The following is a 108,251-nucleotide window of genomic DNA, read 5'->3' on the forward strand; positions in this document are numbered from 1 at the left end:
ATGAGATACCCCGCATCTGAGAAGCTCGAGATCATCAGGATGATTGAGCAGTCGCATCTTCCCGCGAAGAAGACGCTCGATCAGCTCGGCATTGCCCGGCGCACCTTCTACCGCTGGTATGACCGCTACCTTGAAGGCGGGCCCGAAGCGTTGGAGGATCGTCCTTCCCGGCCGAGCCGGGTCTGGAACCGCATCGGCGACAACATCCAGGCTCAGATCATCGAATTGGCGCTGGAGCAATCCGAGCTGTCGCCGCGCGAATTGGCGGTGCGATTCACCGACGAGAAGCGCTACTTCGTCTCGGAAGCCACCGTCTATCGCCTGCTCAAGGCCTACGATCTCATCCCTAGCCCGGCATTCGTGGTGATCAAGGCTGCCGACGAGTTCAAGGACAAGACGACGCGGCCCAACGAGATGTGGCAGACCGACTTCACTTACTTCAAGATCATCGGCTGGGGCTGGGTCTATCTGTCGACCGTGCTCGACGACTTCTCCCGCTATATCATCGCCTGGAAGCTGTGCACGACCATGCGGGCCGAGGATGTCACCGACACACTGGAACTGGCGCTCACGGCATCAGGCTGCGACAGCGCCAGGGTGCCGCACAAGCCAAAGCTGCTCAGCGACAACGGGCCGTCTTACATCGCGGCCGAACTCGCTGAATGGATCGGCGCCAACGGTATGAGTCATGTTCGCGGAGCGCCGCTTCACCCGCAGACCCAGGGCAAGATCGAGCGCTGGCACCAGACGCTCAAGAACCGCATCCTGCTGGAAAACTACTTCCTGCCCGGCGATCTCGAACACCAGATCGAGGCCTTCGTCGAACATTACAATCATCGCCGCTATCACGAGAGCCTCGGCAACGTCACGCCGGCCGACGCCTACTTCGGTAGGGCCTCTGCCATCATCGAACAACGCGAAAGGATCAAACGACAGACAATCCAATTCAGGCGCTTGCAACACCGCAAGCTCGTCGCTTAACATCACCAACCAGAGGCGGACACTCCGCTAAATCAAGCAGCCATCTGCGCCAAATGTTCTGACGACGGACAAGCCACGACAATTGGGCTCTGGCAACTGAGAGTTCTTGCGCTCCCGCCTTAATGCGAACTGGAGCGCAGAAATGTTGCAATCCAACGCGATCCTTGCGTCTTTGTCGGACAGTGACGTCGCAGCCTTACGACTTCATCTCAAAGCCACCCATCTGACTCAAAAGACCGTGCTGCATGAAGTTGGCGAGACGATCAAAGCGGTCTATTTCCCAATTGATGCAGTCATCTCTCTCGTGGTCACCCTCGCAACAGGCGAAACCACCGAGGCCGCAATGGTGGGCAAGGACGGTGCCGTTGGCATCGCGTCCGCGCTGGATGGAAAGGTTGCGCTAAGTCGTGCCATCGTTCAATTGAGCGGCGACGCCATGGTTTGTGATCCGGCGGCATTTAAAGGCACGGCGCTACAATCCGAGAAATTGATATCAAGGGTCATGCGACATGAGCAGACGCTGTTTGCGCAAGCGCAGCAGTCAACAGCTTGCATGGCAAATCATGAAGTCGAGGCCCGGCTTTGCCGTTGGCTACTTCGAGCCCGTGATTTGTCGGGAAGCGACCACCTTCCATTCACGCAAGAGTTTCTAGCTGAAATGCTAGGTGTTCGGCGGACGAGCGTGACGACCGTTGCCCACACGCTTCAACAAGCTGGAATGCTCAGTTACACGGCGGGAAAAATACAAATCCTCGACGTTGAAGGTCTAAGGGAGAGCGCCTGCGAGTGTTACGAAACGATCAAAGAGCAGTACGCCCAGCTGCTCGGCCCGTCAGCCGCGTCGGGAACTTGAAAAAGAGGGAACCGAAATGGCTCTCCCGGCCTTTGCGGGCAGAAGATTGTCCGTGCCGCGCTATTGCTTTAATATTTTAGGTGGAAAAATCATTCAGACCCCGTTGGCGAGGAGCTTGGCCGACAAGCACGCAGCTTGGAAAGAAGCGACGATAATGGCCGGCCAAATTCTTCAGGATATGGATGGCGATTTCGAACCAGGCCAAACGTGGCAGTTGGAAGTCACAGACGAGTTTGCCAATCCATTGTTTCACATCCAGGTGCACGCAGAGAATAGGAAATAGTACCGACTACTTTCGGTAGGCACCGCGATGGCCAACCGTACACCGAGAGATCTGGCCGATCGGATGGCCGCCCGGCGCCGGCAGGCGAAGGCCGAGGACGGCTACGCGCGCGAGACCTTTACCCAGCCTTAAGACCAAGCCCGTCAGACGGCGAGGGCGTTTTTGGATCGCTGGCCGGCCGCTGCGTACATGAGCGCCGTCGATGGCGCGAACTTCCCGGCGGCGAGATCGAGTTTACGATGAAGCGCTTGCGCAGCGCGGTTAAGCCCGCCGTTAACAAACCGTCGGATAGGCAGCCTATGAGGGAACGAGGCGGTGCGCGGTATCTGCGGCATTAGCGCAGATGCGGCTCAACTTTAGGCGAAGGAATCGCCCGTTGCTTCCTTGATGGTCGTTTCCAGCGTTGCAATCATCGCTCTGAAGTCTTCTGCGAGCTGGGAATGCCTTGCGCTTATGCGGGTCGGTTGCGAGCTTGCTTATGAGGAGGGCAATCATCAGCATCGTCTCTCAGCTTTTGGAGCCTGTTCAAAGGTCCTTCACGGTGTGGACCTTATCCGCCTTCTCAAATTCACAACAGAAATTGCGCGACGGAGCATGATAGTCTGGACGAACGTGGTTGCCGCTCGTCCCAGAGATTTAGGAACCGCTCCCCACGGCATGACTTTGACTAACGCAAAATCGCATTCGTAGTCGTTCTCGATCTGCATCACCTCGTCGCCGGGAGCAAATGTGCAGCCAAACCGCTCGACCTTATTTGGTCCTGCCGGATTGAGCGCAGCTTGCAGTTCGATATTAAGTGACCGCGCGCCGACCCCGCCTCGGTTCATAGGGCAGAGCACCTGAATGTCGCGAATGGGGTCGAGACCGAAGCGCTTGGGGATGCGCGTCTTTACCAATTCGACAATCCGCAGCACTGCCGTTTCCGGTTCTTCTGCCGGAACAAAGTAAAAGTCACTTTCGCCTTCCGGCTGCGTAAGATCGGGAATGAAGCCCTGATTGATGCGATGTGCAGTGGTGATGATCCGGCTCTGAGCTGCCTGTCGAAAGACCTCAGTTAGGCGCACCACGGGTAAGGCCCCCGAAGAAATGATATCCGCAAGCACTTGGCCCGGTCCCACCGACGGAAGTTGGTCGATATCACCGACGATCAGCAATGCTGCGGCATTTGGCAGGGCCTTCGTGAGAGCCTCATCAGCATCACATCGACCATCGAAGCCTCGTCGACAACGAGGAGGTCGCAGTCGAGCGGGTTGTCGTCCCCCCGCTTGCAACCCCCACCTTTAGAATCAACCTCCAGCAGCCGGTGTATCGTCTTGGCTTCGAAACCGGTCGCTTCGGTCATGCGCTTTGCCGCTCGTCCGGTCGGAGCGCACAATAGGAGGCGCACTCCTTTTGCTGTGAGGATCCGCAAAACACCTTTAACGATGGTGGTTTTGCCTACGCCTGGGCAGCCGGTCATCACCAGCACCTTAGACATGAGGGCGAGCCGAATCGCGGTGACCTGGGTTTCGGCAAGCGCCAGTCCAATTCGCTCTTCAACCCAAGGCAATGCCTTATCGGGATCAATCCAGCTCCAGGGAAGTGTCCCATTTGCAAGCCGGGTCAGCTTTTCGGAAATGGCGCGCTCCGCCCGGAACAGTCCGGCAAGGAATACGCCAGGGGTTTCGTCCACGCTATCTGCGATGACCGTTCCCTCGGTCAACTCCAAAGCTAGTGCCGTCCGCACCAGATCCACTGAAATCTCGAGCAACTTCTCGGCTAGCTTAGTCAGATCTTCCGCGGGCAGACCACAGTGTCCCTGGTCCGTCGCCTCGGTCAGTGCATAGGAAATGCCAGCCCGAACCCGGATCATGGCGGTTTTCTCAATGCCGAGCTTCATCGCGATCGCATCGGCTGTTTTAAATCCGATGCCCCGGATATCCCGCGCCAGTCGGTATGGGTTCTCCGACATGATCTGCACGGCTTCGGCGCCGTAGGTTTTAAAGATCCGCACCGCCCGGGCGGTGCCGACGCCGTTGCTGTGCAGGAAGACCATGATCTCTCGACGGCATCATCCGTAACGTCTCAGTTGGATACGCAATCCATAAAGTTGAGAAGACTGAGAACGAAGACGACGATGATGTGTGGCACGTGCTTGATTGGGAGCCATTAGAAATCAGCGCCGTCCCTATTCCGGCAGACGCTGGTTGGCCTTATAAGGCTGAGCAGTATCCCTGCGTCGTAGTCTCTAGCGGTATCGGGAGTCTTCGAGCAGCGGCAACGAAGGCACGAATGAGATGTCGCCAACGCATTGACCAGATCATCTAAAAGAGTTTACATGCTTGCTCGCTCGAAGGAAACTCCGTCCGCCGCCGCCACTGCCGCCGACATTGAAGCCGCGCTCTCGAAATACGACATCGCAACGCTTGAGGCCAGTTTTGCGACCTCGCAACAGCGTCGCACGGACTTACTGCCCACCGGGTCCGACGATGAAATCCTTGCCGCTGAAGCTCCCGAGATGAGCGATGATCGAAACCGGCATGGCGCCGTGCTGGACGGCCTCTTCATTCGCTGCTGCCTCGCTCGCCAGCCAGTGCAATACGAAGGAAGCCACGAACAATGCTCCCAGCGCCAGACCGAGCGAATGTGCCCATAACCTATCGTGTAAAGCAGCGCGGCAGCGGTACGATTTGTGAAAGAAATTCAGCGCTACTTTATAGATTCGCATAAGATCGATTATGGAATATATTCCTAGTCCGAAGCGGCGATGAGTTGCTTGATTTCGTCGCAGCCGCGGCCACAATTGTCGCAGAAAGCATCTGTGCTCGCAACGTCGGATGCATCAAAAGCGTTACTCGTGTAACCCGCCTTAGCCCGAGCTAATTCTAGCTTCGTTCACGTGAAAACGTCGCGGCACCGGCCGAAGCGTTTTTGTACTGTATTGCATTCCTGCATGTATAAGATATAGACCTAATATATCTTTGGTTTCTCGGGTCACATGGCGAGGTACGCACCTCCTATCCTAAAAATGCCCTCATCGAATCTCGACGGAAGTACCGCGCGGGTGTTGTTGATGAAGGTAACGGGTTGCTCGACAGACCTGACGTCGAGGCGACCTCCGCAAGTTATGGGGTGAGACCCTAACGAATGTCGGACCGCTTAAGCCAAACCGTCCACTTTATCGAGGCCATGGAGCAGACGAGAACTGCGGCCGAAATCGAAGACTGCCTTTTGAGGCTCGCAGCCGGGTTCGGCCTTACCGGTCTCTTTGCAGGCATCGTGCCGACACGCCCAGCGCCATTGGCTGAACTTCGCTCACGAATACTGTTTCAGCGCTTTCCAGCCCAATGGATAGATCGCTATAGCACGGAGGGGTACGTATTTCGCGATCCGATCATTCAGTACCTTCTTCACGAACGGGCGCCGTTCACCTGGCGAAAGGCCTATAAGAGGTGCTCTCAGCGTAGCAACGTTAGCCTGATACGAGGCGAAAGCACGGAATTCGGATTGCGCGACGGTTACGTTGTGCCGATTCATACAACAGATGGTGAGATCGTTTCTCTGTCGTTCGGCGGACCGGAAATACTTTCGTCATTGGACGATCTATCAGTGCTGAACTTTGCCGCCAGCTACGCCTTAGGCCGGCATTTGCATCGACTTGCGGCCTGGCAACGGGTCAGTAAAAATCTGACCCCACGGGAATGGGATTGTCTGCTGTGGGCAGGCGAGGGAAAGACGAACTGGGAGATTTCAGCGATTCTTGGAATCTCAACCTCAACCGTCACTAAGCATATTATGGCGGCGCGCGAAAAACTTGGTGCAGTCAGCAAAGCGCATGCCATCGCGACGGCGATTCGAACGAAGCTTCTCCGTTGACTGCGGAGGTTGGACTTTTATGTTGTTGAAACGACTTCTTCCGGGGTTTCAAAGCAGCATCGGACAAGCACTGAGTTCGGACTTCAGGGGGCCGGGTACGGGATCACACTTCGCCGGCCGTGACCGGCGGCTGGAGGATCAATCGATCCGGAGGTTTTCCGCGCTTTCTTTGCCGCGGTTCGCGACGACGTCTTAGCTGACTTTCTGTCCCTCGTTCAGATGCGAGAGGCCAGCCCTTTCGACCGCCGAGATATGGACGAACACGTCCTTGCCACCGCCGTCCGGCTCAATAAAGCCATAGCCTTTTTGTCCGTTGAACCACTTCACAGTACCAATTCCACTGTCGGAAACTCCTGTTGAACGATCCCTATCATGAGCGCTGGCGTGGATCGTCGCAAGCGCGTCGGTTCCAGCCAGAGTGTGTTTGACCGTCGGGATCGGGGAACGATAGGCAGCGTTTGCAATTGGCTCCGATCATCGCAACACCGGAGGATAACATGCGCTTAGTTAATTACGAAATCGTGGAAAGAGGCAAGTCATGGACCGTGCTTCACGACGGCCAAGCAGACAACGAATATGCCACGAAGGAAGCAGCGTTCGAAGCTGCCGTCGCCGTCGCATCGCTAGCGATCAAGCAAGGCTTCGAAGTGAGCATAAGCGTGCCTGGGACCGGGGCTAGCGATTGAACCGCACATCGCCGTCCCATTAAGCTTGCAGGAACGAAGTCATTTGCCTCAGCTTGTTCCGAAAACGAGATTGCAGAATGATGTATTGTTTTCGTGCGCAGGCTGAATGAGCCGAGCGGTTGGCAAAATCTATCACGACTGTGATATCGGCCAGTCGGTTGCTTTCAGCGACGCCATCAAAAACGGCGAACTATAATGAGCTTTCCGCCAAGGCCGGGCCACCGTTGAAGACCGTCCACGGGTCAGGCGCAAGAGGCAGGGCAATAACGTAAGGCCGGCCGGCGGGATGCGGGCGGCACTGATCGCTTGACACATTCCGAAGCGTTTTGAGATTTCACACTCGATTCAAGCGTCGCTGCGCCCGGCCTCCATGTTTATTGCCGCTGGCGCTGAATTTCAGATATTCGCCACAAAGCTTGGCGACACCTCTGACATGACCAGGTATTTACTGGACAAGCTCCGTCAGCGCTACGTCGTCGAAGGCAGGCCGCTCGAGGTCAGCCTTGAGAAAATCCTGCGCGCCGACACCCGCGCGGGCGCGCGGGCGATCCTCGCATCGGTTGAAAAGCGCCGCTTCGAAAATCGGTCCGAAGGACAGCGGCTTCGCAAGATACTTCGCTTTGAAACGCTTCTCTGGGACCAGGGGTTGGATGCGGTCGCGGGCGTCGATGAGGCCGGAATGAGTCCGCTTGCCGGGCCAGTTTCCGCTGCTGCGGTGATCCTGAAGCCTGGCACGCGTATAATCGGTATCGACGATTCAAAAAAGCTGGACGCGAGTTCGCGGGAGGCTCTCGCGATTGAGATCAAGGAAAAGGCGGAGGCATGGTCCGTCGCATTTGTCGAGGTCGAGGAGATCGACACCCTCAACATCTACTGGGCCGGCATCCTCGCCATGCGGCGGGCTGTTGAAGCGCTGGGCGTAACTCCGCAGCATCTGCTGATCGACGCAAAATGTTTGAAAGAGGTAGCGATCCCGCAGCAGGCAATTATCAAGGGCGATGCCAAGTCCGCCAGCATCGCCGCAGCTTCCATTTTGGCTAAGGTCTCGCGCGATGCGCTGATGCGAACGCTCGAGTCGCGTCATCCCGGCTACGGATTTGCCGAGCACAAAGGTTATCCCGTGCGCGCCCATTACGACGCTCTTTTTAGGCTCGGCGCCTGCGCTGCCCACAGGCGCTCGTTTGGTCCCGTGCGTGAGTCCCTTGGCTTGCCGCCGTCGCCGCCCTGGCCCATGCCAGCGGAACGCGGGGGGCGCACTGTCCGGGCCCGAGGCAGAACCCCGGCGTCCTGAGGGCGTTTGACCTTCCTGGCTCTCAAGGAGTTCCTAATTGGCAGGCGCAGGCCGTAGTCTGGCTGGAAGGCGCCGTCACCGTCACTTCATGGCCTTCCCGCGCATGTGAGGCCGCTGCGATTGCGGCTAGAACGCGGCTTCCCTTGTGACGTACTCTGCCTTGCCGTTATGGCGTACTAGCCATGCGCCTATGGTGCCGGAAATCTCGAAATTCCTTCTAGTCGGCAACTGAGCGCTCCCTGGCCGTGTCTGCGTATTTGGGGTCGGCGCCGGCGAATTTCAGTCATGGACTACCTCTAACAAACTTTTAAAGAGTCTGCCTATCCGATGTTGTCTCCGAGCAGCGACGGCAGGCTGGCGCTCGTATACCATGGACCGGTCTCTGGCCCGGCTTCCTATTATGGTCCGCGTATTAGGTAGTCCGCCCTATCCGCCCGGTTAACCCCTTGAAGAGCGCGAGGGATGTCCTTCCTTTGGTCTCCCGCAGCGCTTGAAACTTTGAGCGCTTTCGATACTTGAGTCTGGAAGCAGAATACCCAATGGAAACAATCCTCTCCGGCGAGAGGGGCAGATTCAGCGGCGGCGCGCAGAGACGCAAGGTATGCCGAAGTCCAAACAGGCTTGTAAAGAGGGTTAGTCTGGCGAATGGCGCGCATAGCAACGAAGAAGAGACCCCGCGCCGCCGAGCCGGTTCAAAGCGGCAGAAACGTCAAGGTGCACGCGCCTCCTCCGTTCCGGCCTGTTCAGCTCGCCACACTCGTCGACGCCATCCCGGCGGACACGGACTGGATCCACGAAATGAAGTACGACGGCTACCGCACCCTCCTCGCGGTCGGGGGCGGCAAGGTGCGCTGCTACACCCGGTCAGGGCTCGACTGGTCCGACCGCTTCCCCGGAATTGCCGCGGAGGCAAGCAAGCTCCGCGTCAAGTCGGCGCTGATAGACGGCGAGGCAGTGGTGCTCGACGCCGACGGCCGGTCCAACTTCCAGGCGCTGCAGAACGCACTGAAAGCGGCTCGAGAGGACATCGACTATTTCGCTTTCGACCTCCTCGAGGTGAATGGGGAGGATCTCACGCGCCTCCCGCTTCTCGATCGCAAGGCGCGACTGAAGACCATCCTCCCCGCCCAGGCTCACCGCATCCGCTACTCCGACCACATCGAGGGCAGCGGCGAGAAGCTGCTGGAGCGCTTCTGCGCAGCGGGCCTCGAGGGCGTCGTCTCGAAGCTGGGAAACTCGAAATACGTCGGCGCGCGGTCGGGCAGTTGGGTCAAGACCAAATGCATCAAGCGCCAGGAGTTCGTAGTCGCCGGATGGACGCCGTCGGACAAACGGCGCGCGTTTCGCTCCCTGATCCTTGCCGTTCACGACGGCGGCAAACTGCGATACGCCGGAAAGGTCGGGACCGGCTTCGACACGGCCGAGCTGGGCCGGCTGATGAAGATCATGGCTCCCCTCGAGCAGAAGTCACCGACCGTCCCCGCGCCGCGCGCGGAAGTCCGGGGCGCGCACTGGCTCCGCCCCGAGCTCGTGGCCGAGATCGCCTACACGGAGATGACCAAGGACGGCACGCTCAGGCACCCGAGCTACCTCGGCCTGCGTGAAGACAAGAGGCCTGAGGCCGTCGTGGTCGAGACCGAGCGTCACGCGGCCGACGTTCCCTCGGCTGCCAAGAGCAATGTCGCGATCACCAACCGCGACCGCGTGGTCTACCCGGAATCAAACATCACCAAGGGCCAGCTCGCCGACTACTACGCTGCGGTGAGCCCGATCATGCTGCCGTGGATCGGCAGCCGGCCTGTCAGCCTCGTCCGGTGCCCGCAAGGCCGAGCGAAGAAGTGCTTCTTCCAGAAGCACGACGCAGGCAGCTTCGGCGAGACGGTCCACCACGTCGGCATTGTCGAGAAGGACGGCCACGAGGAGCCGTATCTGTATGTCGATGACGCCGACGGACTGATGACTTGCGTGCAAATGGGGACGATCGAATTCCACGGCTGGGGGGCGCGCATTGAGGACGTCGAGAAGGCCGACCGGCTGATCTTCGATCTCGACCCCGACGAAGGCCTCTCCTTCGAGGCGGTGCGGGCCGCCGCATTCCAGTTCAGGGACATCCTGAAGTCGATCGGCCTCGAGACCTTCCCGATGCTGACCGGAGGCAAGGGCGTGCACGTCGTCGCGCCGCTCACGCCGAAAGCCGAATGGCCGCAGGTGAAGGATTTCGCCCACCGCCTCGCGGAAGCGGTGGCGCAGAGCGACCCGGAGCATTTCACCGCGGCGCTCTCGAAGGCGCGGCGCAAGGGCCGCATCTTCGTCGATTATCTGCGCAACCAGCGCGGCGCCACCGCCGTCATGCCCTACAGCGCGCGATCGCGCGCGGGAGCGCCTGTCGCCGCCCCGATCACGTGGCGGGAGATGAAGACGATCGACAAGCCATCCCACTTTCACGTCGGCGACGCGAATGAGCTATTGAAGCGCGCCTCGTCAAAGGCGCTCGCGGGCTGGGGGCGCGCGGACCAGGTCCTGCCGGACCTGCGGAAGCCGTGAGGGTCGCGACTTACAACGTGAACGGCGTGAACGGCAGGCTGCCGGTCCTCCTGCGCTGGCTCGAGGAATCGCAGCCCGACATCGTCTGCCTGCAGGAGCTGAAGGCGCCGCAAGAGAAGTTTCCCGAAAAGCCGATCCGCGACCTCGGCTACGACGCGATCTGGCACGGGCAGAAGAGTTGGAACGGCGTCGCCATCCTGAGCCGCGTCGGCCCGATCGAGGAGACCAGGCGCGGCCTGCCCGGCGATCCCGACGACTCGCACAGCCGATACATCGAGGCCGCGGTCGGCGGCATTCTCATCGGCGGCCTCTACCTGCCCAACGGCAACCCCATGCCTGGCCCGAAATTCGACTACAAGCTGCGCTGGTTCGACAGGCTGATCGACCACGCTTCGGAGCTCTTGCAGTCGGGGAAGCCCGCCGTGCTCGCCGGCGACTTCAACGTCATGCCGACCGACCTCGACGTCTACAAGCCCGAGCGCTGGCTGGACGACGCGCTGTTCGCGCCCGAGGCGCGCGCGGCCTATTTCCGGCTCCTGAAGCAGGGCTGGACGGACGCCCTACGCACCCTCCACCCCGACGAGCGGATCTACACGTTCTGGGACTACTTCCGTAACGCCTACACGCGCAACGCAGGCTTGCGCATCGACCACCTTCTGCTCAGTCCGTCGGTCGCCGCGAGGCTGGCGGACGCGCAGGTCGATGCCAATGTCAGGGGCTGGGAGAAGACGAGCGACCACGCCCCTGTCTGGGTTGAACTGACGGACAAGCGAAGCGCCCGCGCACGCGCTAAGCCTAAAGCGCGCGGGAACGGCGCTCCTCGTGGCGCGGCGGCGCGTCGCCGCAGCAAAAGCGGCGCCTGAGTATTCGCGCCCGCGCGACATTCCGGCGGCTCCGGTACTATTTCCCGTCGTCGCCGAACGAGCTGTGCAAGGCGCCGAGCGTCTCGATTGCCTGCCGCACCTTGGGATCCGACGCCTCGCGCAGCATGGCCTTCATCGCGTCGAAGCCGTGGTCCTGCTCTTGGGCCGCGGCGGCCAGGATCTCGCGCACGTCGCAGCTCTCCCCTGAGGGAGCGGACGGCTGCTCGCCGAGCGAGAGCGTCTTGCTTGGCTTGGGTTCTGGCGGGCGAGCAGCGGGTAGTCGCGGCTTGAGAGCCAACGGTGCGGCTTTCGCCGACGCCATCGGCTCGGCCTTAGTTTTCGCCGGCGCGCGCTGCGGCTGACGCCGGGCGGCGGGCTTGCGCGCGGGCGACGGCGGCGACGGCGCCGCTTCCTCCGTAGTCTTCTGCTGTTCCGGCACCGGATCGATCGCGCCCTGCAGGGCCTCGTCTTGCCAGGCGCGCAGCCGGGGCAGGACCGGGGGCGAGCCCTTCGCCTGCTCGAAGTAGCCGCGGTAGGGCTTATCCAAGTAATGCCTGATCTTCGTGACCGCGAACGACGTCGAGTTCTTCACCATCAGGATTGAGATGCGCGCCGACATCTCCCGCAGCTCCAGCGGACTGCGCAGCGGACGCGGCGTGTAGTGAGGCGCCCAGACGCGGGGTGCGAAGATGCCCTGCCCCGGCCGCTCGATCGGCGTCTTGTAGACATGCGTCATCTCGCCGAGCATCTCTGAGACGAATTCCGAGGTCTCGAGGTCGTTGATCTGAATGAACAGCTTGATCTGCGAGCCGGAGACCGTGGTGATGCGCGTGTTCTTGCCGTAGAGCTCGTCAAGCTGCGCGAGGTCCTGCATGACAATCGCCATGCGGAATCCGTAGCCGGCGCTGATCGTGATCTTGGAGATCAGGGAGTTCATGCGCCCGACGTGGTAGAATTCATCGAGCATGAGCAGGACCTGGTACGGTTCGTCATCGCCGGGAATCTTCACCATCATCAGATCGTGGATCTGCTGAAAGAGAATCCGGATCAGCGGCCGGAAAATCGACAGCTCGGCGATCGTGCAGCCGATGAAGATCGTCATCGGTGTGCGCCGCAGCTCGCGGATGTCGAAGTCCGACGTCTCCGTGGCGGCCGAGATCAGACCGTTGTTCCACAGCGACATCGCCATGTTGACGTTGAACACGGCGCTGTTGCGCGTTTCCGGCTCGAGCGCGATGTACTGGTTGAAGCTGTCGACGACCCAGGTCGGCAGATGCTGCCGTTCGGTCCTGACGATCGCGCGCAGCACGGACGATATATCCTTGCCCGTCGTCGTCATCCGAGCCACGGTGCGCATGTGCTGCGCGCCAGCGATCAGCGGCGAGGCGAGCACGTAGCCGATCAACGCGGATAGCAGGAGACGTCCTGCCCCCGCCCAGGTGTCGTCTGCCTTCTCGGGAATCACGAACGATGCGACGACGAGGCAGTCCGTCGCCATGCGCTCGTCGCGGCGCACGAAATCGAGCGGATTGTAGCGGTGCGTGTCGTTCGAGCCCGGCGAGAACATGAACACCTTGTTGCCTTTTCGCCCGCGATGGTTCGCGAGCGCGTCGAAGTTCTCGCGCTTCGGGTCGAAGAAAACCGCCGAGCCCTCCCAAAGATAACCGTTCGGTAGGACGAAGCCGGTGCCCTTGCCCGAACGCGACGGCCCCACGACGAGGACGTGGGCCGGCTCGTTGGAGCGGAGCGTCGCGCCGCCGAGCGTGCCGAGCACGATGCCGTGCTTGGACGTCAGGCCTTGCTTCGCCGCCTCCATGACGCTGCCGAAGCGCGCGGCCCCGTAAGGCATCTGCCGCCGGTTGACGTAGGCGAACAGCGCCCCGCCGAACCCGAGCGCCACGACCGCAGCAGCGGCGTAGCCGGCGCGGATGAGAGCCTCTACCCGAGTTGGCGTGTAGACGAGGCGATCGTAGAAGTGCCGCCAGGCGACCAGGAAGAAGTCGGCCGAGCGGTCGGCGTTCTGCATGCGAAACAGTGCCCAGCGCGACGCGCCCTCGCTCGGGAAGCGCGTCGGCGCCCAACGCAAGGCGACCGCGATCTCATAAGCCATGCTCCACAGCAGCCAGAAGGCGAGCAAGAGGAGGATCGCGACGCCGATCCTATACGCGACGACGCGCGACATGCCGGCCCTTCCCTCCGGCGCGCTCTTGGCGCCATTCCTCCATCCGGGAAAAATAGACCGCCGACGTCCCGCGCCAGCCGCCGACCTTGGTTTGCTGGACGACGATCGGCAGCACCGACTTGATGTAGCCGACGATCTCGTCGCGGCGCAGGCCGAGGCCAGCCTGCATGACCATCAAGGCGAGCTGCTCGAAGGCGCCAGCCGGGCTGTCGGCGTGCATGGTCGTGATACTGCCCGGGTGGCCGGTGTTGATCGCGCGCAGGAACGAGTAGGCCTCGGCGCCACGGATTTCGCCGAGGAAGATGCGGTCCGGCCGCAGCCGCATCGAGGCTTGCAGCAAGGTCTCGATCGTGACGCGCGCTTCGCCCTGGTCGCCCTTGGACGCGACCAGCGGCAGGTAGTTCCTTTGCAGCGGGTTGACCTCTCTCGTGTCCTCGATGGTGATGATGCGCTCCTCGACGGGCACTTCTTTGAGGATCGCGTTGAGAAACGTGGTCTTGCCGGAGCTAGTCCCCCCTGAAAGAAGGATGGAGTAACGGCTGACCACCGCGAGCCTGATGAAGTCTTCGATGCGGCCCGCGTCGAGGTGCTCGCACAGCTGCCTGTCAGTCTCCGACAGCGTGCCCTCGCCCGCCGTCGTCACCTTCTCGAACGACCCCAGCTTGCGATAGTCGTCGAGCCGCATCTCCTTGATAACCTGCTTGCGGATAGCGAACGCGCCTCCCGTTGTCGTCGCCGGTGGCATCACGCCCTGGAAGCGCTCCCCCGTCGGCAACGCCGCCGAGAGCAGTGGGTGCTCCTCGTTGACGCTCTGCCCCGAATGCCCAGCAACCCGTTCGGCGAGGTGCCGGAGGGCCTGCTCCGTCAGGCTGGGCACTTCATGGCGCTCCATCGCGGCCTGCCCGAAGCGTTCCACCCAGACCCCGCCGGGGCCATTGGCGCAAATCTCGACGACCTGGTCGTCGTCGAGCCAGGGCCGGATGGGATCGAGGGCGCGGTCAATGAAGACCGTCAGGCTTCGTGCGGGCGCGTTCACGCTTGAGCTCCCTCAGGGCTTCCTTGACGGGGTCCGGGTAGAGCGCGGAGAAATCGAGGTCGCGCCTCACGAAGACGATGATCCGTGTGCCCTGGTCGAGGTAGATCGTCGGTGGGATGTTGATCGAGTTTCTCAGCGCTTCCTGAGCAATGTTGGTCAATGTTTGCGAGACATTTTGCGCCGCGATCTGGCGGGCCAACTGGTTCTGGTTCACGCCGGTCTGCGTCTGCGTCACTGCGCCCGTAACAGGATCGGTCGTCGTGATGACCGTGCCGTTGCCGTAGCCGTTGGTGTTCTGTCCGTAAGCGCTGAGGAACTGCGACGCGCCGCCGACGAGCGATAGCACAACAGCCGAGCCGAAGCGCTCGAGGTAATGGTTGTCGACGAAGCCGGAATTGCCGGCGCGGCCTAGATCGTCCGTACCGTTCGACCCGAGCTGCACCGAGATGCCATCCGACCGCAGCATGCGCGTCCAGACCACGAAGACGCGGGTCTGCCCCTGGGCGATGCCTGACTTGTATTCGCCGACAAGGCGGCTGCCTGCTGGGATGAGCACCCGGCGGCCATCGAACGACCAGACATTCTCGCTGACGACCGCCCGCACCATTCCCGGGAGATCGCTTTGGAGCGCTGTCTCCAGCACGCCGCGGATCATCGTTCCCTGCGCCACCAGCGCGTCGGTGCGGTTGTTCTTGGTCGCACGTGAGACCTCCACCCCGGCGGCGGATACCGAGGCCAGGAACCGCCGGTTGGGGTCCTCCTCCGGGCCGCTCGCTGCCCTCCCTGAATCGTCCGGGTTCTCAGTATTCGCAGCCGCCGCGGAGTTGTCGTCGATGACCTGCGGGGCGCGGAGCCGCTCCCACCTGCGACGCTCCTCCTCCTGCCGCTGCCGCTCCAGTTCGGCAAGGCGGCGCGCTTCATCGTTCGGCTGCGCGATCACCAGCGGCGGCTCGGGGGGCGGCGGTGCCGGCAAGGCGAGAGGCGGCGCGACCGGAGGAGGCGGGACCGGCTCGGCCGGCGCCTGCGGGATCACGATCGTGCCCTGGTTGGTCTGCGTCCGCGGCGAGAACAGCGACGGCGCCGGAAACTGCGTGGTCGTGAACTCTTCCTTATCCGGCGTCATCAGGGTTGGTGAACGCCGCCCCACCGTGCCGTAGATCATCCAGCCCGTGACGACGAGCGCGCCGACCGGCATGCCGAACTTGAGGAAATTTCCAAGCGCAGTCCGGTCCCGAGCCACCGAGGTCGCCGCCGCGGCTTCGAGTTCGAATGAGCGGTAGTCGTCTGGCGTGGGCATCGTCAGCCTCCCGCAGTCATGGCCGCACCCACACGTTGCGGCGCGTAAGGCTCAAGCCCGTTCGGCTCATGCAGGTTGGTGAGGCGGCGATTGAAGATGCAGGTCGATTCTTGGCCGTTGCGCAGCGTCCATTGCGGCGAGACCTTGTCGACGACGACGTAAGGCCCCTCGGTGCGGAAGTTGACGAGGCTCTCATTGCGGTCGGCGTCGACGATGTAGAGCGCCGGCGTCTCCCCCTCGAAGCGGAACCAAGTCTTAATCCCGTCGTCGAAGACGGCGACCGGCTTGTTCGCGGATGAGCCCTTGTAGCCGTAGTCGCTGTTGGCGTTCGCGATATTGAGGTCTTTGAGATTGGGGTTAGCGGCGCGCTGCTTGGCTTCGGCCAGAAGCTTGGCGCTTGCCTCATCGTCGGGGAATCGGAAACGCACTGCGTAGATTTGACTTGACGGCGGCCGCGTGTTCGAGCGCAGCAAAAACAAATAGATGCGCTTGTCGGTGACGACGTTGAGATTCGATATCGCATTCTTGTCGACCGGCTTGACGAAGATGATGTCACCCGTGCGGTTCGGCTCGACCTTCCAGGCGATCGAGTCGCCGAGCGCCAGGGTTTCGATCTTCTCATCGGGCTGCAGCTCGATCATCGTCGAGGTGCCGTAGCTGGCGTCGATCGCGGTGACGTTGTCCCTGTTGTAGGCGACGTCCCGCACACGCGAGTCGGTGCGGCCAGGCCGCGGCAAGGCTTCTGCGTGGGCGGCGCTTGCCGCGATGCAGAGGGCAACACTGACGAGGGCGCACCGCATTCTCATTGCTGCGCACCCATCGTTCCCGGCGACGGCGCCGTTTCCTGATCGCGGCGATACTCAAGCACCTGGAAGCCGAGTGGGTTGTCGAAACGCCACTCGTTGCGCATGGGGGCGGATGTGTAGCGGAAACGCACGAGCGAGACCCAGTTGCGCGTGACGATGTTGGTCGACGACTTCTCCTCGGTGGCAAAGCGAGCCAAGGCCGTCCGGTTGTTCGGGAACGTCACCGACTTGATGGTGACGGCGACGACCGTGTTTGTGCCGTAGACCTTGACGGGATTGCTTGGATTGGCGGGCGAGTAGATCTCGGTGAGCTCGCGTGCGGCGTCTCCGCTAGCCAGCAACTGGGCCAGGTCGAAGTTGTCCTTCAAAGCTTTCGGGTCGTAGGTCTCCCGCGCCTTGATGTAGCGCACGACATTGAAGGTCGTGACCGCTTCGTCCTGGGTGAGCGGTCCCTCCGCCATCGGGTGCTTCACCTCGACGAAGCCAGTCGTCTTGTCGACGACGACCATGTAGGGCTCGTAGGTCTTGAGGGGGACGAGCAGTGCCAAGGTGCAGAGGGCTCCGACGGCAACGACGGTCATCACCGTGGCAATGATCCAGGCGAGGGCGCGGGAATTTCGGTTTCGCCGCGCGATGTCGCGCTCCCAGGTCACCCCGTCGACGTAGTAGCGCGGGTCGACCCGTGCCGGCTCCGAAGCGGTGGTCTCTGTCATGGCCGACCTCCTCCAGCTTGCGGCGGCGGGGTGCCGGGATTGCGCAGTTGCTCAGCCAGCCGCCGGAACTCGGCCGACTGTGACCAGGAGGCAGCGCGCAAGCCGACGCGCGCGCGCTGGCGTGACGCCAGCTCCTCGCGACGCGACATCGAAGCCGGATTCAGCGGGTTGCGGAATGCAAGGCGCGCCCGGTTGGTGGCGGCTCCAAGGCGATACCCCGTCGCGGTCGCAATGACCGAGCCGATGCGCGGCGAGAAAATCGGCACGCCGCCGGCGATCGCGGCCGCCATGTTGTTGATTTGGCTCAGCAGCAGGATGCCGATGATCGCGAGCAGCACGACCGGGCCGATTGTCGCCCAAGTCGCCGACTTGGAGTTGGCGACGCCGTTGAGCGTGTCGATCGTCTGCTGGATCAGCGAGACGTAGAAGGCGAGGAAAGCGTAGACGAGCACCTGCACCAGGAAATACTGCACGAGCGCGCTCAGCCAGCCGCTGAAAAAGCGCGTGGTGACCGCAAACAGCAGCAGGATGATGAACAGCGGAGCGAGCGCAAGGAGCAGCCACATGAACATCTTCGACAGGACGATGAGAAAGATCGCAAAGCCAATCAGGATCGCCATCACGACGTAGAACACCGCCGCGAAGATGTAGGGACCCCAGTTGGTGATGCCGGCGTTCTGCAAAAACGCCTCGGTCGCGCTGTTGGTCGTGTCCCACATGTTCTGCAGGGCGGACTGGACCCCATTGACCGAGTTCAGGTTCGCGGATGTGCCGGTGTGGTTGGCGGATGTGACTGCGCTGAGAAGCGCGTTGCCGATGGCCGAGGGGCCGTCGTTGAGGAAATTGTAGGCGAGCGTCTGGAATTCGCCCCACTTCGTAGCCATCGCGTAGATCAGCACCGCGCGGAACAGGCGAAACGCGTGGTCGGCCGGACCGCCCGTCGAGGTGCCCTGCCAGATCCCGACGCCCCAGAAGATGACGTAGAGCGTGAGCAGCAGGCCGGCGACGCTCGTCGCGCCGCCGGACGTCGCCGCGCTCGCCAGCGCCTGGTAGGCCGTCGACACGTAGTTCTGCCCCAACTGGTCGACCGATTGGAGCAGTGTCGTGATGTTGAAGCTGTTCGCCATCGCCCCTCTCAGATCGGCCGCATCGGACCGCAGTGGTCGATCGCCTTGAAGGCCTGGGGCGGCGCGGGCGCCGGCTGCATGTCGGAATAGGCGAGCGGCGTCCCGCCCTCGTCGGGGGAGCAGGGTGCCTTCAAAGGCTTGTAGGCGCAGCCGCCGAGCGCGAGGGCGGTGAATGCCAGGATGAATAGTGCGTATCCCCTCTTCACTGGGCGGGCGCCTTCGGCTGCGTGAACGTCATCGCGTGCGAGGCGGCCTTCGCCCCGTCGTCCTGCGGGGCGCGCGCGCCGACTTCAGCTGACTGTCGCGGCCCCTGCAGGAGCGCGTAGCGGCCGGCGGCGTAGGCGATGGCCGCCGCGACGGCGGCTAGAATGAGGCTACGCTTCGACATGTCCCCTCCCCTGCTTTACTGCTGCATGAACTTCATCGCGCGGGCGGCGGAGGACTCCGCCGCGATGCGGTCGAGGTTGGCCTGGTTCGCTGCCGCCGCCGCGTTGTTGACGACGCCATTGAGCTCGTTGATCGTCTGCCCGGTCTGGATCTGCACTTGCGTGTTCTGGTCGACGCTGCCCTTCAGGTCCTGGGCCTTGCCGATCTGCTGGCCACCCTGGGTGAAGGCTGACGACCGCAGCAGCACCGCGCCCTGCGTCGAGGTGATGAGCCCCGAAAGGGTTGCGGCCACGTTGACGGAGTTCTTGTAGGCGGTGTCCGCCGGATGGGACTGGCCGTTCACGAGGCCGGTGATGGTCTGCACGAGCTGCAGGCCGTTGATCAGCGTGGAGACGATGTTCTGGGATGCCGACCCCATGCCGGCGAAAGACAGCGCTCCGCCTGAGATCACCGATCCGAGCGACGGCGCCTGGGCCATCGAGAAGCCGCCGCCGAGCGCCATCTTCGCGAGCGTGCCTTGGGCCTGCGAGGACCGGTCGCCGGTGACGGCCTGCAGTGTCTTCTGCGTATACTGGAGGATCTGCTGGTCGGCGCTGAGGATCTGCTGCGTGCTGGTCGCGATCTGCTGAGCCTTGGCGAGGTTGGCGCTGTCGATCACTGGGACCTGCGCCATCGCCGGCACAGCGCCTGCCAACGATGATGCGAATACTGCGAGCATGAGAATCCGGCGCATCGCGTCCTCCCTATCGGCTGTTGGCGGAAATCGCGGCGAGGGCCGCTATCACCTCAGTGACCGTCAGCGCTGCGTTGGTGCCGGTATTGCTGGCGAGGGCGCTCTGAGCTCTCGCAAGGTAAAAGACGACGTTGCCGTCGGTGTCGAGGTAGCGCGCGCTCACACACGCAGGGTCCGGCGGCGATCCCGGCGGGGTTGTCAAACAGGCCGACGGCGCCCGGCAGGGGTCGGCGGCCGTCCCGGAGCCGACCATGCGGGCGGGGCACGCCGACCCGGACGTCGGCCGCACGGCGTCGGTCGTTGCGCGCATGCCGAGCGCCGAGCGGCTCATGTCGCTCGTCATCGCCAGGTTCAGGGCGTTCAGCGCCGTCACCCAGAGGTTGGCCGAGCCGATCGCACTGTTCCACGCGAGGTTGTTCTGCAGCCTCGCTGCGCTGTTCATGTCGATCGCAGCCATCACGGTCGGCGCCGTCCCGACCTGCTGGCCGGCGGCTTGAAGCGTCGACGACGTGGCCGACATCGTCGAGCGGCTGGCGTCGAGACCGGCCATGACGTCGCCGCTCGACTTGAAAAGCGTCTGGCTGTTGAGGGCGGCGCCTTGCGCAGCCGGGTCGGGCGCCGGCGGCTGGTCGGGGGCGTAGGATTTGATCGCCTGGCTGCCGGCCCCCGCCTGCGGCTGCACGGTGGGGTCCGTGATGTTCGCCTTCTTGCCCGTGGTGACCGCGCACTTGACGCCGCTGTTCGCGCCCTGCCGCTGCGTCGTCACCGGCACGAGCTTGACCGTTGTCGCCGCCGTCTGAGAGCGCTGCGTCAACTGGGCGGCGTCGCCGACGGGAATGTCCGCCAGCGCGGGCGCAGCGCCGCATAGCAGTGTCACAGTGAGGATCGCCACCCCGAGCCTCATGCCTCGCTCCTCCCCATGAAGATCGGCAGCCACACCAAAGGGTCGTTGCCGACACGCGCGCGCAACGCGTCGAGCTCCGCGACCGTCTCGGTGCGTCCGGACAAGACTTTGATGAGGTCGGGCATGCTGGCGAGGTTGAGCCGCGCGACGACGCTGTCGCGGCCGTGCTTGATCAGGAACGAACGGCTTTCCGGCACCGTCCCTCGGATCCACGCGACCTCGCGGCCGGACAGGCGGAAGGCTTGCCTGTAGCTCTCGTCGTCGGCCTTCGGATTCGGGAAGAAGATGTTGGTGCTGGTCTGCTCGATCAGCGTGTTCGACGCCTTGGAGCGCACGATGTCGCCGGCGGACTGCGTGCCGAAGCCGACGATGCCGTTCTGCTTGCGGATCGTTTTGAGCTTGTCGCGGATGAAGAACGCGAAGACGTCGTCGTCGAGGAGCCGCCAGCCCTCGTCGAGGAATATCATCACGGGGTCGCCCGTGAGCATCTCCTCCGTCCGATGGAAGATGTACATCAGGGCCGCCGTGCGGATGACGGGGTCGTCGAGCACGCGAGTCATGTCGAAGCCGAACACGCTCGAAAGCGAGAACTGGTCCTCGTCGTTGTTGAAGAGCCAGCCGCGCTGGTCTGGCCGCATCCAGCTCTCCAGCCGCGCAAGCAGGTCGCCCTCACCTGCCCTGATGCGGCCGCGCAGCAGCGTCGAGAAGGCCTTGAGGGTTCGGCCCGCGGGGCCGCCCGTGAGCGCCGCCGCGATCGCGTTGCGGATCACCTGCTCCTCGGACGCGCTGAGGTCCGCGCCGTTCGCGGGCTTCAGCATGAATGCGAAGAGTTGGTAGAGGAACTCTCGGTTGGGCGCACTGTCCGGCAGTGACAGCGGGTTGAAGCCGGTCGGCTCGCCGGGGACCAGTGTCTCGTACTGTCCGCCGAGGGCGCGAATGAAGATCTCGGCGCCGCGGTCCTTGTCGACGAACAGCAATTTCGGCCGCGGCAGGACGCGCTGCGTCTGGGCGGCGATGAACGACAGGAAGACGGTCTTCCCGGACCCGGTCGGCCCTACGACCGTGAAGTTGCCGATGTCGCGGACGTGGTGGTTGTAGTAGTAGGCCGTCTGAGACGTCGTCTCGAACACCGAGATCGCCGGCCCCCAGTGGTTGCCGTCCGTCCGGCCGCTCGGGTAGTTGTGCAGCGACGTGAAGCCGGCGAAGTTCTTCGACGAGATCACGCCCTTCCGCGCGATGTATTGGAAATTGCCGGGGAGCTGCGCCCAGAATGCCGGCTCGCAATTGAGGTCCTCGCGCGTCCAGATCACCGACCTGTCCGTGAGCGCGGCGCCGACAGCCGTGACCGCCGCCCCAACCTCCGGGAGGTCGCGGCCGAGGCACATCACCGTCATGTGGTGCTCGCCGTAGATCGCCTCCGAGGCGAGCAGTTCGTCGCGCGCGTCGTCGAGGTGCTCGGCGACGATGGAGCCGGCCTCGTCCGACATGTCGACCTGCCGCGACACGCGGTCTATCTGCTTGGCCGCCTCCGGCCGGTCCACGATGGCGAAGGTCTGCGTCGCGATGAACTCGTGGGGAACGCGCAGCAGGTTGTCGAACGAGCCAGGCCCCGTCTGCGACGGGTACTCGCGGATCGAGACCATCGCGCCGAACCGCGTGTCGTCCGGCCCTGCCCCGCGAACCTCGATGGCGTTGCGCCCGAAAAAGATGCGCTTCGTCGAGAGCGCGTCCGACAGGTCCATGCGCGGCAAGTGCATCGAGCGAGGCATGCCGCCGTTGACGAGCTGGACCAGGAACTCCAAGGGCTCGGAGAACCACACGCCGTCCCGCCGCACGACGCCCAGCTGGCGGGCGCCGTAGCCGGCGAGGTTCTCGCGCACAGCAGTCGCGGCATCGCGCAGCTCGGTCAGGGCCGTCTGCCCGGCGACCGATGAGCCGGACTCGTCCTTGCGGCCGAGGACCTTGGTCAGCATCGCGTCGAACGTGCCGGCCTGCCCCTGCAGCGGCCTGCGGACAATCGTCAGGTAGATGTCGTTGACGAACATTCGGCGCTTCGAGAGCGCCGCGTCATAGCGCTCGGCGAGCTCTCGGCAAAGGGGATTGTCGAAAGTCGACTCGATGCGGGGCTGAACCTCCCGCCGCACGATGTGGCATGCGAGCGCGAACCTCGAATTCGCGAGGGTGCGGACGACGTCGTTGCGGCCGAGCAGTCGCGAGTTGACCTCGCTCATGTCGGAGGTCTCAAAGGAGTAGCCGTCCAGCTTCAGGATGGTGAGGACGAGGCCGTCGCGCGTCCTGATGACGTGGTCGTCGACGTGCCGCGTGTAAGGCAGGTGCGAGGCGACCGGCCGCTCCCGCCGCGACACCGCCCCGTATGTCAATTCGTCGAGCAGTGCGCGCGCGACCATGGCGTTCCCTCACGCCGCGTAGCTGTCCGCCGCCCAGAAGGCGCGCGAACGGGGCGGGCATTTCGTGGACTTCACGAACAGGATCTCGAAGATGCGGTCGTCGCGCAGCGTCATGACGAAGCCGAACAGGTGCAGCGGGATCGCCGCCAGGAGCAGAAGCAAGTTGTGCGAAATGAGGAAGCACACGCTCGAGACCACGCCGTTGAACATGAAATACATGTACGGGACCCCCATCAGCGTCGGCGCGCGCGTGAGCGCTTTGACGAGTGGGGTGATGAGCGGGTCCTCGAGCTCGTTCTCCGTCATTGGCCGACCGCCGACTGGAAGAACTGAACGATCTGCGCGGAGCCGAACACCAGCACGATTCCGAAGATGACGCTGCCGGCGATGCCCCAAGTCAGCCGGCCCGACCAGGCGAAGAAGCCGCACGCGATCACGGCGAGCGTCGCGAGCGCGGTGGCGATCGGACCAGTCAGCGCCGACACCAACTGGGTCAGCGTCGACTGGACCGGCTGCAGCGTGCCGCCACTCTGCGCCGCCGCCTCAGTGATGCTCATCACCAACAGCGTTCCGGCAAGGGGCCAGCGCGACCACGATTTCCTCATACGATCCTCCGTTTCAATCGACATGCATGACGAATCCGTCGTTCCAGTACGCCTGAGGAGCCGCCTTGACCGAAGCGACGGCACTTGGCGCGCCCGGCTCGATCACGTCCGCAGGACCGGTCATTCGGTCGCGCGCGTTGAGACCGCGTGCTCCGGCCGGCGACGGCCAGACATAGAAATCGTTGATGACCTGCGCCACGAAGCGGACCGTCTCGGGAAACGGGGGGACGCCGCGATTCTGTTTCACCGCACCCTCGCCTGCGTTGTAGGCGGCGAGAATGAAGAACGGATTCCGGTATTTTTCGTGCAAGGCGCGGAGAAAGCGAACGCCGCCACGGACGTTGTCGGCGGGATCGCAGAGGTTGACTTTGAAGCGTGTGGCCGTCTCCGGTGTCAACTGCATCAAGCCGAATGCGCCTTTGTCTGAGAGGGCGATCGAATTGAAGTGGCTCTCGTTTTTTGCGACGGCCTGGACAAAGCCCGGTGAGAGGTTCTCCTCGGTCGCGATGCGCAGCACGAGGGCGCGCGCGTCGTCCGTCCCTATCGCCTTGACGCCCGGACACGGCGCGACGGCGGCAAACGCGCTGTCGATGCGTTCGATCGAAGCCGGCGGCGTTTCGGCGGGGAGCACCTTGCCCGCGGCATCGACGGCAGCGAGCCGGGCCGGCTTGGCTGTATCCTGCGCGTGCGCGCTGCCCAGAGCGGCCAGGATGCTGAACCCGATCGCCGTGATGCGAGTCGACATGTCACCTCGCCTTCATTATCCAATAGACAATATATTAGATGTTGATATCGTGCCGCGATGACATTGGCAACAGGATATTCGCTTCCGTCCCCTGCTCTCACTTCCGGAGGTTGGATGAAGCGCGGTGCACCCCGGTCGGTGGCCGTCGGCCTCTTGCGCGCGCTCGGTGCGGTTGAGCGCGGATACGCGCAAGATGCGTCGTTCGGGTGCAAAGTGCTGCTGTGCGCAGCTGCCAGCGCGTCCGGCTGGTCGGGCATTCCCTATTGCGTGCCGGTCATGCAGGCATTGTTTCACCAGTTGACGACGGGCGGAGGTCGGCCGTTCTGCTCCGAGGGCAACGCCAGTGCTCTTGGCTATGAGCCTTATCAAGCGTGCCCTGCGGGGCTGGCGCCGGTTCAGTCAGGGCCCGATGGCGCAGGCGATGTGTCGGAGGTGCCCAACGGCAATTTCTGCGCTGACCTCTCGAAGCCCCAACAGGGTCTGCGCTGCGGCGACGGCGGATGCAACACGACGTACTCCACGACGGCGCGGGATCCGCGCAGCGATCCCTATTACGTCGACATCAGCACCGTGAACGGCACGCAACGCTTCTACTTCTCGCTGCAGGGCTATTGAGATGAGGCGGACCCGCATTCTCGCCGGAATTGTCGCGCCGCTGCTCACGCTCAGCGCAGCGTTCGCGGAAACGCCGGCCTCCCGCTGGTTTCCGGTGCCGGCGAACGCTTTCTACCTCACCGGCGACAGTTGGTCTGACGCCGGCGTCACCTATCGTCTCTATGGCGTCCAGTCCTGCCTGCGTGACACGAGCTTCACCAACGCACACGGCCTTCAGCGTGACTGCGGCGAGGCGTCGCTCGCGATGCTGGTCGCGCTCATGCGCGATCTGCGTCCGCGGTGCTACGACGCCGCAGAGCAACCCGAGACCAGGACTATCTTCGTCTTCTGCGTTGCAACTCGCGTGGCCGGCGCAGGCGCAGGGTCGCGCATCGATCTCGGGACGGCGTTGATCGCGACCGGGTTCGCCTTCGCCGCATTGAAGCCGGACGGACAGCCTGTCCACGCTCCCTACTTCGTCGCGCAGCTTGTTGCACAGCGCGCCAAGGCCGGCCTGTGGGCGTTCCCCGATCTCCCTGACCCGAACGCGATCATCCTGCGCGCGCTCCACGAGCAGGCGCCGCCGCAGTCACCCGCCCCGCTCTCGTCGACGACGCAGTCGCCAACACCCTCGAATCCCCACACCACAGTAGGAGAGAAGCCTTGAGAACCACGAACCTGTTCATCCTGCGCGGTCGGGTCGGCCAGACGCCGAAAGCGTTCAACAAGGCCGCCAAGATCAATGTCGCGACCGACCGCGCGTGGACCGATGGCAAGGGCGAGCGGCGCGAGGAGACGGACTGGGTGACGGTCACCATCCTCAATGAGAACGCGGCTGCATGGGCGATCGCGAACGTCGCCAAGGGCGACGCCATCTACGCGGAATGCCGGATCGCCGACGGCTCCTACAAGAAAGACGGTGAGACCATCTACACGACCGACATCATAGCCAACGTCTTCCACAAGCTCGATCTCGGATCGCGCGACGATGCGGCCGCGTAGCCTGGTGCCCGGCATGCTGTCGAGTCTGATTTTGCTGAACGGTTCGGCAGGGGTCGCGCAGGCGCCTGTCCCCGCGCCCAGCGTCTATTCGCCGAAGGCCGCTGTTCAGTCGCCGCCCCTGCGCGTCGAGGTGATCGACGGCACGCGCTTCCGTGATATCGAGACCCACCAAGTGTACCGGCTCTACGGCATCGACACCTGCGCGCCGGAGCAGTCGGCGCGTCTCGGCCGCCAGTCTTGGCCCTGCGGTACGATGGCGACGGCCTGGCTCGTGACGGCGACGCTCAACACGTGGCTGGCCTGCACGACGGTGCGCGATGACGCAGGCGAACACCTTGTGCGGTGCGCGTCCGCAGGCCACCCGGACATCGCCGCCGACATGGTGCGCGAAGGAGTAGCCGTGGCGACGCCGGCAACGCCGGACGATCCGGGGGTCCGCGGCTACGCGCTGGCCGAGCAAGATGCGCGCAAGGCCTACCACGGTCTGTGGTCGAGCACCTTCCAGATGCCGTGGGACTGGCGCGAGAGCTATGACGCCAAGACGCTGTCGACGTTTCGTGATGAGGCGGTGCCATGATCCGCCGACGTCATTGCCTGGTGACGCCACTACTGATCGCGCTGACTGGCTGCGCCGCTCCGGCTCGACCCTTTGTGGACACCGGTCCTCCGAGGCCGGAGCCGCTTTACAACCCCGACCAGGTGAAGCCGGGCCGGCTCGAGTACGCGCCGGACAGGTCGACCTTCGCGCCGGTGCTGACGGAACGCTTTGCCTACCCGACGCAGCCCGAGGCAAACGCAGCCTATCGTCGTCTGCTCGCGACAGCGCCGGTGGATCGCACCCACCCCGCCTCGATTTGGCTATTCGGCTGCAAGCCGGGCGCGATTGATGAACAAACCGCGCGTGTGACGCGCTATCGCGGCCCCGTCGTCCATTGTGCGACAGATTTTCTGGACAGTTCCGGTCGGCGCGCGCGGCGCAAGACGGCAAACTTCTACTATTACGACGCGGTGTGGAATATGCAGCCCGTCCATCCACCACGCATTGCCGCTACCTGGCGCAACCGCGAGCGATCTCCGAAGGACTTTTGGTGGTGGGTCCCGGGCCGGCCCCGCTACGAGTAGGAGACGGGTGGTGGGCCGAGAGCTGGCGTCTACAACAAATAGACAATATATTAGATATTATTCGTCAAGAGGGTGGCCGGTCGGACGGCGCTATGCATGTGCCCTGGTCGCGGGGTTAATGATGGTCGATTTTTCCGCTGGCGCTCATGCGCAATCCCTGACGCCCGACCCGGGAGCCTGGCGACCGATGTCGTATGTGAACCTGCAGACGCCCGCTCCGCAGACCGCGACTTATCTTGATATATGGAAGGACGCCGTTGAGGTCAATAATCGCGCTTACAAAGCGCGCGGCGATCTCCGCTTCTCGGATCGCAACGCCCCCGCAACAGAGGCCCATTTCGTGATTTGGAGCCGCACTAAATCCGTCGTGCTCTCCATCCTCAACACTGTCACCGGCTGCACGCTCAAGGAGTTGCGCGCGACCGCTGGCGCGACCGTTAAACTGTGTCCATTGCGGATCGCGATCTACGAGGGGCTTCAGGTCCGGACCCTTGACGGTGGTCGCGCCTGCTTTCTCGAGCTCGCTTCGCGTGCCGGAGGCGACAGCGGCGAGCCGAACCAAGCTGTGTCTTACGCGTCCTACGACGTTGCGGCCAAGATCGTGAAAACCGGCGTCATCATCGATCATCAGGCCGTCGATGGCTGCTCGCAAAACATCGCGCTGTATCCGCCATGAAATGCCGCTGGCCAGTCCATCCTTGTGTCACGCCCGCTTCCAGCGCCGTCAAGGCGACCTGCGGGGCGCGCTCGCGCGCGGCCTGGACCGCGCCTGCGGCCGTGCCATGCTGATCGGCCATCTCAGCGTCAGGATGCTTCGATGCGATTCAGATTCACCCTTTCGATTATCGCGCTGTTCGCGATTCCAGGCGTCGCGGGCGCGCAGGATCAAGCCGCCGGCCGGTGGCAGGCTATGAGCTACCACGATTTCCAGGTCCCCTCGCCGACCGACCCGTTGCAGACGCTCGTCTGGCCCGACGTCATCCGCGAGGCCAACGCCTACGTCACCGATGAACTGAAGCGACCGCTCGGCGGCAGGAACGCGCTGGTCACCGCGCTCACGTCGACCTATCGCGACGGCGACCGCATGATCATCGTCAGCACGGTGCTCTCGCGTGCCTGCGAAAGCGGGGCCAACGACAAGGGCGCCGGGATCGAACCGTCGATCTGCCCTCTGCGCATCGTCACCATCGAGAACGGCAAGGTTCTGACCGTCAAGTCAGACACTGGCTGCTACACAGACCACACCGACCCCGACCTTTCAGCGAAAAACCGCAACGACAACTCCTACACGCGTTACGACCCGGCCGCGGGCACGATCAGCTTCCGCACGACCATCGGAGGCCGCGAGGTGCCGGGTTGCGCGCGGACCTACTCCCTCAAATGAAGCAGGATGCGGAGGAAACCATGCGCACGCGTCTCGTCAGCCTGCTGTTCATCTTTGTCTTTTGCGCGGGCCTTCTCTGGCTGGGATCCGAGCTGGCGACGGCGGGGCAATACTGCGAGCGCACCCACTACTCCGCCCAGGATATCACCGATGCCGTGAGGAACTCTCCGCTGCGGGACGACCTCAAGGGAACTTCATGCTCGCTTGGCGGTCTGGGTCGCTTCGAGTCGGGCGGCAACAAAGGCAACTACAACGGGAGCTGCTGCACCGGCATCTTCCAGCTCAACAATGCCAACGTCCAGAAGTACGCCGGAACGGATCGAGCCGGCTACGGATGCATGTCGTTGCAGAAGCAGGTCGACTCTTGGGCGAGGCTGACCAACGATGGCTACAACTCGCCTGCCGTCCGGCAACTCGCCTCGTTATCAACCTTCGATAGCCAGAAGGTAGACGCCAGCTTTATCGCGGCGTGCATCCAACTCGGCACCGGCAATTGCCAGAAGATGTTGAATTCAGGCAAATGCTCTGGATTCGCCGACATCAACGGCACGACCATTTGCAAGATGGCGAACAATGCGCGCGCGATGGCGGATCCGAACTGCCAGAACGGCCAGGCCGTCTGCGGCCCCTCCGGGCCAGGCGACTTCCCGACCTCGACCGGCATCGCTGCCAACCCGCCGACCGCTGCGAGCGCATCGATCGTCGTCAATCCGAGTGACGTCTAGGCGGTCGCTCTGTCAATTCACCTCGGACGGGTCGCGGACGATGAAGGGGGCGAAGAAGTTCAGTTGCTCTTCCGTCGACGTGCAGAGGTTACCGCCGCGGTAATGCGCGTGCACCAGTGCCCAGAACACGACCTCGTCGGAGCGGCCGGCGAACAGGGCTTTCTGCAAAGTCCTGCCGATCAGGGTGAGCGCTCTCAGATGGTCGTAGCGGGCGTGCAGCTCGTGCGCGACGATCTTGGTATCAGCAGTCCGTATCACAGGCATTTCCTCTTTCTCGCATTCGGGTTGGTTACGCCGCCGAGGGCAAGGGCGCGTCCACGTAGACGGGCTCGCCAGTGGCCCGCACGGCTTGGATGGCCTCAAGCGGCTCGCGGTTGAAGGACATGCGCAGCGCGACCACCTCGTCTCGGCCGATGCGCTTCGGAAACCCGAGGGGACGGATGAAGAAGCGAAGCTGCATGGCGAGCACCATCAGTCGCCAGTCGATCGCGACCGTGGCGGTGTCGACCTTGCTCGCCATCCCTCACTCGACGAGGCCCTGCGCGAGCTCGAGGAAAGGACTGTCGCTGCGCGGCCGCATCTCGCGGTGGCCGTGTGCGACGCAGAAGCGCGTCCACTCGAACACGCGCGGGCGGCGACGGCATCAGTCCGTCAGCACGTGGTTGAGCAGGTGCGGGCGCGACGTCGATGGCAGTCGCTGGTAGCCGACGATCTTGTCGCCGCGGATGCAGACTTGGTGGATCGCATGTGCGTCGTCGAACCTGTCGCGCTCGCGCCCGTCAGGCTGCCGCAGGTCCTCCCAACCCTTCTCTCGACAAAGACCGCATGGCGGAAACGGAAGGCCCGGTCCATCAGCGCCGTGTGGCGGCTGACGTCCGAGCCGGGAATGACCTTGAGCATCGGCGACTCCTCGGCTTGCTGGAAAAGCCGAGTTGGCCACGCATGACGCGGTGCCGGTATGGTCAGAAAAGACCATTGCCACCGTGAGTTCCACATTGCAGGCGTGGTGCCAAGGACTGCGAAGACAGGTTTGGGGCTAGCCGGCGCCGGAGGGCGATGGGCAGCCCTCAGGCGGAAGGGCGACGCCGTGGCCGTCGGGCACGTAGCCGAGCCCGTCGCACAGGTCGCGGAAGACAACGCGCCGGCGCTCCTTCTCGGCCTCGGCAGACGCGCAGCGAAGCGCGTGCTCCTGGTCGGTGGTGCCTTCGGGCCGACAGGCCAGACAACTCGCTGCGTGGAACGCGCGCTCCCATGCCGCCAGCGCCTCGACGTAGGCGCGGTGGGCTGCGACCGCCTGCGACTCGAGCAAGCTGTTCTGCAGCTCCCCAGCCCTGACCACTCGAACTCTCCCGGCGAGACAGTGTCTGCGGTACGCCCCCGCAAACAAAACTCGGTGACTCTTGGTGATCGGGGAGTTCGAAAACCGCTGTTACACGGCCCCGTGGCCTTTAGTTCGGATGAACCTGTTGCATACGCCACAGGCTCCCCGACCATAAGGTCAAGGAGTGCGGTGCCGTGTCGGCCGGCACCAACCGGTAACAGAGGGGTTTCGACGCCCCAGGGCAGCGCGTACTGCCCCGCACGATTCATAACCCCTTGTTGGATCGTGTTCCAGATGGTTTCGCTAATCCGCCGTCGCAAACGGCGTAAGGGCTCGCACTACAGGCGAAATCTAGATGCACGGCCAGATATGACGAGCACGCGAGCGACGAAGAACGCCGGGAGCGGCGATGAGCCGACGGCGGCATTGCGTCCGGTTCGCACCGTTTCGACGCCGAGAGATCCAGGAGGCGGCGGACGCAGCAGCTCCGACTCGGGGCGCGTGAAATAGATCCGGTGCGCCCAGTCGGACGAGTGCAACACCACGACCTTGCGGTCGTGACCGCCGCGCTGTTCAAAGGCCTGTCTTTGAACCTGATGGGACTTTGGGTGTTCGGCTCCACCATCTACCGGTCCGACTTATCGTTCCGCGAGCCGCTCACGGACAATCCGCCGCAAGACTGGCTTCCCGACATCGACTAGGCCTGGTTTCGCGGCTCGTTCGCCATGGACGAGGTCGTGTTCTTTCACCGGCCCTCCGGCACGGCGATCGTCGCCGACTTGGTCCAGACTTTCAGCGATCGCTTTCTCCGCAAGCACTGGGGTTGGTTTCGCCTCCTCGCACGCCTTGATGGCTTCACGCAGGACCAGGCCGGCGCGCCCCGCGAATGGAGACTATCGTTCATCAACCGCGCGCCGGCACGGCGGGCGCGAGCCAAAGCGCTCAGCTGGAATTGTCAGCGTGTCATCATGGCCCATGGGGAGTGGATGCGAAGTAACGGGCATGCACTGCTTGCAAAGTCGTTTCGTTGGCTTGGCCTGATCGATCACCATGTAGGGATCGTCAGAAGTCTCGGTATCGCGACCGTCACGAAACCAGGCCTGCAAAACGCGTGGGGACTGCACGGCCTCGGCGGGTCAACCACTAGGCTGATCCAGCCTCGCGAGGCGATCGGGCATGTCGAGCAGCTTCATTGCCGCGGCGGCGATGGCTTCGCCGACTGTCGGATAGGTCTCTGCCGAACTCATCGAGACTCCGTCCGGAAATGTCACTGTCGCCTGGTAGCCATTGCCTTTTGGTGTGGCCGATAGTTCAACTACGGGCATGTCGCGACTCCTTTCCCGCCCATTGTGATGGTTGATCGATACGCGGTCATTGTCCGCGCGCGTCGCCGAGGTCTACGGCCGAAGTTATAAACCAGCGCACCTCAGTTGGCTCCGATTTCGATTGCCAAGTAATCCCACGATTTTCGCGGGTGGAGTGTGAAACTCATTGGTCTGCTGGTCCCTGTGCGGTGATGGCCCGTTTCCCTGCAGACTGGATTCGATCGACAGATCGGACGGGCACGCAAATCTGCGATGCGTCATTACGAAATATCCAATTTGTAACACAGCCCGCGCAAAGAAGCAGAAGCGCTCGCGAATAAATATAATGATATATCAATAGTTTAGTAGGAGTTCGCCGGGGCGCCTCGTGATGCATTTTTTAGCAATCGCGCGTTCTAGCTCATTTGGTTGTTGTCATACAAATACGAGTCAGCTAGCGTCGCTCTGTAACACGTAAGGAATGCCATGCCTCGCCCACGCGCTCATAAGCCCCGTTCCGCCGTCGCCAATGTCCGTCTCACCACCAGCGAACGGCGTCAGATCGAACGGGATGCTGAGGCCCGAGGATATAAATCGGTGTCCGAATATCTTCGCTCGTTGTTGGTGGCTAACGTCAGCCAGCCGCCGCCGATCAACGTGATGTCGGATTTTGAAAGCAAATTTCCAAAGAAAAATATCCGCTCCTTTCACCACACCTCCTTCGGCGAGGTCATGTGGGGGGATAGCCGCTCCTATCTCTTCAGCGCTCCGAAAAATTCCGTCGATCTCATTATGACCAGTCCGCCGTTCGGCCTGGTCCGCAAGAAGAGCTACGGCAACGAGGACGCCGAGCAGTATTGCGAGTGGTTCCGGCCGTTCGCTGAAGGTTTCAAGCGCGTCCTGAAAGATGATGGCAGTCTCGTCATTGATATCGGCGGTGCCTGGGTGCGGGGACAACCCACCCGCAGCCTGTATCATTTCAAGCTTCTTATCATGTTGGTCGAGGAGTTTGGATTTCATCTCTGTCAAGAGCACTACTGGTGGAATCCATCCAAGCTTCCCACCCCAGCCGAATGGGTCAACGTGCGCCGCGTGCGGGTGAAGGACGCCGTGAACTGCGTGTGGTGGCTCTCCAAGACGCCGTTCCCGAAGGCGAATAACCGAAGGATTCTGCAGCCCTACAGCAAGTCGATGCGTGATCTGCTCAAGAACGGCTACGTCGCTAAGCTTCGTCCGTCCGGCCATGACATTTCGGAGAAGTTTCAGGTCGATAACGGCGGATCGGTGCCGCCCAATCTGCTCGCCATCGCCAACACGGAATCGACCAGCCGCTATCAGGAATACTGCCGCGACAACAATATTCCCATTCACCCGGCGCGCTTTCCCGCCCAGTTGCCGGAATATTTCATCCGCATGCTGACCGATCCCGGCGACCTGATACTCGACCCGTTTGCAGGCTCATGCGTCACGGGCGCCGTCGCCGAGGCCACGAAGCGCCGTTGGATTTGCTGCGAGCTTTCCGAAGAATACCTGCAAGGCGCCGTCGCCCGCTTCGCCAAACCGATCATGCCGACCAGCAAGGAGAAGGAAGTCACCTATGAAATCGCCGCCCCTTGCTCGCTGGCGATCGACGAGGATAAGCAGCTGTTGTTTGCCGATGGCGGCGCCAAGCGCTCCCCGAAAATCAAAAGGAAGGAAGGGACCCGCCGCCGCAAAGCGCCGCAGCCCAAGGAGCAAGAACTTCCCGCCTGATGCCAGCGAAATCGGCGACGCGCGGGACGTTTGGCGGAAGCTTGGACAGCGTGAGGCCCGCGATTCCCTGGCTCATCACCGCGACGCTGCTGCCGATCAGGCGGTCAAGTTCATCGGGTTGCGCGTAACCCCGCGCATAGCGCACGATCTGGCCGACCGCGCTTTTTAGCCGGTCGGTCGCGTCCTCGCCGGTCAGGTATTTGACCTCGATGATCGCGGCCACGGCGTTTCGTGCATGGTCTATGATGACCAGATCGGGACGGTCCGCGCCCTCCGAAATCCCGTATGCCGCAAGAATGCTCCGCTCTCGTGCTTCGGAAGGCTCGGGCTCGGGCGCCTGATAATAATCCGTCCGGGACTGCCAATGGATTCCAAAATCGCCGGTCCGCGCGAGGTAGCGCCGTGTGTCGCCCACGAGAAGGTTTAACGTGAGGGGCTTTTGTTGCGCGGCAGCAAGCGCCTCGGCCGCGCCCAAACCGACCGCTAGTTCAAAGCAGCGCCACGGCTCGAGCGGACCAAGCATCGTCTCGCGCAACATGGCGGTGATCGTTTCCGGATCGCCGCTCTCGACTTTGAGAAGATAGCGGTAGGCCTCCGTCGCCTTGTGATAAAGCCGGCGCCGGGAACGGCTTGCTTCCGTGATAGCCGCGGCGGTGGGCCGTCGGTTCAAGACCTTGCTATCCGCAAGTTGCGCGATGCTTTGTAGTCTTCGGCACTGATCGAGATGCTGGCGCGCCTGGTCGATGCGATCCCGGTAGCCGGCGCTATCCAATGTCACCACGGAGAAACGGGACGCGAGCGCCCACGCTTCCATGACAACCCAGCCCAACACCTGATTGGCGCCCGAACTGTAGGAGCGGGTCGGCTCGTTGCCGACAACGGCGGTTTCCAAACCGGACACTCTTCGCAACCGCACGGTCCTGATGGCATCGAGGCGTCCCCGCAGAACGCCGTCCTCGACTCGCGCTTCGCTATTCAGCACCGACTGGACTTCGTGCCGGTTCGCAAGCACGTAGGAAACAAGCTCGGATACCGGCTTCGAGAGCGACCAGTGCAGGCGCAGCAGGTCCCGGTCGCGCCTCATCACGAGGGATGGCTGATCCATGGAAAGACGTTGCGCCGCCGAAAAGTAACGCAGGAAAACCGCCGCGGCGTAGTCGATCACGGATCGGTCGAAGGCCGCGGCGTCCATCCTAGACGGCCACGCTTTGCAGCCGCCGCTTCAACCGCGCGGCTTCAGGCGCATCTTCCGCTAGGCCAAGGGCGGCGATGACGCCAGCGGCGATGTTATCGGCCTCGTGCCTCAGGATGCCGTCGAGCAGCGGCAGGAAATAAAGGTCGAAGACGTCAAGATAGGCCAGCTGGGCTTCGCCCTCGGGCGCGGCCAGAAGATCGGCGCTCGGAGCGAGGCGTCCCATCGCATGAATGGCGTCAATGACCGGGGCGCCGCCGAGCAGGCGCACCGCGTTGACCGCGTTCCATATCGCGGCGAGAGGCGACGCGCCGGTGCCATGCGTTTCTCGTCCGAGCACTTTCTCAAGGTAATCCCGAACGAATCCCGCCGTATCCGAAGGCGCATCCACGTAAATCCATGCGAAGCGCCGGCTCAAGGCATAGCTCATCTGGTAGAGCGAGGCCTTGTCGATGGAGTTGATCGTGGCGATGAGCCTCCACGCGGCGCCGGGAGCATATTCATGGGGCGCGGCATCGGATTTGGCCGCGGGCAGGATGGTGTATTGCGGGCTGTCGGCGTCGCCTGCGTCGAGGCGGTACGGAAGCGTGGTCGATTGCCCCGAAAGGACAGTGAAAAGCGGACCAATGACCTTGTCGATGTCGCAGCGGTTCAGTTCGTCGATGATCAGCGGCCGGTCAAAATCCCGCAGCAGCACGCCCGGAAAGAATTTAACCGTACCGCCGGCCATCGGCTGATAGCCGCCGATGATGTCCTGCGAACTCCAGTCCGCCGACCCGGTGATCAAGGTCCAGTTGCGGCCGTTGAGGACCCCGGCCAGCCATCGCGCGAGCGTCGTCTTTCCCGTGCCCGGCGGTCCATAGAACATAAGATGCTGCTTGCCGGAATTGACCGCGGCTTCGATCTGGCGATAGACGCCTGGATCAATGCCGATCAGATCCTCGAACGGCGTCAGTTTCAGCGGCTCGCCGGGCTCAAGTCCGCCCGTATCGGATTCTTCTTCCGCTTTCAGTTGCGCGGGCGACGCCGTATGCCGGCTTGACGGACCGGCATGCTGATAGGCGGTTTGAATGGCTGCCTTGACCGTATCCTGGTCGGCTTCGTCGATCAGGCTGAAAACATGGATCGGCTCAGCCATGCGCGGCCTCCGCAACGTGGATGAGCCTCGCCACGGCGTCTGTCGCCTCGCGGTAGGTGATGTGCTTCGTCGCGCCGTTGATGTTCGCGGAAAAGCTTTCTTCGGGGCTGTTGAGGCAGAGCAAGCCCGCGAAAATATAGGGCTGCGTTTCGCCCATGTAGGTGAGGATGCCGGTCGCGGGATCAAAGTCGTCGAAGGCTTGCCCTGACGATCCGATCTTGAGGCCATGCGGAAAACAGAACAGCAGCAGCCATTCCCACGTCTCGATGATCTGAAAGGCGTCGTCGCCAAGCTTGGCAACCGGCAGGATACGCACGCCGAGCGCGCCGGAATCGCCGCCCTTGGTGTTGGCAAAGCCGATCACACGGGAGCGGTGGCCCTCGGGAACGCTTGCGGCGAGGTCCGGCTTCGTCAAATCGAAATGCAGAATCCAGCGCGGCGGCTTGGCGGTGAGACCGCTATCCTCGCTCCAGTAGCCCGTCGCTTCCGACACGGCGTGATCGTCACGCAATCGCGGAATGGTCGTGTCGCGTCCCGACTGGTTCAGGCGCAACCCCCGGTCCTTGAGATAGGCATCGAGCCATGAGGCGAAATTCTTGCGGCTTCCCTCACGGTATGCCGAAAACCACTGGTTCTTGATGTCGTCTTGGTAGAAATCGACTTCGTGCGTTCCGCGCTCCTTCTCGAGAACCTTGCGGATGGCGTTGATGGCGCGATCGTAGTCAAGAAGGCTTTTGTTGCGCGAACGAATGCGCTGATCGGGCGGCAGTTTTCCTTTCAGCGCCTCGTAAATCTGCTCGCGGTGATGCCGCGACGTGTTGCGTTCGATATCGTCGGGAAAAAGAAAATAGAGAAAGACGTTTCGCGCGAGACGCTTGTCCGAGCCCGGCTGCTCGTCAAGCCATGCCCCGAAGTCCCAAGGGGCGTTCTCCTGAATCAGCTGGCGCCGCCGCGCGGTAGGCAGGCTTTTGAACGCGATCACGATCCGCAAAACATATTCGAACTCCGCCGGGCGCTGCGTGAGATAGGCCGTGCCTGGATGCCCCACGCCGCGAAGGTGAGCATCGTCGAGGAATTTTGATTCCGGCAAAGGCTCGCCGGACCAGGACCAGACGGTGGCGATGGCCTCGCGTTTCGTCTCGGCCTTCATGGAGGACGGCGAGGGAAAGAGCAGAAGAAACCAGATCACCTCGGCCGCAACCTGAATCGTCTCCTTCGACGCGCCCTTCATCTGCTCCGACAACTTGTCGATGAAATCCCGGCTGCTGCCTTCGATCGGGTTGTCGGCAAAGCGCTTCAGGACATCGTTCAGAAGCGCCAGCGTCCAAAGGCTCTTGTCCGTGAACAGCGAACCGTCGCCAACAAAACAACGATCTTCCCAGGCGTCTGCCGCCTCCAGTACTGCGCCGATATCCGGCTCCCCCGTCCAACGCGACACGATCCCCACCTACGAAAGTTGAATCTTATCAGCACGTTATCCGAGCAGGTGCGGCGGCGGCAATCCTCCATCGTCCCACGTGCCTAACCAGAGCAGACATCACGCCATAAGCCACTGGAATCGCTATGATTAAAAATATGATTGAAAATACTTATCGAAATATGTGGACGAAATTTATCCGAAATACTATCTATAAACTCATTTCACATATTGCGCGTTTTGCGCGAAGAACAGGAATCTCATGACAGCCGATGCGTCCAAGCGAGCCAAGTCCAGCGGCGGCAAGCGGGAGAAATTCCGGGCGTTGGCGGAAAACCGGACCAACAACGCGCTGGTCGCTATCGGCCGCATCGGCAACCTGTCGAACCGCCAGCTTTACGAGTTCGAGGACGCGGAAGTCCGCAAGGTCATTAAGGCGCTGAAGGATGCGGTCAGCGAAGTCGAAAATCGTTTTTCATCACCAAAAGGAAAAGCCGATGCCCGTTTCAAGCTCTAGCGCCGCGCGCCCCGCAAAAGCCGGCCCGGTGGAAGCGACCGACTTCGTGTTGCCGGACGAAATCCCGATCGATGTCGGTCACACTCTCGATCAGATGATGAGCCGCTTCCGGAGCGTGCGCGACGGCTTGCCGGAACTGGTGAAGAACTCAAAGGACCAGTATTCGCGCCTTGGAATTGTCGAGCTCGAACTCCGCCAAATCGTAGTGCTTGCCGATACGCCGGCGCGCCGCCTGGCCGTTCTGGATTTCGCGGGAGCGCGCCTTGATGATTTCACTGGCTGGACGACATGGTCGAGCCGCACCGCCAACCGTAAGGACCACGCCGACGATATTGAGGGCGGCAATGGCAACGGCGGCAAAGGCTTCATGGTGCGCGGCGCCTCCGAGCGCGCTTATCTCGAATCCTGCTTCGAGGGGAAACGGACGCGCATGGGTTTCAAGAACGAGCGCGCGGCGGACCGTTACAAACCCGGCTTCGGACGGGAAAACGGCGTTGCCTTGAGGAACGTGGACGAGCCGAATGCCAAGAAGCAGCTTGAGCGATTCCTCGCTGAGGTCGGCGCAACATTTCAGCAGCTTCCTGCTCCCGCTCAGGCGGCTTTCGAGAAGCGCAAGGCCTTCTCCGGCGTTCTTCTCAGCGGCGTGGTCGATTGGGACTATCGCATCGACAAGGTGCGGCGTCTCGCGTGCGAGGTGGTTGCCGAGCTGCTCGCAAGTCACGGGCAAGCCGCGTTGACCATCGAGACGTGTGATGTATGGGTCGTTGTCGATGGCAAGACGGTGGCGGGGCCCATCAGACCGGTCTCGCTCGATCCCTATCCCGGATTTGAACAGCCGCGGGAATTTGCCATCCCGGACGTGCTGCCCGATCCCGAGACGGGCGACCTCGTCGATATGACGGCTGGCGCAGGCCAGCGGTTTTTGCGGCTGCATACATCGCTCCGCCAGCTTCAGGTCAGCGAGGAAACGCGGGGCCGCAACGTCATTCGCCTCTGGAATGCCCGCAACAACGTCGCCAACTGGCCGCTTCAGGCTCTTGGCGTGCCCCTTACTTCGGTCAGCTTCATCTATGGCGTAATCCGCTGTCCCGCCCTGGTCGATCACCATCTGGCCGGGGCCGAGCGGATCCATCTCAACGACACGCCCTTGACCCGCGCGCTTGAGGAGTGGACCCGTAACCACGTTACCGATCTGGCCGAAGCCCTTCACAAGGCGATGGCCGGCAGCCACAAGCCGCGCGACCGCGAAAAGGCAAAATCCGTCCTCGACAGCATCCGCAATCTCATGCGCCAGTACCTCGATCCTGCTACTGCCGGCGATACCGACGACGATGAAAACGACGGTAAGAAAGGCACGGACGGCCAAGGGGACAAGGAGCGCCGCAAGCGCAAGAAATTAGGAAAGCGCATCGACGCCATCGTGCTCGAGAACAACCAGGATAAGGTCGCCTTGATCGAGGGCACGACGATTCCCCTTCGCTTTCGGTGCCTTGAGCAAAGCAGCGACGGCTCGACGAAGCCCGTCAAGCCGGACGGCGTGGTACTACGTTCCCTGCCGGAAGGCGTCGTCACCGAGGCATCCGACCATCGGCTGTCGGCGGTCAAGGCCGGTGAAACGCAATTCTGGCTGGAGGCCGCGGACGGCCGCATCGCTTCCAACCATGTCGTCTGCGAGGTGCTGGCGGCAAGCGACGTAAGCGTGACGGTTCCGACCGAAGTGTTCCTGCAAGGGCAAAGTCTCAAGCTGACCGTCACCTTTGCCACCCCCGCAGGCCCGCGCGACGACGCGCTTATCGACGCGTCGATTGATGAACCGGGCATGGGGCTTATCGGGCGTAACAGCCGTTTCACGGCTGGCTACAAGGAAGGCCAGGCCACGCTTCGTGTTCGCTATGGAGCAGCGGCGCAGCATGTGCGCGCCTTTCCGATCCAGATCGGAGCCGACCGTATCCCGCCCCCGGAAGGCGACGGCAACCGTGGCAGCGACATTCCCGATATCCTCCTCTGTGGCGACACCGCGCCCGGCATGGAGGATGTGCCGGTCGAGCAACGGACGTTGCCGGGCGGCGAGCAGTTCACGACGATCATTGAAGACCCGCTGTTTCCGAACGTCATCTGGATCAACCCCGAAAGCAAGGAAGCGATGCGGGTGCGCCGCCAGCGCGGCGGATCGTCGGGCATGAGTGGCATCGCCTCGCAGAACTTTGTGCATTTCATTGCCCTGAAATGTTTTGATGTGCTGAAGCGCCTTCACGTGCGCCAGGCCTTGCGCGGCCGGACCATCACCGAATACGAGTTCATTCAGCTCGCCACGATCGCCGAGATGGAGTGTGCCGACTTCATCGACGCGGCGTGGGAAATCAGTGATGAATTGCTAAAAGCGGAGGCAGGAAGTGGCCAGGGAGAATAGTCGCCTCACGGCAGCCCAGGAGATTCTGATGGGCGCAGGCGATCTCGATCGCCAGGGCAAGAGCGAGTTCAGCGAGTGGGACTTGACGGTCGCAACCTGGAAGCGGAATCCTAACCGCTTCGGCGCGCGCGGCTACGAAGATCAGTATCCCGACCACAAGCGCGTCATGATGGAAATCATGGGCACGACGAAGAAGGACAACCCTCTTCGTCGCGGCTGGTTTGAGCGGACGCGGCCGAATCATTACCGCATCACCGACGTCGGGCGCTCCGAAGTCGGGCATCTCAGCGACACCAAGGCCACCACGGAGAAATCAAACCGCTCGCCGCAGCCGATTTACGACGCCGTAGCTCCTCTTTATCAGCAGGCGATATTTCGCAAGCACATCAGAGACCCGGAGGAGCCTCGCATGTGGGTCGGCGCTGCTTCCTTTTTAGGCCTGACCAGCAATGATCCCCAACATGTAGAAGACCGGCGGCGCGCAACGCGCACCGCTATCGACAATGCCCTCGCGTGGCTGGATGAGACGAAGACCGAGAATCTCCATCGCGGCGTGACATCCGGCGGGGAAGCCATTGGCCGCACCGATTTAGTGAAGCTGAAGGAATTTCTCAACGTGCTTGAAAGGCGGTTCGCCAACCAGTTCGAAGCCATCAGAAAAACAAAGAAATAGTTTTGGCTCCCACGGGATCACGGCTCAGCTTCGGAGATGCCACCGCCGCAAGCGGTTGGCTTTCTCGACGAACTCGCCGCGAGGCCGGTTCGCCCGTTCCGCCGGCAGCAGAATGACATCGCGTAATCCATCCTGGAAGAAGTTCAATTTTCCGTCCAATCTTGCCTGCCGCAACTCCGCGATGCGCTCATCGTGAAGATGGACGTGATACTCCGCATCGAACGTGACGAGGCCCGTGTCATAAGCGCGATGATGGAGCGCGCACAGCGCCACGCCGTTGGCGGTCTCATCGGTACTGTCCGGTTCTGCGACGGGTAGAATATGCGCGCCGTCGAGAAGCCGGAGCTGTACGCCACACATCGCGCAGCGGTGCCGATACGCGCCCAGGACCCGATCGCTGAAATCAAGCGCGCGGAGGGCCCGCCGAGTCTGGACCACCGCCCACTGGCGCGGCTTCGCCACGCCCGCTTGAATCTCGGGCTCGCCCACCTCGTCGGGATCGGCCGCAAGCCGCGAAAGCAACGCCACTTCCTCCGGCGCCTCGCCCGTGTCGTGCAGAGCCTCAAGATTTTGCGTGTAGGTGCCAATGAAGTCAGGCCGAAAGGCAATGGCCAGTTCGCCGGTGTTCTTGCGGTGCGTCGCAAATCCGTTGGCGATCGCGGCTTGAAGTGCCGCCAGGCCGATTTGCATCGAAGGCGAGCCGCCGAGCAAGCCATTGTGGCGCCGGTAGTCGAAGCCCGCGAAGACCTCTTCGTTGGGCCACCAGCCCAGAATGAGCGTTTTGCCGCCAATCTCCGGCTCGAAGCGGTCGCTACCCAGGCCCGTAATTTGAATCCGGTACTCGGCCGCGCTGCGCGGTCCCCCGCCATGGCTAATATTCCAGATGTAAGCCCGGACCGTTTCAGACACGTCTTCCTTATAGACGCGGTATCTCGCGGGATGCTCGCCGGGTTCCGACAAATAAAGGACGTTCCAGCCCCCAAGCCGGTAAGCGTCCTCGACCTTTTCAAGAAGGGCCGGCTTTGAAAGTCGCGGCATTTGAGCCCCAAGAGAAAGTCGCCGGCCCGTCAGGGCCTGCCGATTCGCAGAAATGTCGTTTACCTGAATTTACCGGGACTGGCCGCAGCCATGGAATATCGAATCGAAAAAAATGGAGACCATTGTTGTGGAGGCGACTTTGCCAGAACAGGACCTAGCGGACCTCGAAAATTGGCTCGCAAACGACGAGGCAAGGAGCCGCCCGTTCCGCGCGGCACGCCCTCAGCGCATGCTGTCGATCTTCGACTCGCCCCACGAATACGTCATGTTCAAAGGTGGCGCGGGATCACAACAGGCGTATTCCGAAATGCGCCTGGCGTACATTCACGGGCTGTATTTCGCGACGGTTGTTCTGGCACTTTCCTGCCTTGAGCAGGAACTAGCCGGCAGCCTCTATGCAGGAGGCTCGGACATCGCGGCTCGATGGAGCCTGGAAAAACTGCTCGCTGCCGCACGCGACTCCGGCATCATTGATGATGAGGCGTTTAAGGCCATCGACGATCTGCGCACCGTCCGCAATGCTTACGCACACTTCCGGCCGCCGCTCCACCCTACCAGCAAAGTCATGCGTGCACTGGGTCAAGAAATACACATGGACGACGTTTCTGAACGTGATGCGATCAAGGCGCTTGAAGTAGTGGCAGAATATTTCAATCGATGACGTCGTATAAAACGCCATCGACATCGGGTCACTTGCCCTTTGATTTGAGGTTTAGGTTGACGCAACTGCATGAGCAGCGCACGGCATCCGGTATTCCGCGCGGTACAATGTAGAGCCAGGATTTACAACTATCGCACCGGAAGCAGCCTAGCAGTTCACGAAAAGCGGCCACCACCGGCTCGAAATCCTTGCGCCCGAAATTCGCCCATTCATTGTAATGGAGAGCCTTGTTCACTGCCCATTGTTCGACGTTGGCGGCGCCATTGCAGGTCGAGAGCATCTTTTTCCGATCGAGGGCCGTGTCTTTTTCCGTCGCGTTGCCCCAGGATTGCGCCGCATCGGCCGCCTTGCCGCATAAATCTCGCAGACGTGCCAGGACGCTCGGCAGAAGTTCACCCAGCTCGTAATTGCCGTCCGACTTGAAGACCGGGCTGGCGCCGAGGTTGTCGGCAAGACGCCGCGCGGCATATTCGAGATGCCGCCGTAACGTGCCGGCCGCTTCAGGCACCTTGTTCTTCCCCAATGACGCCGCGATGTCGTCCCAGACTTCCACATTCGATTCCACGAGGGGGCCGGTCTCGACGGTCCACCCGTGAAACGACAGGGAGGTCTTGCCTGTGACGAGCCCCGCCGACCGCATCTGCTCCGCCCAGAGCCGGTCATGCGTCGTGATGACGAATTGGGTATTCGGGAAATGCGTCTTGAGGAGCTTGCAGAATTGATAGCGATGCCCGGAATCCACCGACATGACCACGTCGTCCAGCAGCGCAAGCGTGAAGCCATCGCCGAAGAGACGCTTCATCAAGGCGAGATACAGGCACACGCCCATCCCATCCTGATGGCCTTCGCTGTGAAAGGCGGCCGGCGGAAAGAGCCCGCGCTCATAGAAATTGACCGCGAAATCAAGCTTGCCCGCACTCGGGCTTAACTTCGCCGTGAACTTCTCTTCGTCGCCCTCGTTGATCAAGCGATAGAAGGTGCTGAAATCATCCTGGACATCCTCGTAAAGCGCCTCCAGCTCGGCCTCCATCACCTTGCAATAAGCATCGTAAGTCGCCTTCGCCTCCGTGCTGGCCGTTTCGGCGCGCTGGCGCCGGCGCAGCGCTTCGCGATGATCCTCCAGTCGAAGCTGTGCGGCAGAGAGAAAGGTTTGCGCATCGAGAGTAGCCGTTTGATCTGGCTTGGCCTCGACGATGGCCACAAGTGCTGCCAGCGCGTTTGCAACACCCTTCGGTACGGCGGCCCAGCCCGTCGAAAGACGGGGCTTCAAGCCCAATAGCCCATCCATCTTGCCGAGTTCGCCCCGCAGACCTTCGATGTCTTTGCCCCAGGCTTCGATTGCCGACTTCGACGGCGCATCGTCCTGCGCGTTGGCCACGCGATATCCTGCAACGAGCAATTCCCTCAATCGCGCGCATTCCCGGCCGAGGTCAGTTCCGGCCGAAAGCAAGGCGGCTTGTAATTTGGCCGCTTCCTCGGACTTTTCGAGCTTTGCGGTGAGATGCGCCCGCAGATGTTCTTGGTCAGGCCATTCATGGTCACACAAGGGGCATAGCGGACCATCGACAAGGTCGAGGCCCTTCTCGACCAAGGCCCGGTGGTGAAGGGCCTGTAGCAGCGAGGGGTCCGATTCCAGCCTTGAAAGACCGGACAGAAGGGCATCGACCGCCGGCTTGCCCGCCGCGTCCACCCCACCCACCGCATCGGTCAGCGCCTTCAGATCGCGACGCGCGGCCTGCTTGTTGAATTCGATAGCCTTGCCAGCTTCGATCAGCCCCTGGTCGAGCCTGGTATCCGTGCCGAGCTTGTCGATAGGGGCAAGATCCAAGGTCTTTCGGCGGAGATTGATGGCGGTCAGAATTTCTTCCGCCTTGAACTCCGCGATATTGAGATGGCGCGCGAGGGTATCTCGACTTGCATTGGCGTGCGCTTCCGCCGCCTTGAGCGCAGTCTGCAAGCGGTTTTGCGCCGTATTGAGCGCGCTGCGCGTCTGGCCGACGTCGTCTAGCTTCAGGATGGTCTGGATTTCTTCCGATCGCTTGGTCGGCTCCACGAGAATGAACCGGAGAATGTCGCGACGGGAGAGCGTGATCTCGGGATGCGCGGCGATGTCGTCGAAGGCCGCCTTGATGTCGGAGTTCTTTGGTGCGATCGCCGGCTTCTTCGGCGACGACACCTTGCGCGTGATCGTTGCCGCCTTCTTGAGGGCCGGGAAATAAACCTCCAGCTTTACGACCGCCGCGTCCGGAAATTTTGCCTTATCGACGTGCGGCCCGTGCTCGCCGACCGAGAGGTCCTTCGTGCCTGGTCCCATGAGACGGCCGATCTGGCCTGTGAGCGCGAATTCAATCGCATCGATGACCCCGCTCTTGCCAGAGCCGTTCGGCCCGGAAATGGCGAACGTGGCCTGATCGAGCTTGATATCGAGCTTGCGAATGCCGCGGACTTCCTCGATGTGCGCCGCAACGATCTTGATCATGCGACCTCGCCATCGTCGCCGGTAAAGATTGCGACGAGGTCGTCGGCACGAACCTTCGAGTCTTTCCGGAGCAATTCGCGCAGAGCGCTGATCTTGGGCGCGCTCAGCGTTTTCTTTTCGGACAGTTCCGCAACGAGCTTTTCGACAATCATTTCCTGGATGGTCGCCATAGGCACCCGGCCAATCAATAATTTCGCTTATTACAATAGGCTGCAGTCCACCGCAGGCCCGCGAGCAATGCAAGCATTTCCGGAAGACATGCCTTGAGAAGAAGCCCTGGCGTATATGGGCCGGCTTCAGACCATATAGAACGTGATGGTCCCGGCGGAATCGCGTTTCGCCTGAAAGACTTTGATGCCCGGATTGACCGCCTTCGCCAGCGCGATGATTTCGGCCTTGTCAGCAGCCGTCATTGCCGTGCCGAGATAAAGCTCGGTGATTTCCTCGGGATGATATGCCAACACGCGGTAATCTTCCTCGCCTTCGCCACGCGGAATGGCGAGCCGGTATTCCGACTCGAACGCATAGGCCTTCGTCTTGGCGTAGATGATGCCGTCCATGCTCGCGCGCGCCCGCGCTTGCTGATCGCCGAAAAGCGCTTCTCTCGCATAGTCGAGCGTGCGCGGAAAAATCGCGGGCCGCTTTTCCTGGTAGGTCACGGGCGAGAACTTCTGGAATTTGGAATCCTTCGGCACGCTGGGCTCGATCCGCAGGACGATGCCTTGCGAAGCCTGGGCATATTCTTCCCACATGCGGTTGGAAGCCTTGTCGGTCGTGACGCAGAGCACGCGGTGCCCTTGCATGAATTCGTTTATCTCCTTCACGAAGCCCTCGGCAAGCGCGCGCCAATGTTCGATGCCGAGGCCGCTTCCGTCAGGGTCCTTCTTAAGGCCTTCCCTGACAATCCCGGCCGCCTTGGGGTTTTCGCGGAATATCTTCTGAAGCTCGGAGACTTTCGGCTTCAATTTGTCCGAACACGTCGGCGCCGCGTCGGCGTTCTCGACGATCACATCGACAAACTTGTCCTGAAGGATCTTCAGCGCCGATTCGATCTCGTCCGGGAAGAGGCTTTGTGTCGTCATGTCTTCCAGATCGGAGTACTCGCACGGCTTTGCGAAACGGAAGCATCGGTTGGCAAGAGTTTTTATTGCTCCGTCAAGGTTCAGGTACTTATAAAGTGGAGGAAGAGACATTTTTCCAATCCCGAATATTCAAAACGAGGCAAGATCAATCATTCTTATCACCACTTTGTATTCGGAATAGCCTAGCGGATTGCGATCCAAATGACAGTTTATGTGGCTTGCGTCCAAGACGTGGACGGGCGACCCGACTTCTCATCTTACCGCCGCCGATCGCTTAGTCGCTGGCGCTTTTAAATGCGGCCTGCGATCTGCATCTGTGACTTGTCACAGAATTCCCCATGCCCGATACCGGCCTCGCCCGGTCGCCTCCCGCAGCCCGAGCTCGGCGACCAGGTCCTGGGCCGCGCGCGGCGTGATTTCCAATTCGCCCGCGATCATGCCGGCCGAGACCATTGGCCGGCTGAGCACGTAGTCGAGCAGCGCCGGCAGGGAGGAGGTCGAGCGGCGGCCGGCGAGCTTGCGGGCCAGCAGAGAGCGTGCGGTCAGCCAGCGGTCGTGGTCCTTCAGGCCGGCCTCGGCCGCGGCCGCAATCGCCTCGAGCTGGACGGCAAGGCGCCCTGCCCTGTCGCGCGGCCGCCGCCGCTCAACCGGGATGGCTTTCAGGCCGTCGTGCAGGCACGGCAGATGCGCCCGCGCCTTGCCGCGCTCGCGCAGCAGCGCGGCGGCCAGCAGCCGGCCGAGCCATGGCGCATGCTGCAGCGGCTCGATCGCGGACCAGGCGTCGGTTGCAAGCGCCGCGGCCAACGTCGGCGGCAAGGCGCGGGTCCTGTCGACGACGTCACGCCACTCAGCGAGGCGTTCGTCCTCGTCACAGTCGAGGTCGTAGACCAACGGATCGCGCGCGGGCACCCGCCTCGCCCGCGTCGTCGCGGCCTCAACCGCCAGGGTGCGGCCAGCCTGCGCGATCGCCGCGTCGACCGCGGCGAAGACGTCCGCCATCCGCTCGTCAACAGCTGTCTCGGGCGCCGGCTTGGCCGCGCCCGCCTCGCCATCTTCGCCGTCGAGATCAATCAGTTTTTCGGTTCGCCCCTCCCAGTCGCCCGCCTCGTCGCCGCGGGCGCGCCCTCCCCTACCCCGCAGGCCGGCGAGCCCGTCTGCGGACAAGGCCCAGTCGGCTTTCTCGCCGGCGATGCGACGGCGGCCCCGCAGGATGGCGTGCGCGCGGGTCAGCTCATGGGTCGGCGTGCGGACGTCCATGCCAGCGTCGTGGAGAACGAGATCCTCCAGGTGGACAAGCTCGCCCTCGAGCCACAGACTGGCGCAGGCATCGCTGAAGTGAGTCCGCGCCGCCCAGCCGTCGCGGATCGGGCTCTTGGCCAGCCGCTCGTCGAGGCGGGCGAGCGCATCCTCGGCGGCGGCAAGCGGCCCGGCCATCGCGGCCCAGGGCAGCGGATCGGGGACTTTGTAGGCTGAAGGCAACACTTTGATAACCTTAACAAGAATCACCGTAACGGAAGCTATCACGGCTTTAGCTTCCGTCATAGCGATGCCTTCTCGGAAGCTCTTTTCACTATCGATAACCCCCCCTTATCGATAGTGTTGGACACGAATCCGCAAATCGGCGATTCTGGCGGCCCAGAGCCCGGCAAATCACGCCCGCCGGGCCTCCGATCGACGAGAGGACGCCACCGCTGCCAGCCCCCTCCCCTCTTCCGGACGCCTCCGGCCGCCGCCGGCGGCCGTCACTCAGTGCGCGGCACCTGGCGCAGGCGGCCGACCTTGGCGAACTCCCGCAGTTTTTCCCGCGCGGCCGTCGCGAGCTTGGGCGGCAGCGGCCCGTACCAGACGCTCGGCGGCGTCTGGCGGCCGGCCGCGCGCAGGTCGGGCCCCGGCCAGGCGAAGACGTTCGCCTCGTTGCAGACGATCCAGGACCGCTCCGCGTCAAGCCCGAGACGCGCCTTGGTCACGGCCGGGATCTCGATCGCCGTCGCGGGATCCGCCGGCGGGCTGTGCGTCACCGGCACCACGATCGCGACAATGCGGTCGCCGTCGCGGCGCGTCGCCGCGACCAGCGCGCAGGGCCGGTTCTTTAGCCCCTCCTCCGCGCCGCGCCGGTGCTCGTCGGCCCAGAGGTAACTGTAGCTGAGCAGCCAGCCGACCTTCGGCTCAAGGCTCACTTCGCCCCGAGCTCGGCGTTCAGATGCTCAAAGCCGGGCGCCATCTCGCTCGCCTCGAGGGCGGCGATGTCCTCGTCGGTCAGGTCCGCGGCCTTGACCGCCCGCCGATCGCGGGCGCTGAGGCGCTCGTATTCGTCGTACGACAGCACCACGTTGCGCGGCCGGCCGTGCTTGGTGATCAGCACCGGCTGGCTGAGCGAGCGGTCGAGCGCCTCGCCGACCCGGTCCTGGAATTCGCTGGCGCTAAGGGTGACGGCCATGGGAAATCTCCGTTTCCGCCAAAATAGCGAAAATCGGGAGAAGTTTCAAGCCAAGGTCGCAGGGTGGCAGTGCTCAGGTGTTCGCCGGAGCTTCCGTGGGGCCGTGGCGCGGCTCCGCCGGCGTCGTCAACTCGGCGGCCTCGATCGCGGCGATCTCCAGCTCTTTCAAGTCCACGGTGCGCTCGACCCGGCGATTGCGCTTCGGCGCGCGCACGACCTCATTGGATGCGTCGTCGGCGGTCTCGCTGACCATGTGCTGCTTTCCTTTGTCCCTAAACGTGCGGAAATCCCGTCCATCCCGCAAGAGGTCGATCGATGACGCCTCCTCCCGCCCGCCTCCCCGATTCGGCCTCGCTGCACGCCGTGCTGGCGGGTCTCGACCGGGCCTCGGTCGACGCCGACCTCGTCCCTGCCCTCGTCACCGCCTTTCCGGGCTTCGACTTCAGCCTCGCCCAGGTCGACGACGACTACTGGCGCGACACCCGATCGGTCATCCGGCCGGACGGCACACGCATCGGCGAGCTGCGGCCGTGGATGACGGCCGAACTTGCGCAGGACGGCGGCGACGTCAAGGCGACCTGGGCACGCCTGAAAGACACCGATCTGGAGATCACGGAGTGGCGCGGCACCAGCGCCTTCGTCTTCGCGCCGACCGGGCCCGCGCCGGCCGACTACATCCAGATCGCGCTCGGCCGCGAGGTCGAGTGGCGCGCTGGCCCGGTCGTCAACCCGGACTACCGCCCCTGGGGCGAGGAGGAGCTGTTCGATCCTGGCTGGCCGCGGGATAAGCGCCTACCCGACTCGGACCGCCTCGCCGGCCCGGTCTACCGCCTGCTCGACCGCGCCGGCGGCGCCTTCCTCCACGTCCGCAGCTTCCTCGACCGCTGCGGCAGGATCGAGCGCGAGAAGCGCGAGGCGAAGCGCCCGGGGATGGAGCGGCGGGTCGTCCGACCGGACCGCACGGCGCGACGCGCGAGACCCCCTTTCTTGAGCTGGTGCCCGACTATTTCGAGTTCGTGCCGCGCGAGCTACGCTTCTTCCTGGACTGGGAGGCCTCTAGCGCCCGGTCCCAGCGCGTCTTCGCTCACTGGGCGCTCGACGCCCGCGACTACACCCACAAGGGCGAGCGGGAGGTCGGCTCGCGGCCGTTGAAGGCGCCGCGAGAGCGCCTCTTGATGACCCCCGAGACGTCCGTGCATCAATTGATGGACCGGATCGAGGCGATCGACGGCGAGGTCGGCCTGCCCTTCGGCTGGTTCTTCCTGATGACCCATGGCCACTGGGTCGAGCACGGCGTCGGGCTCGCGATCGCCGAAGGCCTCAAGGCGCAGCGCGTGCGCCTGCCCGACCCGGACGCAGCGGTACTGCTGCGCTGGGCCGAGCGGACATACGGCTTCTGAGGCGCGCTATGGACGACATCGTCAAGAACCGATCCCTCGACGCCGAGTCCCGACGCGCTTTGGAGCTGGATACGCTCGCTGCCATCCTGCCGGTGGACCGTCGCGACCGCCTGGCGCAGCTCCTGACAGACGACGACGTCGCGACGCTCAAGCACCTCGCGCGCGAGGGCATGGGCGAAAACAGCCTGCGGGCGCTCGCGTCCGACCTCGCCTACCTCGAGGGCTGGGCGGCCACCGCCACCGGCGATCCTTTGCCGTGGCCGGCGACGGAAGCGCTGGCGCTGAAATTCGTCGCGCACCACTTGTGGGACTCGGCGCAGCGCGAGAGCGATCCCCGGCACGGGATGCCGGCGGAAGTCGCCGAAACGCTACGGGTCGAGGGTCTACTGTGCAGCGACGGCCCGCACGCGCCGAGCACCGTGACGGCGCCTGGCGAGCTGGGGCACGCTGCATCGCTGGAAGGGGATCGAGGGGCCGTTCGGCTCGCCGACACGCGAGATCTCGCCATCCTGCTGCTGGCCTTCGCCTCCGGCGGGCGGCGGCGCAGCGAAGTGGCCCGGCTGCGGATCGAGCAGCTGAGCGACGAGGCTGCCGCGCCGCTCGATCCGACCGACCCGAATTCGCCGGCGCTGCCGTGCCTGTCTATCCATCTCGGCCGGACCAAGACCGGTGATGCGGACGAGGAGGGGAGGGTGTTCCTTGTCGGTCCGCCGGTTGATGCGCTGCGTGAGTGGCTCGAGCGGAGTGACGTCCAGAAGGGGCCAGTTTGCGCGCGATCGACCGGTGGGAGGCACTCGAGGAGCGGGCGCTGACGCCGCAGTCGATCAACCTGATCGTCAAGCGGCGGTGTGAAATGGCCGGCCTTGACCCGACGGAGTTCGCGGCGCACGGCCTGCGGTCGGGCTATCTCACCGAGGCCGCCCGGCAGGGCGTCGCGCTGCCCGAGGCGATGCAGCAGTCGCAGCATCGCTCCGTGCAGCAAGCCGCCAGCTACTACAACGAAGCGGGGCGTGCGCAGGGGAGGGCGGCACGCCTCCTGATGGAATGACCTAAGGCGCGCTCGGGCCGCGTTGTCAGCAGACAACATCGAGCGCGCGATCCGAAATGTTGTCAGCAGACACCATGCCGGTCGCTTCGGCAGGTTCCCCGGGCGTTTACTTTTCATTAACCCTTAAACGCTTGCAGCGACTCGAGAATCGTGTCTTTCTTGAGACGGAAAACTGCCGTCTGACGCAGACAAACCGTCTTGAGATCGCATGACGACCCTAGAAGAAGCCGAACTGCCGCCGACCGAGACCGCCAGTGGGCGGATCACGCGCCATGCCGGCATCCTTTCCGGCCAACTCCGGTCGCTCGGAACGGCGTTATTTCCTCCCGCCGCGAGCAAGTCGCTTCGCTCTTTTAGCTCAGGCGAAGTCGCAAAAATCGTCCGCGTCTCCGACGGCTATCTTCGCCAACTGTCGCTCGACGGCCTCGGCCCAAGCCCTGCCATCGGCCACGGCGGACGGAGGTCGTATACGCTCGCCCAGATCAACGAGCTGCGCGCGTATCTTGCCCAGGCGCGGCCGCGGGAAGCGCTGGATTTCTTTCCTCGACGGCGTGATGGCGAGAAGCTTCAAATTATCACCGTCGCCAACTTCAAGGGCGGGTCGGCGAAGACCACGACTGCGCTCTACCTCGCCCAATACCTCGCGCTGTCCGGTCTGCGGGTCCTTGCCATCGACCTCGACCCGCAGGCTTCCCTCTCTGCGATGTTCGGCTACCAGCCCGAGTTCGACATCGGGCAGAATGAGACGATCTACGGCGCCATCCGGTACGACGACCAACGCAGGCCCATGCGCGAAGTCGTGCGGCCGACGTATTTTGACGGGATTGGCCTGGTCCCAGGCAATCTAGAACTCATGGAGTTCGAGCACCACACGCCTCGCGCGATGATCGAACGGCGCGAACGGGGACACGACCTGTTCTTCCGTCGCGTCGCGACCGCCATCGACCAGGTGGCGGACGAGTACGATGTGGTCGTCGTCGACTGCCCGCCTCAACTCGGCTATCTCACGATGGGCGCGTTGAACGCCGCCACCGCCATGCTCGTGACCATCCACCCTCAGATGGTGGACGTCGCCTCCATGAGCCAGTTTCTCCTCATGACGTCCGACTTGATGTCGGTGATCGAGGAAGCCGGCGGCCGGCTCGATCACGATTTCATCCGCTACGTCATCACGCGGCACGACCCGAACGACGTTCCCGAAGCTCAAATCGTCGCCCTGCTGCGAAACCTTTTCGGCTCCGACGTGCTGCAGGCGACCGTCTGGAAGTCGACGGCGATCGCGAACGCCGGTCTGACGAAACAATCGCTCTACGAACTCGATCGCGGGTCGGTCGGACGCGGCGCCTACGACAGGGCGTTGGAATCGGTCGACGCCGTCAACGCCGAGATCGCGCAGCTCACCAAGAAGGTGTGGGGCCGATGAGCAAGCGCACCGACACGATCAAGAACCTTTTCACCGCGCCGCCTGCGCCTGCGTTGTCCGCTGACAACAACCCCCCGGTGGCGCCGGCACGTGTCTCTTCCGGAGCCGTCCGTTCGCTCAAGGATTCGTTCTCGGAAGTCGAGCGTGAGAACCAAGAGCTGCGCGACAAGATCTCCGCCGGCGCGATGATCGTCGAAATCGATGCCGCCCTGGTCGACCCGTCACCGGTTAGCGACCGCTTCCGTGACGACGACACGACGACCTACGAACTCCTCAAGCAGTCGATTTCCCAGCGAGGGCAAGAAGTCCCCGTTCTAGTGCGCGAACACCCGACATCGCCCGGCCGGTACCAAAGCGCATACGGGCATCGTCGAGTCCGGATCGCCCGCGAGCTCGGGATTCCCGTGCGGGCGATCTTGAAGGAACTGAGCGACGAAGCACTCGTGGTCGCCCAAGGCCTGGAAAACGCGCCCCGCGAAGACCTGAGTTTCATCGAGCGCGCGATCTTTGCCGTGCACATCGAAGCCGCGGGACACAAACGGTCCGTCGTGCAGGACGCACTCGCGATCGACAGAGCGGAGGCGTCGAAATTGATTGCTGTCGCAAACGCAATCCCACGCGACATCATCGACGCAATCGGTAAGGCCCCGAAAATCGGACGCGGCCGATGGCAGACATTCGCCGACATGCTCGCGGACGCTGCGGCGGTTAAGCGGACCAGGGCGGCAACCGCCGATGGAGCGTTCGCATCCGGGGATTCGGACAGCAGATTTCTTGCCGCCTTCAACGCGGCCGCCCGGCGCACCGAGCCCGACGCTGCGAAGAAGCCTCGATCCAGACCCGTCGTCGCTCACGACGGGCAGCGCATCGCCCAAGTCCAGCGAGCCAACCGCGGTCTCAAACTCTCTATCGACAAGAAGGTGCCTGCCGAGTTCGCAGACTTTCTGGTCAAACAACTCCCAGACCTGTTCGACGCCTTCACGAAGTCGGGCAGGGCGAAGGAGAGCGACGAGGCGTAGACGCCTCACCCGTCAACCGCGAACCAGGAGCAGCACGGCAAAAGAAAAAGGCCCCCGAAACGGAGTTCCGGAAGCCCTTCTCTAGTTGTTTGGCGACACTGAGAATCACACTTCCGCGAATCGCAGTCAAGAGTCACGTCGCGATTTTTTCGCCGTTTCGGCGAGCACATTTCCTTTGCCCGCATGAGGGCAAGACATGGAACCACACACACCGACGACGCCCTTCGGGCGGCGATCGCTGACGCTCGCCCACGTGGCAACGCAGATCGCCGCGTCGTCGCGGCCGCCGGAGAAGGTCGTCCACAAGTGGAAGATCTTCCAGGCCATCTGCCGGGCGAGACCGGGCCTCGGGGTGACTGAGCGCGCGCTCTCGGTCCTCAACGCGCTTCTCACGTTCCACCCCGAGACCGCGCTGACCGGCGAGGACGACCTGGTCGTCTTCCCGTCGAACCAACTCCTGTCGCTTCGCGCGCACGGCATGCCGGCGTCGACGCTGCGGCGGCATCTCGCGGTGCTGGTCGACGCGGGCCTCATCGTCCGGCGCGACAGCCCCAACGGCAAGCGCTACGCCCGCAAGGGCGCCTCAGGCGAGATCGAGCTGGCGTTCGGCTTCGACCTCTCGCCGCTCGTGGTCCGCTCTGAGGAATTCGAGAGCCTGGCGGCGGCCGTGGAAGCGGAAGCGCGCGCCATCAAGCTCGCGCGCGAGCGCATCACGCTGTGCCGGCGCGACATCGCCAAGATGATCGCGACAGGCATCGAGGAGGGCGTGCCGACACGCAGGGGAGGGCAGGGGCCTGCGGACTGGGCGGAGGTGCATGCCGGTTTCCGTTCGATCGTCGAGGGGATTCCGCGCACCGCGACGCGCGTCCAGCTCGAGGCGGCGGCCGAGGAACTGTCGCAACTGGCCGAGGACGTTCTCAACTTGCTGGAAACGCATGTCAAAACACAAGATATGAGCGCCAATGAGTCCCGAAGTGAGCGCCATATACAGAATTCAAATCCAGACCCCTTAATTGATCTTGAACCTGGCTTTCAAGGAAGCCGGGCGGCGAGGGCGGTGCCAGATCCTGAAACGCCGAGGGTTGCGGAGACGGCCTATCCGCTTGGGTTGGTGATGAAGGCTTGCCCCGACATCGCCGACTACGCCAAGGGCGGGATTTCGAACTGGCGGGACCTGCTCGCGACAGCGGCCGTGGTGCGGTCGATGCTCGGGATCAGCCCCAGCGCCTGGGAGGAGGCGCAAACCGTCATGGGCGAAATGCAGGCCGCTGTCGTGGTGGCGTGCATCCTCCAGCGCGGCGCGGCCATTCGATCGGCGGGCGGCTACCTGCGCGGCCTGACCGAGAAGGCGAGGGCTGGCGAGTTCTCGCTCGGGCCGATCCTGATGTCGCAGGTCAACGCGCAACTGCGCACCAAGCGGTCGGCGTGACGCCGTGGCGGTGTCGAGGGGCGGCGCGCGCCCGACGCTGGCGGGGTCGGTTCGACGCTCGCGGCGGCGACGCTCGAATGCCGCGGACCGCGTTCGGGTTCAGATTCCGCTCCGGCCGTTTGCGCTGTTGTCCTGCCATCCGGCCAGGGTGCGCTGCTGGTTCTCCGCTGGTGTTCGATCCGTTCGGCGACCGACTGTTGCGGTCGTCCACAGATCCAGTGTGGGGTTTTCTCGCGAGCCGTTGTCCTCGGTGAGTGGCCATCGACAACGCGAATCTTGCCGCCCGATTTGGCCCGGCGTGGGGCGATGGCGGCACGGCGACGACTGCTCGCCTCTCTCCCGTCGGGCAGCGCTCCCGGTTGCATGGCTGGATTCCTGTGGCCGTCGCCGGCACGTCGGCCCCTGCGCCGGAGAATTTTCCCCTGCCGCCACCCGCAAGCGCGGCCCGTCGGCATTCCTCGCGCGCCTGCGGCGCCAAAATTCACGGGCTGACGGGGCGCAGCGCTGCGCTCGCCCTTCGCCCGCGTCTCGCGGGCTTCGGCTCTGTGCCGTCTTCCCGGCCATAACGGATCGCCATCGCAACGGGGCGCCGCCCCACAAGATGGAGAGAGACTATGCGCAACATCGCCGAATTCACCCTCATCGGTCGCGTCGGGACCATCAAGCAGGTCGGCAAGACAGTCCGCGTCACGGTCTGCGCCAACTACCCCTTCAAGGACAAGGGCGGCGAGTGGAAGGACGACCAGCACTGGAACGAGGTGACAATCTTCACCAAGTCGATCCAGGACTACGTGAACGAGCACGTCAGCAAGGGCGACCTGCTGCACGTGCGCGGCCGGGTTCGGCAGAACAGCTACGAGCGCGACGGCCAGCGGATCTACACCGTCGACCTGATCGGCCTCGAGTTCGGCCGGCTCGCCCAGGCGGCGGAACGCTCGGCAGCCTAGGCTAGAGACGGGGAGGCGCAAGCCTCCCCAGTCCCTCCTCGTCAGGACGGCAACTTGCGCGACCGCGTCTGACGCGCCAGCGCGCGATCGGCGCGGTTCTTCTTCGCGATCGCCGAGACCAGCTCATCGTAATTTACGCCGCTCTTTTTCAGGGCGCGCCGCGCGTCCGACACGTCGAAGCCCAAGAGCTCGAACACGCTCATGTTGAGGCTGGACGCGATCCTCTCGATCGTGCGGATGGTCGGATTCCCGATGCCGCGCACCATCGTGTAGTAGGTGTGGCGCGCCAGCCCCGTCTTGGCCAGGAAGGCCTCCGCGCCGCCGTTCTCGATCTCGAGCTGCTGCATCCGAATCGCCAGCATCTCGTTCAGCACCGAGTGGTCGAGGGACTGGGGTTTTCGGACGGGCGACATCTCGGCCGGCTCTGCTACGCTTGGGCACGCGCAACCATCATCACACCTCTCTGTCAAAGTCTAGAATATTGGACATTGACCAAACGAATTTCCTGTTGAGCCGACTCGACTTAGCGCGCTCCGACCCCGATGTGGCACGTGTTTTGACCGCTTTTGCCCAAGAAGGCGATCGTCTCGACGCCGGCGCGCTCAGCCATCATCTCGATGTAGTCGAGGCTTGGATTCGCCGCATCGATCATCAGCTGGAAGTAACTCGATCGCGGAATCCCCAGCCGCTCCGCGAAGGCGCAGCGGGTGAGTCCCATCTCCTTGCGCAGGCGCTCGAGCGCGTCCTGGAAGGCGACGAGCAGCGTGTTGCCGTGAGCCGCGTGCGCGGCCCTTCGGCCGGAAACCTTCGTGTTCATCGAGTCAATCGTATCTCTCGCTGATTCGATCGACGCTCCCACGTGTTTAACTCAGACGTTGGACTGCCGTCTAACATTCAATATAATAGACGGATCCGATTCAACCAGTAGGAGCGCGCTCGGACAAAGAAAAACCCGGCAGAGCCGGGTCTCTCAAGAGGGTCAGCGGGCTGACGACGCCAATCGCCAGCGGTGCCTCGTAAACGCTACAGCATCCTAGCCCGCGCCACCCGACAGTTCAAGAGACTCAGCGCTTTTCACGCCACGGTCTTTGTTTGCCACGCGCTCTCGCGAAGAGAGGACGCGAATGCAGATGCTTGGCCTCAATCCGACCGCCCCCTTCGGGCCGCGGCCGCTGTCCGCGACTGCCCTGAGCGCGCAGCGACACGTGCAGCACGCGCCGGACGGCAAGGCGGCGCACAAGTGGAAGACGTTCCGTCACGTCTGCGAAATCAGGGCGGAGCTGATGCTCACGGACCGATCGCTGACAGTGCTGAACGCGCTTCTGAGCTTCCACCCGGACACCGTGCTTACGCTCGGGGCGGACGACATCGTCGTCTTCCCGTCGAACCGCGAGCTCTCGTTGCGCGCGCACGGAATCGCCGCCTCGACGCTTCGCAGGCACGTTGCCGCCTTGGTAGAGGCCGGGCTCATCCTGCGCCGCGACAGCCCGAACGGGAAGCGCTACGCCAGGCGCGCGGCCGGCGGCGGCATCGAGCAGGCGTTCGGTTTTGACCTCAGTCCGCTTGTGGCGAGAGTCGACGAGCTTGCCGACCGCGCAGCCCGCATCGTCGAGGAGCGCCGAGCCATTGACGCGCTGCGCGAACAGATCACCCTTGCCCGACGCGAGATCGCGAAAATGCTCGCATTCGGCGTCGAGCAGCACGTCGACGCCGACCTTCCGGCGATGCACCGCGAGTACAAGAAGCTGCTCGATGGCCGGCCGCGCACCGCGCGGCGCGAGACGCTGGAGCCGCTGGCTGCCGCACTGACCGAACTGTCGAGGCGGATCCTCCGCATCCTGGAAAGCCATATGAGTGAGACCGATGGCGACACAACAGTCGACGCAGAGCGACCGGCGGCTGAAGGTCACGCGAGCGACGACGAAGCTCATCACGACGAACGTCAAGAGAAGGCGCCGTCGCCGGTGCCTGTCCGGCTCCTCGCCGAGACATGCCCCGACTTCGTCGACTACGCTCGCCACGGCTTGAGCACACCGCGCGACGTCGCCGACACCGCGGCGATCGTGCGCCCCCTGCTCGGCGTCAGCCCGAGCGCATGGGACGACGCCTGCGCAGCGATGGGAGTTGGTCCGGCGAGCGTCACGCTTGCGCTCATCTTGCAACGCGGGAGCACGATCAGGAATCCCGGCGGCTATCTGAGGACGCTGGCGCGACGTGCCTCGGCGGGCCAGTTCTCGGTGTGGCCCATGCTGATGGCGCTCGGCGCCTCGCAGCGTCGAAAGCACGCCGCAAGCCCGCCAGGGCCTGCCCGCCCTCCCTTCCCGGACGAAATCGCGTAGGAGCCGTTGGTTTCGCGTGATGTCTCTTGCGCGGCGACAACTATGGCTCGTCCAAGGGCGGCAACCGCCCTAGGCGTTTAAGGAAGTCGTAAATGGCGCGGTCGACGACGCGCAGCGGCTGCGTGCGCTCCTCGGCAGCGAGCTGTCGAAGCGACAGGTCGACCGCCTCAGGCAGGCGCAGTGCATAGGGTCGCGACGACGCGCGCTCGCCATAAGCCTCGAACGGGTTGCGACCGCGATCGCGCTGCGGTCGAGGCGCGTTGTTCGACGGGACGGGCTCCGCCGGCACCGAAGATGACCTCCTTTGCGCGGGCGGTGCTGGGGTGACCGGGTCGTCGTACGACGGCGTCACGACCACTGGCTGGAGTAAGGGCTTTTGCGTGGGGACGGGTTCGACCCGCTGCGCGCGGAACGCGTCGCGGGGCAGGGGAGGCCGGTCCGGCTTCTCGGTCGGCGCGCCGTCGCTCATGCGGCGGTCTCGTCGGTGCCCGCGCCCTGGCTCGCGGCCAACAACTCGCGCACGACCTGGTCGGCGTTGTAGCGCGCCTTCCTCACGGACTCGTCCTTGTCACTCATCTGGTAGAGCGTCCCGAATCCGCTGGTCATCGTGCGGAACGTCACGCGGCGGTAGAGCGCCGTCGCGCACACCGGGACACGCTCCGAATCGAGGTAGGCGACGACCTCGCGCAGCGGACGCGTGTTGCGATCGAGGCTGTCGTACTCGTTGAACAGGACGCGGTGCTGGCTCATCGGCAGCTGCGCCGAGGCGGCGTGCTGCTCGAGGCTGCGGATTGTCCGGACGACCTGAGAGGCGTCGAAGGTGTGGACCTTGCACGGGAGCACAACGAGGTCCGCCCGCAGCGCCGACTGGATCAGGACCTCGCCGTAATAGCCTGGCGTGTCGATGACGACAACGTCGTAGCCGGCGAGGCGCTCGACCGCCTGGACCAAAGCCGCCCCGTCGGGCGCGCGGACGAGGTCGACGCCCTGGGGGCTCAGTCCGCGCGCGAGGGACGACGCGTGCCACTGGTAGGAAGACCCCTGCGGGTCGGCGTCGACGATCGCGGCCGAGTAGCCGTGCTTGGCGAACTCGCCGGCGAGGATGATCGCGACCGTTGTCTTGCCGCTGCCGCCCTTCGGGTTCGCGACGGCGAAGATGCTCGGCACAGTGCCCTCCTGCGTGTCGTGGTCGAAGCATTTAACATACGGTATAATAGACAAACAGCAATGCCGCAGTTCGTCATTCCGGCAGTGCGTGATTGCGTTGTTGTGCTGCTCACGCATTGCAGTGGTGCAGCAATGCGCCAGTGCCGAATTGCGTCAAAGCGGCAATGCGTGAAGGTGTCAATGCGGCACTACAACACTGCATTGCTGCGGCAGTGCGGTATTGGCGAGGTGCAGCGATGCGGTATTGCGGTATTGCGGCGTTACGGCATTCCATCATTGTCGAGTTGCGGTGATGGGCTGCCATGGCGTGTGCCGTGGTAAGTGAGGCGGCTCCTTCGTCGTAGATGTTCTTGATTGAAGGATATCCTATAGTCGATTTATTAGATATTGGTTGACAAGATACCGGTTTGTGGGCCAAACCGGACGACGGCTGCTGGACGCAGCCGGGGAGCGCGGACGCGCGATGGCGGCAGAGCCGCGCGAACGGGAAGGAAAGGGGAGCGCCGATGGCCCGCTCCGCTACAGCACCGCGACGCAAGCCGAGGCTTCGAACGGAGTTGTCGGAAGCCGACGAGGCGCGGCTCCAGGCGGCCGTGGCGCTGTTCGGCGTGCCGAAAGCCGAGGTGGTGCGACGTCTGATCCGGGCGTCGGTACAGGCGGGGCCGGCGCTCTCAGCGGACAACACGCGCGCCGTCGTTGAGCTCGCCCAGCAGGTCCGGATGGTCGGACGCAACCTCTCGCAGGTCCTGCGCGCCATCCACCGCGGCCAGGCCGTGCGCATCGAGGACACCGAGCCGGTGTGGCGCGGACTGCACGAGGTGGTCGCCGCCATCAACGACGAACTGACCGAGATGACCGTCGCCTACGGCTCCAAGTTGCGCCGCCAGGCCGGCCTTGCGTTGCCGGCCGAGATCTCCACGGAGGACGCGGGATGAACCGGGCCGCGCAGATCGCCTGGTGGGTGGCGCAGGTCGAGGCGGCCCGGACCGCGGTCGGCGCGGCCGCCCAGTCCCGGCGGCAGCCGCGATCCTTCGGCGGCCTCGACGAGGAGCCCCGACGCCGCGCGGCGCGGGTCGCGCCGCTTGCCAAGGCGCCGCCGGCACACGAGGTCATCCGCGGCCAGACCATCACCGGCCGCCGCGACGAGGAGCGCTCGCGGTCGCTGCCGGCGTCGTCCGCCGGAGGCGGCGGTGGTGGAGAAACGTCAGCTCGTCCCGCTGTGCAGTCGCCGATCGCCGGCGGCGCACCGGGTGGTGGCGGGAGCGGAGCAGGGCAGGATGGCGCTGTCGGCCGGGCGCGCCAGCTTGCTTCCGGCTACCAGCCTGCCGTCATCAAGGTGGTGTCCTATGCGCGCGGCGTGGCGCGGGCGACCGCGACAGGCCAGTATGTCCAGCGCAAGGACGTCGCGCTCGAGACGCACGACGGCCGGATGCTCGGCGACCGCGAGGCGGTCGCCGACGAGATCAAGGCCTGGTCGGTCAACTTCGCCAAGCGGGCCGAGAGCCACGACGTCGGCGCGGTGCGCGTGACCGTGCAGGGTGTTGCCGACACGCCCGAGGGCAGGGCAATGCTCGAAAGGGCGGTTGCGGCCGGCTTTGAGGGCCACCGACATGCCTATCGCATCGATGCCAGGCCCGACGGCATGCTGGAAGCGCGCGTCGTGACGGCGATGGCCGGGCCGGGCAAGGAACGGACCCGGGTCCGCGAAGAGCGCGTGGGTAGAGAGGGCAGGGGCTTCACGCAGAAGCGGCTCGACATGGCGTCCGAAGCGCGGGCGAAGGAGCGGATCACGGCGGCGACCGGCCTGGCGCCGGAGGCGATCGGCATCGTACCGAGCGCGACGAGCCACGGCCGCGACGGCGTGACCTACCGACTCAACAAGCTGATCGAGAAAGGCCCGGCGACCGACGACCGTGGCAAGACGATCGCCAACGTCGCGGAGACGAGGGAGGCTGCGCGGCAATGGGGGCCGACGCTGCGCTCGCAATCCTCGCGCGACACGATGCACCTGATCGTCTCGGCGAAGGCCGGCACCGACGTCGAGGCGCTGACGCGAGCCGCCCGCGCGTTCCTGCACGACCGCTTCGCCGACCACAAGTTCATGTTCGGCCTCCACACCGACAAGGAGGCGGACGGCCACGTTCATGTCCACGCCGTCGTCGCGGTCAAAAGCGAGTCCGGCCAGAAGCTGCATCCTAGCCGCGAGACCTTCAGCGAATGGCGTCAGGTCTACGCCCAGCACGCGCAGGCGGAAGGGCTCAAGATCATCGCCACCTCGGCGCGCGAGCGCGCGTCGTTTCAAAGCTACGGCCCCAAGGACAAGGCGATCGTCGACGCCGCGGAGCGGCCGCGTCCGACGCGCGAGGCGCGCGACCGCGCCTACGCCGCCGACCCAGCCAACCGGCGTCTCATCGACAACGCGCGCCAGCGCATCGCTGTCGCACGGTCGAACCCGATCCGCCTGCCGATGTCTCAACCCGATCGCAGGGCGGTGAACGAGAGCGTGCTGGCGTGGCGCACCGTGGTGGCCGAGCAGCCCGCGAACCCGCAAGCGAAGGACATGCTCGAGCGGCTGCTTCTGGCGCAGGCCGTCGGCGGAATCCTGCAGGCGGTCGGGAAGCGCGTCGAACACCTGACGAAAGAGGATCCAGCGATGGCGATCACATCAGAGCAGATGGCGAAAGACCTGCGGGTCTTGAACGAAGCGGTGTCTCGGACGAGCGACCTGCTCGACGGCCAGACCAAGCAGCAGTTCCGCGAGACGTCCGCGCGATACCTGGAGACGCTCGCGAACAGGATCGACCTGCAGCGCGCCCAGGAGCGCGGCGTCCAGCAACTCAGCCGCAGCGAGGTGGAGGCGATCGTCGGGGCGAACGCGGACAGGCTCGTCGCCCGCGCACAGGAGGTCAGCACGCAGGAGCGGCGCGAAGCTGCCGCGGCCGAGCGCCTGGCCGACCGCGCGCTCGATGCCGAGCGGCGGCAGGAGGCGAACGCCGCCATGGAGCCCACGTCGCAGCGGGAGCTGCGCGCCGAGAGGGCGATCGTCGCCGGGTCGCAGCAGTCGGCCGCGACGGAAGCCCGCGAGGCCGCCGCCGCCGCGGACGCAGCGCGCATGATCGCCGAACACCCCGGCCAGACTATCCCCAACGCTCTCGTCCAAACCGACGTCCTCGCAAAGCTCCGCGCCGAGCAGGAGCGCATCGTGCAGGAGCTGGAGGCGGCAAAACACGAGACACAGTCGATCAGGGGCCAGCGGCAACGCTGACCGCGTACAGTTCAGCGGATGACTTCCGATGAATCGTCTCGCCAACGAGGTGACTCCGGTTTACGGCATCGAGTCTCTGCCTCTGGCTTAATCAGCGGGTCGTGGGTTCGAGCCCTACATCGCCCACCACCCAGTTCGCAGGAACCGAGCTCGGCGGCACAACCGTCTATTTGTCCCGCAAATTGCGGGGTTTTGGCGATCTGTTCAGTCTCTGTGCGTGTCTCTGGTCTCAAAATTATCGCCAAAGGGCGCTTTGTCTCTGCATCGAAAATTCCCGTTCCTGGCCGAGGGGCAGAGACCGGTTCGCTGACTGGGTGGGGCAGGCAATTCGGCCCCTGCAACAAGTGGATTTAGCGGGACATAACCGGCGTCGTGCTTACTTTCTGAAGGGCTTGGTTTTGATGGTGTGCCCGTCTTCTTGAAGTCTTGCTTTCAAGGGAGGTGCAGAAACGCTCCGCTCAGGGCTTGGATTGGCAGACCAAACGGACGGTGTCGCTCGTCAGATCGGATCGAGTGCAAGCGCTTCGAACTGACGATCCCATTCAAGCGGCAACTCGCGAAGCTTGTTCGAGACCGATGCCGCGCGGCAACCGACCTTCAATGGCAGCCTTGGTGAGTTCGGGAGAGAGGAAGGCGAGCGACAGCGTCATGTTGACGTGTCGCAGGCTGTAGCCCTCGCGTGTTGCGAGTGCACGTGCATCTATCGCTGAATCTGCGATGAGTTCATCAAGCCAGCGCCGGCCGCGGGCAATCGCTGCGACCAGCGTGGCCCTTCGCTCCAGCTTCATCGGGCGGAGCGGGAGTTTTGCGGAGGTCGGGCGCAGGATTGACCGCGCTCGTTTGGAGGGTGGTTTGGTCCAGGGAATGACGATGGTGGCGTGGTCTTCTTCGGCGGGATTGTCTGGATTCTGCTTCAGTTGCACGACGAGGCGATTTTGCTGAACCTCGATCCGTTCGATCAGCGAGGAGGCGTAGGTGTTGTCGATGAGACCGTTCACTTTGCGCTGCTTATGCTTGGGCTCCAAGACAACCTTGCGAACGTGATCGTCGATGTCATGGGCAGGCACCCGAGAGACCGAACCAACTACAGCGGCAGCTGCATTCCCGAACAGAAGCGGCCGCGAGACATAGTAGCTGTAGTGCCGGCCCTTCTTCTGGGCCTGGGTCGGCGCCATGCGATGGCCGGCGTCGTCAAACATCAGACCAGTCAGGAGATGGCTGAACGAGGTCCGGCTTCTGGTCGGATGACTGCGCTGGTCCGTGAGCATCGTCTGGACACGATCGAACAGGCCGCGATCCAAGATAGGTTGTTGTTCGCCAGGGCAGATTTGTCCCTTATAGTTGACCTCGCCAATGCAGAAGCGGTTGCGTAGCAGATGGAATAAGGCGCCACAACCGAACGGAACACCGCCCCGGGTTACGCCGGTCTTGAGTTGGCGCTGCCTGCTGACGATGTTGCGGTCCTTGAGGCTCGCATCAGGGCACGGACACTGCCGAGTTCGAGATAGCGACTGAAGATGTAGCGGACCCGTTCGGCTTCTTCCGGGACGACAGTCACCTTACCGCTCTCCATGGCGTAGCCGAGGGGGAGGGGGCCTCCGACCCAGATGCCCTTCTTCTTGGAGGCTGCCACCTTGTCCCGGATGCGTTCGGAGGTGACCTCCCGCTCGAACTGGGCAAAGGACAAGAGAACGTTGAGGGTCAGGCGTCCCATGGACGTTGTAGTATTGAACTGCTGGGTCACCGAAACAAACGACACCCGATGGGCATCGAACAGCTCGACCAGTTTGGCGAAGTCGGCGAGCGAGCGAGTGAGACGATCGACCTTGTAGACTACAATGACATCGATCTTGCGGGCTCGGATATCCTCCAGCAGCTTTTGCAGTGCCGGCCGGTCGGTTGATCCTCCTGAGAACCCGCCATCGTCATAGCGGGCCTTGACCTGCACCCAACCGGCATGGGCCTGGCTTTTGATATAGGCACTGGAAGCCTCATACTGGGCATCCAGCGAGTTGAACTCCTGATCGAGGCCATTGTCGGTCGAAACCCGGGTATAGATCGCGCAACGGACGATCTCGCGGGCCACCGCTTTTCCCGCCCTCACGGCCCATCCTCCCCACAGACCGTGTTATCCCGAAGGCCAAAGAAGCGGGGGCCGCTCCAGCGAGTACCGGTGATGGCGAAGGCGATGGCTGAGAGGCTGTCGTACCGTGTCCCGTCCCACAGGAAGCCACCATCAACAACGATCGCCCGCTGGGTGATGCCGTTCCATTCCCGGGACAGAATAGTGCCGGCTTTCAGCTCGACCTGTCCTCGGTCGAAGGCGACGAGCTTGGCCATGACGGAGTCGGACGTCTCTTTCTCGACGATGCGATCAAGGAACTGGCGTATCGCCGGATCGAGATCGCCCGGCTGATCTGCCTGTCGCCGATAGCTTACGATGGCTGTTTGTAGATGCTTCGGAAGATGCGTCAGCGCGGACCAGCTTGAGCGACGACCACGAGACTGTGGTCGCCGACCACCGAGATCGCGACAACGCGTGAGCTCGCCCTTCGAGGCTTCAGCCATCGTCAGGCCTGCTTCGCTGCAAGGATGCGGTAGATGCGCTGATCTGCTTCAACGGCTGAGATCAACTCGAGCCCGAGCTTCCTGCGGACCACCCCGGCCAAAAATCCACGCACGGAATGCTGCTGCCAACCTGAAACTTTTGAGAGTGCGGCAATGGTCGCACCAGCCGGGCGCCTCAGAAGATGGAGCAATTTTATTTGCTTGTTCGCGCGGAGTCCGTGCGGACTGCGCGCCGCTTTTGCCGTCTTTGCCATGCGAGCAGATTTTGCACGGCCGGCGCGCTTCGATGAGTTCCGATTGCGAGATGACTTCTGCATAGACCCTCCGAATGATGCGACATCAGCGTCGCACCACCGGAGGCCCCGTCAGCCATGTTGCGCTGCGGGGCCGATCCGACGGTCACCTCCCACCACAGCAATGCTCGCTTTGCCCGCGAATGCCAGTCCTTTCTGCAAGACATGTGGAAGAAGCGCAGGTCGGTAATAGCTCAACGGCGAAAATTCCCGGCCTTATCACTTCCCAACGATTTAGCCGCGTCCGGACGCAAGGCTACCGGGTCCTCAAAGCCAAATGGTCGTCTTAAATCAATTCGCGCCCGTCAGGTCCCACGTTGAGGGTGAAACGAGAAAGATGTTCGCCGCAAAGAATGAGGCCGATCAGTTTATTACGAATCTGCTGGATGCAGCACTGGTCGAGAAGGTGCTCCAGCGGTAAACAACGTTGACGAAGTCGATAACATTTCGCCCCGTGATGCGGGCATTGCCTGGCAGGGCGTCGAGATTAGGCGATGCCAGTTTCATGATCGGCGCATGCCATGCGCTGTCGCGCTTCACCTCCACAATCGAAACCGGAAATGTCCCGCCTGAAGCCCAGCCGCCTATTCATCGCCTGGTTGAGAGGTTGAACGAAAACGATGCTCCACTTGAGAGCAAAATCCCCATGCCAAAGGGCGATCCGCGGCGCTTGCCCGACGGGTCTAATTTGCCAATGCTAACGAGCGATCCCCGAAACCGGATCTTGAATTTCCCCGACGATAGGGTCGCGATGCAAATCCGGGATCATCGGCCCGCACAAAGGAAAGCGGATACCGTTTCCGATGCCCGATCCTCGCGATGAAGGCGAGGGTTGGTCGCCGCCGCCTGTCGATTCCGGGCAGCCGCCGCGGCCGTTCCAGCGAAGGTGGACGTGGAGGTGAAACCTAGCTCGGACCTGGGCATTAACGTGAAGATCGAACCCAGCTCGTATTTCTCGACGTTGGTGGAGAGGATGGAGAAGGCCATCAAGCTGGTCAGCTCGATATCATCCGGTCACAACGGCCCGGGTTCAGAAGGCCATTCATCGCCGAATTCCGGCGCAGCATCGTCAGGTGGACCATGAACTCGATATCCTTCGGAGCGCGAGATAAGTACAACTCATTGGCGGAGCTGGAAGCCAGGTGCTTCGCAGCACGAGCCGCGAACCATCTCATAGGAAGCTTTGTGCTTTCGGCTTTCCCAGCTCATTTAGCGGCCCAGCTCTTTGCCTCAATGCGTGCGATGAAATTTTCAACTGTGAGCCTTAGGGAAGGCGGAGACGTGGACCTCACCCCGCTGGTATCGATTGAATTTCTCAAGATCGTGGACGATCTGGAAGGCTTGTACGGGGCGCACGCCGGCGAGCAGGGGAGGGCGAACTGAAGCGGAATTAGCGGTGCTGGCGACGACAGCCCGATCGGTTCGCCAAGCTTAAAAACACTGACCGACTTCTTTATTGGAAAAGTGCTTTCAGCCGTCGCTGAAGGAGTGTTCGCAATGAATAAAGAAGAGAAGCTCGAGGTGTTCAAGGATGCGGTGAAGCTCGCCGGCTCTGGGAAGTACAAAAGCTGGAAGAAAATTCAGTCCCAGCTCGCAAAATCCGGGCATAAGCGAGCGCCGGGGCTGTTGGACGGAAACAAAATCCAGATGATTTTGGATGCCCAGTGCAAGTTGGCCCGGCGCTAGCACAACGTCGGCGGTGGATCGCGGATCTCAATCAGAAATCGATCGATCTCGGGAAGAAGCCTTATTGACGAGGCATCATTTGTTGGGGTCGGAATTAACGCTGACCCACTGTCCCGGTGAAAAGATGTAAAAAGTTTCCTTGCCGGTGACGACTAGCGCTCCATCCTGAATTGTCGCGGTGGCATCGGCCTCCGTGACTGTCACCGGGGCTCCTATTGGACGATAAATAACCAGACGGCTAACCGCCTGATTATCGCTGCGGTCGGGCATTTTGACCCCTCCATCTAGGTTTCAGAAAGGCGTGGAACGAAAGGAACGGCTAGTGCTTCAATACTCAGCGCCGCCGCAACCGGCTCTCTGTTTAGAGCCAAGACTTTAGAGCTATAACGATTCTTTGGTCGCACAATGATACCGATCCAGGAAAGTGGTGGGAAAGCCGCTCTTGAGCCGGAGCCCAAGATCGTTGTCGGAACGCGCGAACAACTGTTTCACCTCCTTGCGGAGGCTGCAGAGATCGAGCACACGCTCATGTGCAGCTATCTCTACGCCGCATTCAGCCTCAAGCGCGCCGGGGAGCCGGGTGTGAGCCAGGCGCAGGGCGAAGCGCTCGAACGATGGCGTAACGCAATTGTCGATGTGGCGGTCCAGGAGATGGGCCATCTTTTAATCGTGGCGAACCTCACTGTTGCGGTTGGCGGGCAGCCGCACTTCAGCCGGCCCAACTTTCCGGTCTCGCCTGGCTATTTCCCTTCCGGTGTCACTGCACGGTTGACTGCATTCAACACGGAGACCCTGGAACACTTTATCTTCCTCGAACGCCCGAAAGGCATGGAGGAGGAGAAGGATAGCCAAGCGTTCGAGCAGCAGGATTACAGCCGCGAGCAGGCTGAGATTGGGCTTATGCCAACCGCTCAAGACTACGAGACTATCGGACACCTGTACGAGGCTATACGCACGAATCTGTCGGCGTTGGATCGACAACTCGGGGGTAGCACGCTCTTTCTCGGCGACGAAGGCGCCCAAATAGGCGGCGATATCGTCGAGCTGCCGGGCGTGTGTCCGATCCGCGATCTTAAGTCCGCTATGGATGCCATCGACGTGGTAATCGAACAGGGCGAGGGATCATCTTCGGACCGGGAAGATTCGCACTACCGCAGCTTCATCGCGATACGCGACGAACTGACCAGCCAGATCCGCGCCGACCCTGGCTTCTTGCCCGCTTGGCCTGCCGTGGACAGCCCGGTCTTGCGCCGCCCTGCTGAACCGAACGGGACGCTGTTCGTGGACCATCCAGAGGCAGCTCAGCTTCTCGATTTTGCATGCGCGAGCTATGGGCTACTGCTGCGATGTCTCGTCCAGTGCTTTGGCCGTACCAGCGCCAGACGCCATGATGAGCAGAAGCTGCTAATGGGGGCCGCGATCGAGCTGATGCATGTTGTTGACGCGGCATCCACGCTGCTTGCCCGTCTTCCCTCTACACCGACCGACCTCGATACCCACGCCGGAATGACCTTTACCATGTTGCGGGGGGTCGAGCCCCTACTGCCGGGGGAGCCAGAGCGGCGGCTACTGATGGAGCGTGCTTCCGACCTGGCCCGCACAGCTGAGCGGGTCATTCCAAACGTGAGCAGCCAGCTGAACAAGGCGCGAGACGCGCTTGCCAAGCTGTAAATCCGGTTTATCCGAAGATGTAAGGAAGCTGGCAATTTGTCCTGCCAGCGCGATTGCTGGAGCAGGGGGCGATCATGCCAAAGATTTCAAGGGTGCTCGAAACGGCGCTTTACGTGGCCGACCTTGAAAAAGCCGCTGCTTTCTATGTCGAGGTCATGGGGCTTCCTTGCATTCATGCCGATCACCGCATGCGGGCCTACGACGTAGGCGGCAATGGTGTCCTGCTTTTATTCCCGCAGGGCGGGTCTCTGCAGCCTATTGAGACACCCGGAGGCTCCATTCCCCCTCACGACGGATCAGGCCCAATGCACGTCGCATTCTCAATCGCCGCCGACGAGCTGGAGGGGTGGCAAGACCATCTTGAAGCTATGGGTGTTGTTGTGCAGGGCCGGACGGAGTGGCCGAGGGGCGGGGTAAGCGTCTACTTCCGCGATCCCGACGATCACCTCCTGGAGATTGCCACGCCGGGACTTTGGCAGGGGTACTGAGCTTTAGCGTCCGAAAGCCCTTAGCCTCGCGACCTAGGCCGTTTAGCATTCAATGGTGAACACGTCCTCATGACCTTCGCTGCTCTCCAAAAGCGGATAAAGTCCCTTTACGAAGGTGCCTCTCCACGCAGTATCTACTTCCGCTATGCGCTGCTCGCATTTGATATCGTGACAGTGCTTTTCATTGTGGCAACATCGTTCCTGCCCTCGGGCCGGAACGATGCGCCCTAAACCGTCAGAACAAGAAATCCGTCAACGCGCTCATCAGCTGTGGAACAGCACGGAAAGCCTGAAAATCGCGATGACGAGTTTTGGCACACTGCAGAACGTGAATTGTCAGGGCTTCAGGATCAGGGCGAGGCGATGAAGGGTAGTCCGGACGGCGAACCGACATCGTCCAAACGGTAGGTACACGCCCATGGCTGGCATGGCTGGAGCGGCGGACGCGATTTCGGAGGTTCAGCCGTGGCAATGGGCAAAGTTAAGTAGTTCAACGCGGCCAAAGGGTTCGGCTTCATCGAGCCTGACAGCGGTGGCAAGGACGTATTCCTGTCTATCTCGGCCGTGGCAAGCGCGGGATTTAGCCCGCTGCTTGAGGGCACTAAGGTGTCCTATGAAATCGTCTTGAGCCGCGGCAAAGAATGCGCGGAAAATCTCCGGGGCGGTTGATTAGCAAGAGCGGCCGCTTCAATCGGCCCCGAAAAAATATCGCGACGCAGTTCGGTTAGGAACGCCCGCCCTGCAAACCACTTAATAGGCGGGGCTTTTTAAGGGAAAAAAACCGATGCCTAAAGACGCACATAACAAAGCAGCCGAGCATCACGAGAACGCCGCCAAATCGCACAGAACGGCGGCAGAGCATCACGGAAAAGGCGACCACGCGAAGGGCAAAGAACATTCTACCACGGCGCAAAAGCACTCGAAGACTGCTCGCGAGCATAGCGATCAGGCTCACAACAAGAGCCAGCAAAGCAAGTAGGCTCATCATGGCGAAGTCCGCCGGTTCACGCCGGCGTGTTTTCGTACCCAGTCTGCGATGAACGGTGGCTTCAAATGGGCCATGAAGTTTTGGCGCTTCGAAATCTCGAAACCGCCCCTCAAGAGACGCTGCTCGAGGCGCACGAAAGCATCAGGAAAATTTTGGCGGAAGCCGATGCCAGGGCGGATCAGCCTAACGAAGTTCGCGGCAATTCGGCTTGGCGGAAACAATCTGACGCGATCATAAAGGTGATGCTGGCTCGAAGCATCCCATTCGTGCCGATAGCTTGGACTTGAAGGGTGCGGAGCCGTCTTGACCTTGTCGGGCCGGAACGAAACGCTTTTTACGACGATCCCCCCAAAAAAAAGCCCGTCGCCAGGATCATCAGCGACGGGCTTCATTATGCCTGTGAACTAAGAGCCCTGAGGCTTATTCAAGCTCTCACCTTCAGGTGAACGAGGGATTAAGACACATGTCAGCCAGCGCAGATCGCTGGGTTAGAACCGGTAGTTCACATGCCTTGACGACCTGGAGGGTCGGCTCGATGCGAGCTGACACGAAATCGTTGGCGTTAACGCCAGCGACGTTTGGCAGATTCACCTGTCCACTCCCGAAACTGTTGTAGCGGTACTCGGCGCGCAGCGAGACATTGCTGGTCAGCTTGGTTTCGATGCCCGCACCGATGAAGCCGCCAGAGATGCGCGGCACACCTGCCACAACGGATATAGCTGGAAACGGACCAGAGACCGTCGCCGTTATGTTGCTAAGACCAAGCTGCGTGTAACCACCGGATAGAAATACCAGCGTGCTCGGTGAGGTGAGATACCCGAGCCGGCCGCCGACGGACCATTGTCGATCGGCGCTGATTTGGCCGCGGGCCGAGACTGGGATGGCAGCGATGTCGACGTTGATCGACGATTTCACCTGATGGAAATCGTAATCGCCGAACGCACCGACCACCAGTGCCGGCGTGACCTGGTAGTCATATCCGGCGCTGAGGGTGGCAAAAGAACCAACAGCGCCGAGTCCGTCAAACGTTGCTGAGATACCGGGCGACGTGGGATCGGGGCCGGGCAGGGCGGAGAACTTGTTATTGAGCGAACTCATGCCGCCGCCCGCGCCGATAAAGAAGCCGGTCCAGCTTTCAATCGGGAGCGGAGGCGGAAGCATGGGTGGCGCTTTGACGGCTGGCAGGTCGGCAGCGGAGGCGGTTGCTCCAAGAGCAACGATAGCGGCGCAGCATAGGAGGACTATGTTCGAGGAAGAATTCAGCTGGCTCATTTGCCTCACCATGCAAATTGCGGGGGGTGTTTTTGCATGATCAAACTCGGTGTAACGTGGTTAACGAAACCCTAACTTAGTGTGTTGTTTTGCAGGCAAACTATTGTTTATAAAAGGATTTCTGTGTCTTAGTGATCTCAATGCAATCTCTAGTCAATGGCGCGGAGCTTGCCGTAACCCAGACGTGCGCTCGTTCGACCTCCTAACGGAAAGACACGGCGGATGCGGCATAGGCGATTAGTGGTTGACGATTTTGTTCTTGCCCGCCTGCCGTATCGCTGATGCACAGGAACATTCCGCAAGCCGGTCAGTTTTTTCCTCCCGTTTATTCAGGAGAGGATGGCATGGCCACTTTGGAAAACGAAACCGGCAACTTGATTGGCAGTGACAAGGTCGAGGGTACCGCTGTTTACGGCCCCGACGATCAGAAGATCGGTTCGATCGAGCGCGTTATGATTGAGAAGACGAGCGGCCGTGTGTCGTATGCTGTTCTCGGCTTCGGCGGCTTCCTCGGCATCGGCAACGATCACTATCCGCTTCCCTGGCACACCTTGAAGTATGACACCACACTGGGCGGCTACCGCACCGGGATTACCGTGGATAAGCTCAACAGTGCACCAAAGTATGCAGACGAGAACAGCTGGAACTGGTCCGATCCAAACCGACCCAAGGCGGTTGACGACTATTATTCGCTGTAATTTGGACGATCCTCGGCGTACGCGGGCGGACTTTCGTCCGCGCACGCTTCACCATCTCGAACCACTGGCGGCCTATCTGAGGGAATCAAAATGACGGTCTGGAAAGCAACCGGTGCTCTAGCGCTCCTGTTAGCTTGTGTGTCAGTTCAATCAGCGGCGGCTCAAGGTCCTGACCCCGAGCTCGAATTATGCCGATCGACCGGCTTGGTGGCTCTGCGAGAGCGCAATCCGGCGATTAAAGACATGACACTCGACGTCGAGGGCATGACAGTCGCGAAGGCGAATACCAAGATTGAGGACACACCAATCAAGACAGTCGTGATCGGTGACGCTTTTCTGGAAAAAGGCAAACAAGACACAAGACGAACTTTCCTATGCCTCATCGGCGAAAAGGGGAAAGTGCTTTTGACGTTCTTTACTGACAAATAATGGGCCCGCCTGAATCACCCTCACGCAAGCTGCGATGATAAATTTTGGGAGCATTTTAGTTCCCGTTGTGGAATTAGATTGCCGATTTCCCGAGCAAGCTACCCCCAAAACAGGCAAACAACGCGGCTGGTCCTCGAAAAATCTCGACGCATCCGGCGTCTATCAATGCCTTTTCCGGGAAGCCGCCGCAGAGCACGCCGATAGTAGCTACATTGGCCTTCGCGGCTGCTTCGGCATCATAGGGCGTATCGCCAATCGCGATGGCATCCGGGCCTTGGATGTTAAGTTTCTTCAAGACGACTTCGAAAACATCCGGCGCCGGCTTTGATTCCTCGGCGTCGTCCGAACAGACCGCAACATCTACCAGATCTACGATCTGCGCGATTTCGAGAAAATTATCGAGCTCCTCCTTCTTGGCGGATGAAGCGATGGCGATTTGAAGTCCAGTGTCGCGCACACGGTGCAACAGTTCAGGGACCGCTGAAAAGGGCCTGACAAGCGGTAGATACTTCTCCTTGAAATGATTGCCTCGCCATCGTGCCAGCTCTTCGTCGGGAGACAGGAAGACGGGAAGGAGTTTGTCTCCGCCCTTGCCGATTTGGTTGCGGACGTGTTCGAAGCTCACGGCGTGGCCGAACTTGACCAAAGATTCTTGCCATGCGAGCGCGTGCAGATCGACAGAGTCGAGAAGCGTGCCGTCTAGGTCGAAGATAGCGGCCTTTGGCAATTAATATTCTTCCTGATCAAGAGAAGCGGCAATGCTTAGTCGCCGATAATGCCCATTAGATGGAACGGCTCATCGATTGGCTAGGTTCGCTCTGGAGGGTCTCGCTTTTCATCCGGATTTGGAAGAGGCCTCTCGCCAGGCAAATCCGGCGATGGAGGCTCTTTGACCTCCGGAATGAGGTCAGGGCCGGGAGAAGAGGGTGGCATAGGATTGGGCATATCTGGAGTTTGATTTCGTGGCGCTGAATGCATGTGTCACCTCCACGTGCTCAAACTATCTCTCGGTGGTATCGTTCCCAAAGTTGACGCTGGTTCTCAACCACCGCCACGGCATCTGAATATTTGGGTGCTTGCGGGGTCACCGAATAACTCCATGTGAAACGATCAACCGCCGCGAAATGGCCAAGTTTCACCACAGCGACTGCAGCCACAACAGCAAAGTATGGGCATCCGGGTCTTCCATTTCTTTAGGACCTTTGTCTTCGGTCAAGCTTTGGCAGGACGGGCCTTTTACTCCGTTCAAAGGGCCTGCCGAAGTATGTAAAAACCAGATCTTGCAGGGATCGAGAGAGATCGGAAGTCCTGCGGTTCTCAACATGATCGGCTCGGCATCGGGCTATCCACTGTCGATGCAGTCGTCGCAGGCGACAGTCCTAACACCAGTCGCTTGCTGCAGGCCTGTGGTGGGTCATTTTTGGAATCTTCGCGGTCGCTGCGGTGGCTACTTGGAAAGCTATCATTGTCCACTACGGTACATCGCGACCTGGCTTCGTGGGCTCTCTTAAACGTGAGCCTGGTTACTTGGCATCGTCAGCAGCGACTCGTCTGGTTGGTGGCTCGCTTAGCACTGTGTCGAACATGATGAGTGGAGCCGGCAAATGCATCAGCAGTTCAGGGCAACCTGTCGTGCAGTCGGCTGCTTCGTCTTTGAACAATATGAACGATCCAATGGCTAAGTCGCCGCTGCAACAGCCAAACAGTATCGCGCGGAGCACTTTTGGTGCATAGCCCTGATGCTCGATGCACTTCATGGCCGGTATCCGACCGAAATTGCACGCTCTTGATCAGGCCCACGTTGATTGTACAAGGTCGGAGCCGTGTTAGGTCTCGACTCGCCCGGTGCGATTGCGTCGGCGTGTCGCTTTCAAGACCCGAACCAGCTTCCGCTTCGACCACTCTATGATAGCATCAAGGGGATGCGGCTAAAAGGAACGGTAATGTCAGAACGCCATGAACTATATCGAAGCCCTAATGGGGATTGCTGGTATTTAGGTCGGGAGCCAGAAAACGGGCACGCCTTCATTATCCATCAGCCAAATTCTCCTTCTGGTGGATTGTTATCGCATATCGAGCTCGGAGAATTCTTGCGGACGGGCAAAGGCCCAGAACAGCAGGCGTTGCTCCGACTGATAGGCACGCTGGTCGAAGTGCCACCATATGCTGACAGAGAAAGGTCCGAGTGAAGTTTCACTATGATGCGATCGCAAGAAAGCGTTCGAGAAAGTTGAAGAGGCACGTAAACATTGGCTTTGAATGGCGCGTGCATCGATACGAACAACGACTTGATGAAGTAAGCGACATGATGCCTGCGCTCGCCCTTCGGACCGCGGACCTTTGTAGACTTTAAAGCCTACATACCATGGCTCTGAAAAACATTCTGACAGCTCGGGCTTAGCTTCGCTCGGTGCTGCTGAAGGCATTGAGACACAGCCATATCATCGCCCAGCTCCTTTCGGCAAAACCGCGAAGCATCTCGGGAGCATGCTTTCTGCTCCTGAGGCGTTCCCAAATGTTGAGTGTCCTGAGCAAAGACATTCGCGGGGGCCAGTGTCAGAAGCAGCACAACGGCCAAAAGCATTTTTCGCATCTGGTGGTCCTCGCACAGAGTCGGTGGTGACCGTATCGTAGATCGGCAAGAGGGTCTGTACGATTAGTAACTCAAGAACCCGAACCTAAGCGGTTTTACTTGGAAGCTTGGCGGTTCAAGCTCGAGTCACCCAGCCCAGGCATTGTCTCTGTCGAAATCGATGACGCGCTTAGTTCGTCCGCAATCAGGACGTTGCATCCAAGTATTGCATCACGCGTGTGCTCGCCGCAAGTTGGGAACACGCCGCGCAATTCATGAGTTCCAAATTTACAAAACCTTCATTTGTGAGGCGCCCTCCGAGCTTCCGCATCACTCGGCCCAAAATATTTCGGCCAAAGAACGTTTTGTCATTGCAATTTGACTGATCTGTGCAATTTAACGGGCGTGCTGCGATGCAGCGTATCATCGAGGTCAGTATGATCCGAACGCTGTTCGTAACTCCCGAATTTGAGGACCTAATTCGGGTCGGCGGTCTTGCATCAGTGTCGGCGGCTCTACCCCGTGCGCTCCGCCATTCGACAGATGTGCGCCTGGTGTTGCCAGGTTATAGGCATGTGCTGTCCCAACTGAACAGTTTCGAGACCGTTGGAGAATGCAGCAAGTTGGCCGAGTTACCGGCTTGCTCGATTGGCTTGACGAAAGCCTCTGATGGTTTGCCGGTCTATGTTGTTCTATGTCCGCAACTCTATGACAGGCCCGGTTCTCCATATGGTGACGAAGCGGGCGTGGACTGGCATGACAACGACGTTCGATTTGCGCGCTTCGCGTCGGCTGCCGCTGATCTGGCAGCAGGGCGGGTGGATCCAAACTGGCGCGCTGACCTCGTCCATGCCAACGACTGGCAATCCAGTTTGGTGCCAGCCTATCTAGCTTGGCAAAGCGTCGCCTTACCGACGATCCTGACCATTCATAATTTGGCTTATCAGGGCCTATTCCGGAAAGATGTGCTACGAAACATCGGTGCTCCCGAAAGCTCTTTTCATTCAGAAGGGCTCGAATTTTACGACAAGGTGTCGTTTCTTAAGGCAGGACTAGTCTACGCGGATCATTTGACGACGGTGAGCGAAACCTACGCTCGCGAAATCACGACCCCAGAGTTCGGATGTGGGCTGGAAGGAATTCTGCGACAGAAGTCCGACGCAAACCAGTTGTCTGGCATATTGAACGGGATCGACGAAACATGGGATCCGCGGTTCTGTCCTCATCTACCAAACCCGTTCGCTGCTGGGGATTGGAGTGGCAAACGCGAGAATGCTAATTTTATCCGCAAGCAGTTCAATCTTGCACTGTCTCGTGGCCCACTTTTCGGATTGATCGCCCGTCTCGTGCATCAGAAGGGCGTAGATTTGGTGTTGAACGCAGCGACGACAATTCTTGAGTCAGGTGGTCAAATCGTCGTCATGGGTCAAGGTGACCCCGCTTTGGAAAGAGCCCTACTTGCGTTGCAGGAACGTGAACCAGCATCAGTCGCGGTTGCGCTCCGTTTCAAAGACGTGGACGCCAGGCGTATCTTTGCCGGCAGCGATTTCACGCTGATGCCCTCTCGCTTTGAGCCCTGTGGCCTCAGTCAGATGTACGCCCAGAAATTCGGATCGCTGCCGATCGGCTATAAAACGGGTGGGCTGGCTGACACAATAGTGGATGGAAAAACCGGCTTTCTGTTCGAAGCGCCGACTAATGAGTCGTTTCTAGGCGCTGTATGCCGAGCATTTGGTGCATTCGGAAGCCGACAGCGACTGAATTCCATGCGTATCGAAGCGATGGCAACATCGTTTAGCTGGCTAAACTCGGTCGGAAAATATCAGTCGCTGTATGGCGACGTCATTGCGCACGCAGCTTAAGCGACCCGTTCGAAGCCGAGAAGTTTTCGACACAAGTTTGATCACTCAACAATTATCTGACTCAGTTTAACGGCGGGAATACCCCTCCGTTCGAATTTCAAGGCGCATATGGCGCTAGAAAACTTCAGCACTGGCACCAACTCGCTTGATTGCGGACAAGCGCTGTGTGCATAGGATTTGCCTCGTTCGCCGGCGTCGCGATAGACCGAGAGCTTGACTGCTTCTCGTACCGAAGCGCCGCGCTTATTGGCTTAGAGCGGGTATTGGAAAGCATCCTATTTAAGGGCTCCTCCAATCGTCCCGGACGGCCGACCAGCCTGTGAAGATTGCCAACTTTATGGGCGTAGGGGAATCGAGCCTCTGTTAGCGCCCGGATTCAAAGCTGGACAGAGCGCGCGCGCCCCTTTGGAACATTCCCGGGCCGGTGAGGTTGCTCTGCAAATAAGCATGGAGCGAGCCATGGCCTTCCCCGATAACCAAGATCCGCTAAAGAATGCGCGCCCACCTATGCGCTTCAAGGCTACTACCGTCTGGTCGATCGTGGGCGCGGTCTCCCTGCTGGTGTTGGCATTTCTCGTCATCACGCCGGGTCGCCGTGAACAAGTCGGCTGAGAATTCGCCACTACCTGCGACGCAGTCGCCGCCGTAATGAAGGCACCACAAGCGAAAGCCGACAGCCCCATAACGGGCACTGGCGGCTCCCTTCGGCACTTGCATAAGCAGCTTACGGCAGGATCTTTGTCACCTTCTTGTCGAGCACTTTCCGCTTTGCGTCGGTCAGCTGCTGCATAGTCTTGCCGATTTTCCTCCTGCACTAACCATTCAGTATTCCGCCGGGAGGCTGCCCACTCCTGTTGCGTCTGACATGTTTGTCTTCCCTCTGCTCATGGCTCGGGATAAAAGGCGCGTGCCGGCCGCGTTCCTTCAAAAGGGGATGATGGCCGCACCATGCGGCTGGCGGAGCGGAACTATCGGAAAACGTAGAAGCCATGCCGCAAAAAATGCCGGTCCTCATTTCCGAGATGCAGAAGTCGCTCACAATAGCGATGCACTACCTCGTGGAGACAGGTCAGGCGTACCCGCACTCCGAGAAAAGGCGCTACTGCGCCGAGGTCTGCCACGAATGGAAGACCGGCAGGCGACATCCCGTCTGGCTCGCGAACACGGCGATCGGCGCGCTGGAACGCATGAGAAAGGACAATTGGTTCCGCATCCTGCACGAGCCAGTCATGGCGTCGGCAGAAGGCTGACAGCGGCGCTCGGAGTGAACTTTGCGCCGGCCCCGAGCATTACTTGGACACACGAATCGGCGAGGATTGATGTCAAATCCGAACGGCAAGGTGAACCACAGCTCGAAGGCACCGCTGAAGTTCGATATGAAGGCCGGCGTACAGCCCAATCAGCAGCCTAGCGTGAAGATCCCGAATAAGGCGAGAAGAACGAGAAGAGCAAGGCCTAATCAGGCACCGGCCAAGGTGAGAGATAAAGCTAATTCATGCACTTGCGAATGGACCGCCAGCTCTAATCAGCCGGCGGCTTTGCTTTGTCATAGCGGCGCGAGCGCGATCTTTGCAATGATAATTGTCTGGGTTCGGTCACAAGATGATTGAAGGGTATGAGCTATCTAAAGAGTATCATCGATTTTTCGGCCATTGTTGCTTGCCCTCAACTGTCCCTTATCAAACCGGAAAATGCTGCTGATTACATGCCGCTAAATTTAAACATGACGACTTCGACAACATCGTGGATCGGCATACCTCTGCTGGTTCGCTGGTTCAGCGCGCTCATTGTTTCTGCAATATTGTCGTTGTCAACCGCCAACGCGCAGCCGAGATTTTATGAGGCTTCGGCACGGGAGCTTGTGGGGCCTCCCGGGAGTATGATCCGATCCGAGCCTATGACGACCGCTCCCGCAGGTGCGCAAGCTTACCGCGTGCTGTACCGCTCTGTGGGTATGCATGGTGAGCCGATCGCCGTATCCGGCGTTATCATCGTTCCGCCAGGTCCTGTGCTCGCGGGTGGGCGGCCGATCGTCGCGTGGGCGCACCCAACGACTGGTGTCGTGCCGCATTGCGCGCCGTCGCTTGCGATCTTCGTATTCCAGCAGATGGCAGGACTCCGCCAACTGATCGAACACGGCGCTGTGGTCGCTGCCACTGACTATCCCGGCCTCGGAACCGCCGGCCCGCATCCCTATCTGGTTGGTGACAGCGAAGCGCGCGCCGTAATCGACTCAGTGCGCGCTGCTCGCAGCCTGGCCGGAGTCGGAGACGGCAACAGCTTTGCTGTCTGGGGTCATTCTCAAGGGGGGCAAGCTTCGCTTTACGCGGGCCTGATCGCGAAGACCTATGCACCGGAGCTGCGCCTGGTCGGTGTTGCCGCCGCCGCACCGGCCACCTCGCTTGTGACGCTGATGGGGGACGACTTCAAAAGTTCAGGCGGCAAGAACTTGACGGCCATGACGCTGTGGTCCTGGTCACGCGTCTATGGTGCGCCGGTCAAGAAGGTCGTTTTGCCTCAAGCGATTCCGACCCTCGACCGTCTCGCGAACGAATGCATTGAGTCGATTTTCGATATAGCGGAGCGCCGCCGAACCGAGAAGCCGCTTGAACAGGCTTTCCTGTCCGTACCCGACATTTCAAACATCGAACCCTGGCACTCGCTGGCCACACGAAACACACCGGGCGCGTTGGAGCCACAAATTCCGCTATTTCTTGCGCAGGGCGCTAATGACAACATCGTCCGGCCCGAGGTCACACGTGCTTATATGCAGAAGCAGTGCAAGGCCGGCGGCAAAGTCGCCATGATGTGGATTCCCGGGGTGGGACATGGTCTTGTCGCCCGCGCCAGCGCCAATACTGCGGTCAACTGGATGATGGACCGCTTTGCGGAACGACTTGTGCCGGACGACTGCGGTAAGCTCGATCCGACTGCAACGCCCGCCGACGCGACGGCGCAATGATCGAGGTTCACAGACGACAACGCTTACTCCGCGAAAACGTTTGACACCGGGTTGCCCACGATCTTCTGCACTGAGTGTGCGTCAACGACGGCAAGATAGTACAAAAGTAAATGAGGCCTATCATGCAAGTCTGTCCCAAATCATACCCACGGAGCCTTCGCTCCTTCTTGCGTTCGACCACCGTAGTCCTGGCCGCTTTCACGCTCGTTGCCCTGAGCTCCGCCGTGTCCGCGGCCGACAAACCACCACTCGCGCCTGACACAGTCGCGCCGTTCAGCACGGATTCGCGAATCTCAGCGACGATCGAGTTCGATTTGCCGGCACTAGCGGCCGACATTGAAAAGGATATCCCCCGGCGTCTCGCCAGCATCGACGAGCGCATCAGTTGCGTGCACCGGCGAGTCCTCCTGTTCCGCGTCAATGCTAATTGCGACATCTGGGGCTATGTCGAACGATCAGGGCCGGTCTCGTTATACGGTCGCGGCAACCGTATCTATGGCTCTGTTCCAATTTATGGAGCCCTCGAAGGCCAAGGCGCCAACCGGTTCACCTCACGCATCCATGGGGAAACGGAAGCCAGCGCCACGATCGAGGCGGAAGCTCATCCGCAACTCAGCAGAGATTGGAAGCTCAACCTGAATTTGAGCGACGGCTTCCGCTGGAGCGAACCACCGGTGCTGCACGTGATGGGACGCGAGTTCCCATTGACAAAATATGCCAACCCTCGTGTCCGCGCTCAACTCGCCCAGATCAGGTACCGAGCGTTGGCCGCGGTCCGGCACCTTGATCTCCGTGACAAGGCGGCGGCCGCTTGGCGACATTCCTTCGAGCCAATTCAGATTTCAGACAGCCCCGCCGTCTGGCTGCAGATTACGCCGCAGACGGTGTCCTTCGCTGGCGTTCGCGCCGATTCCAAAGTCCTGAGAGGTTCGCTCGAACTATCCGGGACTGCAGCAACCATAGTGGGCCAAAACCCGCCGGCCGTGACTGCGACGGCCCTACCGTCACTCGGCCACGACGTTGATGCACCGGGCGAGTACGACGTCATTCTTCCGGTTAAAATCGGTTACGACGTTCTCAAGGACAAGTTGAAGCAAGCGATCGCGGCGATGCCCCCGGTGCTGGAGACCTCGATTCGAGATATCGACATCTATCCATCATCGGGAAAGCTCGTCATCGGCCTGCGCGTCGCGAAGCCTTCCGGTACGGAGTCTGAGGCCGGAAAATGGATCTATCTCACTGGCGCGGTTCAGGTCGACGCAGACGGCCGTACCGTCCACCTTTCGGACCTGGCGATTGCATCCGACAGTGCAGCGCTCGCTCCGCTGATCGAGGCCGTCAAAGCCCAGCTCGGGACGAAGGCCAATGTCGATTATGGCATTGCATATGAGAACCTCTTGAACGCTGCCAACACAAAGCTCAAGCGGCCGCTCAAAGACGGGTTTCGCATGGACGGACACCTCTCGTCGGCAAAACTCGAGAAGGTCTACTTGCCCGCGGACGGCATCGTCATTGCCCTTCGCGCCAGCGGAAACTTAAAAATCCTGTACGGCATGTGAAAGACCAAATGCAAAGCCGCGCCTCCATGTGATCCATCTGCGGCGCAGTTCACGCCAGGGATTTAACCGCCGACTAAGCCGCTGACGGCTAGTGATCGAGAAATGCTCGCGCCCTGCCAGCGGGCTCGCTCCCACGGTTGAGTAAGGCCTCGCGCGGACCCGCTAGCGACCAGCAACTCCGCGTTGGTCGGCGGCCGGATGACAAAGGCATCAAGGGCGGCGATGACGGCCGCAGGTCTGCTCGACAAGAACGGCAAGCTGATCGATGAAGAGGGCTATTTGAAAAGCCCTTACGAGTGGACTCAGAAACACATCAAGCCGCGGCTGGAAGCAAAGGGCGTGCACTTCGGCGAGCATATGTCGGAGCACGACAAGCGGATCGTTACCGCTGACACGACAAAGATGTTTTCCGCAAGGAATACGTACGATCATATCATCACGAACCTGCTCGATGCCCCTCTCGTCGAGAAAGCGCGCCACCGGAAGACCAACGTCGACGAAGTGGACAAAATGCAGCACCGCGATGGCGGCATTGCGTGGCAGGGCGTCGAGAAGCAACTGGGAGACTACAATTTTGTCTATGCCAGCTTCTACATCACTGACACGGACCGTCATTCTGGAGCGCATGTCATGATGAAGCGTTCACACAATCGAAAGCCGCTTCGTATGCTTCTCGGCTCGGCGTCCGCAAGCGAAGCACGTGTGCGTAAGCAATTTGGAATAGAGAACGAAATCATCATCGAGGGCCCGGCGGGCACCGGCTTCGTTCAGGATACATCGGGTTATCACCGTGCAACTCCGCCAACCCACGGTGACCGTCTCATGCTTGCTGTACGTTTTATCAACTGAGTGGTTCGCGGATCCCGCACTGAACCCGGCCCGAAGGTGTGGGCTATTACTTGCCATCTCGAGTAATTGCGTTTTCGAAAGCACTTCCTGCTCTTAAAGTAGATGCAATAGGGATCTTGAATAGGTCGTCGCCGGATTCGTTGGTCACCGAGATGAAGTTGCCTACCATGGCAGGCTTTTCCGTTCCGACCCGATGAGCGATGAAGCTTCCGTGTTCCCGAGCCTCTTCGTCGTTGAGGCATTCGTGGCCCATAAGATCCTGGGCTGGAAGCCGGCCTGCCAAATGGAAGAAATACCTGGGCATGGAGCAGAAATTCGGCCGCCGGTCCGACGTTCCAAATAAAGAACCCGCCGACGAAGGGCTTTCACCGACGGGCTCCAGGAGATGGACGGTCGTCCGACGAACCAATGTCCTCGACTTCGATGCGTTGCAAAATTACCAATCACAAGCAGTTGTGGGGATTAACGAAGACAAATTGCCAGCCGTTGGGACCCAAGGCCGGCCTCCAGAGGTTTCAGGCGTCGGGTAGAAACGACTGCTCGGCCCATCATTTCAATTCTGCCGCCACTCGCTCGGCGTGCCGCTCATGACCTTGAATGGTCTTGAGAGACGCCTTCAGTAAATCCTTGAGCTCTGCGTTACTGGCCGACGGAATGAGTAGGTTTTCAGGCGTGTCGTCCACCCTCTTGTGATAGGCGACCTCGTTTTCAACGTACGCCCTATCGAATTCAGCGCCCTTGAGCTTCGACAATGCCTTGGTCTTGACGGCAGCGTTTCGGGACAGCATGCGGCTAGTGTCGTTGTCTTTGGGAGTGAGTCTAAGCTTTTTGACGAGTGCAATTGCCTGTTTATTCGCGACTTCATGATCCCTCACCATATCGGCGGCAAATGCTTTTACGGTCTTATTTTCAGATCTTTCCAACGCCTGCTTTGCCGCTGTGATATCGAGCTTCCCTGCTGTATAGGCGATATGCGCTGCTTGGGGGTCGGTGAGTTGAACACCTTGCGCAAGGGCACTACTGCTGAGTACAGCCGCCGCGACTACGACCTTTAGTCGAGAAACATCTTTGACCTTTCTGGCGCGGACTTTCGCTGCTTGAAGACTAAAAGAAGCTCTGAAGGTTCCAAGCATCGCATTGCAATTCGTCGATCGCGCACTTACACCTGATTGCAGCGCAATCTTGTTCAGAGATCGAAATGGTGCGCCTTCGAGCGTCCGTTTCTTACGGAATCTTCGGGCCCCTTCACCTATTTCACCACCTTGAGACTGCGAAAGCCGCTCTGGACCCGCTCGGCGGCGCTGACAGCGCCTGCTTCGTCGATAATCTTCAATATCTGATCATGAATCGGCCGCCGCTTTTGCGGCATTTCGAGAGTGAGTTCCTCGGCGAGCACCATCTCAATATCCAACATGAGCTTGATATCCAAAAGGGCCTTGGCGAGCACATCGGCGTTTTTCCGACACGGCCGCGCGGCAGCGGCTTCCACCGTCAAGTCTACCCGTGAGTTGTCGTTCGAAGATTGATGCATCGTGCCAGCCCCGTTTTCTTTTGCTTGTAGGCGGGCGAGGGCACGACAACAGCCCATTGATGGTTTCCGACGCCTTAACCGGAACAATAAAATTGCTGCAAAGCCACGTACGCCGCGGGCTTTTTGCTTTGGAATGCCATGGCTCACAAGTAGCGGCCTTCTTAGCGCTCCACGAATTCTTCCAGATAAAACGGCACTTCGCGCAGCTGTAGGTCGCAGCGCCGGCGGAGTTCGTGCGCAATGTCGGACGAAACGTCCTCCGACCATTTCTCTGACGTGTTGAAGCCAACGACCCGAACCGGGTTTTGATACTGCCCCTCGAACATGCCGATGATGACTGCTTCGAGATCAGCGTCGGCCTGGTGCCAGACTGAGCCGGATTTGTACTTGTCCATCACGAGATAGATCGCCTGATCGTGATGGTTTGGCACGATCGACGGCGTCCAACCGAGCTTGCCCATGATCGACTCCACGCTACAGAACCGGGACTCAAGCTAATACCAAGCGACTTGTTCCTGACCCCTGGTGCGGGTTGTCGGCTCGCTCGACGGAGCCAAAAGCGACCAGGGCGCGTTACAAACAGCGGCACGCGATGTCCCGAACCCCAAGAGACTTGGCTGACCGGATGGCAGCCCGACGCCGGCAGGCAATGGCCGATGACGGCTATGCGCGCGAGACCTTCACTCTACCGCGAGAGCAAGCGCGTCAGAGGACAAGGGCTTTCCTCAATCGATAGCCGGCTGCCGCGTATATGTCCGAAGTCGCCAGATCGAGTTCACGATGAAAAGGCTGCTCAGCGCAGATTAAGCTTGCATAAGAAAACCCGCCGGCGAGGGATCTCACCGACGGGCTTGGCACGCGTGAACGGCTCTGGACCATTCGAACGGGAAAATGCCTTGGGACGGGCAGTGTTCCTACTCAGTGTAAATGCCCCAGGCTGGCCGCCACAATTAGTCCTACCCCAACGATAACTACTAAAAGTCCACCGTAGCCGAGGACATAGAATATATTGTCGGTCGGTCCCCTGGGCATTCGGCCACCATCTTCAGCCATGTTAAACCTCCTATTTTCTAGGAGATTTACCCATTGTCACCGACAAGGTTCCTAAGGCCCAGGCGGACCGATTAGAAAAATTCTGCTTTCGAAAAATCTTGACTGCCGCTACCGCCTTCCTAATTTTTTCGTCGTCCGAAACGAAAGGAGAGAGGAGGACAACATGACCAATCGCGGACGTATAATTGCCGACAACGTTTACAACCTCAACGCAATCCTTCATCCCGGGTCGGTCTACGACCGCCCCCGCGATGTCCTGGCGGACGACGATCTAATGCTAGCCGAAAAGAGGTCGATCTTGGCGTCTTGGGCCTCCGACGCCGCCGCCGTCACGTCTTGCCCTTCACTCAGGGCAGTCCCAGGCCAGCGCCGACCAGTGTCGATCGACGATATTTTGGAGGCTTTGTCCGAACTTGATAATGGACCGCGCCCACCCGCCGGGAAACCAGCTCGGTGCCAATCGACATCTCGAGTCTCAGAAGCAGCATGAGGGAGGACGCCATGATCGGGAGCTTACCGAAGGCCTTCGAACTTCAAGGCCTATGCCGACTGAAAGAGGCCGTGGCCGGATCGGGGACTAAACAGGGCAAGCCCGGCATGATCCCAGCCGAGGACTGGTTGGCTGAATTGGACGATAAGATCGCCGGCCTTGAGCGTGGTCTGGGTCTTAATCGCAAAACCGAAGACTGAATTTCAACATTGCCACGCGGCGGGGGTCGAACCTGTATCTTTTGCAGCGGGCCTATCTCGATTGAACGGGAAGATTCTGCGATCTATAAGCATCGCCCGGCATGTCGCCATAACCCCGCTCCGGCGGGGTCTTCTATTTGCGCAAAAAGGCCCGCCGAAGTGCAAAGGCTCACAGCGGGCCGATTTGGGTTCGGGAGTCGGTGCTCAGTCAACGCCCGTTCCCGGGCAATTCAATGTGCGGGCGCAAGAGCGTTCCTATCGCATGGGTCGATTCATGCTCGTCAGTAGTGGCGGCGAATAGCCGCCGAGTCTGCTCGATCTTCTTGAGTAGTACTTTCCTTTCGCGTTCTTTGCAGACCTTCATGAAGTGACTCGTTCGAATTGTGCAACAGCCCCGATGGCAAATTCGATGGCGGGTCACGCCATGGAGCTTCTCCAGGTAGCGCAACAGGATTAGCTTCGTCCTCGTTGCGGCGCAACGCCAAGCCAGCGACGCCCACCACCACCAGCAAGGCTCCAACTATCATCAGCCCGTACCCTAATTCTATCGGCAACATGGCAGCCCTCCTTAGAGACGATGCGCGGCCTGTGCTTCGGCCATTTGCTTTTCCGGATTGCTACCACTTGATGCGAACGCGCGAGCCACCTAGGGCGCTCAACTAGCCTTCTTCGCACCGCTTACTTTGGCCGCACGGTAGGATCGCCGCCGGGGCTGCCGGGCGGAGGGATAACCGGCGTATTGCCCCCTTCTGGGGTAGGCGCCCGAATTTCCGGATCGACGCCCGCAGGTGGACATAGCACACCATCGGATTTCGCCAGCTTGTCGCCCAGCAGTTCCTTGTTTTCGCCCGTCGTCGTAGGTCGATTGGGCGCGGCCGGGTCAGGGGCGCAATTGGCTGAGTTTAGGCCAGGAGCCGGCGCCGTACCGGCAGGCGGGGTGGCCTGCGTCGGTGGCGCTTGCGCAAGAGTGATGTCGGTGAGCGCAAGAAGGGTGATCGATAAAACCGTGATCTTTATCCACATGCACGGCAACGAACGGGATCAGCTGATGTTCCGCTGCGACCGACGCGATCAGAAGAGAGCACGGCAGTAATCCACCTTCGGTCCGGCGGCGAGATTTCGAACCTTTTGCTTGTGGCGTCATCTCGCATCCCGCGGAGCGAGACACGAAACGCCCGGATCACGACCTTTGCTTCGCCTTCAGCGCGCTCAATCCGCCTCGGATGGGTGTGATTCGAGCGTGCTCTTCAGGCTGTTGAGGGCAGCGTAAGCCCAAACGCGATGCTCCTCTGGCGAGTTCTCGTTACCGATGTCAAAGCCGAACGCGGCACCGATATGCCATTTGGCGTTTCTGATCTTCTCAAGGGCATAGGCGTTACTGCCATCCTCTTTCACGGCTTCCTCGAGATCAGCAAGCAGAACGCGAGCCGCGGCGTAGAATCCTGCCTTTTCGCCCGCAGACGTGATCGTGCTTGAGCTCTTTACGATCTCGCTCAGCTTTCCAACTACCAAACGCCAATCTTTCACAGCTGCCCTCCCGATCCTGCAAGTGGTGCTTCGAGCCATAATAGGGTCGCGTGAAAGTTCCCTCGGGAGGGGGCGCTGACGAACAAATCTCGGATGGGGAGCTAGCGAACTACGCGCCGTAGCACATTGGGAAGGTGGTATTGCTGCTGGCTGACGGCGCGCGATGCCCTGCGTAGCGCAGCGCGCCGTCCCGGCGGCCATGGCCGGTCAACAGGTCTCTAAAGTGAGGTTGTCGAGACAACACTTTGGAGCGTGAACGACCATGACCAAACGCCCTTCTACTCTCACCGATGCCGTACTGGTAGCGATCGACGTGTCCAAGCACCGCCAGGAGGTGCTGATAGAGCGGCCTGAAGGCGGGCGCCGCCGACGGCTGACTGTGATGGCGACAAAGCCGGATTACGACCGATTGGCCGACGAACTCACAGCAATTGGACGTCCGATTCTTGTCGGCTTTGAAGCGACGGGTAACTATCATCGCACGCTCGCGTATCGGCTGCTCAGCGCCGGGTTCGATCTGCGTCTCGTCTCCTCGGTTGCGTTGGCCCGGACCCGAGAAGCGGTCCACAATGGTTGGGACAAGAATGATCCCAAGGACGCGCAGGTTATCCTGCATATGCTCAGGATCGACGCGACACCGGTCTATGTCGATCCGCTCGCGGTCGACATCAATGACCTTCAGGAGCTGTCGAAGACGCACGAGACGATCTCCAGGGCGAAGACGCAGACGTGGCACCGCATCCTGACTCATTATCTGCCGCTCTACTTTCCCGAGATCGACCGCTTTGCCGGCAACAGCCGGTCAGACTGGTTCCTGGCGTTGATCGAGCGCTTCCCCACGCCGGGCAGCATCACCGCGCTCGGCGTTGAAGCCTTCACAGGCGAGGCCTGGTCGCTCGTCGGCCGCAAGGTCTCGAAGGCGCAGCTGATCAACGATATCTACGAGACGGCCTCCTCATCGATTGCATTGCCGGTTCCGGAAGATGCCGCAGCGATCACTATGTTCCGCATGATCATTGCGCAGGCGCGCAGTTTGATTCAGCAGCGTAATCAAATCGAAGCGCTCGCACAAACGAGGCTGGCAGGGAATCGTGACTATGGGTTGCTGCGCCAGATTCCAGGCATTGGGCCGATCAACGCCCTGACAATCCTGGCAGAAGCCGGCGATCTCAAACGCTTCCGTCATCATCGCCAGTTCCTGAAGTTCTGCGGGCTCGACCTAGCCACCTGCCAGTCCGGCACGTTCCGAGGCCGGACCAAGTTATCGAAGTACGGCAATGCGCGCCTGCGCCGGACCTTCTGGATGGCTGCGCAAGTGGCGTCGCGCCAGCGCGACAACAGCTTCCGCGACAAGCTCGGCCGATACGTTGCCGGGCACGGGGACGATCCCGATCGCCGTCGCAAAGCGATGACTGCACTCACCGCCAAAATGGCGCGGGTGGCGCATGCCGTCGTCAAAACGGGAACACAATACCGACCGTTCGTCGAGCGGTCGGATGCCAGGTGGAAGGACCCCTCTCTGCAAGTGCCGTGAGGGCGCAAGACGCCACCCTGTAGATAATGTTCGGGCCTTCCACCTGGGTGCGTATCCCGTCTTAAGGACGGTGAGGACCACGGCCAACAAGCCGCTGATGGATCCTGTGTTTGCTATGGCAGGGAGCGATCCCATTGACGGTGGAGACCATCTGGATCAGTTTAACGACACCGGCCTATGCCGGTGAGCGGAGACCTGTTGACCAAAACCTCCCGCTGCTTCCTGACATAGGACGTTGTCCGTCTAGACGGGACTCGTCGACTCATTCTTCGGTCCCGTCGATGAAATCCACCGTTTTACTTCCGACGCCTTCGGTGCAAATCTTAGTGGGAAAACGAAATCCCTTGCGGGTACAGTTTGCTACTTTGACTAAGGCCATGGCTGAAAGTCCTTTGGGTTTTTTCAAAATCTGATGGTGCCGCTGGGATTCCGAAAACACACTTCGAAGGGACGTCAATTGGCGCACTCCGGGCGCGCGAAAGCGCCCCGTGCGGGGTTGATGTCTTTCAAGCGATGGGCTGCTGCTACTGTAGTGGTGCCGCAGCATTCCAGGCTGCATTATATGCCGAACACTTTAGTTCCGCCGTTTCCGAGTCCGTTTTGAGAAAGGACGTTGGCGCACGATGTGCGAGGCTGTTGAAGGATTGCCCGACGTTCCAGACGATGGCGTGATCTATAATAATGATCCGGTCATGGAGCGAGCGAGCTGCGGCCAAACGGACCTCTAACGGTCTCTTGATGCCGAACTGCGCGGTCCAAGCACTCACTGACGCCTTTACCGTGCCCTTCATGTGATGCGCATCCCTGAGCAGACGAAGTGAAACGCCCTCGTTCGAAAAGTGAGCAAATTCGGTGAAAAACTTTTCGTCAAGATACGGGTCGACGATGAGTAGGTCTTGTTTTGCTTCAGCTAGCAATCTACCTGCCGTGGCCATCGCATCAAAGACATCGCCGGCGGGAATAAACGCACCTCGCGCGCTTGCTGGTAGATCGAGCTCCACAGTGGCGAGCGCGGTGAAAACCAGGCGCTTAATCTCGTTCACGCCGATCTCGTGATTGTTCATAGAATTGATTTTTCGTACTGCAGTTGTGAACTGAACTTCATCCCCCGTCCCAAGCGCCTCCCCGACCAGCGCGGTGGCTCGGCCAAGCCAGCGGAAGGACTCGTCCGTTTGAAGTGCTCCATATTCAAAATTCGGAAAGCTTTCGGTCAACACACGCAATTCGCCGTATAGCGCTTGGGCTGGCATCTTAGACAGCATGTTCCTCATTTTGAGGCGACAACCACAGCACGCGGCTTCAGCCGTGTTCGGGTGCGAGCTTGGTCATTACGATTGTTCATCGATCCTCTTTTCCGTTCGCTTCACCGTCGTTTTGTCAGCGTTCGCCGTTGAAATGAAAACCAAAACAATCGCTATCAGCGGGCAAACAATGTCCATGTAGAACGGCAAGCCCGCATTGCCCGGTGCAAAGTTGCCGGCCACCACCATCTGTCGAACGTGCCCGATGGCATCTCCAAGCAAAAACACCGACGCCGCGCAGACTGCAGCAGCTTTGAAGGCAAGCTCTCGCCAAAAAGAGATGATCGCCGTGATTCCGATCGCCAGGTCCGCTATACCGACCTCGAACTGGAAAGGGCTCACCTGCCATCCGATGTGTGCCGCGGCCGTGGCGGGGAAAAACACGTGGGTCAGACCCGCCCACAGGCCGGTCACCCCGACCGGCAAAAGCAGAATCCAGGCGAGAAAACGCTCTGCAGCAGGAGCCGGTGTCCGGCGAACCGCGGCAATCACCAGCGCGGCTACGAAGAGAAAGGCAGGAAGGTTGCGGAGAAAGAATGCGATGTATTCACCGATCATCGCTCGCCTCTAGCTCCGCTGATACACCAAGCAACTGGAGGTTCGGACTGCGGAGATCCGCTCGAGGGTATGATCGCCGCCCATCATCGATGCAGGTCACACTCAACTGTCCCAGTTGGGAGGTCGAAGGAAGCGTAGCCGTGGGTTGCCGTGCAAAAGTCGAACGACATACCGTCACGTTCAGCGTACCATCCAGCGCGTCCGCAACTTTTCTCCGTGATCTTGTAAGTATGGCCCTGCCATTCCAGAGTCTGTTTCGTTTCATTGATCTTCAGCGTGGATGCCCGGCCTTGGCTTTTGCACACGTAAGTGAGGGATACTTCGGATGTTGCCTGCTCGGTTGCACGAACCTGGTCGGCGAGGCCGATACTGGCAGAAGGCAATGTGAACCAAAGTGACAAAAGCGGAAGTCGTATGAGCTTTGACATCAAGGTTTTCAGAGTTTTCCTCACTTCTTCACCTTCAGCCCAATCTCTACAAGTCGGCGGATGGCTTCGGGACGGTTGGGAAGGTCGTCCTGTTGCCGACGCCAGTTGTCGAGTTTAGTGGCCATTTCAGCTTGGATGCGGACGCCGACGAGGTCCCCCGTTACAGGAGGGCGTTTTTTTCGCGTTCTCGTGTTAACATCAGTTGCTTTATTCATGAACTCATGTTATCACGAACAAGTCAGGCCGCCAAGGTGCTCGTAACACCTTGACGACCTTAACCCTAACCAAGGAGCGGCCCATGGCTCGGGCTATCAAGAAGGTTATCACGAATCCGGCTTCGACCGATCCCGTAGTCATCCGAGCGCGCACCTTGCGTGACCTGTGGAACGCCACGATGGCGCCGAGAGCGAGGCCTTCGCGGCAAAGGAGGATGGCGATACCTCGTTGAACGCCGTGATCAACGAACAGACCGACCAAATCCTGCAATGGAAGGATATTGTCGAGAACGAGATACATCAAGCCATTGTTTGCCGGCGCGGGGCGGCCGAGTGGTGAGATCTAACCATAGGCGGAGCTCAATGACGGGTTAGGCATATCAGCTAGGTTGGTAAGATGATTGTATCGCCTTCCTCGGCGAAATACCTCGAGCTTGATCCTTTCCTCCCTCTTCAAGCGCTGCTGTTATCCTGAGCGTAAGCATTGTTATTTCCACTTTGCGTATGGCCAAACTCATCACCAGCGAGCAGCATTGGCGTGCCAAGTGACAGAATCGTGGTTGCCAGAAGGTTGCGTTTTTGACGCTCTCTCAATCGAACGATGTTCTGATCGTCAGTCGGCCCTTCGGCGCCATGGTTCCAGGAATGGTTGTTGGAGTGACCATCACGATTGTCTTCGCCGTTCGCTTCGTTGTGTTTGTCATCGTAAGACACAAGGTCGTTCAGATTAAACCCGTCGTGAGCGGTGATAAAGTTGACCGTCGACCAAGGCTTGCGTCCACGCTTGTTGAACAGATCGCCAGATCCAGAAATGCGTTTTGCCATTTCGGGAAGCATTCCTGTATCGCCCTTCCAGTAGCTACGTACCGCGTCGCGAAATTTATCGTTCCATTCTGCCCAGCCAGGCGGGAATTGGCCGACCTGATAGCCTCCAGGTCCGATATCCCATGGCTCGGCTATCAGTTTGACGCTCGAAAGAACCGGGTCCTGGCGGCAGGTGTCAAGAAAGCCTCCGCCTTCGTCGAAGCCATAGGGCTCCCGCGCAAGGATTGTCGCAAGGTCGAACCGGAAGCCGTCGACCCGCATTTCTGTTGCCCAGTACCGCAATGAATCGGCCACCATTTGCAACACACGCTGGTGAGATAGGTTGACCGTATTTCCGGTCCCAGTGTCATTTATATAGTAGCGCTTCTAATCGGGCAGGAGCCGATAATAGCTTTATCGATTCCCTTGAACGATAGGGTTGGGCCCAGCTCGTTGCCTTCAGCCGTATGATTATAAACGACGTCCAGAATCACCTCGAGCCCGCTCGCGTGAAACTGGTTGATCATTTCCTTGAATTCACCGACTCCGCCGGAGCGCTGATAACGTGGATCGGCAGCAAAAAAGCCTAGCGAATTATAGCCCCAATAATTGCGAAGTCCTTTTTCGATGAGATAGCTATCGTCCACGAAGGCGTGAACGGGGAGCAATTCTGTAGCCGTAATCCCGAGAGAACGTAGATACTCCGGTATCATCGGATGGGCCAATCCCAGGAACGTGCCACGATCCTGCTCCGGCACCATTGGGTGGCGCTTAGTGAAGCCTTTGACGTGCATCTCATAAATAACTGTCTGTTCCCAGGGACCAGGTGTAGTAGAGGCTCTGGGCTATCCCTTCCTTGCGGCACAGCTCGGCGATGCTGTCTTCGCCCCGAAGCCCATCCAGCACGATCCGGATTTTGTCCTCTGATGAAAAGTGCCGCCGCGTCGCACGGCGGATATCTTTGACTACGTGTTCGGCGGAGCGTTTGCCGCCAGTCGACTTCGTACTCATGTTCGTTCCTTCGTCTGCGACGAGAACCGAACACTCCTTAGACCACACCATCAATTCTGTGCCATAGGCGTTGATCCCGGACAGTCCGCGAAATGCTCGAGCAGATGCCGGACCTTGCCAATAGGGGAATGTGCATCCTCGTCCGCGACGAACGCGGGGATACGGTTTCTATAGTGCTAGTGAGCTAGCGAACAAACCGCCAGCCCTTTGAAGAGCCGGCGGGTCTTCTACCTGCTACTTGTTAGAATGCGTATTTGCAGTGGCGCTGTGGCCGTGCGCCTTGCCGCTGTGCTCGTGGGCGGCTGTCGAATGCTCCTTTCCACGGTCGTGGCGGCCGTTATCGTGATGATGCGCAGCTTGGCGGTGATGATGGGCAGCCGCTTCATGATGGGACGCGGCGTTATGGTGGTGTTCGCTCGAAGCATGCTGTTCTTTGGAAGCGTCCATTGTATTTCTCCTAAAGCCCCCGCCCATAAAATTTTGAGAGCGAGTTCGTTCCGAAAAGCTTCAAGAGAGAGAGTTGAGCGACGAGGAAAATCGCTAGCACCTGTCCTTGATACCGGTCAATTCTGATTGTCCGGACTTCCCTTCATGTCTTCGCCCCGATCCTGCAGTCCTGACAATTCCCGTTCTGCAGTGCGCCAGAACTCGTCATCGCGATTCTCAGGCTTCCCATGCGTCTCCCATAGTTCTTTGGCGCGTTGGCGGATTTCTTCTTCTGTTGGCTTTGGTCGCATCGTTGACAATCTCCAGGTGTTCGGACTGAATTTCTAAAAAAGGAAGGACCGCGCGGGCATTACACCGCACGGCCTTTCTTGGTGACTGTCCCGCTGGCGCAGAATTCCGTCCCCGCCGATAAATCGCGACCGCCAGCGAGGTTCCTATCTTTGCGCGAGGCGACTGGACTAGCTGGCTCCGACGGCCTCCGCATAGGCCATGGCAGCACCGTCGGGCGAGCCCTTTATGGCACGTGACTCAGCTCGGTCAGCCGATCGCTCTCTCTTGCCTAACCCGACTTGGCGTCTTTCGATTTGGGCGGCACCAACCTTCCTCGATTGGGGCGCAACCCTCGCCAAAACTCTTCGAGATAAGGCAGCAATTCGAATAGCAAGACGATGCTCAAAATGCCTACAATATAGAAGATCGGTAGCGGCTCGGGCTTCCAGCTCAGATCAGTTCGCAACGGTTCCGGCCCGGCGCCAAACATCGCCAAAAACTGGTGCCAGTGCAGTGAGACCACGCTGACGATCGCCATTAAGGGTATTATCTCGAGAAAGCTATGGACATGCTGTTCGATAGGAGTGACCGTCCGAAGGGTTGTCGCATAGCTCACGTCCCATAATGCAGTTGCCTCATGCACTAAAAACATCACAATCATAAAAGCGATAATCAAACCGTTGATGTCCAGGAACATGGCTGCAAGCAGGGGAAACCCGATTTCCGCGAACATCAGAAGATGGAGTAGCGACTCTTTTGCGCCGCTCGTCGTTTCTATGTGACTGGCGCGATGGCAAAGCCAGTCGGCAAATCCGGCCACCAGCCAGAGCGGCAGGATAAAATACATCAGAATGATCACCGTCGGATCGTCTAGCAGCGCAATCTACCACCGCGGTTCTCGTTCAGTCATTTACAAGTATGGGAGCGAGCCCATGGGGCTAGGAATTCAACCGAACCGTAAAGCGCGCTTGCAAAACAGGGCCATTATCATCACGAACTTCAACCGCTAAGAGACCGCCCTCTCCGTCGATCTGGCGACTACGGATGGCCTCTTTCGCGAGGTCCGCCAACGACAACGCCGCTTCCTCCTGCGCGGAATGAAGAGATGCGAGTTCAAGCCCTTCTTCGTCGGGCGTGAGTTGATCGCCATCTCGCAAATCAAAATAGTAACGAGGCATCAGCTCCGCCCTCAATTCCCACCGTTCAGCCCCGCCTAATGAGGTCGTCCAGGGCTACGGTCATGACTACTTTGCCGTCTGAGTCGGTCACTTGAATATCATTGGGAGCAACGTCGCCGGATCTTACAGCCTCAATCAGAGCCTCTCGGGCGGATGATTCAGCAACGCTACGGGCGGCCTCGCGATCGGGAAGATACTCACCTTCAACATCCTGAATCAGCGTATCTCCAGTTCGCGCATTAAAGTGGAACAACGGCATGTTCACTTTCCTCTCTTGCGCCTCCAGGCCGCTTAGCGCCGGGCCAACTTGCACTGGGCATCCAAAATCATCCGGAGCTTGTTCCCGTCCAGCAACTCCGGCGCTCGTTTATGTCCTGATTTCACGAGCTGGGACTGAATTTTCTTCCAGCCCTTGTACTTGCCAGAATCGGCGAGCTTCACCGCCTCCTTGAAGACCTCAAGCTTCTCTTCTTTGTTCATTGTGAACCCTCGCTACCGGCGGAAAACACCATTCCAATCCAGAAGATTGGCTAGTGTTCCTGAGCTTGGCGAGGAACCGACAAGTGCTGCCGTCGCCCACACCGCTTGTTGCCGCTTCAGTGCGACTGCCTGCCGCTCCTGACGGATTAAATGCGCGGTGCGCATGGCCGGGGAAACCGTGGCCGTTTTGGGGCGTTAGGCCGAGGGCCGCCTCGTTCGGCGCGCCTCGAGTGCAGTTAAAGCGAGAACGGGACTGAACATATGTCGACGAAAAATAGAGCCCCACGGCCGACCAAACCCACCCATGAGAGGACCAGGACAAGCGGCAGGACCCGCACAAAAAGCAGGCCGATAGAAGGGGATGCAGGACCAAGGGTGGGCGACATTCGGTCAGAAGGACCCCAGATTCAAGTGCAGACGCCACCCCCGCAGCAAGCTCAGCCAGTAATTAGCATCGTTGTGATTGAACAGCTTCTGCGGGGTTACGGCTGTGCGGCCACTGTGAGCGTCGACGAGCACGGGCAAGTGGTTGCCACGGCAGCCAACCCGAGAATGCAGGCGGAGGTGGATAGGCGATTGCAAGAGGTGCTCAGCATGAAGGTCAATAGGACCCCTCTAAGGGGCGCGCGCTAACATCGCACACGCCAATAGGTCGACGAATTAAAGCATCGCCTCGGCCTGGTGATTCTCCTGCCCTGACGAAGCCGCGCCGGCGTCCGGGGACGAATGGCCGGCGGACCCAGGGCCGTTGCCGCCCCTTTCTCAATCGATTTAATGAGTGGGCCCCGATAGCCGCGCATTAGGCGAGTCGGAAGTCAATGTTTGCAGAAATTCAATGAGCGCCTTCTTCTCAGTTTCTGTCAGCGCGAGCGGTTCAATGGAAGGCGAGCGGCTAGGTCGATCGATGCCGCCCTTATTGTATAACTCGATCACGCCTTCCAAAGTCGGAATCGAGCCATCGTGCATGTAGGGGGCACGATTCGCAACGTTGCGTAACGTCGGAGTCTTGAAGGCGTAACGCAACATCTCTGATGTCGGAAAGACTCGTCCCCTTCCAATATCGGCACCGGTCGCAGTACCAATGTCCTGAAAGGATCCATCGGTGAACGATGGGCCGCTGTGGCAGTGCGAGCAGTGGGCCTTGCCGTTGAACAGCGCGAACCCGCGCTTGGCTTCGGCAGAAATGGCCGTCTCGTCGCCCGCAATCCAGCGGTCGAACGGTGCTTCACTGGCAACGATGGTGCGCTCGTAGACTCCCAACGCCTTCTCAATTCTGGTTCGTGTGATGGCGCCTCTTCCGAAGGCAGCGTTAAAGGCGGCAACATATTTCGGCGCGCGGTGCAGGCGTCTTACCAGTTCACGTTCGGTGATGTTCATGTTTTGCGAATTCATGAATACCCTGAATGCCACCGACTCGAGATCCGGAAATTTTCCATCCCAGCCAAGAATATCAACGAACGCGATGTCGATTAATGTGGGTGTACGAATCTTAAGTCCTGCTGGATCTTCGCCGACCGCGAGCGGTAAGCCATCCGCCCATGATTTCGACGGGTTATGACATGACGAACAGGAGATCTTGCGCGATCCTGAAAGGATGGGATCGAAGAACAGCATCTTGCCAAGATCAGCCTTGGCGGGAGTGTAGGGATTACTGTCCGGAAATGGGATCTTTGCCGGGCGTTGATAGTCGGACTTGATCTTATCAGAGATAAGGCCAGAACTATCCGTTTCTTCGGCCGCTGAAAAACTAAGCGGGACGCAGGCAAGCAACGCTGCGATAAGAAGTCCAGTCCATCGTGTCATTTTAGACCAAGTTTGACACTAGCCTGACATTCTTTCGCAATGCTTAAGATTCAGACGCTCCAGGTGCGGACTGTGAAGAGCCGCAATGGGGAAAGCGGAAACTGGCGCGGGATCGGCAGGTCGGTTCCAGCCAGGGCACCCAGCATCCTCGGCAGAGAAACACTGGGGCCGCCACCGGAAGGCGTCCATGAAACGCCTCGGTCTCGTAACGTGTCGGCACGCATTAGGTTGCTGAAAGCGATGACGAGCCTCGCAACGTCGCCGGCTTTGGGCTCTTGGCAGCGTTTGGTCGGCGCGGTCTTTTATTGTGTCGGCCAGCCTCGGCTAATTACACTGAACCACGCGTCGCGAGCCGCTTGGGCGATCCAGTTCGCCACGCCTAACCCCTCGGTGAGCCCCCCTTGCCGGCGGGTTTTACTTGTCCGGCCTGCTCTTTTTATCGGCGAGACATTTCTTCACCGGCGCCCGGGCCCCCAAATGCACGGCCCGGGTATGAAGGCGCACGGAGATAGATTTTTTTACAAAACGTCCAGGAACGTCCAGGCGATTGGCAGCTTGTCTGGCATGGCACATAGCAAAGATCACGGCATCGTTCGCGACGAGAAGGGGCAAGAGCAGCCCAATGATAAAAAGCGAGCACAACAGTCTGGCGTGCAAAAACAGAAGGACGCTGCCAAACAGCCTGAGTCACCGGGACAACCAGCGGGTGGGGAATAGCACCGCGTATGGCATCGCCGAAGACAACGCCTACGGCACAGAATTGATGGTGTGTGATCTAAGGAGTGTTCGGTTCTCGTCGCAGACGAAGTAACGAACATGAATACGAAGGCTGGACGGACGCCCTGCGATATCTCCATCCCGAGGACCCGATGTATACCTTCTGGGATTACATGCGGCACCGCTGGGAGAATGACAAAGGCCTGAGACTCGACCATTTCCTGCTAAGCCCTGATCTCAAAAAACGTCTGATTGATGGTGGCGTAGACCGTAAGGTGCGCGGCAAGGAAGGTGCAAGCGACCACGCGCCGGCCTGGATTGAACTGAAGTGAATTTGCAGGGCGCAAAAGCACGGGCGGGGTCAGCGGGGGAAGGACGGCAATGACTCCGGCGCGGACCTCGTCAAATAAGACTAGCGCCGGCATCCTTCTTTTCAGACGGAAGCGCGGATCTATCCATGTACTGCTCGGGCATCCGGGCGGTCCTTTCTGGATGAAGAAAGATCATGGTGCCTGGACCATTCCAAAAGGTTTGGTTGGTTTGCATGAAGAGCTCCTCGACGCCGCGCGGCGGGAATTCAAGGAAGGGATTGGCTACCGCGCCGGTCGGCGAGTTCATTTCGCTTGGCGCCGCTAGACAGCCGGGTGGCAAAACGGTTCATGTATGGGCGGCCGAAGGTGACTAGAATCCCGATGCGCTCCCAAGCAATGTCTTCGAAATGGAATGGCCGCCGCGTCGGGAAACTTCAGAGTTTTCCCGAGCTCGACCGCGCCTCCTGGTTCGGTTTCAGCGAAGCTCGCGAGCGTATCCTGAAAGGCCAGACTGCTTTCCTCGATCGCCTGCGGGACGCCTGCGGAGAATGAGGGCTGCGGGAACTCTGAAATGTGAGCGAGCGTTGCGACCTTTGGAAGTTCTGACCGAGCGGGCCAAACTTCCGCACTGAGTTAGCCGCCCAAAGATTTCAAGCCGCTAACGATATTCCCGGAGGGTTTCCTATGCATTTGTCGATCGACTGGAATTCCGTCTTCGTACCGGCGATAGGCCTTGCGGAAATCATTGTGCGCGGGAGCCTTATGTATCTTGGGCTGTTTGTCATCCTGCGCGTCATGGCGCGGCGTCAGGCCGGGCATTTTGGCCCCGCGGACCTGTTGGTCATCGTCCTGATCGCCGATGCCGCGCAGAACGGCCTCGGAAAAGACTATGGCTCCGTCACTGAAGGTCTCACACTGGTTCTCACGATTGTCGCCTGGGAATATCTGCTTGACTGGATATCCTGGCGCTATCCCTGGACGAGGCGATACCTCTCGCCTCCTAGCCTTACGCTTGTGCGTGACGGACGCCTTATCTCCCAAAATTTACGCAAGGAAATGATCACGGAGGATGAGTTGAAAGCGCAGCTGCGAGAACATCAGGTCGAAGATTACGCAGACGTCAGGCTCGCGACACTTGAGGGCGACGGACGGCTCAGCGTCTTGAAGCGAACATGAGTTTAGCCGTGCGGCCACTCACGTTCACGCACAACGTCTTTAGCCTGCTTATCGGCGCGAAGTCCGAGATAGACGGGATGACGCATCTCGCCGGAGCTCGTCCACTCCGTGAACTTGACCTCTGCCACCAGCTGCGGTTTCACCCACGTCGTAACGGATTCATCTTTTACTTTCTTAGCGAACGGCGACTTTTCAGTTTTCAATTTGATCAGCTCGCCGTGCAGCTCTTTCAGGGTGTCTTGGCTGAAGCCCGTGCCGACATGCCCGATATACCGCCATCCCTTGCTCTCCCGCAGCGCGAGCGTCAGCGCGCCGAGGAACGGCCTCGTTTTTCTCGGAGCCGTGAAGCCAGCGATAACAACTCCTGGCGCTTAAGACGTCTTGATCTTAAGCCAGTTATCCGTGCGCGCGCCCGACTGGTACTTGCTGTCCGCGCGCTTCGCCATGATGCCTTCGAGGCCCTTGCGCTCAGCTTCCTCAAAGAACTTCGTCCCAAATGTCTTTCGGTCGCGGCTGAAGGCGATCAGCTTGTGTTTTGGCAGGATGGCTTTGAGGCGCTTCTTCCGATCGGTCAGCGGTAATGCGCGCAGGTCGTCACCATCCTGAAACATGAGGTCGAATGCAAAGAAGCGCAGCCTCGCGTCGCGCCGGAGGGCATTTTGCAAGAGCTGGAAATGTGAGACGCACTCATCGTCAAGAGCCACGAGCTCGCCGTCGATGACGGCGTCGCCTTTCACGCCTTCCAGCGCTTTGGCGACTTCAATGTAGCTATGGCTGATGATCTTGCCGTTGCGGCTGTAGAGCGCAACCTTGCCGGATGCAATCTTGGCGACCACCCGGATGCCGTCGTACTTATCTTCGAAAATCCAGCCTTTGTCGTCGAACGGACCGTCCGTTAGCGTTGCGAGCATCGGCTGCAGTTGCTTCGGCAGGGTCGAGACTCGAGCCAAGCGGCGCTCCTTTTTAGGATGTTGTACGAAGTTGACCGAGCAGCTTCGAGCTATTTACGCGCTCCCGACTTTTTAGCTTTCTTTGGCGTCCGCGTCTTGGTCGCGGTCTTGGCCTTCGCGGCGCTGGCTTTGACGGGCTTGCGGTCGCCGCGGTCACCGTGTCCCGCCTTGGCGGGTGTTTTGGCTTTGCGCCGCCGATCCTGTGAGAGGGACCGGCTCACATCGTCGCTTTCTTCAATGCGCCGTTCGAGTCGCGCCGAATAAAGCGTTTGTCGCCGCGCGGTGCGATCAATTCACTCTTGGAAGCCTTGGTCCGGCCTTTCGTTGTTTTCTTCAAGTTCGCCTCCCTTGGGTTGTTGAATATATCCAACCCGCTGGAAAGCCTAGCGGCTCCTTCAGCCGCGGCGCGCCGCCAGCTTCGCTGTCGACCGGGCTCTAGCGCGTTCTGCAGACTTGCGCCCGAGTCGTCGTCTCGGTCCGAGTTAACGATCCCTCGCGCATCAGACGGGGCAGCGCCCCTTCGGCCGTCAAGGGCAAGCTCACTTGCGCGGTGCGTAGCCGCACCCCTGACTGCCTTCCCCCGCTCATTGCCGCCGGGCTAGCGGGTTGCAGCCGCACCCCTTCTCAAAAACAGGAACTAAGCGTGAAAGACTCCGTTGGAGCTGGCTTTCAAGGATAGGCCATGTCGAAAAATGAAGAGCTCCGCTATGGGGCGCCCGGAGAAAACACCGTTCATATCTGCGTCGACATGCAAAGAATGTTCGCAGAAAGCACTGAATGGAAAATGCCTTGGTTGCCATGCGTGCTGCCCAATGTCATTGCCATCGCGTCCGTTTACCCTGAGAGAACCATTTTTACGCGCTTCATCCCGGCTGCAAAACCGGGCCACGGCGTCGGGATGTGGCGGCACTATTACGAGCGCTGGGGATCGATGACTATCGACCAGCTCGGGCCGAAAATGATCGGGCTTGTCCCTGAACTCGCTGAATTCGTCCCTCCTGCCCGAATTTTTGACAAGCATGTTTACTCGCCGTGGACCGGGACCGACCTGCACCAGCAGCTGCACGGGGCGGGAGTTGATACCATCATCATCACCGGGGGCGAGACCGATGTCTGTGTGCTCGCGACCATGCTGGGCGCGATCGACTGGGGCTTCCGCGCCATCCTCGTGACAGATGCGCTTTGCAGCTCCGCAGACGAAACCCACGATGCAATGATGGAAGTCTATATGAACCGTTTTGGGGAGCAGGTTGAATGCGTTACGACCGAGACCATCCTCAATAGCTGGTCCGGACGTGGGCAAGTGAGGCTATTGCCATGAGCGCCTCCCATCTCGTGCAGATTATCCTGCCTAAGGAGACGGGCAGCGGCGAGCCGGTCTCACAGGAATGGTTTGAAGGGCTGTTGAAAGAACTGACCGAGAAATTCGGCGGTGCGACGAGTTTCGTGCGCGCTCCCGGCCAGGGCCTGTGGCGAAGCGGCGGCGAGACCGAGCGCGACAATATCGCCGTCATCGAGGTGATGACGGAGCGCCTCGTACCCGAATACTGGCGATCTTTGCGGGAGACGCTGGAAGCCGACCTGCGTCAGGAGGAGATCGTTATCCGCGCCCAGGAAATCATCCAACTTTGAAATTCGGCGGGCTAGTCGCAGGGAGTGCATATGGATTCGATGATGCTGGTCAGGACGTTTTATGCAGTCAGCACGGTCATTGCCGCCGCGCTTGTGGCTGCCAATTGGAATGCTCGTGTCATGGTCGCGGGCTTTGCGATCTTCATCGTCGCATCTATTGCATGGATGGTCGACGGTTGGCTTGAGAACAAGGCTCGCTGATCACCCAGAATGCCATTCTGCTTCTGATCAATCTCCTTAGTGTCTGCTGGCGGTCGCTTTCCAAAACTCACGAAGAAATGGCGAGATAGCTCTGGCGCGGCCATTGTGCGGAACCAGAGGCTTCCATGGAACATTGGAAGCCTATGGCGCGCAAACTCTGTACAACGTCGTGCTGAGGCTGAGGAAGAGCGCTGGGAGAAGTTGAAGGACCGGCTGGAAGATGCTGTGTCGAGAGCAGGCAGCTAGCTATGCCCCGTCGAAGCACCATTCCTGAAAAAAAGGATTTAACGCCGGAGGCGCAGCGAGAGCGGCGTCAGCTCCGGCGCGAGAAGCAACGACAGGACAACATTCAGCGTGCGGCGAAAATGCACGTCGCGCGGCAAAAGATGGAGGCGAACTCTGAACATACCGCGCATGACCTCAGAGCATCGGTCTTTGTTGGATGCTCAGGCTGGCGTTACTGGAAATGGCGGGACTCCTTTTATGCAGGCGTAGCGCAGCCAAACTGGTTTGAGCACTACTCGCAAGCCTTCGACACGGTTGAGATCAACGCTTCATTCTATTCATGGCCTACCGTTGCGAATGTTCGAGCCTGGCGTCGGCAGCCGCGAGACAAAAAGTTCGTGTACACAGTCAAGGTCTGCGAACTCATCACTCATGTGAAGCGTTTTAAAGGGACGAAGACCCTCATTCGGGATTTTGGTATCATTGCTGATCTTCTTGGGGAGCGAATGGGCTGCTTTCTCTTTCAGCTGCCTCCCAGCTACCACTTCACGAAGGCACGGCTCAAGTCGATCGTGAACCAGCTCGATCCAGCGCGCCGTAACGTCGTAGAATTTCGGCACAAGAGCTGGTGGAACGAAGACGTTTATCGCGCCTTCCGCAAAGCGGGGGTTATCTTTTGCTCATGCAGCGGGCCTCGGCTTCCGGATGAACTCATCCGGACTGCGGAGGATATCTATGTCCGCCTACATGGTCCGCTGCGGTGGTACAGGCATGACTATTCGGATGAAGAACTGAAAAAATGGGCATTCAGGATCAAAGCAAGCGGTGCAAGAAGAGCCTGGGTCTACTTCAATAACGACTACGAAGCGAACGCCACACAGAACGCGCGCAGTCTCGACCGCCTGCTGTCCAGGCGGGCTTCCTCTCAGAGAAAACCGGAACGCTAGTCGGCTTGCTCATGTGACATGTATTTTCGCGTGCGGTTGTACTACCTTCAGCGCTTAAGAATTAACACTCTTGACGCCGGAAGCGCGGCGAAGAGCATTGCGCCGATATCCCAACCTCCGCGCGTCGTAAGGCTTTTTGCATCGTGGCGGCGCTACGAGGGCCCCGCATAAGTCTGTCGGAACGTTGTCTCGTATTCTTGCGGGGCTTCAAGGCCAAAATCAGTGCCAGGCGCTCGTAAAGCATCGCCGCCATTGCCTCAATGAGCAATCGTTATGCCGAGATTGGCGCAGATGCTTTTTGTTTTGCTCATGCTGCTACCTCTTTCCAGCTGTGCTGTAGTTAGGTCTAAGAGCGGAGTGGAGGAATCGCAATGCAAGGCGCCGAAGTGCACCCGGGGATCGGGACACCATTTTCGGAACGCCTCATCATCCTAGCCGCGACAAGCGTAAAGGCCGCCAAATCCCAGGGCAACCTAGTTGCTTATCGGTATGTCACTGGTCCGCCCGTAATTGTCCGGGCGCACACTCCGACCAAGAGAGCCAAAGAAACTGACAGAAAGCGCCTAGACGTTAGGCATGGGTACTCCTTGATGACGCATCAAGGAAACACCCGGCATCGCTGGCCAGGCTGCGATGCGTTGGGCGTTAGCGTTTAGGAACGTTACGGCGCGGCGGGAGAATCATCGCCGCGGTCAGTGCCGGTATCTCAAGACTGTGCGGTTATGCGAGACGCGATTAAGCAATTGCCTGTAGTCGGCTAGCTCGCGGGCTCGGCGCTCAAGGAAACGCTCCTTGCAGAACCACGTGCACAGGTGGTGAAAGCCGACAAAGTGGCGGACCAGGCCGAACCGGCTCTCGCCGCAATACGCGCAGACCTTCTTTTCTTTTGGCATCGTAGCCTCCTTCGGCCTGAGGAGGTGTGCGGCGGCGCGGAAACATCAAGGGCGCCGGCTGCTATGTCGCATTCAACTAGTCGTGGCTATTCCGCGTGCCGTCACGGGTAGCTGAGCGCGGCGATGAAGTCGGCATCCGGACCGGAAGGAGCACGGTCCGGTTGCTTTTCTATCATCCGGCAGTTGGTGAACGACGCCTCGCAGTGCGGTGAGCAGAACGTCTTGCCCCCGCTGTGCCGGCGCATGAGGCCGAAGGCTGAGCTGTTGCAGAAGTCGCAGGTCTTCTTGATGCTGGGTCGGCGCGCTAAAAGTCCCATGAAAAGCACTCCTTCGAAGTGCGGGCGGGATGTTAATTTCGATCCCCACAATCTCTCTGGCTGCAAGGCGATTAGCAGCGCATTCCAATACTGAAAGCGCGATTTTTGCACAGATTTTAGATTAATCCATTGGAACCGCGAACCCATCGCCGCGGATAGTTAAATCGCTCATTCGATGCGGGCCCCGAGCGCCGGTGACTCTCTGCGACCATTTGTCGGGCTGGTTCTCCCGCGGCGCCCCTAGGGAATGCCTCCGCGCTCCATATCTCCCGTTGCGCGAGGAGGTGTCCGATGGACCTGAGCCGTATTCGAGAAGAGCTGTGCCAGATGCGCCGCCAGATCCTGAGGCAGCGCAAGGAAATCCGAAAGCTCCAGCTGGCGGGCGTTTCGACCGCCGCTGCAGAGGAGCTAATGGCGCGGATGAAGTCGCGGGTGGTGGAGCTTCGAGAGGAGCGGGTTCGGCAAGCGGAAGAGCAGCGCCGGCAAGATCCCGCCTTGGCGAAGGCTCGCAAGCGACCCTTCGAGAGGCGTTGAAGCCGAGCGCTTGCATCACCGTCAATGCCTGAATCCAATAGGAACGTTGACGCTTCCACTTCTTTGATGCCGGAGCCAAAACCGATTGGATCCTTCATCACGGGAGTACGAGCATGAGACTCATCACAATAACGCTGGCAGCAACGTTCGTCCTGTCGAGCGCCCTCGCTAACGCCCAGGTCCCCAAGGGACATCCCGATCCGGTCCCGCCTTCTTCCTCGAACAAGGACACGTCGGGGATGACGCCGGACACCAGGAGCGGAAGCGGCACTTCCACCTCCGGCGGCAGGGACGCCAGCGGCGACCAGGGCAGGGACAAGATGCCGGACAGCAACATGCACGTGAAGCCGAGCCCCGGGAAGCCGGACATCCCGAACCCGAACAGCAAAATCAAATGAGGTGCAACGATGGACAGGCAGCAGATCCTTTTCAGCCATCTCAGGCAGGCGCAGTTGCACGTGGCGCTCGGCGTGAGGCACATCGCCCGGCAGTATGCCATCATCTCGGAGCTCGAGCGCTCCGGGCAGTGCCCCGATGCGGATCAAGCGCGGGATCTGCTCGCTACTTTCGAGGAGATGCAGGAGGAGCACATCTCGCACCGTGACCGGCTGGAGCGGGAGCTCCTCGCGGCCGAACTCCTCGCGGCCCCGACCTAGCGACCCTTGAGAGGCTTCTCGACTTTCTTGCGGCTAGTCTGCTTGCGACCGCGCGCCGTCTTCTTCTTCGCTGCCTTCGCCATCATAAGCCCTCCACCAGGTGACGAAGAGAACGTAACCGGGTCGTGAGAATCCCGCCAGTTGTCCAGCGTGCCTTTGAAACCCGACCGCGGCTCTGGATCTTACAGGGGCACGTGCGCAACCAGTCCATTTCGTAGGAAAAGCCACGGCCGAGGCAACTCCGGCATCTCGGATTCGGTTCTAAGCCCGCGCCCCTGTTTGCTTCGTCGCAGGGCTGAACGAGGGTGGTGCGTATAACTACTATTAGGGGTGTGGATGTTGGTCCTTGAGCGCCTCTTCCCAGCCGAGCTTCTTTCGGAGATTCTACGCGCGCTTCTCCTCGGGATTTTACGCCTTACGTGGCCCCGCGGAGGAGTGTGACGCTAAGCTATCAAGTCCGAGGCGCGGGTGCGGTCGGGCTTTCCGCGATCGCGCTGCTCCTGCTCGGCCTGGAAATAAAACTCTTGGTCGCGGCCTTCGGGGCACCCGGCCTTCTCCCACAACTGGTAGGCGCGGATCTTGATGTTCTGGTCAGCCCGTTCGGCAGCCGGGGTACAGGTGTTGCGGAAGCGCCTGGAGGCGCTGCCAGGGCAGGGTCTTCGCGCGACACCTCGTCCAGGGTCTTGCGCGCGAACTCCGATCCTATTTCCAACCCGACCGCCGCGGCAGATAATCCGAGAGCTGCTGTATCCTTTACTACCTTCTGGAGCTCTTTTCGCATGGTTGTGTCCCGAGGCACTATGTCCGGCGCTGCCGGGCGGGCCTGATAAATGCGAAGCGGAGGGCTTAGTTCCTGAATGGTGCACGGCCCCGCAGCGCTCTCAAGGGTGAAAGGCGCAGGGGCCGTGCGGGGGTCCGCTGGGGGAAGTGGGCCCCGTCGCGCTGATATGTATGCCTAAGCCATATTTTGTTAGGCCTTGAACGAGCTCTGCCGCAGCAATCCCTCAGATGTGCTCTGAAGGCTAGTGCAGCGCCGCTTCGACGACGACGGTCACGTGCCTCGTTTCGGGAGGGTCGCTGTCGTTGCACTCGCACGGCGCGCCGTAGCCGCACGCGCAGCCTGTCTCCCCGTCGTAGGGCATGTCGGGATGGCGCTCGCAAACCCAGCCGACGCCGCAGCAAACGGGGCAGTTGTCATTCATGTCAGGTACCGGCCGGAGGAGGGGGCACGGTCCCGGAATCTCCCAGGTGCACCAGAGATGCGGGACCGTGCGGGCCGACGTCAGGAGAAGTGCCGCGGCCTGGCGGTGTAATCCCGCTTGCGCCCCGGCGTTCCTAATCGTGAGCGGCGGCGCGCTGCGCGGACTTCGTGAGCCCCTTGAACGAGCTCTGCCGGAGCAGTCCCTCGGACGTGATATCGCGGTATTCCACCTCTGCCATGAATGATGGCTTGACCTACGTTGCCTTCGGCTTACTGGGGGGCATGGTAAGAGGCGACGTCGCGGTGCGGCCGTATCGAGCTGATTGCGTATCCTGCTGGAGCCAGCCGGTCCCGACCTTGCCCATGTAGACCAGTTCCCGCCTTCGTATATGCCGAGATAGAGCACGGCGACGCCGGTCGGGTCCTTTACGAAGCCGATGACGGGAAACGTGCCGCGCTTCGCCGTCCCTTGTTGCGGTCGGAGCGTAGGGCGAGGCCGGGTTCTTCGAAACGACGCCCTCCCAGTCGAACTTTGCCGCGTGCTCGAACATCTCCCTACCGTTGCCGGCGATGTGCTCGCTGTAGTGCAGGGGCCCCCCCAATTCGTGGCGGGCGAACAGCTCCCTCAGCAGCCGCTTGCGCTCGATCTGCGCGACGGCGCGCAGGTCGTACCGGTCGAGGTAGAGCAGGTCGAAAGCGTAGTACTCGATGCGGCCCTGCTTGCCGCCGGCGAGCGCCGCCTGGAGCTCGGAGAAGGTGGTGCGGCCGCCCTCGATGCGGCGCAGCTGTCACCGTCCAATCCGCATTCAAACGCCGAGCCAATAGGAACACACGCCCGGTCACTCCGTTGGCGCAACGGAGAAATGACATGCAAGTTAATTTGGCGGCGGTTCTGACAGCAGGAACACTGGTTGCGATCGCCGGCCCGGCACTCGCTCAAAATGACACTTACTGTCTTCAATCCGGTAAGTGGGGTTATCCGGGGAACTGCCAGTTCTCGACCTATCGCCAGTGCATGGAAGCGGCGTCTGGCACCTCTTCAACATGTGGCAGGAATCCGATGAGGAAACATCCCCAAGATCGCTACGATCATCGACGCTAAGGTGAGCGGGTCGCAAGAAACCTGCAAAGTTTAGAAGGTCCTGACATGGGCAAGTACAGCACAGACAACCGGGATGAG

Annotated in this window: 125 protein-coding genes and 13 pseudogenes; 66 read left to right on the forward strand and 72 right to left on the reverse strand. The window is 60.9% G+C overall.

What is annotated here, in order from left to right; genetic code table 11:
• The 4 genes and pseudogenes from AC1RT6_RS18470 to AC1RT6_RS18485 form a co-directional block, all read left to right on the forward strand.
• On the forward strand, positions 1-981 hold a 981-nt coding region (locus AC1RT6_RS18470), incomplete at its 5' end, for an IS3 family transposase (protein WP_493029583.1).
• A 142-nt stretch (positions 982-1,123) separates the two neighbouring features.
• Complete coding sequence (locus AC1RT6_RS18475; protein ID WP_472791663.1) at positions 1,124-1,834, forward strand: Crp/Fnr family transcriptional regulator; 711 nt, start codon at positions 1,124-1,126, stop codon at positions 1,832-1,834.
• Positions 1,835-1,850: 16 nt separating this feature from the next.
• A complete protein-coding gene (locus AC1RT6_RS18480) occupies positions 1,851-2,117 on the forward strand; it encodes a DUF6894 family protein (RefSeq protein ID WP_472791662.1) in 267 nt (88 codons plus the stop codon).
• A 27-nt stretch (positions 2,118-2,144) separates the two neighbouring features.
• Positions 2,145-2,377: pseudogene (locus tag AC1RT6_RS18485) on the forward strand (hypothetical protein); the annotation flags it as partial.
• 276 nt (positions 2,378-2,653) lie between these two features.
• Here the strand turns inward: AC1RT6_RS18485 and recD2 are convergent.
• Positions 2,654-4,152, reverse strand: a pseudogene (recD2, locus tag AC1RT6_RS18490) (SF1B family DNA helicase RecD2).
• A gap of 411 nt (positions 4,153-4,563) precedes the next feature.
• Positions 4,564-4,824: a DUF6766 family protein gene (locus tag AC1RT6_RS18495; protein ID WP_472791661.1), complete on the reverse strand. Its 261-nt coding sequence runs from the start codon at positions 4,822-4,824 to the stop codon at positions 4,564-4,566.
• A gap of 419 nt (positions 4,825-5,243) precedes the next feature.
• Here AC1RT6_RS18495 and AC1RT6_RS18500 point away from each other — a divergent pair, with 419 nt between their 5' ends.
• Positions 5,244-5,972, forward strand: coding sequence for a helix-turn-helix transcriptional regulator (locus tag AC1RT6_RS18500; RefSeq protein WP_493029584.1), 729 nt, complete (start codon positions 5,244-5,246; stop codon positions 5,970-5,972).
• Between the two features lie 192 nt (positions 5,973-6,164).
• Here AC1RT6_RS18500 and AC1RT6_RS18505 read toward each other — a convergent pair whose 3' ends face one another.
• Positions 6,165-6,308, reverse strand: a complete 144-nt coding sequence (locus AC1RT6_RS18505; RefSeq protein ID WP_472791814.1) for a cold-shock protein — start codon at positions 6,306-6,308, stop codon at positions 6,165-6,167.
• A gap of 161 nt (positions 6,309-6,469) precedes the next feature.
• Between AC1RT6_RS18505 and AC1RT6_RS18510 the strand changes: the two genes are divergently transcribed.
• From AC1RT6_RS18510 to xth, 4 genes are all read left to right on the forward strand, one after another.
• Positions 6,470-6,658, forward strand: coding sequence for a hypothetical protein (locus AC1RT6_RS18510; RefSeq protein WP_472791659.1), 189 nt, complete (start codon positions 6,470-6,472; stop codon positions 6,656-6,658).
• A 433-nt stretch (positions 6,659-7,091) separates the two neighbouring features.
• Positions 7,092-7,949 carry a ribonuclease HII gene (rnhB, locus tag AC1RT6_RS18515; RefSeq protein ID WP_493029585.1) on the forward strand — a complete coding sequence of 286 codons (858 nt, stop codon included), beginning with the start codon at positions 7,092-7,094 and terminating at the stop codon, positions 7,947-7,949.
• A 645-nt stretch (positions 7,950-8,594) separates the two neighbouring features.
• Entirely contained in the window at positions 8,595-10,493 is a 1,899-nt protein-coding gene (gene ligD / locus AC1RT6_RS18520) for a DNA ligase D (RefSeq protein WP_472791657.1), read from the forward strand.
• A complete protein-coding gene (gene xth, locus AC1RT6_RS18525; RefSeq protein ID WP_472791656.1) occupies positions 10,490-11,356 on the forward strand; it encodes an exodeoxyribonuclease III in 867 nt (288 codons plus the stop codon). The genes ligD (AC1RT6_RS18520) and xth overlap by 4 nt, the downstream gene beginning before the upstream one ends.
• A gap of 37 nt (positions 11,357-11,393) precedes the next feature.
• Here the strand turns inward: xth and AC1RT6_RS18530 are convergent, their stop codons facing one another.
• From AC1RT6_RS18530 to AC1RT6_RS18595, 14 genes are read right to left on the reverse strand one after another with little or no spacing between them, the layout of a single operon-like run.
• A complete protein-coding gene (locus tag AC1RT6_RS18530; protein WP_472791655.1) occupies positions 11,394-13,538 on the reverse strand; it encodes a type IV secretory system conjugative DNA transfer family protein in 2,145 nt (714 codons plus the stop codon).
• Positions 13,516-14,574, reverse strand: coding sequence for a P-type DNA transfer ATPase VirB11 (gene virB11, locus AC1RT6_RS18535; protein ID WP_472791654.1), 1,059 nt, complete (start codon positions 14,572-14,574; stop codon positions 13,516-13,518). The genes AC1RT6_RS18530 and virB11 overlap by 23 nt, the downstream gene beginning before the upstream one ends.
• Positions 14,537-15,871, reverse strand: a complete 1,335-nt coding sequence (gene virB10 / locus AC1RT6_RS18540) for a type IV secretion system protein VirB10 (RefSeq protein ID WP_493029586.1) — start codon at positions 15,869-15,871, stop codon at positions 14,537-14,539. Before virB10 ends, virB11 begins: the two co-directional genes overlap by 38 nt.
• A gap of 2 nt (positions 15,872-15,873) precedes the next feature.
• Complete coding sequence (gene virB9 / locus AC1RT6_RS18545) at positions 15,874-16,677, reverse strand: P-type conjugative transfer protein VirB9 (protein ID WP_493029587.1); 804 nt, start codon at positions 16,675-16,677, stop codon at positions 15,874-15,876.
• The gene (locus AC1RT6_RS18550; RefSeq protein ID WP_472791651.1) at positions 16,674-17,390 is read right to left on the reverse strand and encodes a VirB8 family type IV secretion system protein; all 717 of its coding nucleotides are present in this window, start codon (positions 17,388-17,390) and stop codon (positions 16,674-16,676) included. Before AC1RT6_RS18550 ends, virB9 begins: the two co-directional genes overlap by 4 nt.
• Positions 17,387-18,517: a TrbL/VirB6 family protein gene (locus AC1RT6_RS18555; RefSeq protein WP_472791650.1), complete on the reverse strand. Its 1,131-nt coding sequence runs from the start codon at positions 18,515-18,517 to the stop codon at positions 17,387-17,389. The genes AC1RT6_RS18550 and AC1RT6_RS18555 overlap by 4 nt, the downstream gene beginning before the upstream one ends.
• 8 nt (positions 18,518-18,525) lie before the next feature.
• Positions 18,526-18,723 carry a hypothetical protein gene (locus AC1RT6_RS18560; protein ID WP_472791649.1) on the reverse strand — a complete coding sequence of 66 codons (198 nt, stop codon included), beginning with the start codon at positions 18,721-18,723 and terminating at the stop codon, positions 18,526-18,528.
• Positions 18,720-18,905, reverse strand: coding sequence for a hypothetical protein (locus AC1RT6_RS18565; RefSeq protein ID WP_472791648.1), 186 nt, complete (start codon positions 18,903-18,905; stop codon positions 18,720-18,722). The genes AC1RT6_RS18560 and AC1RT6_RS18565 overlap by 4 nt, the downstream gene beginning before the upstream one ends.
• A gap of 15 nt (positions 18,906-18,920) precedes the next feature.
• Positions 18,921-19,637 carry a type IV secretion system protein gene (locus AC1RT6_RS18570; RefSeq protein WP_472791647.1) on the reverse strand — a complete coding sequence of 239 codons (717 nt, stop codon included), beginning with the start codon at positions 19,635-19,637 and terminating at the stop codon, positions 18,921-18,923.
• A 10-nt stretch (positions 19,638-19,647) separates the two neighbouring features.
• Positions 19,648-20,541 (reverse strand): hypothetical protein, encoded by an 894-nt coding sequence (locus tag AC1RT6_RS18575; RefSeq protein WP_472791646.1) that lies wholly within the window; start codon positions 20,539-20,541, stop codon positions 19,648-19,650.
• The gene (locus tag AC1RT6_RS18580) at positions 20,538-22,949 is read right to left on the reverse strand and encodes a VirB4 family type IV secretion/conjugal transfer ATPase (protein ID WP_472791645.1); all 2,412 of its coding nucleotides are present in this window, start codon (positions 22,947-22,949) and stop codon (positions 20,538-20,540) included. Before AC1RT6_RS18580 ends, AC1RT6_RS18575 begins: the two co-directional genes overlap by 4 nt.
• A gap of 9 nt (positions 22,950-22,958) precedes the next feature.
• Positions 22,959-23,255, reverse strand: a complete 297-nt coding sequence (locus AC1RT6_RS18585) for a VirB3 family type IV secretion system protein (protein WP_472791644.1) — start codon at positions 23,253-23,255, stop codon at positions 22,959-22,961.
• Positions 23,252-23,554, reverse strand: coding sequence for a TrbC/VirB2 family type IV secretion system protein (locus tag AC1RT6_RS18590; RefSeq protein WP_472791643.1), 303 nt, complete (start codon positions 23,552-23,554; stop codon positions 23,252-23,254). Before AC1RT6_RS18590 ends, AC1RT6_RS18585 begins: the two co-directional genes overlap by 4 nt.
• Before the next feature lie 13 nt (positions 23,555-23,567).
• Positions 23,568-24,299: a lytic transglycosylase domain-containing protein gene (locus tag AC1RT6_RS18595; protein ID WP_472791642.1), complete on the reverse strand. Its 732-nt coding sequence runs from the start codon at positions 24,297-24,299 to the stop codon at positions 23,568-23,570.
• A gap of 114 nt (positions 24,300-24,413) precedes the next feature.
• On the opposite strand from AC1RT6_RS18595, the gene AC1RT6_RS18600 reads away from it, so the two are divergent.
• The 8 genes from AC1RT6_RS18600 to AC1RT6_RS18635 all read left to right on the forward strand — a co-directional run bounded on the left by AC1RT6_RS18600 (position 24,414) and on the right by AC1RT6_RS18635 (position 29,126).
• On the forward strand, positions 24,414-24,914 hold the full coding sequence (locus AC1RT6_RS18600) for a hypothetical protein (RefSeq protein ID WP_472791641.1): 501 nt from the start codon (positions 24,414-24,416) through the stop codon (positions 24,912-24,914).
• Between the two features lies 1 nt (position 24,915).
• Positions 24,916-25,560 (forward strand): thermonuclease family protein, encoded by a 645-nt coding sequence (locus tag AC1RT6_RS18605; RefSeq protein ID WP_472791640.1) that lies wholly within the window; start codon positions 24,916-24,918, stop codon positions 25,558-25,560.
• Complete coding sequence (locus tag AC1RT6_RS18610; RefSeq protein ID WP_472791639.1) at positions 25,557-25,895, forward strand: single-stranded DNA-binding protein; 339 nt, start codon at positions 25,557-25,559, stop codon at positions 25,893-25,895. Before AC1RT6_RS18605 ends, AC1RT6_RS18610 begins: the two co-directional genes overlap by 4 nt.
• Positions 25,882-26,472, forward strand: coding sequence for a thermonuclease family protein (locus tag AC1RT6_RS18615; RefSeq protein WP_472791638.1), 591 nt, complete (start codon positions 25,882-25,884; stop codon positions 26,470-26,472). The genes AC1RT6_RS18610 and AC1RT6_RS18615 overlap by 14 nt, the downstream gene beginning before the upstream one ends.
• A complete protein-coding gene (locus AC1RT6_RS18620) occupies positions 26,469-27,017 on the forward strand; it encodes a hypothetical protein (RefSeq protein ID WP_472791637.1) in 549 nt (182 codons plus the stop codon). Before AC1RT6_RS18615 ends, AC1RT6_RS18620 begins: the two co-directional genes overlap by 4 nt.
• A gap of 121 nt (positions 27,018-27,138) precedes the next feature.
• The gene (locus AC1RT6_RS18625; protein WP_472791636.1) at positions 27,139-27,693 is read left to right on the forward strand and encodes a hypothetical protein; all 555 of its coding nucleotides are present in this window, start codon (positions 27,139-27,141) and stop codon (positions 27,691-27,693) included.
• A 141-nt stretch (positions 27,694-27,834) separates the two neighbouring features.
• Positions 27,835-28,401, forward strand: coding sequence for a hypothetical protein (locus AC1RT6_RS18630; RefSeq protein ID WP_472791635.1), 567 nt, complete (start codon positions 27,835-27,837; stop codon positions 28,399-28,401).
• A 20-nt stretch (positions 28,402-28,421) separates the two neighbouring features.
• Positions 28,422-29,126 (forward strand): hypothetical protein, encoded by a 705-nt coding sequence (locus AC1RT6_RS18635; RefSeq protein WP_493029588.1) that lies wholly within the window; start codon positions 28,422-28,424, stop codon positions 29,124-29,126.
• Positions 29,127-29,138: 12 nt separating this feature from the next.
• Here AC1RT6_RS18635 and AC1RT6_RS18640 read toward each other — a convergent pair whose 3' ends face one another.
• The 4 genes from AC1RT6_RS18640 to AC1RT6_RS18655 all read right to left on the reverse strand — a co-directional run bounded on the left by AC1RT6_RS18640 (position 29,139) and on the right by AC1RT6_RS18655 (position 30,465).
• Positions 29,139-29,384 (reverse strand): hypothetical protein, encoded by a 246-nt coding sequence (locus AC1RT6_RS18640; RefSeq protein ID WP_472791813.1) that lies wholly within the window; start codon positions 29,382-29,384, stop codon positions 29,139-29,141.
• Positions 29,385-29,415: 31 nt separating this feature from the next.
• Positions 29,416-29,646: a hypothetical protein gene (locus tag AC1RT6_RS18645; protein WP_472791633.1), complete on the reverse strand. Its 231-nt coding sequence runs from the start codon at positions 29,644-29,646 to the stop codon at positions 29,416-29,418.
• 123 nt (positions 29,647-29,769) lie between these two features.
• Positions 29,770-30,108 (reverse strand): hypothetical protein, encoded by a 339-nt coding sequence (locus AC1RT6_RS18650; protein ID WP_472791632.1) that lies wholly within the window; start codon positions 30,106-30,108, stop codon positions 29,770-29,772.
• 54 nt (positions 30,109-30,162) lie between these two features.
• On the reverse strand, positions 30,163-30,465 hold the full coding sequence (locus tag AC1RT6_RS18655; RefSeq protein ID WP_472791631.1) for a transcriptional repressor TraM: 303 nt from the start codon (positions 30,463-30,465) through the stop codon (positions 30,163-30,165).
• A gap of 515 nt (positions 30,466-30,980) precedes the next feature.
• On the opposite strand from AC1RT6_RS18655, the gene AC1RT6_RS18660 reads away from it, so the two are divergent.
• Complete coding sequence (locus AC1RT6_RS18660; RefSeq protein WP_472791630.1) at positions 30,981-31,148, forward strand: hypothetical protein; 168 nt, start codon at positions 30,981-30,983, stop codon at positions 31,146-31,148.
• A gap of 435 nt (positions 31,149-31,583) precedes the next feature.
• Here the strand turns inward: AC1RT6_RS18660 and AC1RT6_RS18665 are convergent, their stop codons facing one another.
• Complete coding sequence (locus AC1RT6_RS18665; protein ID WP_472791629.1) at positions 31,584-31,772, reverse strand: hypothetical protein; 189 nt, start codon at positions 31,770-31,772, stop codon at positions 31,584-31,586.
• A gap of 465 nt (positions 31,773-32,237) precedes the next feature.
• Between AC1RT6_RS18665 and AC1RT6_RS18670 the strand changes: the two genes are divergently transcribed.
• Positions 32,238-33,503: a DNA-methyltransferase gene (locus AC1RT6_RS18670; protein WP_472791628.1), complete on the forward strand. Its 1,266-nt coding sequence runs from the start codon at positions 32,238-32,240 to the stop codon at positions 33,501-33,503.
• On the opposite strand, the gene AC1RT6_RS18675 is transcribed toward AC1RT6_RS18670, so the two are convergent.
• From AC1RT6_RS18675 to AC1RT6_RS18685, 3 genes are read right to left on the reverse strand one after another with little or no spacing between them, the layout of a single operon-like run.
• On the reverse strand, positions 33,436-34,695 hold the full coding sequence (locus tag AC1RT6_RS18675) for a hypothetical protein (RefSeq protein WP_472791627.1): 1,260 nt from the start codon (positions 34,693-34,695) through the stop codon (positions 33,436-33,438). The genes AC1RT6_RS18670 and AC1RT6_RS18675 overlap by 68 nt on opposite strands.
• A gap of 1 nt (position 34,696) precedes the next feature.
• Entirely contained in the window at positions 34,697-35,833 is a 1,137-nt protein-coding gene (locus tag AC1RT6_RS18680) for an AAA family ATPase (protein ID WP_472791626.1), read from the reverse strand.
• Complete coding sequence (locus AC1RT6_RS18685; protein ID WP_472791625.1) at positions 35,826-37,271, reverse strand: hypothetical protein; 1,446 nt, start codon at positions 37,269-37,271, stop codon at positions 35,826-35,828. The genes AC1RT6_RS18680 and AC1RT6_RS18685 overlap by 8 nt, the downstream gene beginning before the upstream one ends.
• A gap of 241 nt (positions 37,272-37,512) precedes the next feature.
• Between AC1RT6_RS18685 and AC1RT6_RS18690 the strand changes: the two genes are divergently transcribed.
• Positions 37,513-37,767 carry a hypothetical protein gene (locus tag AC1RT6_RS18690; RefSeq protein WP_472791624.1) on the forward strand — a complete coding sequence of 85 codons (255 nt, stop codon included), beginning with the start codon at positions 37,513-37,515 and terminating at the stop codon, positions 37,765-37,767.
• 148 nt (positions 37,768-37,915) lie between these two features.
• Here AC1RT6_RS18690 and AC1RT6_RS18695 read toward each other — a convergent pair whose 3' ends face one another.
• Positions 37,916-38,494, reverse strand: coding sequence for a hypothetical protein (locus AC1RT6_RS18695; protein ID WP_493029589.1), 579 nt, complete (start codon positions 38,492-38,494; stop codon positions 37,916-37,918).
• A 6-nt stretch (positions 38,495-38,500) separates the two neighbouring features.
• Between AC1RT6_RS18695 and AC1RT6_RS18700 the strand changes: the two genes are divergently transcribed.
• Positions 38,501-40,177 (forward strand): hypothetical protein, encoded by a 1,677-nt coding sequence (locus AC1RT6_RS18700; protein ID WP_472791622.1) that lies wholly within the window; start codon positions 38,501-38,503, stop codon positions 40,175-40,177.
• A 28-nt stretch (positions 40,178-40,205) separates the two neighbouring features.
• Positions 40,206-40,850 carry a hypothetical protein gene (locus tag AC1RT6_RS18705; RefSeq protein ID WP_472791621.1) on the forward strand — a complete coding sequence of 215 codons (645 nt, stop codon included), beginning with the start codon at positions 40,206-40,208 and terminating at the stop codon, positions 40,848-40,850.
• Between the two features lie 24 nt (positions 40,851-40,874).
• Here AC1RT6_RS18705 and AC1RT6_RS18710 read toward each other — a convergent pair whose 3' ends face one another.
• Complete coding sequence (locus AC1RT6_RS18710) at positions 40,875-41,888, reverse strand: HNH endonuclease (protein WP_472791620.1); 1,014 nt, start codon at positions 41,886-41,888, stop codon at positions 40,875-40,877.
• 112 nt (positions 41,889-42,000) lie between these two features.
• Between AC1RT6_RS18710 and AC1RT6_RS18715 the strand changes: the two genes are divergently transcribed.
• Positions 42,001-42,549, forward strand: coding sequence for a hypothetical protein (locus AC1RT6_RS18715; RefSeq protein ID WP_493029590.1), 549 nt, complete (start codon positions 42,001-42,003; stop codon positions 42,547-42,549).
• Positions 42,550-42,577: 28 nt separating this feature from the next.
• On the opposite strand, the gene AC1RT6_RS18720 is transcribed toward AC1RT6_RS18715, so the two are convergent.
• The 7 genes from AC1RT6_RS18720 to AC1RT6_RS18750 all read right to left on the reverse strand — a co-directional run bounded on the left by AC1RT6_RS18720 (position 42,578) and on the right by AC1RT6_RS18750 (position 48,800).
• A complete protein-coding gene (locus tag AC1RT6_RS18720; protein ID WP_472791618.1) occupies positions 42,578-45,028 on the reverse strand; it encodes an ATP-binding protein in 2,451 nt (816 codons plus the stop codon).
• Positions 45,025-45,198, reverse strand: coding sequence for a hypothetical protein (locus AC1RT6_RS18725; protein WP_472791617.1), 174 nt, complete (start codon positions 45,196-45,198; stop codon positions 45,025-45,027). Before AC1RT6_RS18725 ends, AC1RT6_RS18720 begins: the two co-directional genes overlap by 4 nt.
• A gap of 126 nt (positions 45,199-45,324) precedes the next feature.
• A complete protein-coding gene (locus tag AC1RT6_RS18730; protein ID WP_472791616.1) occupies positions 45,325-46,110 on the reverse strand; it encodes a DUF2971 domain-containing protein in 786 nt (261 codons plus the stop codon).
• A gap of 324 nt (positions 46,111-46,434) precedes the next feature.
• Positions 46,435-47,652 (reverse strand): RHE_PE00001 family protein, encoded by a 1,218-nt coding sequence (locus tag AC1RT6_RS18735; protein ID WP_493029591.1) that lies wholly within the window; start codon positions 47,650-47,652, stop codon positions 46,435-46,437.
• A gap of 200 nt (positions 47,653-47,852) precedes the next feature.
• Entirely contained in the window at positions 47,853-48,287 is a 435-nt protein-coding gene (locus AC1RT6_RS18740) for a hypothetical protein (RefSeq protein ID WP_472791615.1), read from the reverse strand.
• Positions 48,284-48,547: a type II toxin-antitoxin system prevent-host-death family antitoxin gene (locus AC1RT6_RS18745; RefSeq protein ID WP_472791614.1), complete on the reverse strand. Its 264-nt coding sequence runs from the start codon at positions 48,545-48,547 to the stop codon at positions 48,284-48,286. The genes AC1RT6_RS18740 and AC1RT6_RS18745 overlap by 4 nt, the downstream gene beginning before the upstream one ends.
• 73 nt (positions 48,548-48,620) lie before the next feature.
• Positions 48,621-48,800, reverse strand: coding sequence for a hypothetical protein (locus AC1RT6_RS18750; RefSeq protein WP_472791613.1), 180 nt, complete (start codon positions 48,798-48,800; stop codon positions 48,621-48,623).
• A gap of 62 nt (positions 48,801-48,862) precedes the next feature.
• Between AC1RT6_RS18750 and AC1RT6_RS18755 the strand changes: the two are divergent.
• The 6 genes and pseudogenes from AC1RT6_RS18755 to AC1RT6_RS18780 all read left to right on the forward strand — a co-directional run bounded on the left by AC1RT6_RS18755 (position 48,863) and on the right by AC1RT6_RS18780 (position 55,813).
• A pseudogene (locus AC1RT6_RS18755) lies at positions 48,863-49,947 on the forward strand (hypothetical protein).
• 8 nt (positions 49,948-49,955) lie between these two features.
• Positions 49,956-50,995: pseudogene (locus AC1RT6_RS18760) on the forward strand (tyrosine-type recombinase/integrase).
• A 208-nt stretch (positions 50,996-51,203) separates the two neighbouring features.
• The gene (gene repA / locus AC1RT6_RS18765) at positions 51,204-52,418 is read left to right on the forward strand and encodes a plasmid partitioning protein RepA (protein ID WP_472791612.1); all 1,215 of its coding nucleotides are present in this window, start codon (positions 51,204-51,206) and stop codon (positions 52,416-52,418) included.
• Positions 52,415-53,437, forward strand: a complete 1,023-nt coding sequence (gene repB / locus AC1RT6_RS18770) for a plasmid partitioning protein RepB (RefSeq protein ID WP_472791611.1) — start codon at positions 52,415-52,417, stop codon at positions 53,435-53,437. Before repA ends, repB begins: the two co-directional genes overlap by 4 nt.
• 196 nt (positions 53,438-53,633) lie before the next feature.
• Positions 53,634-54,866: a plasmid replication protein RepC gene (gene repC / locus AC1RT6_RS18775; RefSeq protein ID WP_472791610.1), complete on the forward strand. Its 1,233-nt coding sequence runs from the start codon at positions 53,634-53,636 to the stop codon at positions 54,864-54,866.
• Between the two features lie 614 nt (positions 54,867-55,480).
• On the forward strand, positions 55,481-55,813 hold the full coding sequence (locus tag AC1RT6_RS18780) for a single-stranded DNA-binding protein (RefSeq protein WP_472791609.1): 333 nt from the start codon (positions 55,481-55,483) through the stop codon (positions 55,811-55,813).
• Between the two features lie 41 nt (positions 55,814-55,854).
• Here the strand turns inward: AC1RT6_RS18780 and AC1RT6_RS18785 are convergent, their stop codons facing one another.
• Both AC1RT6_RS18785 and AC1RT6_RS18790 read right to left on the reverse strand, forming a co-directional pair.
• Positions 55,855-56,226 carry an XRE family transcriptional regulator gene (locus tag AC1RT6_RS18785; protein ID WP_472791608.1) on the reverse strand — a complete coding sequence of 124 codons (372 nt, stop codon included), beginning with the start codon at positions 56,224-56,226 and terminating at the stop codon, positions 55,855-55,857.
• Between the two features lie 110 nt (positions 56,227-56,336).
• Positions 56,337-56,630, reverse strand: coding sequence for a helix-turn-helix domain-containing protein (locus tag AC1RT6_RS18790; protein WP_472791607.1), 294 nt, complete (start codon positions 56,628-56,630; stop codon positions 56,337-56,339).
• A 307-nt stretch (positions 56,631-56,937) separates the two neighbouring features.
• Between AC1RT6_RS18790 and repC (AC1RT6_RS18795) the strand changes: the two genes are divergently transcribed.
• On the forward strand, positions 56,938-58,152 hold the full coding sequence (repC, locus tag AC1RT6_RS18795) for a plasmid replication protein RepC (protein WP_472791606.1): 1,215 nt from the start codon (positions 56,938-56,940) through the stop codon (positions 58,150-58,152).
• 40 nt (positions 58,153-58,192) lie between these two features.
• Here the strand turns inward: repC (AC1RT6_RS18795) and AC1RT6_RS18800 are convergent, their stop codons facing one another.
• Both AC1RT6_RS18800 and AC1RT6_RS18805 read right to left on the reverse strand, forming a co-directional pair.
• Positions 58,193-58,621, reverse strand: a complete 429-nt coding sequence (locus AC1RT6_RS18800) for a hypothetical protein (RefSeq protein ID WP_472791605.1) — start codon at positions 58,619-58,621, stop codon at positions 58,193-58,195.
• Positions 58,618-59,319 carry a nucleotide-binding protein gene (locus AC1RT6_RS18805; RefSeq protein ID WP_472791604.1) on the reverse strand — a complete coding sequence of 234 codons (702 nt, stop codon included), beginning with the start codon at positions 59,317-59,319 and terminating at the stop codon, positions 58,618-58,620. The genes AC1RT6_RS18800 and AC1RT6_RS18805 overlap by 4 nt, the downstream gene beginning before the upstream one ends.
• A 60-nt stretch (positions 59,320-59,379) precedes the next feature.
• Here AC1RT6_RS18805 and AC1RT6_RS18810 point away from each other — a divergent pair, with 60 nt between their 5' ends.
• The 3 genes from AC1RT6_RS18810 to AC1RT6_RS18820 all read left to right on the forward strand — a co-directional run bounded on the left by AC1RT6_RS18810 (position 59,380) and on the right by AC1RT6_RS18820 (position 62,584).
• Complete coding sequence (locus AC1RT6_RS18810) at positions 59,380-59,640, forward strand: hypothetical protein (RefSeq protein ID WP_472791603.1); 261 nt, start codon at positions 59,380-59,382, stop codon at positions 59,638-59,640.
• Between the two features lie 185 nt (positions 59,641-59,825).
• On the forward strand, positions 59,826-60,254 hold the full coding sequence (locus AC1RT6_RS18815; protein WP_472791602.1) for a hypothetical protein: 429 nt from the start codon (positions 59,826-59,828) through the stop codon (positions 60,252-60,254).
• A complete protein-coding gene (locus AC1RT6_RS18820) occupies positions 60,251-62,584 on the forward strand; it encodes a relaxase/mobilization nuclease domain-containing protein (protein WP_472791601.1) in 2,334 nt (777 codons plus the stop codon). Before AC1RT6_RS18815 ends, AC1RT6_RS18820 begins: the two co-directional genes overlap by 4 nt.
• Positions 62,585-63,083: 499 nt before the next feature.
• Here the strand turns inward: AC1RT6_RS18820 and AC1RT6_RS18825 are convergent.
• From AC1RT6_RS18825 to AC1RT6_RS18840, 4 genes and pseudogenes are all read right to left on the reverse strand, one after another.
• Positions 63,084-64,688, reverse strand: a pseudogene (locus tag AC1RT6_RS18825) (recombinase family protein).
• A complete protein-coding gene (locus AC1RT6_RS18830; RefSeq protein WP_493029593.1) occupies positions 64,685-65,152 on the reverse strand; it encodes a DUF2924 domain-containing protein in 468 nt (155 codons plus the stop codon). Before AC1RT6_RS18830 ends, AC1RT6_RS18825 begins: the two are co-directional and overlap by 4 nt.
• 2 nt (positions 65,153-65,154) lie before the next feature.
• Positions 65,155-65,469: a DUF3489 domain-containing protein gene (locus tag AC1RT6_RS18835; RefSeq protein ID WP_493029594.1), complete on the reverse strand. Its 315-nt coding sequence runs from the start codon at positions 65,467-65,469 to the stop codon at positions 65,155-65,157.
• A gap of 339 nt (positions 65,470-65,808) precedes the next feature.
• Positions 65,809-65,985 carry a hypothetical protein gene (locus AC1RT6_RS18840; RefSeq protein ID WP_493029595.1) on the reverse strand — a complete coding sequence of 59 codons (177 nt, stop codon included), beginning with the start codon at positions 65,983-65,985 and terminating at the stop codon, positions 65,809-65,811.
• Between the two features lie 540 nt (positions 65,986-66,525).
• Here AC1RT6_RS18840 and AC1RT6_RS18845 point away from each other — a divergent pair.
• Positions 66,526-66,828 carry a hypothetical protein gene (locus AC1RT6_RS18845; RefSeq protein WP_472791597.1) on the forward strand — a complete coding sequence of 101 codons (303 nt, stop codon included), beginning with the start codon at positions 66,526-66,528 and terminating at the stop codon, positions 66,826-66,828.
• A 114-nt stretch (positions 66,829-66,942) separates the two neighbouring features.
• On the forward strand, positions 66,943-67,131 hold the full coding sequence (locus AC1RT6_RS18850) for a hypothetical protein (RefSeq protein WP_472791596.1): 189 nt from the start codon (positions 66,943-66,945) through the stop codon (positions 67,129-67,131).
• A gap of 75 nt (positions 67,132-67,206) precedes the next feature.
• Here AC1RT6_RS18850 and AC1RT6_RS18855 read toward each other — a convergent pair whose 3' ends face one another.
• Entirely contained in the window at positions 67,207-67,401 is a 195-nt protein-coding gene (locus AC1RT6_RS18855; RefSeq protein WP_472791595.1) for a hypothetical protein, read from the reverse strand.
• 135 nt (positions 67,402-67,536) lie between these two features.
• Here AC1RT6_RS18855 and AC1RT6_RS18860 point away from each other — a divergent pair, with 135 nt between their 5' ends.
• The 5 genes and pseudogenes from AC1RT6_RS18860 to AC1RT6_RS18880 all read left to right on the forward strand — a co-directional run bounded on the left by AC1RT6_RS18860 (position 67,537) and on the right by AC1RT6_RS18880 (position 69,959).
• A complete protein-coding gene (locus AC1RT6_RS18860) occupies positions 67,537-68,802 on the forward strand; it encodes a ferritin-like domain-containing protein (RefSeq protein ID WP_472791594.1) in 1,266 nt (421 codons plus the stop codon).
• 74 nt (positions 68,803-68,876) lie between these two features.
• Positions 68,877-69,290, forward strand: a complete 414-nt coding sequence (locus AC1RT6_RS18865) for a VOC family protein (protein WP_472791593.1) — start codon at positions 68,877-68,879, stop codon at positions 69,288-69,290.
• Between the two features lie 69 nt (positions 69,291-69,359).
• Positions 69,360-69,500 (forward strand): annotated as a pseudogene (locus AC1RT6_RS18870) (ion transporter); the annotation flags it as partial.
• 60 nt (positions 69,501-69,560) lie between these two features.
• Complete coding sequence (locus AC1RT6_RS18875) at positions 69,561-69,698, forward strand: DUF2934 domain-containing protein (protein ID WP_472791592.1); 138 nt, start codon at positions 69,561-69,563, stop codon at positions 69,696-69,698.
• 63 nt (positions 69,699-69,761) lie between these two features.
• Positions 69,762-69,959: pseudogene (locus AC1RT6_RS18880) on the forward strand (cold-shock protein).
• 55 nt (positions 69,960-70,014) lie between these two features.
• Here the strand turns inward: AC1RT6_RS18880 and AC1RT6_RS18885 are convergent.
• The gene (locus AC1RT6_RS18885) at positions 70,015-70,278 is read right to left on the reverse strand and encodes a hypothetical protein (RefSeq protein WP_472791591.1); all 264 of its coding nucleotides are present in this window, start codon (positions 70,276-70,278) and stop codon (positions 70,015-70,017) included.
• A gap of 438 nt (positions 70,279-70,716) precedes the next feature.
• Positions 70,717-71,562, reverse strand: coding sequence for an outer membrane protein (locus AC1RT6_RS18890; RefSeq protein WP_493029596.1), 846 nt, complete (start codon positions 71,560-71,562; stop codon positions 70,717-70,719).
• A 332-nt stretch (positions 71,563-71,894) separates the two neighbouring features.
• Between AC1RT6_RS18890 and AC1RT6_RS18895 the strand changes: the two genes are divergently transcribed.
• Together AC1RT6_RS18895 and AC1RT6_RS18900 are read left to right on the forward strand one after the other, a co-directional pair.
• On the forward strand, positions 71,895-72,248 hold the full coding sequence (locus AC1RT6_RS18895; RefSeq protein ID WP_472791589.1) for a PRC-barrel domain-containing protein: 354 nt from the start codon (positions 71,895-71,897) through the stop codon (positions 72,246-72,248).
• A 90-nt stretch (positions 72,249-72,338) separates the two neighbouring features.
• Positions 72,339-72,677: a hypothetical protein gene (locus tag AC1RT6_RS18900; RefSeq protein ID WP_472791588.1), complete on the forward strand. Its 339-nt coding sequence runs from the start codon at positions 72,339-72,341 to the stop codon at positions 72,675-72,677.
• A gap of 73 nt (positions 72,678-72,750) precedes the next feature.
• Here AC1RT6_RS18900 and AC1RT6_RS18905 read toward each other — a convergent pair whose 3' ends face one another.
• From AC1RT6_RS18905 to AC1RT6_RS18920, 4 genes are all read right to left on the reverse strand, one after another.
• Positions 72,751-73,404 carry an HAD family hydrolase gene (locus AC1RT6_RS18905; RefSeq protein WP_472791587.1) on the reverse strand — a complete coding sequence of 218 codons (654 nt, stop codon included), beginning with the start codon at positions 73,402-73,404 and terminating at the stop codon, positions 72,751-72,753.
• A 408-nt stretch (positions 73,405-73,812) separates the two neighbouring features.
• Positions 73,813-74,001 (reverse strand): hypothetical protein, encoded by a 189-nt coding sequence (locus AC1RT6_RS18910; RefSeq protein WP_472791586.1) that lies wholly within the window; start codon positions 73,999-74,001, stop codon positions 73,813-73,815.
• 199 nt (positions 74,002-74,200) lie between these two features.
• Entirely contained in the window at positions 74,201-74,434 is a 234-nt protein-coding gene (locus tag AC1RT6_RS18915; protein WP_472791585.1) for a hypothetical protein, read from the reverse strand.
• 599 nt (positions 74,435-75,033) lie between these two features.
• Positions 75,034-75,270, reverse strand: coding sequence for a hypothetical protein (locus AC1RT6_RS18920; RefSeq protein ID WP_472791584.1), 237 nt, complete (start codon positions 75,268-75,270; stop codon positions 75,034-75,036).
• 416 nt (positions 75,271-75,686) lie between these two features.
• On the opposite strand from AC1RT6_RS18920, the gene glgA reads away from it, so the two are divergent.
• From glgA to AC1RT6_RS18950, 6 genes are all read left to right on the forward strand, one after another.
• Positions 75,687-77,111, forward strand: a complete 1,425-nt coding sequence (gene glgA / locus AC1RT6_RS18925) for a glycogen synthase GlgA (RefSeq protein ID WP_472791812.1) — start codon at positions 75,687-75,689, stop codon at positions 77,109-77,111.
• Positions 77,112-77,570: 459 nt separating this feature from the next.
• On the forward strand, positions 77,571-77,723 hold the full coding sequence (locus AC1RT6_RS18930) for a hypothetical protein (RefSeq protein ID WP_472791583.1): 153 nt from the start codon (positions 77,571-77,573) through the stop codon (positions 77,721-77,723).
• Between the two features lie 377 nt (positions 77,724-78,100).
• Positions 78,101-78,361 carry a hypothetical protein gene (locus AC1RT6_RS18935; RefSeq protein WP_472791582.1) on the forward strand — a complete coding sequence of 87 codons (261 nt, stop codon included), beginning with the start codon at positions 78,101-78,103 and terminating at the stop codon, positions 78,359-78,361.
• Between the two features lie 647 nt (positions 78,362-79,008).
• Positions 79,009-80,073, forward strand: coding sequence for an alpha/beta fold hydrolase (locus tag AC1RT6_RS18940; protein ID WP_493029598.1), 1,065 nt, complete (start codon positions 79,009-79,011; stop codon positions 80,071-80,073).
• A gap of 167 nt (positions 80,074-80,240) precedes the next feature.
• Complete coding sequence (locus AC1RT6_RS18945; RefSeq protein ID WP_493029599.1) at positions 80,241-81,632, forward strand: DUF4403 family protein; 1,392 nt, start codon at positions 80,241-80,243, stop codon at positions 81,630-81,632.
• A gap of 198 nt (positions 81,633-81,830) precedes the next feature.
• Positions 81,831-82,481 (forward strand): hypothetical protein, encoded by a 651-nt coding sequence (locus AC1RT6_RS18950; protein WP_472791579.1) that lies wholly within the window; start codon positions 81,831-81,833, stop codon positions 82,479-82,481.
• Positions 82,482-82,527: 46 nt separating this feature from the next.
• Here the strand turns inward: AC1RT6_RS18950 and AC1RT6_RS18955 are convergent, their stop codons facing one another.
• The 4 genes from AC1RT6_RS18955 to AC1RT6_RS18970 form a co-directional block, all read right to left on the reverse strand.
• A complete protein-coding gene (locus tag AC1RT6_RS18955) occupies positions 82,528-82,785 on the reverse strand; it encodes a DUF6894 family protein (protein WP_472791578.1) in 258 nt (85 codons plus the stop codon).
• A gap of 244 nt (positions 82,786-83,029) precedes the next feature.
• Complete coding sequence (locus AC1RT6_RS18960; RefSeq protein WP_493029600.1) at positions 83,030-83,614, reverse strand: DUF4142 domain-containing protein; 585 nt, start codon at positions 83,612-83,614, stop codon at positions 83,030-83,032.
• Between the two features lie 116 nt (positions 83,615-83,730).
• Positions 83,731-84,159, reverse strand: coding sequence for a hypothetical protein (locus AC1RT6_RS18965; protein WP_472791576.1), 429 nt, complete (start codon positions 84,157-84,159; stop codon positions 83,731-83,733).
• Positions 84,160-84,173: 14 nt separating this feature from the next.
• The gene (locus tag AC1RT6_RS18970) at positions 84,174-84,473 is read right to left on the reverse strand and encodes a hypothetical protein (RefSeq protein WP_472791575.1); all 300 of its coding nucleotides are present in this window, start codon (positions 84,471-84,473) and stop codon (positions 84,174-84,176) included.
• Between the two features lie 131 nt (positions 84,474-84,604).
• Here AC1RT6_RS18970 and AC1RT6_RS18975 point away from each other — a divergent pair.
• The 3 genes and pseudogenes from AC1RT6_RS18975 to AC1RT6_RS18985 all read left to right on the forward strand — a co-directional run bounded on the left by AC1RT6_RS18975 (position 84,605) and on the right by AC1RT6_RS18985 (position 85,755).
• Positions 84,605-84,819: pseudogene (locus AC1RT6_RS18975) on the forward strand (hypothetical protein).
• 409 nt (positions 84,820-85,228) lie between these two features.
• Complete coding sequence (locus AC1RT6_RS18980; RefSeq protein WP_472791574.1) at positions 85,229-85,555, forward strand: hypothetical protein; 327 nt, start codon at positions 85,229-85,231, stop codon at positions 85,553-85,555.
• An 11-nt stretch (positions 85,556-85,566) separates the two neighbouring features.
• A complete protein-coding gene (locus tag AC1RT6_RS18985; protein ID WP_472791802.1) occupies positions 85,567-85,755 on the forward strand; it encodes a hypothetical protein in 189 nt (62 codons plus the stop codon).
• 281 nt (positions 85,756-86,036) lie between these two features.
• On the opposite strand, the gene AC1RT6_RS18990 is transcribed toward AC1RT6_RS18985, so the two are convergent.
• The 3 genes from AC1RT6_RS18990 to AC1RT6_RS19000 form a co-directional block, all read right to left on the reverse strand.
• The gene (locus tag AC1RT6_RS18990) at positions 86,037-86,312 is read right to left on the reverse strand and encodes a hypothetical protein (RefSeq protein ID WP_472791801.1); all 276 of its coding nucleotides are present in this window, start codon (positions 86,310-86,312) and stop codon (positions 86,037-86,039) included.
• Positions 86,313-86,433: 121 nt separating this feature from the next.
• Entirely contained in the window at positions 86,434-86,778 is a 345-nt protein-coding gene (locus AC1RT6_RS18995) for a hypothetical protein (protein ID WP_472791800.1), read from the reverse strand.
• Positions 86,779-86,964: 186 nt separating this feature from the next.
• Positions 86,965-87,282, reverse strand: coding sequence for a hypothetical protein (locus tag AC1RT6_RS19000; protein WP_472791799.1), 318 nt, complete (start codon positions 87,280-87,282; stop codon positions 86,965-86,967).
• A gap of 262 nt (positions 87,283-87,544) precedes the next feature.
• On the opposite strand from AC1RT6_RS19000, the pseudogene AC1RT6_RS19005 reads away from it, so the two are divergent.
• Positions 87,545-88,808 (forward strand): annotated as a pseudogene (locus AC1RT6_RS19005) (IS110 family RNA-guided transposase); the annotation flags it as partial.
• 532 nt (positions 88,809-89,340) lie between these two features.
• Here the strand turns inward: AC1RT6_RS19005 and AC1RT6_RS19010 are convergent.
• Together AC1RT6_RS19010 and AC1RT6_RS19015 are read right to left on the reverse strand one after the other, a co-directional pair.
• Positions 89,341-90,087: a hypothetical protein gene (locus AC1RT6_RS19010; protein ID WP_493029601.1), complete on the reverse strand. Its 747-nt coding sequence runs from the start codon at positions 90,085-90,087 to the stop codon at positions 89,341-89,343.
• A 57-nt stretch (positions 90,088-90,144) separates the two neighbouring features.
• Positions 90,145-90,675 (reverse strand): DUF6790 family protein, encoded by a 531-nt coding sequence (locus tag AC1RT6_RS19015; RefSeq protein WP_472791797.1) that lies wholly within the window; start codon positions 90,673-90,675, stop codon positions 90,145-90,147.
• Between the two features lie 809 nt (positions 90,676-91,484).
• Between AC1RT6_RS19015 and AC1RT6_RS19020 the strand changes: the two genes are divergently transcribed.
• Entirely contained in the window at positions 91,485-91,658 is a 174-nt protein-coding gene (locus AC1RT6_RS19020; protein ID WP_472791795.1) for a hypothetical protein, read from the forward strand.
• A 125-nt stretch (positions 91,659-91,783) separates the two neighbouring features.
• Here AC1RT6_RS19020 and glgX read toward each other — a convergent pair.
• Both glgX and AC1RT6_RS19030 read right to left on the reverse strand, forming a co-directional pair.
• A pseudogene (gene glgX / locus AC1RT6_RS19025) lies at positions 91,784-92,943 on the reverse strand (glycogen debranching protein GlgX); the annotation flags it as partial.
• Positions 92,942-93,133 (reverse strand): annotated as a pseudogene (locus AC1RT6_RS19030) (transposase); the annotation flags it as partial. The pseudogenes glgX and AC1RT6_RS19030, both read right to left, overlap by 2 nt.
• Positions 93,134-93,400: 267 nt before the next feature.
• Between AC1RT6_RS19030 and AC1RT6_RS19035 the strand changes: the two are divergent.
• On the forward strand, positions 93,401-93,706 hold the full coding sequence (locus AC1RT6_RS19035) for a hypothetical protein (protein ID WP_472791794.1): 306 nt from the start codon (positions 93,401-93,403) through the stop codon (positions 93,704-93,706).
• Here the strand turns inward: AC1RT6_RS19035 and AC1RT6_RS19040 are convergent.
• The 6 genes from AC1RT6_RS19040 to AC1RT6_RS19065 form a co-directional block, all read right to left on the reverse strand.
• Positions 93,697-93,870, reverse strand: coding sequence for a DUF2934 domain-containing protein (locus AC1RT6_RS19040; RefSeq protein ID WP_472791793.1), 174 nt, complete (start codon positions 93,868-93,870; stop codon positions 93,697-93,699). The genes AC1RT6_RS19035 and AC1RT6_RS19040 overlap by 10 nt on opposite strands.
• A gap of 269 nt (positions 93,871-94,139) precedes the next feature.
• Complete coding sequence (locus AC1RT6_RS19045) at positions 94,140-94,709, reverse strand: diguanylate cyclase (protein WP_493029602.1); 570 nt, start codon at positions 94,707-94,709, stop codon at positions 94,140-94,142.
• Between the two features lie 79 nt (positions 94,710-94,788).
• Positions 94,789-95,043 (reverse strand): DUF6894 family protein, encoded by a 255-nt coding sequence (locus AC1RT6_RS19050; RefSeq protein ID WP_472791792.1) that lies wholly within the window; start codon positions 95,041-95,043, stop codon positions 94,789-94,791.
• Between the two features lie 10 nt (positions 95,044-95,053).
• A complete protein-coding gene (locus AC1RT6_RS19055; RefSeq protein WP_472791791.1) occupies positions 95,054-95,287 on the reverse strand; it encodes a DUF6894 family protein in 234 nt (77 codons plus the stop codon).
• Between the two features lie 32 nt (positions 95,288-95,319).
• Positions 95,320-95,508, reverse strand: a complete 189-nt coding sequence (locus tag AC1RT6_RS19060; protein WP_493029603.1) for a hypothetical protein — start codon at positions 95,506-95,508, stop codon at positions 95,320-95,322.
• Positions 95,509-96,279: 771 nt separating this feature from the next.
• The gene (locus AC1RT6_RS19065; RefSeq protein WP_472791789.1) at positions 96,280-97,311 is read right to left on the reverse strand and encodes a cytochrome-c peroxidase; all 1,032 of its coding nucleotides are present in this window, start codon (positions 97,309-97,311) and stop codon (positions 96,280-96,282) included.
• A gap of 824 nt (positions 97,312-98,135) precedes the next feature.
• Between AC1RT6_RS19065 and AC1RT6_RS19070 the strand changes: the two are divergent.
• The 4 genes and pseudogenes from AC1RT6_RS19070 to AC1RT6_RS19085 form a co-directional block, all read left to right on the forward strand.
• A pseudogene (locus AC1RT6_RS19070) lies at positions 98,136-98,360 on the forward strand (exodeoxyribonuclease III); the annotation flags it as partial.
• Positions 98,361-98,409: 49 nt separating this feature from the next.
• Positions 98,410-98,664, forward strand: coding sequence for an NUDIX domain-containing protein (locus AC1RT6_RS19075; RefSeq protein WP_493029604.1), 255 nt, complete (start codon positions 98,410-98,412; stop codon positions 98,662-98,664).
• Between the two features lie 71 nt (positions 98,665-98,735).
• Entirely contained in the window at positions 98,736-98,891 is a 156-nt protein-coding gene (locus tag AC1RT6_RS19080) for a hypothetical protein (protein ID WP_493029605.1), read from the forward strand.
• A 132-nt stretch (positions 98,892-99,023) separates the two neighbouring features.
• A complete protein-coding gene (locus AC1RT6_RS19085) occupies positions 99,024-99,515 on the forward strand; it encodes a DUF421 domain-containing protein (protein ID WP_472791788.1) in 492 nt (163 codons plus the stop codon).
• Positions 99,516-99,517: 2 nt separating this feature from the next.
• Here the strand turns inward: AC1RT6_RS19085 and ligD (AC1RT6_RS19090) are convergent.
• Both ligD (AC1RT6_RS19090) and AC1RT6_RS19095 read right to left on the reverse strand, forming a co-directional pair.
• A pseudogene (gene ligD / locus AC1RT6_RS19090) lies at positions 99,518-100,465 on the reverse strand (non-homologous end-joining DNA ligase).
• A 50-nt stretch (positions 100,466-100,515) separates the two neighbouring features.
• Positions 100,516-100,686 (reverse strand): hypothetical protein, encoded by a 171-nt coding sequence (locus AC1RT6_RS19095; RefSeq protein ID WP_472791787.1) that lies wholly within the window; start codon positions 100,684-100,686, stop codon positions 100,516-100,518.
• A gap of 461 nt (positions 100,687-101,147) precedes the next feature.
• Here AC1RT6_RS19095 and AC1RT6_RS19100 point away from each other — a divergent pair, with 461 nt between their 5' ends.
• From AC1RT6_RS19100 to AC1RT6_RS19115, 4 genes are all read left to right on the forward strand, one after another.
• Positions 101,148-101,786, forward strand: coding sequence for a cysteine hydrolase family protein (locus AC1RT6_RS19100; protein WP_472791786.1), 639 nt, complete (start codon positions 101,148-101,150; stop codon positions 101,784-101,786).
• Entirely contained in the window at positions 101,783-102,097 is a 315-nt protein-coding gene (locus tag AC1RT6_RS19105; RefSeq protein WP_472791785.1) for a hypothetical protein, read from the forward strand. Before AC1RT6_RS19100 ends, AC1RT6_RS19105 begins: the two co-directional genes overlap by 4 nt.
• A 30-nt stretch (positions 102,098-102,127) precedes the next feature.
• Positions 102,128-102,298, forward strand: coding sequence for a hypothetical protein (locus AC1RT6_RS19110; protein WP_472791784.1), 171 nt, complete (start codon positions 102,128-102,130; stop codon positions 102,296-102,298).
• Between the two features lie 365 nt (positions 102,299-102,663).
• Positions 102,664-103,470 (forward strand): DUF72 domain-containing protein, encoded by an 807-nt coding sequence (locus tag AC1RT6_RS19115; protein WP_472791783.1) that lies wholly within the window; start codon positions 102,664-102,666, stop codon positions 103,468-103,470.
• 692 nt (positions 103,471-104,162) lie between these two features.
• On the opposite strand, the gene AC1RT6_RS19120 is transcribed toward AC1RT6_RS19115, so the two are convergent.
• Together AC1RT6_RS19120 and AC1RT6_RS19125 are read right to left on the reverse strand one after the other, a co-directional pair.
• Positions 104,163-104,363: a hypothetical protein gene (locus tag AC1RT6_RS19120; protein ID WP_472791782.1), complete on the reverse strand. Its 201-nt coding sequence runs from the start codon at positions 104,361-104,363 to the stop codon at positions 104,163-104,165.
• Positions 104,364-104,464: 101 nt separating this feature from the next.
• The gene (locus tag AC1RT6_RS19125) at positions 104,465-104,680 is read right to left on the reverse strand and encodes a hypothetical protein (RefSeq protein ID WP_493029606.1); all 216 of its coding nucleotides are present in this window, start codon (positions 104,678-104,680) and stop codon (positions 104,465-104,467) included.
• 291 nt (positions 104,681-104,971) lie between these two features.
• On the opposite strand from AC1RT6_RS19125, the gene AC1RT6_RS19130 reads away from it, so the two are divergent.
• From AC1RT6_RS19130 to AC1RT6_RS19140, 3 genes are all read left to right on the forward strand, one after another.
• A complete protein-coding gene (locus AC1RT6_RS19130; RefSeq protein WP_472791780.1) occupies positions 104,972-105,214 on the forward strand; it encodes a hypothetical protein in 243 nt (80 codons plus the stop codon).
• 113 nt (positions 105,215-105,327) lie between these two features.
• A complete protein-coding gene (locus AC1RT6_RS19135; RefSeq protein ID WP_493029607.1) occupies positions 105,328-105,612 on the forward strand; it encodes a hypothetical protein in 285 nt (94 codons plus the stop codon).
• A 9-nt stretch (positions 105,613-105,621) separates the two neighbouring features.
• A complete protein-coding gene (locus AC1RT6_RS19140) occupies positions 105,622-105,870 on the forward strand; it encodes a hypothetical protein (protein ID WP_472791778.1) in 249 nt (82 codons plus the stop codon).
• Positions 105,871-106,313: 443 nt separating this feature from the next.
• Here the strand turns inward: AC1RT6_RS19140 and AC1RT6_RS19145 are convergent, their stop codons facing one another.
• Both AC1RT6_RS19145 and AC1RT6_RS19150 read right to left on the reverse strand, forming a co-directional pair.
• Positions 106,314-106,736: a DUF2934 domain-containing protein gene (locus tag AC1RT6_RS19145; protein ID WP_472791777.1), complete on the reverse strand. Its 423-nt coding sequence runs from the start codon at positions 106,734-106,736 to the stop codon at positions 106,314-106,316.
• Between the two features lie 589 nt (positions 106,737-107,325).
• Entirely contained in the window at positions 107,326-107,856 is a 531-nt protein-coding gene (locus tag AC1RT6_RS19150; RefSeq protein WP_493029613.1) for an ATP-dependent DNA ligase, read from the reverse strand.
• Between the two features lie 83 nt (positions 107,857-107,939).
• Here AC1RT6_RS19150 and AC1RT6_RS19155 point away from each other — a divergent pair, with 83 nt between their 5' ends.
• On the forward strand, positions 107,940-108,173 hold the full coding sequence (locus tag AC1RT6_RS19155) for a DUF3551 domain-containing protein (protein ID WP_472791776.1): 234 nt from the start codon (positions 107,940-107,942) through the stop codon (positions 108,171-108,173).
• Positions 108,174-108,251: the final 78 nt, after the last annotated feature.

Source organism: Nitrobacter sp. MLSD-S21, assembly GCF_058809865.1.

Coding starts and splice junctions, on each gene's coding strand:
- AC1RT6_RS18475 (WP_472791663.1), top strand. CDS start 1,124: ATGTTGCAATCCAACGCGATCCTTGCGTCTTTGTCGGACAGTGACGTC.
- AC1RT6_RS18480 (WP_472791662.1), top strand. CDS start 1,851: ATGGCTCTCCCGGCCTTTGCGGGCAGAAGATTGTCCGTGCCGCGCTAT.
- AC1RT6_RS18495 (WP_472791661.1), bottom strand. CDS start 4,824: ATGCGAATCTATAAAGTAGCGCTGAATTTCTTTCACAAATCGTACCGC.
- AC1RT6_RS18500 (WP_493029584.1), top strand. CDS start 5,244: ATGTCGGACCGCTTAAGCCAAACCGTCCACTTTATCGAGGCCATGGAG.
- AC1RT6_RS18510 (WP_472791659.1), top strand. CDS start 6,470: ATGCGCTTAGTTAATTACGAAATCGTGGAAAGAGGCAAGTCATGGACC.
- rnhB (WP_493029585.1), top strand. CDS start 7,092: ATGACCAGGTATTTACTGGACAAGCTCCGTCAGCGCTACGTCGTCGAA.
- ligD (WP_472791657.1), top strand. CDS start 8,595: ATGGCGCGCATAGCAACGAAGAAGAGACCCCGCGCCGCCGAGCCGGTT.
- AC1RT6_RS18530 (WP_472791655.1), bottom strand. CDS start 13,538: ATGTCGCGCGTCGTCGCGTATAGGATCGGCGTCGCGATCCTCCTCTTG.
- virB10 (WP_493029586.1), bottom strand. CDS start 15,871: ATGCCCACGCCAGACGACTACCGCTCATTCGAACTCGAAGCCGCGGCG.
- virB9 (WP_493029587.1), bottom strand. CDS start 16,677: ATGAGAATGCGGTGCGCCCTCGTCAGTGTTGCCCTCTGCATCGCGGCA.
- AC1RT6_RS18550 (WP_472791651.1), bottom strand. CDS start 17,390: ATGACAGAGACCACCGCTTCGGAGCCGGCACGGGTCGACCCGCGCTAC.
- AC1RT6_RS18555 (WP_472791650.1), bottom strand. CDS start 18,517: ATGGCGAACAGCTTCAACATCACGACACTGCTCCAATCGGTCGACCAG.
- AC1RT6_RS18565 (WP_472791648.1), bottom strand. CDS start 18,905: ATGTCGAAGCGTAGCCTCATTCTAGCCGCCGTCGCGGCGGCCATCGCC.
- AC1RT6_RS18570 (WP_472791647.1), bottom strand. CDS start 19,637: ATGCGCCGGATTCTCATGCTCGCAGTATTCGCATCATCGTTGGCAGGC.
- AC1RT6_RS18575 (WP_472791646.1), bottom strand. CDS start 20,541: ATGAGGCTCGGGGTGGCGATCCTCACTGTGACACTGCTATGCGGCGCT.
- AC1RT6_RS18580 (WP_472791645.1), bottom strand. CDS start 22,949: ATGGTCGCGCGCGCACTGCTCGACGAATTGACATACGGGGCGGTGTCG.
- AC1RT6_RS18585 (WP_472791644.1), bottom strand. CDS start 23,255: ATGACGGAGAACGAGCTCGAGGACCCGCTCATCACCCCACTCGTCAAA.
- AC1RT6_RS18590 (WP_472791643.1), bottom strand. CDS start 23,554: ATGAGGAAATCGTGGTCGCGCTGGCCCCTTGCCGGAACGCTGTTGGTG.
- AC1RT6_RS18595 (WP_472791642.1), bottom strand. CDS start 24,299: ATGTCGACTCGCATCACGGCGATCGGGTTCAGCATCCTGGCCGCTCTG.
- AC1RT6_RS18600 (WP_472791641.1), top strand. CDS start 24,414: ATGAAGCGCGGTGCACCCCGGTCGGTGGCCGTCGGCCTCTTGCGCGCG.
- AC1RT6_RS18605 (WP_472791640.1), top strand. CDS start 24,916: ATGAGGCGGACCCGCATTCTCGCCGGAATTGTCGCGCCGCTGCTCACG.
- AC1RT6_RS18615 (WP_472791638.1), top strand. CDS start 25,882: ATGCGGCCGCGTAGCCTGGTGCCCGGCATGCTGTCGAGTCTGATTTTG.
- AC1RT6_RS18620 (WP_472791637.1), top strand. CDS start 26,469: ATGATCCGCCGACGTCATTGCCTGGTGACGCCACTACTGATCGCGCTG.
- AC1RT6_RS18625 (WP_472791636.1), top strand. CDS start 27,139: ATGGTCGATTTTTCCGCTGGCGCTCATGCGCAATCCCTGACGCCCGAC.
- AC1RT6_RS18630 (WP_472791635.1), top strand. CDS start 27,835: ATGCGATTCAGATTCACCCTTTCGATTATCGCGCTGTTCGCGATTCCA.
- AC1RT6_RS18635 (WP_493029588.1), top strand. CDS start 28,422: ATGCGCACGCGTCTCGTCAGCCTGCTGTTCATCTTTGTCTTTTGCGCG.
- AC1RT6_RS18645 (WP_472791633.1), bottom strand. CDS start 29,646: ATGGCGAGCAAGGTCGACACCGCCACGGTCGCGATCGACTGGCGACTG.
- AC1RT6_RS18665 (WP_472791629.1), bottom strand. CDS start 31,772: ATGCCCGTAGTTGAACTATCGGCCACACCAAAAGGCAATGGCTACCAG.
- AC1RT6_RS18670 (WP_472791628.1), top strand. CDS start 32,238: ATGCCTCGCCCACGCGCTCATAAGCCCCGTTCCGCCGTCGCCAATGTC.
- AC1RT6_RS18675 (WP_472791627.1), bottom strand. CDS start 34,695: ATGGACGCCGCGGCCTTCGACCGATCCGTGATCGACTACGCCGCGGCG.
- AC1RT6_RS18680 (WP_472791626.1), bottom strand. CDS start 35,833: ATGGCTGAGCCGATCCATGTTTTCAGCCTGATCGACGAAGCCGACCAG.
- AC1RT6_RS18690 (WP_472791624.1), top strand. CDS start 37,513: ATGACAGCCGATGCGTCCAAGCGAGCCAAGTCCAGCGGCGGCAAGCGG.
- AC1RT6_RS18705 (WP_472791621.1), top strand. CDS start 40,206: ATGGGCGCAGGCGATCTCGATCGCCAGGGCAAGAGCGAGTTCAGCGAG.
- AC1RT6_RS18710 (WP_472791620.1), bottom strand. CDS start 41,888: ATGCCGCGACTTTCAAAGCCGGCCCTTCTTGAAAAGGTCGAGGACGCT.
- AC1RT6_RS18715 (WP_493029590.1), top strand. CDS start 42,001: ATGGAGACCATTGTTGTGGAGGCGACTTTGCCAGAACAGGACCTAGCG.
- AC1RT6_RS18720 (WP_472791618.1), bottom strand. CDS start 45,028: ATGATCAAGATCGTTGCGGCGCACATCGAGGAAGTCCGCGGCATTCGC.
- AC1RT6_RS18725 (WP_472791617.1), bottom strand. CDS start 45,198: ATGGCGACCATCCAGGAAATGATTGTCGAAAAGCTCGTTGCGGAACTG.
- AC1RT6_RS18730 (WP_472791616.1), bottom strand. CDS start 46,110: ATGACGACACAAAGCCTCTTCCCGGACGAGATCGAATCGGCGCTGAAG.
- AC1RT6_RS18735 (WP_493029591.1), bottom strand. CDS start 47,652: ATGACGGAAGCTAAAGCCGTGATAGCTTCCGTTACGGTGATTCTTGTT.
- AC1RT6_RS18745 (WP_472791614.1), bottom strand. CDS start 48,547: ATGGCCGTCACCCTTAGCGCCAGCGAATTCCAGGACCGGGTCGGCGAG.
- AC1RT6_RS18750 (WP_472791613.1), bottom strand. CDS start 48,800: ATGGTCAGCGAGACCGCCGACGACGCATCCAATGAGGTCGTGCGCGCG.
- repA (WP_472791612.1), top strand. CDS start 51,204: ATGACGACCCTAGAAGAAGCCGAACTGCCGCCGACCGAGACCGCCAGT.
- repB (WP_472791611.1), top strand. CDS start 52,415: ATGAGCAAGCGCACCGACACGATCAAGAACCTTTTCACCGCGCCGCCT.
- repC (WP_472791610.1), top strand. CDS start 53,634: ATGGAACCACACACACCGACGACGCCCTTCGGGCGGCGATCGCTGACG.
- AC1RT6_RS18780 (WP_472791609.1), top strand. CDS start 55,481: ATGCGCAACATCGCCGAATTCACCCTCATCGGTCGCGTCGGGACCATC.
- AC1RT6_RS18785 (WP_472791608.1), bottom strand. CDS start 56,226: ATGTCGCCCGTCCGAAAACCCCAGTCCCTCGACCACTCGGTGCTGAAC.
- AC1RT6_RS18790 (WP_472791607.1), bottom strand. CDS start 56,630: ATGAACACGAAGGTTTCCGGCCGAAGGGCCGCGCACGCGGCTCACGGC.
- repC (WP_472791606.1), top strand. CDS start 56,938: ATGCAGATGCTTGGCCTCAATCCGACCGCCCCCTTCGGGCCGCGGCCG.
- AC1RT6_RS18800 (WP_472791605.1), bottom strand. CDS start 58,621: ATGAGCGACGGCGCGCCGACCGAGAAGCCGGACCGGCCTCCCCTGCCC.
- AC1RT6_RS18810 (WP_472791603.1), top strand. CDS start 59,380: ATGCCGCAGTTCGTCATTCCGGCAGTGCGTGATTGCGTTGTTGTGCTG.
- AC1RT6_RS18815 (WP_472791602.1), top strand. CDS start 59,826: ATGGCCCGCTCCGCTACAGCACCGCGACGCAAGCCGAGGCTTCGAACG.
- AC1RT6_RS18820 (WP_472791601.1), top strand. CDS start 60,251: ATGAACCGGGCCGCGCAGATCGCCTGGTGGGTGGCGCAGGTCGAGGCG.
- AC1RT6_RS18830 (WP_493029593.1), bottom strand. CDS start 65,152: ATGGCTGAAGCCTCGAAGGGCGAGCTCACGCGTTGTCGCGATCTCGGT.
- AC1RT6_RS18835 (WP_493029594.1), bottom strand. CDS start 65,469: ATGCAGAAGTCATCTCGCAATCGGAACTCATCGAAGCGCGCCGGCCGT.
- AC1RT6_RS18845 (WP_472791597.1), top strand. CDS start 66,526: ATGAACTCGATATCCTTCGGAGCGCGAGATAAGTACAACTCATTGGCG.
- AC1RT6_RS18850 (WP_472791596.1), top strand. CDS start 66,943: ATGAATAAAGAAGAGAAGCTCGAGGTGTTCAAGGATGCGGTGAAGCTC.
- AC1RT6_RS18855 (WP_472791595.1), bottom strand. CDS start 67,401: ATGCCCGACCGCAGCGATAATCAGGCGGTTAGCCGTCTGGTTATTTAT.
- AC1RT6_RS18860 (WP_472791594.1), top strand. CDS start 67,537: ATGATACCGATCCAGGAAAGTGGTGGGAAAGCCGCTCTTGAGCCGGAG.
- AC1RT6_RS18865 (WP_472791593.1), top strand. CDS start 68,877: ATGCCAAAGATTTCAAGGGTGCTCGAAACGGCGCTTTACGTGGCCGAC.
- AC1RT6_RS18885 (WP_472791591.1), bottom strand. CDS start 70,278: ATGATGAGCCTACTTGCTTTGCTGGCTCTTGTTGTGAGCCTGATCGCT.
- AC1RT6_RS18890 (WP_493029596.1), bottom strand. CDS start 71,562: ATGGTGAGGCAAATGAGCCAGCTGAATTCTTCCTCGAACATAGTCCTC.
- AC1RT6_RS18895 (WP_472791589.1), top strand. CDS start 71,895: ATGGCCACTTTGGAAAACGAAACCGGCAACTTGATTGGCAGTGACAAG.
- AC1RT6_RS18900 (WP_472791588.1), top strand. CDS start 72,339: ATGACGGTCTGGAAAGCAACCGGTGCTCTAGCGCTCCTGTTAGCTTGT.
- AC1RT6_RS18910 (WP_472791586.1), bottom strand. CDS start 74,001: ATGTTGAGAACCGCAGGACTTCCGATCTCTCTCGATCCCTGCAAGATC.
- AC1RT6_RS18915 (WP_472791585.1), bottom strand. CDS start 74,434: ATGAAGTGCATCGAGCATCAGGGCTATGCACCAAAAGTGCTCCGCGCG.
- AC1RT6_RS18920 (WP_472791584.1), bottom strand. CDS start 75,270: ATGCGAAAAATGCTTTTGGCCGTTGTGCTGCTTCTGACACTGGCCCCC.
- glgA (WP_472791812.1), top strand. CDS start 75,687: ATGATCCGAACGCTGTTCGTAACTCCCGAATTTGAGGACCTAATTCGG.
- AC1RT6_RS18930 (WP_472791583.1), top strand. CDS start 77,571: ATGGCCTTCCCCGATAACCAAGATCCGCTAAAGAATGCGCGCCCACCT.
- AC1RT6_RS18935 (WP_472791582.1), top strand. CDS start 78,101: ATGCCGCAAAAAATGCCGGTCCTCATTTCCGAGATGCAGAAGTCGCTC.
- AC1RT6_RS18940 (WP_493029598.1), top strand. CDS start 79,009: ATGACGACCGCTCCCGCAGGTGCGCAAGCTTACCGCGTGCTGTACCGC.
- AC1RT6_RS18950 (WP_472791579.1), top strand. CDS start 81,831: ATGACAAAGGCATCAAGGGCGGCGATGACGGCCGCAGGTCTGCTCGAC.
- AC1RT6_RS18955 (WP_472791578.1), bottom strand. CDS start 82,785: ATGCCCAGGTATTTCTTCCATTTGGCAGGCCGGCTTCCAGCCCAGGAT.
- AC1RT6_RS18960 (WP_493029600.1), bottom strand. CDS start 83,614: ATGCTTGGAACCTTCAGAGCTTCTTTTAGTCTTCAAGCAGCGAAAGTC.
- AC1RT6_RS18970 (WP_472791575.1), bottom strand. CDS start 84,473: ATGGGCAAGCTCGGTTGGACGCCGTCGATCGTGCCAAACCATCACGAT.
- AC1RT6_RS18980 (WP_472791574.1), top strand. CDS start 85,229: ATGACCAATCGCGGACGTATAATTGCCGACAACGTTTACAACCTCAAC.
- AC1RT6_RS18985 (WP_472791802.1), top strand. CDS start 85,567: ATGATCGGGAGCTTACCGAAGGCCTTCGAACTTCAAGGCCTATGCCGA.
- AC1RT6_RS18990 (WP_472791801.1), bottom strand. CDS start 86,312: ATGTTGCCGATAGAATTAGGGTACGGGCTGATGATAGTTGGAGCCTTG.
- AC1RT6_RS18995 (WP_472791800.1), bottom strand. CDS start 86,778: ATGTGGATAAAGATCACGGTTTTATCGATCACCCTTCTTGCGCTCACC.
- AC1RT6_RS19010 (WP_493029601.1), bottom strand. CDS start 90,087: ATGAGGAACATGCTGTCTAAGATGCCAGCCCAAGCGCTATACGGCGAA.
- AC1RT6_RS19015 (WP_472791797.1), bottom strand. CDS start 90,675: ATGATCGGTGAATACATCGCATTCTTTCTCCGCAACCTTCCTGCCTTT.
- AC1RT6_RS19040 (WP_472791793.1), bottom strand. CDS start 93,870: ATGCGACCAAAGCCAACAGAAGAAGAAATCCGCCAACGCGCCAAAGAA.
- AC1RT6_RS19055 (WP_472791791.1), bottom strand. CDS start 95,287: ATGCCGTTGTTCCACTTTAATGCGCGAACTGGAGATACGCTGATTCAG.
- AC1RT6_RS19060 (WP_493029603.1), bottom strand. CDS start 95,508: ATGAACAAAGAAGAGAAGCTTGAGGTCTTCAAGGAGGCGGTGAAGCTC.
- AC1RT6_RS19065 (WP_472791789.1), bottom strand. CDS start 97,311: ATGACACGATGGACTGGACTTCTTATCGCAGCGTTGCTTGCCTGCGTC.
- AC1RT6_RS19075 (WP_493029604.1), top strand. CDS start 98,410: ATGACTCCGGCGCGGACCTCGTCAAATAAGACTAGCGCCGGCATCCTT.
- AC1RT6_RS19080 (WP_493029605.1), top strand. CDS start 98,736: ATGTCTTCGAAATGGAATGGCCGCCGCGTCGGGAAACTTCAGAGTTTT.
- AC1RT6_RS19085 (WP_472791788.1), top strand. CDS start 99,024: ATGCATTTGTCGATCGACTGGAATTCCGTCTTCGTACCGGCGATAGGC.
- AC1RT6_RS19100 (WP_472791786.1), top strand. CDS start 101,148: ATGTCGAAAAATGAAGAGCTCCGCTATGGGGCGCCCGGAGAAAACACC.
- AC1RT6_RS19105 (WP_472791785.1), top strand. CDS start 101,783: ATGAGCGCCTCCCATCTCGTGCAGATTATCCTGCCTAAGGAGACGGGC.
- AC1RT6_RS19110 (WP_472791784.1), top strand. CDS start 102,128: ATGGATTCGATGATGCTGGTCAGGACGTTTTATGCAGTCAGCACGGTC.
- AC1RT6_RS19115 (WP_472791783.1), top strand. CDS start 102,664: ATGCACGTCGCGCGGCAAAAGATGGAGGCGAACTCTGAACATACCGCG.
- AC1RT6_RS19120 (WP_472791782.1), bottom strand. CDS start 104,363: ATGCCAAAAGAAAAGAAGGTCTGCGCGTATTGCGGCGAGAGCCGGTTC.
- AC1RT6_RS19125 (WP_493029606.1), bottom strand. CDS start 104,680: ATGGGACTTTTAGCGCGCCGACCCAGCATCAAGAAGACCTGCGACTTC.
- AC1RT6_RS19130 (WP_472791780.1), top strand. CDS start 104,972: ATGGACCTGAGCCGTATTCGAGAAGAGCTGTGCCAGATGCGCCGCCAG.
- AC1RT6_RS19135 (WP_493029607.1), top strand. CDS start 105,328: ATGAGACTCATCACAATAACGCTGGCAGCAACGTTCGTCCTGTCGAGC.
- AC1RT6_RS19140 (WP_472791778.1), top strand. CDS start 105,622: ATGGACAGGCAGCAGATCCTTTTCAGCCATCTCAGGCAGGCGCAGTTG.
- AC1RT6_RS19155 (WP_472791776.1), top strand. CDS start 107,940: ATGCAAGTTAATTTGGCGGCGGTTCTGACAGCAGGAACACTGGTTGCG.